The sequence below is a fragment of the Mycobacterium sp. 050272 genome, assembly GCF_039023525.1.
GTDB lineage: Bacteria > Actinomycetota > Actinomycetes > Mycobacteriales > Mycobacteriaceae > Mycobacterium.
This window is the reverse complement of sequence record NZ_JBCHKV010000007.1, coordinates 115,344-230,686: the sequence shown is the minus strand read 5'-3', so window position 1 is coordinate 230,686 and position 115,343 is coordinate 115,344. Positions and strand designations below refer to the sequence as shown.

Sequence of the window (115,343 nt, the reverse complement as noted above, 5' to 3'; positions counted from 1 at the left end):
GCGCCACAACACGCATACGACGGGAGAGCGGAAAGTAGTGCGAATTCTGGTAACTGGCGGGGCGGGCTTCCAGGGCAGCCATCTGTCCGAGGCTCTGCTGGCCCTGGGACACCAGGTGACCGTGCTCAACACGTTTTCCATTGCCGCCAAGGGAAATCTTCGTACTTTCCAGATGAACGAATCGGCGGACGTCGTTTTCGGCTCCGTGACCGATTGGGAGTTGGTCCGCAAAACGGCGCGCGACCACGACGTTATTTTCCACCTGGCGGCAAATGTCAACGTGGACAAGTCACTTGACGATCCGAGAAGCTTTCTGGAGACCAATGTGATGGGCACGCATCACATTCTCGAGGCCGCACGCGAATACGGGACACGGGTCATTTTCGCCTCGACGTGTGAGGTGTACGGGGACGGTCACAGCCTCGCCCCCGATGCCCTACTCGACGAAACGGCCGAGCCGAGACCGAACAGCCCATACGCCGCGTCGAAGGCCGCCGCCGACCGGCTGTGTTACTCGTACTTCCGCTCGTACGGCATGGACATCGCTATTGTTCGTCCGTTCAACATCTTTGGTGAGCGGCAGAAAAGCGGAGCCTTCGGCGCGCTGATTCCGATTCTGGTGCGCCGCGCCATCGCCGGGCAGGAGCTCACCGTCTTCGGCGACGGCTCCGCGACCCGGGACTACCTCCACGTCAGCGATGCGGTGAACGCCTACCTACTGGTGCTCGACACCGCAGATCTGCAGGGCCGCGCGATCAACTTCGCCAGCGGCACGAATACCCGGGTGCGCGACATCGCCGAATACATCGCCGCGAAATTCGACGCCCGGGTGGTCAACGGACCCGCGCGACCGGGCGAGGTGAGCCGGTTCCCCGCCAGCATCGCCCTGGCGCGCAGCATCGGGTTCGCACCGAAGGTCGACATCTGGGCAGGCATTGACCGCTACATCGAGTGGGCGAAAGAGCAGCCCCCGCAACTAGCCGGCTAGTTTGACGGCGCGCCAGCGCAGCCTGCCGCCGCGGACCTCGACCTCGACGTCGCCGAATCCCGCCGCGCGCAAGCGATCCGGCAACGTGTCGGGCGAGACGGTGTTGCAGATGTCGCGGAAGTGCAGGATCCGGAACCGCAGCGAATTCACGCTGTCGCTGCCGGCGAAAACACCGCCGGGGCGCAGCACCCGGAGAGCCTCGGCGAACAACTTGTCCTGCAGTTCGACGGTCGGGACGTGGTGCAACATCGTGAACGACACCACCGAGCTGAACTCGTCGGCCGGCAGCCCGGTGTTGGTGGCGTCGCCGTTGATGATGCGCGCCCGGTCGCCGTAGAGGCGCTGCAGTCGCTGCGCCATCGGGGTGTCGATCTCCACCGAGGTGAGCTTGCGCGTCTTGTCGACCAGCACCTTCAGGATGGCGCCGTAGCCGGGCCCGATCTCAAGGGTGTTGTCGCCCAGGTCTACGCCGGCCAGCGCCCAGGGCAGCAGATCGTCTTCGACCGCTTTAGCCCAGCGGTCCGAGCTGCAGATCCGTCGGTGCGCGAGGTTCATGGCCATGTCGAAAACGTTAACCCAGTAGCGCAATAGCATTTATCGGATGGAGTCGCGTTGGGTCCTGCACCTGGACATGGACGCGTTCTTCGCCTCCGTCGAGCAGCTCACCCGCCCGACGTTGCGTGGTCGGCCGGTGCTGGTCGGCGGGCTGGGCGGTCGCGGCGTGGTGGCCGGGGCGAGTTACGAGGCGCGGGTGTTCGGGGCGCGGTCGGCCATGCCGATGCACCAGGCCCGCCGGATGATCGGGGTGACCGCGGTGGTGCTGCCGCCGCGCGGGGTGGTGTACGGGGTCGCCAGCCGGCGGGTGTTCGACGTCGTGCGGGCCGTGGTGCCCGTCGTCGAGCAGCTGTCCTTCGACGAGGCGTTCGGGGAGCCGCCGCAGCTCGCCGGGGCGTCCGCGCAGGACGTCGAGGAGTTCTGCGAGGGGTTGCGGCGACGGGTGCGCGACGAGACCGGGCTGATCGCGTCGGTAGGCGCCGGCTCGGGCAAGCAGATCGCCAAGATCGCCTCCGGGCTGGCTAAACCCGACGGCATCCGGGTGGTCGGGCGCGCCGAGGAACGGTTGCTGCTCGACGGGTTGCCGGTGCGGCGGCTGTGGGGAATCGGCCCGGTCGCCGAGGAGAACCTGAATCGGCTCGGCATCGAGACGATCGGGCAGCTGGCCGCGCTGACCGACGCCGAGGTGGCCAACATCCTGGGCGCGACGGTCGGCCTGGCGCTACACCGGCTGGCCCGCGGCATCGACGATCGCCCCGTCGCCGAGCGTGCCGAAGCCAAGCAGATCAGTGCCGAATCCACCTTTGCCGTCGACCTGACCAGTCTCGAGCAGTTGCACGACGCGATCGCTGCGATCGCCGAGCATGCGCATCAGCGGCTGCTGCGCGACGGTCGCGGCGCCCGCACCGTCACGGTGAAGCTGAAGAAGTCGGACATGAGCACGCTGACCCGCTCCGCGACCTTGCCGTATGCGACGACGGAAGCCGGCGCACTGGTCGCGCTGGCCCGGCGACTGCTGCTCGATCCGCGGGAGATCGGGCCGATTCGTCTACTCGGCGTTGGGTTTTCGGGGTTGAGCGACGTGCGCCAGGAGTCGCTGTTCCCGGACCTCGAGCTCGCGGCGCCGGAATCGGAGCCGCACCACGCTGTCGAAACGGCGACCGACGCCATGTTCGCGCCCGCCCCCGAGGCCTCGCCGTGGCGGGTGGGCCTCGACGTCGAGCATCGCGAACTCGGGCACGGCTGGGTGCAGGGCGCCGGCCACGGCGTCGTCACCGTGCGGTTCGAAACTCGAAGCAGCGGCCCGGGCCAGGCCCGCACATTCCCCGCCGATACCGCCGATCTCGTCAGCGCCAACCCGGTCGATTCGCTGGACTGGCGTGACTATCTGGGCGAGCTGCGCGCCGAGGACACCGCCCAAGCCTCAGCCCCAGCGGGCGATGACGTCGCCGGCCGGTGACCGCGCGGCCAGCGCGGCCATCAGCAGCACCCGGGCTTGCGGCGGCCGCAACCGCGGCACCATCACGGCGCCGGCTTCGACCAGGTCGTGACCGGGGCCGTAGCCCGCGCTGACCCCGCCGCCGGGGACCCGGGTGGACACCCCGACGACGATCCCGTTCGCGCAATGCCGGCGCACGCCGTCGACCACCGCGGCCCCGGCATTGCCCGAGCCCAGCGCCTCCAGCACGACGGCCCGCGCGCCGGCAGTCACGAAGGCGTCCAGCGCCACCGAGTCGCTGCCCAGGTAGGCCGCGACAATGTCGACCCGCGGCGCGTCGGCCGCCCGCAGCTCGCCGAGGTGGGGACGGATCTTGGCGCCGTTGAGTGCCACGCCGCCCGGTGTCGTGCCGACCAGCTCGCCGGCGAAGCCGCTCAGGTCCTGGGTGGCCACCTTGTGCATGCCCAGCGGTTGCAGCACCCGCCCGGCGAAGGACACCAGCACACCGAGGCCGCGCGCGACCGGGCTGGCCGCCACCGCCACCGCGTCGCGCAGGTTTGCGGGCCCGTCGGAGTCCGGGGCATCGGCGCTGCGCATCGCGCCGGTCAGGACGACCGGCGGGCTGCCCGTATAGGTGAGGTCGAGCCACAGCGCGCTCTCCTCCATGGTGTCGGTGCCGTGCGCGACGACCACGCCCTGCGCGCCGCCGTCGACTGCGGCCCGCACCGCATCGCCGATCCGGTCCCAGTCGGCCGTCGTCAGCTCGGAGCTGTCCACCGCCATCAGGTCGACGACGTCGACGTCGAGGCCGGCGGTGAGGTCGGAGCCGCTACGGCTGGGACGGCGCACGCCGTCGGCGCCAGTGCTGGTCGAAATCGTGCCGCCGGTGGTGATAACGGTGATGCGGCCCATAGCCGAATCATTCCGCACGCGCCGGGGCGGCGAGGCCGCACCCAACCCAGCCGGGTGCTGGGGGATGATGGGGAGGTGCCCGAAGAACCAACAGGATCGGCCGAGCCGGTGACGTCAGCCGGGGAGGCTGCGACGTCCGGGGAAGTGGCAGAACCCGAAGCTCCCGCGCCCCGGTCCGCTCCGAGGCGGCTGCGGCTGCTGCTGTCGGTCGCGGCCGTCGTGCTGGCGCTCGACATCGTGACCAAGGTGCTCGCCGTCCGGTTGCTTCCGCCGGGGCAGCCGGTGTCGATCATCGGCGACACGGTGACCTGGACGCTGGTGCGCAACTCGGGGGCCGCGTTTTCGATGGCGACCGGCTACACCTGGGTGTTGACCCTGATCGCCACCGGTGTGGTGATCGGCATTTTCTGGATGGGCCGGCGGCTGGTCTCGCCCTGGTGGGCGGTGGGCCTCGGCATGATCCTCGGCGGCGCCACCGGCAACCTGGTCGATCGCTTCTTCCGCGCGCCCGGGCCGCTTCGGGGTCATGTCGTGGACTTTTTGTCGATCGGTTGGTGGCCGGTGTTCAACGTCGCGGACCCGGCCGTGGTCGGCGGCGCGATCCTGCTGGTCGTGCTCTCGGTGTTCGGATTCGATTTCGACTCGGTAGGTCGTCGCAAGCCTGACCCAGCCAAATGACCAACCGCTCGATGCCCGTTCCGGAGGGATTGGCGGGCATGCGTGTCGACGCGGGGTTGTCGCGGCTGTTGGGGCTGTCCCGCAGCGCGGTGGCGGCCATCGCCGAGGACGGCGGCGTCGAACTCGACGGCGTGCAGGCCGGCAAGTCCGATCGTCTGACGCCCGGTGCCTGGCTGGAGGTGCGGCTGCCCGCGGCGCCGGCACCGCCGGAGAATACGCCCGTCGAGATCGAGGGCATGGCCATCCTGTACTCCGACGACGACATCGTCGTCATCGACAAGCCGGCCGCGGTGGCCGCGCACGCCTCGGTGGGCTGGAGCGGGCCGACGGTGCTCGGTGGGCTGGCCGCCGCGGGTTACCGCATCACCACGTCGGGCGTGCACGAGCGGCAGGGCATCGTGCACCGCCTCGACGTGGGCACCTCCGGGGTGATGGTGGTCGCGATCTCCGAGCGGGCCTACACCCTGCTCAAGCGGGCGTTCAAACAGCGCACCGTGGACAAGCGCTATCACGCTCTGGTGCAAGGACATCCGGACCCGTCCAGCGGGACCATCGACGCGCCCATCGGACGGCATCGCGGCGGAGAGTGGAAGTTCGCGGTCACCCAGAACGGCCGGCACAGCGTCACCCACTACGACACCGTCGAAGCCTTCGTCGCCGCCAGTCTGCTCGACGTGCACCTGGAAACCGGTCGCACCCACCAGATTCGGGTGCATTTCGCCGCGCTGCATCATCCGTGCTGCGGCGACCTGGTCTACGGCGCCGACCCGAAGCTCGCGAAAAGGCTTGGGCTGGAACGTCAATGGCTGCACGCCCGGTCGCTGGGCTTCGCCCATCCGGCCGACGGGCGGTGGGTGGAGTTCGTCAGCCCGTATCCGGCCGACCTGCAGCACGCGTTAAGCGTGCTGCGCGAGGAGGGCTGATCAGCCGGGCTTGCGGGCCTCGACCAGCACCCGCGTCGGGTGCGTGACGAACCGGCCGTCCGCCTCGATGATGTCGTGCAGGGCACGCAGTCGCCCGTAGTAGGGCTCGACGGTGAAGTCCGGCACGGTCCAAATCAGCTTGCGTAAGAAGTAGACCACCGCACCGATGTCGAAGAACTCCGCGCGCAGCTTCTCCATGCGCAGGTCTACGATCTGCAGCCCGGCGGCCTGTGCGTCGGCGCGCTGCACGGCCGGCTGCAGGTGGGCGCCTAACTCGGGATGCGGCCCCATCACGAACTCGACCAGCTCGCACACCGTCGCCGGGCCGGGGTGCTGTGCGAAGTAGGTGCCACCGGGTCGCAACACGCGGGCAATCTCGCTCCACCACACGGTAATGGGATGCCGGCTGGTCACCAGGTCGAAGGCCTCGGCGGCGAACGGCAGTGGGGGCTCGTCGCGGGTCCGGATGACCACCACGCCACGCGGACCCAATCGCCGGGTGGCCAGTGCGGCGTTGGGCGGCCACGACTCGGCGGCCGCCATCGTCGGCGGGAACGATGGGACGCCATCGAGCACCTCGCCGCCCCCGGTGTAGATGTCCAGGGCGGCCGACACCGTGGCGAGCCGGGCGCCGAGCTGCCGCTGGTATCCCCAGGACGGGCGCTCCTCGGTGGCCCTGCCGTCCAGCCAGGAGAAGTCCCAGCCCACCACGGGTGCCGCGAGAGCCTCGGCCATCAGCTCGTCGAACGACCGTCGCATGCTGGGCTCAGCTGCCGGCCGGCTTGCGGGCCTCGACGAGAACCCGCGTCGCGTGCGCGACGAACGGGCCGTCGGATTCGATGCGCTCGTGCAGCTCGCGCAGCCGGTCGCGGTAGCGCTCGACCGTGAAGTCCGGTACCCACCAGATCACCTTGCGCAGGACGTAGACCACCGCGCCGATGTCGAAGTACTCCTGTCGGAGTCGCTCCGGGCGCATCGTGACGATCTCCAGCCCGGCTGCCCGCGCCGCCGCGCTCTCGTTGTCCGGGTGTCGCGGATCCGACCCTTCGGGCGGTGGCCCGATGAAGTGCTCGACCAGCTCGGACACCGTCGCGGGTCCGATGTGTTGAGCCAGGTAGGTGCCGCCGGGCCGTAACACGCGGGCGATCTCGGACCAGAACAGCGTGTGCGGATGCCGGCTGGTGACCAGGTCGAAGGCCTCGTCGGCGAACGGCAGCACCGACTCGTCGGGCGTGCCCACCACGACCACGCCGCGCGGGTGCAGGAGCTTGGTCGCCAGCGGGATGTTCGGTGGCCAGGACTCGACGGCCGCCATGGTGGGCGGGAACGGTCCGGCGCCGGCCAGGACTTCGCCGCCGCCGGTCTGCAGATCCACGGCGGACGACACGTTCGCTAAGTGGCGGCTGATCAGCTGTTGGTAGCCCCAGGATGGGCGTTCCTCGGTGGCACGGCCGTCCAGCCACGAGAAATCCCAGCCGTCGACGGATACCGAATCGGCTTCTGCGACGAGATCGTCGAATGTGCGGCCCACGCTAGGCATTGTGGGGCATCAAGACGTGGTGCAGACGAACTTGGTGCCGTTGAAGTCGATTGTCACCTCGCCCTGATGCTCCCAGTATTCGGAGCCCTGCCGTCCGTACCTCGCCCCGCTGCCCGACGGCAGCAAGAACAGGATCTGTTGGGTGCCTTTCCAGTTGAGCACCGCGGTGTGCGGGTCGAACTGGTTGTAGAACTGGGCGGTCAGCGGGCCGGCGTCGGCCGGGCAGTGGTAGGTGATGACCGGCGGAGCCACTGTGGCGGGGTCGGCGATCGCCAACTGGACGAGTCGGGTCTGATAGGCCTCCAGCACACAGGTGTGGACATCGGCGTTGCGGGCACAGTCGTCGCGGGCCGTCGTCCAGCCGGTTTGGGCCTCCGCCAGCGCGGCGGGATCGGCGCCCGTGCGGGCAAGCGCTTGCTGGTAGGCGGTTTGCAGCCGGTGGTCGAGATCGGTCAGGTGTGGGTCACCGCAGACCAGCTGCTGCACGGCGTTCGCGGGTTTGCCGCAGTCGACCGCCACCGACGCCGGTGCCTTGCTGGTGACGGTCGGCATCCCCGAACCGGGCGGCGGCGTGGTCGGGGAGCTGCACGCGCACACCGTGAGTGCCGCGGCGATGACTGCGATCGTCCTCATACGTGCTGACTACCGGTTGGGCCGCGATCCCCGGGCGCGACACGCCCGCGCGCCGCCGAATTCATATCCGCTGTGCGGCTTAGAGCTTGGCGGTGCCGGCTTCGCTCGACGCGATCTCGGGAGCCAGCGGCGCGATCACGCTGAGGATGTCGGTCACCGTTTTCGGCGGAACCCCCGCCGCGGCGAGCGCGTCGGCCAAATGCCCGGCCACCAGGCTGAAGTGGTGCATCGTGATGCCGCGGCCCTGATGCACCTGTTTCATCGGGGCGCCGGTGTAGGGCTCCGGGCCCCCGAGGGCCGCCGCGAAGAACTCCACCTGCTTGCCTTTGAGGCGGCTCATATTCGTTCCGGTGAAGAAACCGGACAGTTGGTCGTCGGCGAGCACGCGAACGTAGAAGTCCTCGACGACGACTTCGAGCGCCTCGTGCCCGCCGATCCGGGCGTAGATGGTTGTCGGCTCCGGCTTGCGGAACGTTGCCAAGAGTTTCATGTAACCAGCGGACCACCGCGGCGTTGCCCCTCAGTTAGTCCGCGATCACGCTCGGATTGCCCGACGTAACAAGCCGATTGCCGACAGGTGGCCGCATCTTCGGCCGCTCGGTGAGACGGTTCGCGTCGTTCAGCCGACGGTCATCTGTTCGTCGCCGCCGCGCCATGCCCTAGGTTGGCAGTATGACCCACGTCACACCATCCGCCGTGAGGAGCGACAACCGATGAACCTTGGTGACTTGACGAACTTGGTGGAAAAGCCATTCGCGGTGGTCTCCAACATCATCAACACCCCGAACTCGGCCGGCCGATATCGACCGTTCTATCTGCGGAATCTGCTCGACGCCGTGCAGGGGCACAGCCTCGGCGACGCCGTCGACGGCAAGACCGTCCTGATCACCGGCGGATCGTCGGGCATCGGGGAGGCCGCCGCGAAGAAAATCGCCGAGGCCGGCGCGACGGTGGTGCTGGTGGCCCGCACGCCGGAGAACCTGGAGAAGGTCGCCGCTGAAATTCGAAGCGACGGCGGCCTCGCCCACGTCTACCCCTGTGACCTCTCGGACATGGACGCCATCGCCACGATGGCCGACGAAGTGCTCAATGAGCTTGGCGGAGTGGACATCCTGATCAACAACGCGGGCCGATCGATTCGCCGCTCGCTGGCACTGTCCTACGACCGGATTCACGACTATCAGCGAACGATGCAGCTGAACTACCTGGGCGCGGTCCAGCTCATCCTGAAGTTCATCCCCGGGATGCGCGAGCGCGGTTTCGGGCACATCATCAACGTCTCGTCCGTCGGTGTGCAGACCCGCGCACCGCGGTTCGGCGCCTACATCGCCAGCAAGGCCGCGCTGGACAGTCTCTGCGACGCACTGCAAGCCGAAGTCGTCAACGACGACGTGCGCTTCACCACGGTGCACATGGCGCTGGTGCGAACCCCGATGATCAGCCCGACCAAGATGTACGACAAATTCCCCGCGCTGACGCCGGACCAGGCGGCCGGGGTGATCACCGACGCGATCGTGCACCGGCCGCGGCGGGCCAGCTCACCGTTCGGGCAATTCGCCGCCGTCGCCGATGCCGTCAACCCGGCGGTGATGGATCGGGTGCGTAACCGGGCGTTCGGCATGTTCGACGACTCCACCGCGGCTAAGGGAGACGAAACCCCAACTAGCGCAGCGCAATTAAACAGACGCAGCGAGACGTTCTTGCAAGCGACTCGCGGAATCCACTGGTGACGCGATGAGCCTTCCCAAAGCCGGCAACCAGACGACCGTTGTGATCACCGGCGCCTCCTCGGGCATCGGCGCCGAACTGGCTCGTGGCCTGGGCCGCCGCGGCTTCCCGCTGTTGCTCGTCGCGCGGCGCCGCGAGCGTCTCGACGAACTCGCCAACGAAGTGGGAGAAGAACACTCGGTCGCGGTCGAGGTGATGCCGCTGGACCTCGGTGAGAGCAAAGGGCGCGCCAAATTGGCCGGTCGGCTGCGCAGCGAACCGATCGCGGGCCTGTGCAACAGCGCCGGGTTCGGCACCAGCGGGGTGTTTTACGAGTTGCCGGTCGAACGCGAGAGTGAAGAGGTCACCCTCAATGCGCTGGCTTTGATGGAACTCACCCACGCGGCACTGCCCGGCATGGTCGAGCGTGGCGCCGGAGCGGTGATGAACATCGCCTCGATCGCCGCGTTTCAGCCGCTGCCCTTCATGGCGGTGTACTCGGCGACCAAGGCCTTCGTGCAGACCTTCTCCGAAGCCGTTCACGAAGAGCTGCACGGGACGGGGGTGTCGGTCACCGCGCTGTGCCCGGGCCCGGTACCCACCGAGTGGGCCGAGATCGCCAACGCCAAGCGGTTCAGCGTGCCCCTTGCACAGGTCTCGCCGGCCGATGTCGCGGAGGCGGCGATCGACGGGATGCTGTCCGGCAAGCGCACCGTCGTGCCCGGCGTCGTGCCCAAGGTCGTCAGCAATGGCGGCCGGTACACGCCTCGCAGCTTGCTGCTGCCGGCGATCCGGATCGGCAACCGATTCCGCGGCGGCCCCAGCCACTGAGCTGTTGGGCCGGTTGGGCCCGTCGCTTGCGAGTGTGCATCTAGTGGCCTGGGTGCACACTCGCCGCCCTGGGTGCACACTTGCCGGGCAATCCTCGGACTAGGTTGGCTTCATGGCCGCTGTGGAGCTGACCGCCGACGTCCCGATGACCCCGCAGGACATGTGGGATCACGTCTCGGACCTGTCGGACCTGGGGGACTGGCTGACGATGCACGAGGGGTGGCGCAGCGACCTGCCCGACGAGATCGCCGAAGGCACCCAGATCATCGGCGTGGCCCGCGCCAAGGGCATGCGTAACCGGGTGACCTGGACGGTGACCAGGTGGGACCCGCCGCACGAGGTCGCGATGTCGGGTTCGGGTAAGGGTGGCACCAAATACGGCGTCACCCTGACCGTGCGGTCCACCGGCGACGGATCGACCCTCGGTTTGCGCCTGGAGCTGGGCGGTCGGGCGTTGTTCGGGCCGGTCGGATCGGCGGCGGCGCGAGCCGTCAAGGGCGACGTCGAGAAGTCACTGAAGAACTTCGTCGAGCTGTATGGATAAACCGGACAAGACACACGCCGCGACACGCCGAACCGGTGTCGGTGGTCGGTCATAGACTGACGTCCCTATGAGTCAGTCCTTCGTGCACCTGCATAACCACACCGAGTATTCGATGCTCGACGGTGCCGCGAAGATCACGCCGATGCTGGCCGAGGTCCAGCGGCTGGAAATGCCCGCGGTCGGCATGACCGACCACGGAAACATGTTCGGCGCCAGCGAGTTCTACAACGCGGCGACCAAGGTCGGGATCAAGCCGATCATCGGCGTCGAGGCCTACATCGCGCCGGGCTCGCGCTTCGACACCAAGCGGATCCTGTGGGGTGACCCCAGCCAGAAGTCGGACGACGTTTCGGGTAGTGGCTCCTACACCCACATGACGATGGTGGCCGAAAACGCCGCCGGGTTGCGCAACCTGTTCAAACTGTCGTCGTTGGCCTCTTTCGAGGGGCAGCTCGGCAAGTGGTCGCGCATGGACGCCGAGCTGATCGCCGAGCACGCCGAGGGCATCATCGCCACGACCGGGTGCCCGTCGGGCGAGGTGCAGACGCGTCTTCGGCTGGGACATGAACGCGAGGCCCTGGAGTCGGCCGCCAAGTGGCGCGAGATCTTCGGCGCCGACAACTTCTTCCTGGAGCTGATGGATCACGGGCTGTCGATCGAGACGCGGGTCCGCGACGGCCTGCTCGAGATCGGCCGCAAGCTCAACATCGCCCCGCTGGCCACCAACGACTGCCACTACGTCACCCGCGACGCCTCACACAACCACGAGGCGCTGTTGTGCGTGCAGACCGGCAAGACGCTGTCGGACCCCAACCGCTTCAAGTTCGACGGCGACGGTTACTACCTGAAGTCGGCCGCCGAGATGCGCCAGATCTGGGACGGCGTCGTGCCCGGTGCCTGCGACTCCACCTTGCTGATCGCCGAGCGGGTGCAGTCCTACGCCGACGTGTGGACGCCGCGCGACCGGATGCCGGTCTTCCCGGTGCCCGAGGGACATGACCAGGCGACCTGGCTGCACCACGAGGTGATGGCGGGCCTGCAGCGGCGCTTTCCCTCCGGTGTCGGCCAGGACTACATCGATCGGGCTGAGTACGAGATCAAGGTCATCTGCGACAAGGGTTTTCCGGCCTACTTCCTGATCGTCGCCGACCTGATCAACCATGCGAAGTCGATCGACATCCGGGTCGGGCCGGGACGTGGTTCGGCGGCGGGCTCGCTGGTCGCCTACGCGCTGGGCATCACCAACATCGACCCGATTCCGCACGGTCTGCTGTTCGAGCGCTTCCTCAACCCGGAACGTCCGTCGGCCCCCGATATCGATATCGACTTCGACGACCGTCGGCGCGGTGAGATGGTGCGCTACGCCGCCGACAAGTGGGGCTCCGACCGCGTCGCCCAGGTCATTACCTTCGGCACGATTAAAACCAAAGCGGCCCTGAAGGATTCGGCGCGTATCCATTACGGGCAGCCCGGGTTTGCGATCGCCGATCGGATCACCAAGGCGTTGCCGCCGCCGATCATGGCCAAGGACATCCCGTTGTCCGGCATCACCGACCCGAACCACGAGCGGTTCAAGGAAGCATCCGAGGTTCGCAGCCTGATCGAAACCGATCCGGACGTGCGCACGATCTACCAGACGGCGCGCGGGCTGGAGGGCCTGATCCGCAACGCCGGGGTGCACGCCTGTGCGGTGATCATGAGCAGCGAGCCGCTGACCGAGGCGATCCCGCTGTGGAAGCGCCCGCAGGACGGCGCGGTCATCACCGGCTGGGACTACCCGTCGTGTGAGGCCATCGGCCTGCTGAAGATGGACTTCCTGGGCCTGCGCAACCTGACGATCATCGGCGACGCGCTGGACAACATCAAGGCCAACAGGGGCATCGACCTCGACCTGGAGTCGGTGCCGCTCGACGACAAGGCCACCTACGAACTGCTGGGCCGCGGCGACACCCTGGGCGTTTTCCAGCTCGACGGCGGGCCGATGCGCGACCTGCTACGCCGGATGCAGCCCACCGAGTTCAACGACATCGTCGCCGTGCTGGCGCTGTACCGGCCGGGGCCGATGGGCATGAACGCCCACAACGACTACGCCGACCGCAAGAACGCTCGCCAGGCGATCAAGCCGATTCACCCGGAGCTCGAGGAGCCGCTGCGCGAAATCCTCTCCGAGACTTACGGTTTGATCGTCTATCAAGAGCAGATCATGTTCATCGCCCAGAAGGTCGCCTCCTACACCATGGGTAAGGCCGACGCGCTGCGCAAGGCGATGGGCAAGAAGAAACTCGAGGTGCTCGAGGCCGAGTACAAGGGCTTCTACGAAGGAATGACCGCCAACGGCTTCTCCGAAAAAGCGGTAAAAGCGTTGTGGGACACCATTCTTCCATTCGCCGGATATGCGTTCAACAAGTCGCATGCCGCCGGCTACGGCCTGGTCTCGTACTGGACCGCGTATCTGAAGGCCAACTACCCGGCCGAGTACATGGCCGGGCTGTTGACGTCGGTGGGCGACGACAAGGACAAGGCCGCGGTCTACCTGGCCGACTGCCGCAAGCTCGGCATCACCGTGCTGCCGCCGGACGTCAACGAGTCGCTGGTCAACTTCGCGTCGGTCGGCAAGGACATCCGCTTCGGCTTGGGCGCGGTGCGCAATGTCGGTGCCAATGTGGTGGGCTCGCTGATCAAAACCCGCAGCGAGAAAAGCAAATTCACCGATTTCTCGGACTACCTGAACAAGATCGACATCTCCGCGTGCAACAAGAAGGTCACTGAATCGCTGATCAAGGCCGGCGCGTTCGATTCGCTGGGGCATCCCCGCAAGGGCCTGTTCCTGGTGCACACCGACGCCGTCGACTCGGTGCTGGGCACCAAGAAGGCCGAGGCGATGGGCCAGTACGACCTGTTCGGCGGCGGCGATGCCGGCGGAGACGCGGTGTTCACCATCCGGGTGCCCGAGGACGAATGGGAAGACAAGCACAAGCTCGCCCTGGAGCGGGAAATGCTGGGGCTCTATGTATCCGGGCATCCGCTCAACGGGGTGGCGCATCTGCTATCCGCGCAGGTGGACACTCAGATCCCCGCGATCCTGGACGGCGACGTCAGCAACGAGACCCAGGTGCGGGTGGGCGGCATCCTGGCCTCGGTGAACCGTCGGGTCAATAAGAACGGAATGCCTTGGGCGTCAGCCCAATTGGAGGACCTCACCGGTGGCATCGAGGTGATGTTCTTCCCGCACGCGTACTCGGCCTACGGCGCCGACATCGTCGACGATGCGGTGGTGCTGATCAACGCCAAGGTCGCGATCCGCGACGACCGGATCTCACTGATCGCCAATGAGCTTGTGGTGCCTGACTTCTCCAACGCCCAGCCGAACCGGCCGATCGCCGTCAGCCTGCCCACCCGGCAGTGCACGATCGACAAGGTGAGCGCGCTCAAGCAGGTGCTGGCGCGGCATCCGGGCACCTCACAAGTGCATCTGCGGCTGATCAGCGGAGACCGGATCACCACCCTGGAGCTCGACCAGTCGCTGCGGGTGACGCCGTCACCGGCGCTGATGGGCGACCTGAAGGAACTGCTCGGCCCGGGCTGCCTGGGCAGCTAGCGCGTCGCGCTCTCGAAGCCGAGCGTGAAGATGGGTGTCGATAATGGCTGCCAAGGACACCCCGACATGTGGCCGAGACTCACGGTCTAACTGCTGGAATATCGGACCCCCTGCCCGCGATGAAGCGCACATGTCCGGGGCGGGCTCGTAGGCTCGGATAAAGTCACTCACATGGTGAGCACGGAATGCGTTGACGACAGGTCGGACGGGCTTGTCGCAACTAACTTCGAGAATGCTGCGATCGAGGTGTTGCATTTCTTGGCACCTGGCCACTGCAACCGTCAGATCGCCGCGACGCCATCTCAAGTACCGGCACCATCGCGGATCACGTCAGCTTCGTCTTTGTGAAACCCTCGGCCAAACTACGGTTAAAGGCGGCGCTCGTCACCCAACGTGCCGGAATTGTGGATCCAGATCCCGTATGATCGCCCGTCTTGGTTCGATTCGACGTCAAAGGGCCATCAATGGCGCGCTGATTGCACTTGCGGCCACGGATGGCACGGTGTCGACCCTCTACAGCCAGGCTTATGTCCCAGGCGTGGCAGTGCCAATTCGCCTTAGTTTGTTGTTGGTTGGCGTCGCGATAGTCGGATTGTTTTTCCGTCACCGCGCCCCCTATCTCGCTTTCGCGTTGACCATTCCCGCTGCGGCAGTCACCACCGGCATGTTCGCTTCCCAGTTGGCACTGCTCACCGTGGCACAAAGACGGCCGTCGCTGCGCGCATTGAGCGTCTGCGGGGGCATCGCGTTCGTCTGCTTCACCGAGCCATGGGCGCAACCGTATTCGGTTCTGAGCACCGTCTGGGCCGCGCTGTACGCCGTAATCTTCGCGGTCGCACCGATCTTGCTTGGACTCCTAATTCGGGCACGGGCCGATCTGTCGAGCCAGCTTGACGAAATTGCGCGCGTACGCCGGCACGAGGAGCAATTGCTCGTCGAGCGCGCACTGGCACGCGAACGCGCCGATCTTGCGCGGGAGATGCACGACGTGGTGTCACATCAAGTGAGCCTCATCGCGGTGCAGTCCGGCGCACTACAGGTCACCGCGCATGACGACACCACCGCACAAGCAGCCCGGACAATACGGGCACTCAGTGTGCAGACGCTGGACGAGCTGCGTCAGATGGTCGGAGTGCTGCGCGCGTCCGCAAGCCATACCGCCGAGCTGACACCTCAGCCCGGGCTTGAAGATCTTGACAGCCTAGTCGCCGCTTCCGGCGTGCCGGCTGTCATCCGACCTCGCCCCGAGACTGCGATCATCCCGTCGCCCGTGGTGCAGCACACCATTTACCGCGCGGTACAAGAGGGTCTGACCAACATCACCAAGCACTCTCCGGGGGGCACCGCCACCGTCGAGCTGAAGATCGACCACCGGCACGTGCGGCTGCTGCTCACCAACAGCAAACCCGAACGCCCACCGGACCAACTTCCGGGGGCACAACAAGGGCTACTGGGTCTGCGCGAACGCGCCGAACTGCTCGGCGGCACCTTATGTGCGGGCCCGCTCAGTCACGGCGGCTACCACGTCTCGATGACGCTACCAACGCATGTTTGACCGTCACTGTGCTACAGGCTCGCACGCACGACAGGAGAGATGGCGGTAGATAGCCGGGCTGTCATTTCACGAATCACCGAACATGCGCGTTTTCTTCGCTTCGCTGAGCGAGTCGGCGAGCACCACCAACACCTCCCGTTGGTGATCGGTTGTGTCGTCTCGGCACACTAATTCCTCGACTATTCGGATCGCCGCAGCCATGCCTTCCGAAAATCCGCGTTCGTAGAGGCACCACAATTGGATGAATTGCTCGGCGCCCCGAAAGCTGTTGATGTCCATTCCGTTCTTCCGCTCAGCGGAACGTTGGCCCGGGCAAGGGGTACGGCACGCCAAACAAGCGGCACGTCCCTCGGCGCGCGAAGCAGACGATCATGCTGGCCATTCCAACGTAGGTTTCCTAATCGACGCGAGCCGGTATCCAATGCAGTACCGAGGTGGCAGCGCTCCAGCCGACAATGGTCGGGCTTGCATCGCTAGGGCACATCGGCCACGGCCAAAGAGTGCCGAAACCGCGCGGAATTGCAAATCCCCCGACCGGCCGATTCCGCCGGCCGCATGGGTGAAATCATCGCCTCCAGGTGACGGCCGCATCCACACCGGGCGGATGCAGTTCCGGGTATTCGCAGTTGACGAGCACTCCGTTACTCAGTGATGCGCAACCCGGTGCTCTGTTGAGCCAGCACAGTGCAACCTCGGGTGGCCAGATTTGGCATCCAGTTGGCTGGATATCGGCTCGGCCGACCAGCTGCGTCCGCGGTTGCGAGTACCTTCACCGCAGAGACCGGCGTGTATAAGGAGGTCCCGTCTCGTGGTCAGTGTGGTCATCGTCGATGACGAAGCCTTGATCCGGTCAGGCTTTGAGTTGATCCTGTCCGCGGCCCCGGACGTTGACGTGGTCGCCACCACAGACGGCATGCATGCCGTGGAGCTGATCGCCCAACACCAGCCGGACGTGGTGTTGCTGGATATCCGGATGCCCGGAAAGGATGGGTTGGCCGTATTGGCCGAACTAATGGCCGCAGACTGGTCACCGGTGGTGGCGATGCTGACAACCTTCGACGCCGACGAGTACATCGCCTCGGCGCTGCGACTGGGCGCCGCCGGATTCCTCTTGAAAGACACCGATCCCATCCAACTTCCCGCGATGGTGCGCAGCCTGGCTGCCGGTGGGCTGGTGCTCTCGGACAAGGTCAGCCCAAAGGTGATCGCGGGTTACCTGGCCGACCCCCTCGATCGTGTGGCGGCAAGCAAAGTCAGCAGCCTCAGCGAACGCGAGGTCGACGTGCTGCTGCTGGTGGCGCGCGGTCACTCCAACGGCGAGATCGCCTCTCGGCTTTACTCCAGTGTCGGCACCGTCAAGGATCAAGTCAGCTCGATTCTCGCCAAGCTCTCGGTCAAAACGCGGGTGGAAGCCGCGATCATCGCCCAACGTGCGGGGATCTTGGAGCGTGATGCGACGTGACGACCTCGCTCCCGGTGGGGACCCGTCAGCATGTGGTCAACGGCGCCTTGGTCCTACTGGCGGCCGCTGACGCCGCGGTATCGATCCTGACCAGCGAGACCCATTCTCCGGGCTGGATTTTGGCCGCCGTTGTCGGCGTTGTCGGCTTGTGTTTCCGCGCTCGTGCGCCCTACCTGGCTTTCGCGCTGACGGTCCCCGCGACGGTGTTCGGATATGGCGTGCTGGCCGCCATGGTGAGCTTGTTTACCGTGGCGGAACGACGAGCCGCCCGAACCGGGCTAATCGCTTGCGCGGTGACGGTTTTCGTGTGCTATTCCGCGCCGTGGAGGGAGGATGAGTCCTACTGGAGCCTGGGCACCGCATGGTCGGCCCTGTACGGCATCTTTTTCGCCGTCGCACCGGTGTTGCTGGGTCTGCTGATGCGGGCTCGGTCCGAGCTGTCGAGCAAGCTGGCTGAGATTGAGCGCGCCCACCGGCACGAAGAGGAGTTGCTCGTTGAACGTGCGCTGGCGCGAGAACGCGCGGATCTGGCCCGCGAGATGCACGACGTGGTGTCGCATCAAGTCAGCCTGATCGCGGTGCAGTCCGGAGCCCTGCAGGTCACCGCGCCCGACGATGCGACCGTACGAGCAGCTCAGACAATCCGCGGGCTGTGTGTGAAAACCCTCGACGAGCTCCGGGAAATGGTGGGAGTACTGCGGGCGGCTGGCGGCAACACCGCCACACCGGCACCGCAGCCGGGACTCGATGATGTGGCCACCCTGATTGCCGGATCCGGTGTGCCGGCGGTCATCAGGACCCGCTCGAGTGCCGCCATCACGCCCTCAGCGGTGGTGCAGCATGTCATCTACCGAGCTGTGCAAGAAGGCCTGACCAACGTCACCAAGCACGCACCCGGCGCCACCGCCTGCGTCGAGTTGTCCATCGACCGCCGACGAGTGGGGTTGACACTGACCAACAGCAAACCCCACCGGCCGCCCGACCAGCTGCCCAGCGCCCAGCAGGGCCTGTTGGGCTTGCGCGAACGCGCCGAACTACTCGGTGGCACCCTGCACGCAACCCATCTCAGCGACGGTGGCTACCAACTTCAGCTCAGGCTGCCCACCCACGTCTAACGTCCGAAGTGGCCGGTTGGGTACGCGAAATAGCCAGTTGCCCGATGCCGCAACACCGTTGGATCCCGCACGATTGCACGGTGACTGGATTAGTTGACGAGCCCGCCGCCGATCGTGACGAGTCTCAACGGTCCGGTGCCGGCCGGATCACCGGCATCGATCTGGCACGTGGCCTAGCGATACTGGGAATGTTCGCAGCCCATGTCGGTCCGGATCCCAGGACGGGCGGCCTGGTGGGCTTGGCGATGTACGCCTCACACGGCCGCGCTTCGATACTGTTCGCCACGTTGGCCGGGTTGTCCCTGGCCTTGGTCACCGGTGGCGCGAACACCGCCGGACAAGCCGTCCCGGCTGTGCTTCAGCGGCGGATCGTGGTGCGTGCCGGCATCATCTTCGCGATCGGGACGGGTCTGACGATATGGGGCACGGCGATACCGGTGATCCTGGCGTACTACGGCATTCTCTTCGTAATCGCTTTGCCGTTCTTACGATTACGGCCGGCCACCAACCTCGCGATCGGCGCCCTGCTGGCAGTGCTGACACCAATGGTGTCGATCATGTTGCGAAACCCAGCCGTTGTCGCCCGATTAAAGGCGAGCGAGCGATTCGATCCCCTCAGCTGGATCGGGGGCGACGGTCTGACGAATCTATTTCTCACCGGCGGCTACCCCGTTCTCACCTGGACACCGTTCATAATCTGCGGGATCGCACTGGGCCGGCTTGAGCTACAACGACCGACGGTCCGTCGCGTACTGGTAGCCGGTGGCGCCGCGGCCGCGGCGCTCGCTTACGGCACCGCGTGGGTCTTGGGTAGGACGGTCCACGGTCCCGTCGTCATCCCATTCGACGCATCGAACGGGACAACCGGGGGCTACCGGGATGATGTGCGGTGGACTTCGCTGCTCAATGCCGAGGAGCACACCGGTACACCATTCGAGATTATCGGCGGTCTTGGAATCGCGATTGTCGTTGTGGGCTGCTGTATCTCGGTAGCGAATCGGATCCCGCGCGTTGTCGCGCCCCTCGCCGCGATGGGGTCAATGTCGTTGACCGTCTATGTCGGCCACCTCATCGCCATAGAGGCACTGGACATGACGGCGGGCGATCCCAAATCCAGTCAATGGCCGGCGGACGAATCGATGCTGAGTTTCTGCACACTTGCCACCATTGCCGTTGCCGCCTCAACGCTTTGGATGCGTTACAGCCGGCGCGGGCCGCTTGAGCAATGTATTCATCGCGTAACGGCGCGGGTCTCATGATGCTTCGATGCGACATGAATAGGGCTGACGAGTGGCGCCTCTGATTCGTCAGGACCGTGACCAGAACCTCTGTTGCCGAAACCCGTTGATCTGAACCGCTGCTCAATGTCAAGACACCACGGGGCCGCCACCGGCCCAACCCGCGACCGAACACGACTGGGGTTGCTCTGGTCGTTCACCCAACCCCACCGCGGTGCGCTGTTAGCCGGCCTCCTTCTTGGCCTGCTTGCTTCAGCCGCGGGATTGGCGACGCCGATGATCACCAAGTTGGTCCTCGACACTCTCGGTGGCCATGCATCACTGCGGGTTCCGGTGGCGGCACTTGCTGGGTTGTTAGTCCTCAGCGCAACGATTCGGTGCGTTCAGATGGTACTGCTCGGCGCCGCCGGTGAGCGCATCGCGCTCGGCGCACGAAAGTCGCTGGTGCACCGACTCGTTCGGGTAACCGTGCCGACGCTGATCAGCCGACCCACGGGTGAGCTCGTGGCCCGGGTCACCTTGGACCCCGTGCTGCTTCGCGACGCCGCGTCTACGAGCGTGGTCGCACTGATCAACGGAACGGTGATGTTGGTCGGCACCCTCATTCTGATGGGTGTGCTCGATCCGGCGCTGCTGGTGACAACGGTCACCGCGCTCACCCTGGCGGCATTGCTGTTCATGCTGCTCATGCCTGGCATCGCCGATGAGCAGCAGACTACCCAGCGCCATCTCGCGCAGGCCGGCGGCGTGTTAGAGGGCACGCTTCGAGCAATTCGCAGTGTAAAGGCCGGCCGCGCAGAGGACCGCCAGGCCGATCGCGTCGTCGGTGCCGCTGATGAGGCTTGTCGTCATGCTATCCGCGCCGTACGCAGGAAGGCGATTGCCGAGACGATCGCCTGGGCCGGGGTGGATCTCGCGATCATCGTCGTTATCGCCGCAGGCGCATGGCGAGTGAACGCGGGCGCGATGACACTGTCCAGCCTCATCGCCTTCCTGCTGTACGCGTTCGGTCTGATGGATCCCGTTACCGAACTGTCCGCCAATATCTCGACACTGCAATCGGGAATCGCCGCGGCGGCTCGCATGTTGGAAATCCAGGCACTCGACACGGAGGCTGATTCCACCCAGGTCGATTCCATTGCTCGACCCCCCGGATGCGGCACGGGCCGCGTCGATGCGCCGCTGATCGAATTTCGTTGTGTTACCGCGGGCTACGGTGCGCACCGACACGTTGTGCAGGATCTCGACCTGGTCATCCCACGTACCGGACAGCTGGCGATTGTAGGCCCCTCGGGCGCCGGCAAGACGACAGTTTTGTCGTTGATCATGCGCTTCCTGGAGCCTCGGGAAGGCGAAGTGCTATTGCTGGGCGAGCCATACTGTCGGTATACCCATGCCGAGATCCGTCGGCGGATGGCCCTGGTCGAGCAGGAGGTTCCGGTCGTACCGGGAACCATCCGTGACAATCTCACGCTCACTTATCAGGATGCCTCGGAATCCGAGATGCAGAAGGCGCTAGCGAAAGTTCAACTCGCCGAACATATCTCTGCTCTCGAGCGTGGACTTGACACCGACCTCACCTCGTCACCGCTTTCGGTGGGCCAACGGCAGCGCATCGCTCTCGCGCGCGCAATCATCCGGCCCTCAGAGATACTTCTGCTAGATGAGGCAACCGCACACGTCGACGGACTGACCGAGGCCGCGATCCAGGCATGCGTTCGTGATCAGGCGCGTGAACAGATGGTTATCACTGTCGCCCACCGCCTTTCGACGGTTACCGATGCCGACTCGATCGTTGTCATGCACAACGGTCGAATTCGGTCGCAGGGCAGACATCCTGAGTTGCTCCGCACCGACGATCTTTACTGCGATCTCGTTGATTCGCTGCGCATCGGGGGCAGTGCGTCCTCGTAGGTTGCAACCAAGGCCGCTCGGGCGGCTTTGAAGGACGATCACCTATCGCTAAAACCGGTGATTCGCCTGGTTAGACCATGAACTCGAGTCGAAACAGCGCCGCACCGCGATCGTGTCACCACGATGCAGTTCTGGCCCCCAGTCGGGGTACGTGTGCATCCGTGCGGATGACAAATATCGACGCCTGGCGGATCGCGATTTCCGGCGTCAGCCAACACTATTGGATCTATGACCGAAACAGACACGCAGCCAGACCATTTCGCCACAACGAGGATTGAGAGCGGCATCAGCAGCCGTGCCGAGTCATCACACAAGATCTATCGGATCGCAGCCGGGGTCGGAATCGCCGTTGGTGGTGTCATCATTGCCAGCGCGGTTTTCGCTCTGGGATACCTCGTAGGAAGCCAATCGCCCGACTGCTGGGGTCCCGATGCCGCAGACGATGCGCCGAGTTGGAACGACGAGTGGTATGACCCCGAACCGGGCTGGGGCCCTCCGCCGCCCGGCCCTGACGCTCACCACAGCGCGAGCCCGGGTTCGCCGCCGGCCAGCGCGCCGCCAGCTAACTCGCGACCCTAGGAGCCGTCACGCCCGTTGTCACCACCTGCCGCGCCAGGTGCAGTCGCTGCAGCGTCCAGAAGGCTTCGTCGCGATTCTCGACCGCCAAAACGACCGCATAGCTTGACTTTTGGCGCACCTTCTGGATCGGTAGCGCATTTCATCACGACTAGCTGCACGAGGTGGAGACGAGTCCCGCCCGGGGGATCGGGCCGACACCTGGTCGCCCCTAAAGCTCCACCCGGACGATGACGCTGTCGGGCCAGACGCCGCGATCGCGGGCCCGGCGCAGCTTCTCCCGACGGCCCAGATCCCGGTGCACGTTGATCACGCCCGGCACCTTGATGAGCGGGACGATGTTCCATTGCCAGCCGTAGCGCTGGTGCAGGATCCGATTGGCCCGCTCGGCGTCGGCGCCTGACAGCAGCGTGGCCCGCCCGGCCACCGTCGGCGCGCCGTCGCGCACCCGGCCGCGGTAGTCGCACGCCCACAGTTCGATGTCGGGGTGCGTCGTCAGCCGTCGTAGCGGGCATCGCTGAGTGCGCTGTGGTGCATGGTCCCAGTCAACGACTTAGAGTTGACTCGAAGTCAAGTGCTGGGATTCCGGGAGGCTCGATGGCCGCCGCTGCCGTGCGGGCAACGCTGACGATCGGCGACGTCGCGCGTGAGACCGGGGTGGCCGCGACGACGCTGCGCTACTACGAGCAGATCGGGCTGCTGCCGTCGCCCGCGCGGTTGTCGGGTCGGCGCCGCTACGACGACTCGATCCTGGCCCGGCTGGAGGTCATCCGGCTGTGCAAATCCGCCGGCTTCACACTGGAAGAAATCCAGCTGCTGTTCGCCGACGATGCGCCGGGTCGCCCCGCCAGCCGCGCGTTGGCGCAGGCCAAACTCGCCGAGATCGACGACCAGATCGCATCGCTGGCAAGGGCGCGGGCCGTCATCGAGTGGGGGATGAGCTGCACCTGTCCGTCGATCGACGCCTGCACCTGCGGCATTCATCCGGCTTAGAACTGATAGCGCAAGATCCGCGCTTTGCGAGCGGAGACCTCGAACATCCCGGAAACCTTGGTGGCGAACCGAATCCAGCCCGGAAACAACTCGACCTCGGGAGCGTGTGCCAGGCTGACCTCTTCGACGAGCTCGAGCGACGGATTCCAGGTCTGCGGCACGTGCGGGTCCTCGAAGCCGGGAAAGCCCCATTGGGCGCCGACGGTGCTGAACATCCGCTGCGGGGCCAGTTTCACCGCGAGCCGGGTGAGCCAGCCGATGCGGCCGTAGTCGTTGAAGGCCAGTTCCCCGGACGGGAAATACGTGGTGATGCGCCGAAAGAGGGCGATCAACACCGGCTCGGATAAGAACGCGAACAGCCCGTCGGCGATCACTATCACCGGCCGGTCGCACGGGATGGTGTTGGGCCAGCTCTGGTCGGCCACCGAAGCAGTCACCACGTGGGCTCGCCTGCTCGGCGGCAACAGCTGGCGGCGCAGCGCGCTGACACCCGGGAGGTCGACGCTGTACCAGTCGACGGTGGCGGGTGGCCGCACTCGAAACGGGCCCGAGTCCAGCCCGGCGCCCAGATCGACGACGACGGCATCGGGGTGCGTGGCGGTGAAGGCCCGCACCCGTTCGTCGAGCATCTTGGCGCGCAGCGCCGTCTGGCACACCACGCTCGCCGGAACGCCGAGCCCGGCGAAGTCGTAGTCGATCTGGTCGACGATGTCGGCGGCCAGCGGATCCGCGAGAATGGGTCGCGGCCATCGGCTGTCCAGCGCCCGGGCGTACTGGGTCAGCAACGCGGTCTCCTCGAGCGGCGTGAGGTTGCTCGCGCCGAGACCGGGTGGGGGCCGCATGCTCCGAAGGTACTCGGCGCCCGTCGATCGGGCAGGTCGGTCCGCGCGCCAAATCGCGAATTGGGTTCCGTGCCACCAACGGCGGACGTACGCTCACCGAAGGGATGTGGGCAACGCGCAAAGCCGGTCGCAGCACCCGGCGACACCTGAAGGAGAACGCCAATGACGAGAACGGTGCGGGGCGCGTGACCGGCGGCCGGCTCGCCACGGCGCGTGAATTGGGCCGCGTCGGGGTGCGAAAGATGTTGCAGCACCGCGGAATTATCGAGGAGTCGGTGACGCCGCTGCCCGGCGATCCGGTTGCCGTGGCCCAATTGCTGGGCGCGTCGTGGTACGACGAGCGGCTGGCCGCGCTGGCCGACGAGCTGGGTCGCGACGCCGGCGACGTGCGTGCCGAGGCGGCCGGCTACCTGCGCGAGATGGCGGCCTCGCTGGACGAACGGGCGGTGCAAGGCTGGCGCGGGTTCAGCCGCTGGCTGATGCGGGCCTACGACGTGCTGGTCGACGAGGACCAGATCGCGCAACTGCGCAAACTGGATCGCAAAGCGACGCTGGCCTTTGCCTTTTCGCACCGGTCGTACTTGGACGGCATGCTGCTGCCCGAAGAGATCCAGGACAACCGTCTCTCCGCGGCCTTCACATTCGGCGGGGCCAACCTCAATTTCTTCCCGATGGGCGCCTTCGCCAAGCGCACCGGGACGATCTTCATCCGGCGCCAGACCAAGGACATTCCCGTCTACCGGTTCGTGTTGCGCGCCTACATCGCTCAGCTGGTGCAAAACCACACCAACGTCACCTGGTCGATCGAAGGGGGACGCACTCGTACCGGCAAGCTGCGGCCCCCGGTGTTCGGGATCCTGCGCTACCTCACCGACGCCGTCGACGAAATCGACGGCCCCGAAGTGTATTTGGTGCCGACCTCGATCGTCTACGACCAGCTGCACGAGGTGGAGGCGATGACCACCGAGGCCTACGGGGCGGTGAAACGGCCCGAAGATCTGCGCTTCCTGGTCGGTTTGGCGCGCCAGCAGGGCAAGCGGCTCGGTCGCGCGTACCTGGACTTCGGCGAACCGCTGCCGCTGCGCAAACGCCTCGAGGAAATGCGCGGCGAGGAGGTCGGCACCGGGACCGAAATCGAACGCATCGCACTCGACGTCGAACACCGGATCAATCGCGCGACGCCGGTCACTCCCACCGCGGTGGTGAGTCTGTCGTTGCTGGGTGCGGACCGGTCGTTGTCGATCAGCGAGGTGCTGGCCACCGTGCGACCTCTGGCCAGCTACATCACGGCGCGAAACTGGTCGGTCGCCGGGGCGGCGGACCTGACGAATCGCTCCACCATCCGGTGGACGTTGCACCAGCTCGTCGCGTCCGGTGTGGTCAGCGTGTACGACGCCGGCACCGAGGCGGTGTGGGGGATCGGTGAGGACCAGCACTTGGTCGCGGCGTTCTACCGCAATACCGCGATCCACATCCTGGTCGATCGCGCGATCGCCGAGACGGCGTTGCTGGCCGCTGCCGAAAACGCCGAGAACTCCGCCGATGGCATGGTGTCCCCGGTGACGGTGCGCGACGAGGCGCTGAGTCTGCGTGAGTTGCTGAAGTTCGAGTTCCTGTTTTCCGGCCGGGCCCAGTTCGAAAAGGAGCTCGCCGACGAGGTACGCCTGATCGGGGCGGTGGACACCAGCCATGCCGCGGCCGCCGCCGACGTGCGTGGGCTGCTGGTGGCGGCCGATGTGTTGTTGGCGCACTTGGTGTTGCGGCCGTTCCTCGACGCGTATCACATCGTCGCCGACCGGCTGGCCGCCCTGGGGGACGAGTCCCTCGACGAAGACGCCTTCCTCGCCGAATGTCTGGAGTTGGGCAAGCAGTGGGAGCTGCAGCGCCGAATCGCCAGCGCCGAGTCGAGGTCGATGGAGTTGTTCAAGACCGCGCTGCGGCTGGCGCGCCACCGGGAGCTGGTCGACGGGTCGGATTCCGAGCAACTCGCCAAGCGCCGCCAGGAGTTCGCCGACGAGATCGCGACGGCGACCCGGCGCGTCAACGCGATCGCCGAACTCGCCCGGGCGCAGGTCTGACGCCAAACCGCTTGCCCGCCAATTCGTGCCCGCCCGGCGGCACCGAAACGGGCATACAGTGGTGGCCATGCCACTAGAAGGTGAATACGCACCCAGCCCCTGGGACTGGTCGCGCGAACAAGCCGACAAGTACGCCGAATCCGGTGGAGCCGAGGCAGCGGACATGAAGGGCAAGCCCATCATTCTGCTGATGACCATCGGCGCCAAGACCGGCAAGCTGCGCAAGACTCCGCTGATGCGCGTCGAGCACAACGGGGAGTACGCCGTCGTCGCCTCGCTCGGCGGGGCCCCGAAGAACCCGGTCTGGTACTACAACATCGTCAAGAACCCGCGGGTCGAGCTGCAGGACGGGTCGGTCACCCGTGACTACGACGCTCGCGAGGTGTTCGGGGACGAGAAGGCCGTGTGGTGGGAGCGTGCCGTGGCGGCCTGGCCGGACTACGCCGAGTACCAGACAAAGACCGATCGCCAGATTCCGGTGTTCGTGCTGACGCCGGTGAGCTGAGCCGATTAGGCAGGTGGCGGGGGGTGCGTGGCACCATTAACCGGTGTCCGCCGAACCGACCCGGAGCCCGAACATGTCGCCGCTATGCGCGGCCGACATTGACAGCGCTGCTCAGCGGATCGCCGCGGTAGTCACCCCGACCCCGCTGCAGTACAGCGATCGGCTGTCGGCGATCACCGGTGCGCAGGTCTACCTCAAGCGCGAAGACCTGCAGATCGTGCGGTCCTACAAGCTGCGCGGCGCGTACAACCTGCTGGTGCAGCTGTCCGAGGAGGAGATCGGCGCCGGCGTGGTGTGCTCCTCGGCCGGCAACCACGCGCAGGGCTTCGCCTACGCCTGCCGGACCCTCGGCGTGCACGGCCGCGTCTACGTGCCGGCCAAAACGCCCAAGCAGAAGCGCGACCGGATCCGCTACCACGGAGAAAGTTTCATCGAGTTGATCGTGGGTGGATCCACCTACGACATGGCTGCCGAGGCGGCCCTGGAGGACGTCAAGCGCACCGGTGCCACGCTGGTGCCGCCGTACGACGACCCGCGGACGATGGCCGGCCAGGGCACGATCGCCGTCGAGCTGCTCGACCAGCTGGACGAGCTCGGTTTCGGGGAGCCCGACCTGGTGGTGGTCCCGGTCGGTGGCGGGGGCTGCATCGCGGGCATCACGACTTACCTGTCCGAACGCACGACGAGCACCGCGGTGCTCGGTGTTGAACCCGCCGGTGCCGCGGCGATGATGGCGGCGCTGGCCGCGGGCGAGCCGGTGACGCTGGACCACGTCGACCAGTTCGTCGACGGTGCCGCGGTGAAGCGGGCGGGAACGTTGACCCATGCCGCTCTGGCCGCCGCGGGCGACATGGTGTCGATCACGGCGGTCGACGAGGGCGCCGTGTGCACCGCGATGCTGGACCTCTACCAGAACGAGGGCATCATCGCCGAGCCGGCGGGCGCCCTGTCCGTGGCCGGCCTGCTGGAAACCGACGTCGAGCCGGGGTCCACCGTCGTGTGCCTCATCTCGGGCGGCAACAACGACGTGTCGCGCTACGGCGAGGTGCTCGAGCGCTCCCTGGTCCACCTCGGCCTCAAGCACTACTTCCTGGTCGACTTCCCGCAGGAGCCCGGTGCGTTGCGCCGGTTCCTCGACGACGTGCTCGGGCCCAACGACGACATCACCCTGTTCGAGTACGTCAAGCGCAACAACCGTGAGACCGGCGAGGCGCTGGTCGGCATCCAGCTGGGTTCGTCGGCCGACCTGGACGACCTGCTGGACCGGATGCGCGAGACCGAGATCCACTTCGAGACGCTGCAGCCGGGCTCGCCGGCCTACCGCTATCTGCTGCTCTAGGCGCGCGAGTAAGGCGTCAAATAGTCCGGTACCCGGATAGTGGGGTCGAGGTCGTCGGCCGGTATCGGTGCACCGGCCGACAAATTCAGCGGAACCACCCCGGCCCAGTGCGGTAGCGCGTAATCCTGCGGCTCGTCGACGGGCCCGCCGTCGCGCACCTTGGCCGAGACTTCGACGAGGTCGAGGGCGAGCACCGCGGTCGCGGCAAGCTCCTTGGCGTTCGGCGCCCGGCAGTCGGCGGCCCGTCCGGGCGCGATGTGGTCGAGCAGCCCGGCCAGCGCCCGCGACTTCTCCGCCGGGTCGTCGACCGGGCGGGCGTCGCCGATCACCATCACCGAGCGGTAGACCAGCGAATGATGCAGCGCCGAGCGGGCCAGCACCAGCCCGTCGACCAGGGTGGCGGTGACGCACACGGGCAGGCCCGTGCCGGCGCTGCGCATGGGCCGGCTGCCGGTGGAACCGTGCAGGTACAGGGTTTCGCCCAGACGAGCGTGCGTGGTCGGCAAAACCACCGGCCGGCCGGCGTTGAGGTAGCCCAGGTGACAGATCAGGGCCTCATCCAGGATCCGATGGACGGTGTCGCGGTCGTAGCGGGCGCGTTCCCGGTAGCGGGTGGGCGTCGTGCGAGACGTGGGGCGATAGTCCATCGGATTGCCTTCACTATTGTAATAGTACATAATCAGTACTGTGCCAGTGCAATACAGCACAACGGGGACGGGCGCGGAGTCCATAGCTGCCAACATCGAAGAAGGAATCTCCAGCGGCGCCCTGACGCCCGGTGACTCGTTGCCCCCGGTGCGCGAACTGGCCGCGCGACTCGGTGTGAACCCCAACACAGCCGCGGCCGCCTATCGCCTGCTGCGCGATCGCGGGGCCGTCGAAACCTCGGGCCGACGGGGCACCCGGGTGCGGCACCGCCCTGCCACGACGCCCCGGTCGCTGCTCGGCCTGGACATTCCGGCCGGTGTGCGCGACTTGTCTACCGGCAACCCGGATCCCGCGCTACTGCCCATTGCTGCTGTGCCGCTTAATGATTCGCCCGGGCGCCCGGTGCTGTACGGCGAGCCGGCTATGTCGCCGGAGCTGGTCGACTCCGCCCGTGCCGCGCTGAGAGCCGACGGCGTTGCGGCCGACCATCTCGCGGTGACCAGCGGGGCGCTGGACGGCATCGAGCGGGCGCTCACCGCGCACCTGCGCCCCGGCGAACGGATAGCCGTCGAGGATCCGGGTTGGGCCAACCTGCTGGATCTGATTGGTGCGCTTGGACTTTCGGTCGAACCGATACGGGTGGACGACGACGGGCCCCTGGTTGCCGACGTCGGGCGCGCGTTAGGCCGCGGGGTGCGCGCGCTGGTCGTCACCACACGCGCGCAGAACCCGACCGGCGCGGCGCTGTCCGCACAGCGCGCCGGCGAGCTGCGCGCGGTATTGAGTGGCCGTGACGTTCTGGTGGTCGAGGATGACCATTGCGCCGGTATTTCCGGTGTGCCGCTGCATTCGCTGGCCGGATCGAGCGATCACTGGGCATTCGTGCGGTCGGCGTCGAAGGCGTATGGCCCCGATCTGCGGGTGGCCGTTCTCGCCGGAGATCAGCGCACCGTCGGGCGCGTGCACGGACGACTGCGGCTGGGGCCGGGATGGGTGAGTCATCTACTGCAGGATCTCGCGGTGCGGTTGTGGTCCGACGACGCCGCCGAGCGTCTTATCCACCACGCTGAGCGGCGCTACACCGACAACCGCACCCGGCTGTGTGCCGCGCTCGTCGACCGTGGGATAGCCGCACACGGCCGGTCCGGGCTCAATGTGTGGATTCCGGTGCCCGACGAGACGGTGGCGATCACCCGGCTGATCAATGCGGGTTGGGCCGCCGCGCCCGGTTCGCGATTCCGGATCGGCTCCCCGGCCGGAATCCGGGTCACCATCGCCGATTTGGCCGAAGCCGAGATCGATCCGCTCGCCGAGTCCATCGCCGCGGCGCTGCGCACCGCCGGGCGATCCAGCGTGTAGCCCCGCCGCTTGGTGCCAGGTAGCGCTAGCCGAGCAGGACGCGGAAGGTCGAGTCTTACCCGTGCCGCAGGATCGCGACCGACTGCGGTTCCAGCACGGTGCCGCCCTCGCCGGCGGTCGGCTCACCCCACGCCAGGACGACATCGCCCGCGGCCGGTACCGTGACCGGTTTGTCGCCGAGGTTGCACGCGATGCGTAACTGCCCGCGCGACAGCGTGATCCAGCGCAGCTCCTCGTCGTAATCGACGGTGAGGTGCTCCAGCCAGGGGTCTGCCAGGTCGGGGTCGCTGCGCCGCAAGGCGATCAGCTCCCGATAGAACGCGAGCAGCCGTGCATGCTCGCCGGCGTCGACCTCGCCCCAGTTCAGCTTGGAGCGACCGAAGGTCTGCGGGTCCTGCGGGTCGGGGATGTCGTCGGCGTCCCAGCCGTGCTCGGCGAACTCGGACTTGCGGCCCTCGACGGTCGCCTTGGCCAACTCCGGTTCGGGATGCGAGCTGAAGAACTGGAACGGCGTCGATGCTCCCCACTCCTCACCCATGAAAAGCATTGCGGTGTAAGGCGATCCGAGGACCAGGGCAGCCTTGATCGCCAACTGGCCACCGGTGAGATGCTGGGACGGCCGGTCGCCGAGTGCACGATTGCCGACCTGGTCGTGCGTGCAGGTATAGGCGAGCAACCGGCTCGCCGGGATGGCTTTGGTGTCCAGCGGCCGGCCGTGCCGACGCCGGCGAAACGACGAATAGGTGCCGGCGTGAAAGAAGCCATTTCGCAGTGTGTCGGCCAGCGTGGCCAGCGAACCGAAGTCCGCGTAGTAGCCCTGGCGTTCACCCGACACCGCGGTGTGGATGGCGTGGTGGATGTCGTCGTCCCACTGCGCGGTGATCCCGTAGCCGTAGTGATCACGTGGGGTGATCAGCCGCGGATCGTTCATGTCGCTTTCGGCGACCAGCGACAGCGGCCGGCCCACTTGTTGTGACAGCCAGTCGGTTTCGCTCGCCATCTCTTCAAGGATGTGGACGGCCGTGGTGTCCACCAACGCGTGCACCGCGTCCAGTCGCAACCCGTCGGCGTGAAAGTCGCGCATCCACCGCAGCGCGCAGCCGATGATGTAGCGACGCACCTCGTCTGAGTCGGCATCGGCGATGTTGACGCCCTCGCCCCACGGGTTGCTCCCCGACGACAGGTACGGGCCGAACCGCGGCAGGTAATTTCCCGACGGGCCGAAGTGGTTGAACACCGCGTCGATCAACACGCCCAAACCTCGTGCGTGGCACGCGTCGACGAATCGGACCAAACCGTCCGGGCCGCCGTAGGGTTCGTGCACGCTGTACCACAGCACGCCGTCGTATCCCCAGCCGTGGGTTCCGGCAAAGGAGTTGACGGGCATCACCTCGACGAAGTCGATTCCGAGATCGACCAGATAATCCAGCTTTTCGATCGCGGCGTCGAAGGTACCCGCCGCGGTGAAGGTGCCGATGTGCAGCTCGTAGATCACCGCTCCTTCGACTGACCGGCCCGCCCAGTCGCCGTCCGTCCACGTGTGGCCCGGCTCCCACAATTGTGAGCGCTCGTGCACGCCGTCGGGTTGGCGCGGTGATCGCGGGTCGGGCAGCACCTTGGGGTCGTCGTCGAGCAGGAAGCCGTAGCGGGCATCCGGCGGTGCGTCGACGGTCGCGTGCCACCAGCCGTCTTCGGTGCGCGTCATCGCGTGCACCGCGCCGTCGACGTCGAGACGTACCTGAGCGGGCTTGGGGGCCCACACCCGGAAATCAGCCATGGTGGCGCTCCAATAAGACGACGGGCAGGTCTGCGAACAGCTGGGTCGCCGACGTCGGACCTTCGGCGACGGCGCCGGTGAGGGTGTCTTTCCAGGTGCCGTCGGGCAACGCCAGAACAGTATTGCCCCAGCCCGTTTCGGTCAGGCGCACCGTCCAGCGAGTCACCGCGACCACGATGTCGTCGCCCCGGCTGAAGGCCAGCACGTGCTCGCTGGCATCGCCCTCGGAGAGCACAGGCAGGTAACCACCGTGCCGAAAGGTGTCCGGATGAGAACGGCGCACCCGCAGTGCCGTGGTGACGACGCGCAGCTTCGGGTGTTGCAACTCGGCGAGAGCGGCTCTGCGCGCGGCATAGTCGACAGGCCTGCGGTTGTCGGGATCTACCAGACTGTCGTCCCAGAGCTCGGTGCCCTGGTAGATGTCGGGAATGCCGGGCACCGTCAACGCGAGTAGCTTCTGGCCCAGCGCGTCGCTGGCGGCGTGCGGATTGAGTTGAGCGACAAGCTCGGTCATTTGGCCGGCCACCGGGCCGTCCAGCACCGCGTCCAACCACGCGTGCACAGCATCCTCGAAATCGGAGTCCGGTTCGTTCCATGAGGTGTGCAGCGCCGCTTCCCGGATGGCCTTCTCAGCGTACCCGTGCAACCGGTCGCGCAGCTGCGCGGTGACTTCGCCGCTGGGTGGCCACACACCGAAGATGTTCTGCCACAGGAACTGTCCGGTCGCGGCATCGGGGGAGGGTGTCTCGGTTTCCCAACGGGCGACGAACTGCGCCCACAGCGAGGGCACCTGGGACAGCACCCCGATGCGGGCCCGCACGTCCTCGCCGCGTTTGGTGTCGTGGGTGGTCAGCGTGGTCATCGCCTGCGGCCACAGCCGGGCGCGAGTGGCCGCGCTCTGGTGGAACTCCGCGGCGCCGACGCCGAACCGGTGTGGTTCGCCGCCCACCTCGTTGAGCGAGACCAGCCGGGCGTCGCGATAGAACAAGCAGTCTTCGACGGCCTTGGCGGTGACCGCGCCGCATAGTTGTTGCAGGCGCGCGGCGGGTTCGCCACCGTGTGCCAGCGCCGCGGCGAGCACCTGCAGCGCGGGCCCGAGTTCCGGTTGCGCGGCTTGAGTTTCGGCGAGCGCGGTCGGTAGGACGGCGCTCAGGCCCCGGTAGTCGCTACGGTAGAGCTCGATGTGGGTGAGCAGCGCGGCCACCGCCTCGGGCAGCTGCGGGTGGTCCGTCCCGGCGGTGGCCACGATGGCCCGCCGCAGCCTGCTCAGCTCACTACCGAGCGTCTCGGTAGCCACCGCAACCTTGAGGTCGGCCAGCAGCTGTGGGATAGCGTCATAGTCCACTCCGGCGGACTCGACGAGCTCGGTCAGCGCGGGGGCTCCGGCCGGGTCGACGAAAACCCCACCGACTTCCCGCAATACGTCGTAACCGGTGGTGCCCTGGATCGGCAACGTCGGCTCCAGCGCCTCGTCCACGGCCAGGATCTTCTCGATCACGATCCACGCCGTGGGCCCGAGTAGCTCGCGCAGCCACGCCAAATACCCAGTGGGATCGGTCAATCCGTCCGGATGGTCGATGCGCACCCCGTCGACAAGTTCCTCGCGGACCCAGCGGGCGATCTCCGCATGGTTGGCGTCGAACACCGCGCGATCTTCCTGCCGCAGCCCGGCCAGCGAGGTGATCGAGAAGAAACGCCGATAGCCGACGACGCCGTTACGCCAGCCCACCAACCGGTAGTGCTGACGCTCGTGTACCTCGGGGCCGGTGCCCACGCCGGTGCCCGGGGCGATCGGCAGCGCCAGATCGCCCAACCGCAGCAGGTCACCGTCGACGGTCAGATCCGCGGCGTCGTCGTCGGAACCCAGCACCGGCAACACGATGCGGCCGTCCGAGTCGAGATCCCAGTCGATATCGAAAAACGTTGCGTATTCCGATGATCGGCCGTGCCGCAATACATCCCACCACCACGGATTCTGCTGGGGCTGGTCGACGCCCACATGGTTGGGCACGATGTCGACGATCAGCCCCATGCCGCGCGCCCGCGCCGCGGCCGATAGCCGCGCCAATCCTTCGGCGCCGCCCAGCTCCGGCGACACCGTCGTCGGATCCGTGACGTCGTAACCGTGGCCCGAGCCGCTGACCGCGGTCAGGATCGGGGACAGATACAGATGCGACACCCCGAGTTCGTCGAGGTAGTCCAGCAGGTTTTCGGCGTCGGCGAAAGTGAAGGCGCTGCCACTGGAGGCTCCGCGCAACTGTAAACGGTAAGTAGCGCGCACCGGAAAAGCCATGTGTTAGGCGGTCTTTCGCAGGATCAGTACCGAGCGCCCAGGCACCGTGATCTTTTCTTCGGCCGCAACAACGAGATCGGCCTTGCCGGCGGGATGATTGGTATCCAGCTCCACGGTCCATTCCTGTGCGTAGTCGTCGTGCGGCGTGACGAATTCCACGTCGCGGCTGTGGGCGTTGAAACACAACAGGAATGAATCGTCCACTACTCGTTCCCCCCGCGCATTGGGCGCGGTAATCGCCTCACCGTTGAGGAATACCCCGACACACTTGTCCAAACCCTGGTTCCAGTCGTCGTGCGTCATTTCCCGGCCACTCGCCGTCAGCCAGGCGATATCGCGGACTTCGTCCCCGCTGCGAATCGGCTCACCGTCGAAGAAGCGGCGCCGGCGGAACACCGGGTGCTTCCTGCGCAGCTTGGTCACCTTGCGGGTGAAGGCCAGCAGGTCGGCATTCTTGTCCACCAAAGACCAGTCCATCCAAGCCAATTCGGAGTCCTGGCAGTACACGTTGTTGTTGCCGAGCTGGGTTCGTCCGATTTCGTCGCCGTGCGCGATCATCGGCGTGCCCTGGCTGACCATCAGGGTGGCCCAGAAGTTGCGCATCTGCCGGCAGCGCAGCTCGGTGATGTCGGGGTCGTCGGTGGGACCCTCGACCCCGCAGTTCCAGGACCGGTTGTGGCTTTCCCCGTCGCGGTTGTCCTCGCCGTTGGCCTCATTGTGTTTCTCGTTGTAGGAGACCAGGTCGTTGAGGGTGAATCCGTCGTGCGCGGTGACGAAGTTGATGCTGGCGCTGGGACGCCGGCTGCTCGACTCATACAGGTCCGACGACCCGGTCAGCCGGGAAGCGAACTCGCCCAGGGTTGCGGGCTCGCCCCGCCAGTAGTCACGCACAGTATCGCGATACTTCCCGTTCCACTCGGTCCACAAACCCGGGAAGTTCCCGACCTGATAACCGCCCTCGCCGACATCCCAGGGTTCGGCGATCAGTTTGACCTGGCTGACGATCGGATCCTGTTGCACCAGATCGAAGAACGCGCTCAATCGGTCCACGTCGTGCAGCTCGCGGGCCAGCGTCGCGGCCAGGTCGAAGCGGAACCCGTCGACGTGCATCTCGATCACCCAATAGCGCAGCGAGTCCATGATCAGCTGCAGGACGTGCGGGTGGCGCGGGTTGAGGCTGTTGCCGGTGCCGGTGTAGTCCTTGTACAGCCGCAGGTCCTCGTCGACAAGCCGGTAGTAGGCGCTGTTGTCGATGCCGCGGAAGTTGATCGTCGGGCCCAGGTGGTTGCCCTCGGCGGTGTGGTTGTAGACGACGTCGAGGATGACCTCGATGCCGGCTTCGTGCAGACTGCGCACCATCATCTTGAATTCGGCGACCGCGCCGCCCGCCTGCCGGTTCGATGCGTACTGGTAGTGCGGAGCGAAGAACCCGAATGTGTTGTAGCCCCAGTAGTTTCGCAATCCCAGGTCGAGTAGCCGCTCGTCGTGCATGAACTGGTGTACCGGCATGAGTTCCAGCGCGGTGACGTTGAGCGACTTCAGGTGATCGATGATCACGGGATGGGCCAGCGCGGCATAGGTGCCGCGCAGTCCCTCGGGTATGCCGGGATGGGTTTTGGTCAGGCCCTTGACGTGGGCCTCGTAGATGACCGTCTCGTGGTACGGGGTCAGCGGCGCGCGATCGAAGGCCCAGTCGAAGAACGGGTTGATCACCACGCTGGTCATCGTGTGTCCCAGGGAGTCGATCATCGGGGGAGTTCCGGTGGCCGCGGTGTCGCCGTTCGGGTCGACGGCCTTCAGGTCGTAGGAGAACAGCGCCTGTCCCCAGGTGAAATCCCCGTCGAACGACTTCCCATAAGGGTCAAGCAGCAGCTTGCTCGGGTCGCACCGTTGGCCGGCCGCCGGATCGAACGGTCCGTGCACCCGGAATCCGTAGCGCTGACCGGGGGTGATGTTCGGCAGATAGGCGTGCCAGACGTATCCGTCGACCTCGTCGAGCGGGATCCGCGATTCGTTGCCGTGGTCGTCGATCAGGCACAAGTCGACCTGTTCGGCGATCTCGGAAAACAGCGAAAAGTTAGTTCCCGCCCCGTCATAGGTGGCTCCGAGGGGATAGGCGCCCCCGGGCCAAACGGTGGGCAGCGTGGGTATGGCCTCGTCCGGCGTGGCAGCACCCGATGCTGCGGCCGGTCGGGAAGCCGGATTGGTTGACGGCACCACTTGACCTTATCCGCGGCGGACTGTCCTGTCCGGGCTACCACCAGCCTGTGGCAGCCGCGATCTGCAGGCCGAGGGCGTGGGCCAGGGTTCGCATGTAGGTGGGGGTCAGGTGATGAGCGCCGTGGTAGATCAGCACGTTTCCTTCGACCGGGCGGCAAACATCGGTGCGGCAGATGGCATCTGACATGTCGAGCACCTTGAGCAGCGGGAATTGCTCGACGAAGTCCAGGGTTTGGTTGCGGTCGGACAGCACGTCGGAGCGCTTGATCGCGCACGACGTCGCGTTGCCGCCCTTCTTGGCCAAGCAGTCGGCGGGGTCGAACGGCTGTCCGTTCTTGACCAGCCACGGGGTGTCGCGCATGCCGAGAATCGGAATGTTGTTGTCGGACAACGTCTGCCAGATCCCGATGTACGTCGCGGGCATCACGTCGCCGCTCTTGATGTTCCACGGCCGGGTCGTGGTGGTGAAGACGTAGTCGGGGCGATCGGAGACCAGCTTGTCCATCGTCGCCTGCACCCACTCCCGGCACTGCGGGTAGGGGGCGTTGTTACCCATGATCAGCGGTACCTGCTCGGTGGACAGCGGGCAGCCCATTTTGAGATATGTCACAACTTTGAAGTGATGGGCGTGTCCGAGCACATCCAGTGCCGGCAGCCAGTGCTCGGCGTGCGACCCGCCGGCCAGTGCGATGGTCCGGGTCGCGGCGAGGTCGCCGTAGACGCAGTTGACCACCGCCGGGTTGACGAAGTCACTGATGCAGCCGTCCCGGGTGGAGGCGGGCAGGTCGTTTCTGACCTCGAGGACGCTGGGCCGCATCGGCAGCGTCGGGACTCGCACGTGTTCGGTCAGGGCGCGCGCGCCGGGATAGTCCTGCGGGTTGAGTACGGACAGTTCCTTGCCCGCGGCCCGCAAGACCGTGACGTGCTGGCGCCAGGTGAACGAGGTCGCGGTCAGGGTGACGCCCAGCAGCACCACCGCCGCACCCAGCGCCATCGTCGGCCTGCGCAACCGCGACCACCAGGGCAGCTCCGGGGTGGACGTTTGCGGCGCGCGGTAGCGCAGCGGGTCCTCGACGAGCTGGGTGGTCAGGTACGCGAGCACGCCGGAGATCAGCAACACGGCCGCGCCTTCGACGAAGTTGGCGTGTTTGTGCCCGGTGTAGGACAGCCAGAAAATCAGCAGCGGCCAGTGCCATAGATACAGCGAGTACGCGATGGCGCCCAGCTCCACCAGGGGCCGGGTGGCCAGCAGCCGATTCGGCAGCGGCATCCGGCCGCTGGTGTCCGCATCGCCCGGCAGGTTGGCCCCGGCCAGGATCATCAGCATCGTGGCCCCGACAGGTACCAGGGCCCACGGGCCCGGAAACTCGTCGACGCCGTCGAGCAGGGCCCCGCAGGACACGACGGCGGCCAGCGCGACCGAGGCGGCGGCGGTCCGCAGCCACATCGGCCACCGGACGCGGGCCACGACGGCGCCGACGAGCGCGCCCAGCAGCAACTCCCAGCCGCGGGCAAAGCTGTCGTAGTAGGCGACCGACTGGTCGTCGAGGTGAGCGAACACCGCGTAGCTGAACGAGGCGATCGTCAAGGCGCTCAGCAGCACCACGAACAGCGTGCGCAGATGGGCCTTGAGCGGGCGGCGGAACAAGATCGCGCAGCCCGCGACCAGCAGCAGGAAGGCGACGTAGAACTGCCCCTGCACCGACATGGACCAGATGTGCTGCAACGGGCTGACGGCTTCGCCCGCCCGCAGGTAATCCGACGCGGTGTTCGCCAGCTCCCAGTTCTGGTAATAGCCGAGGCTGGCCAGGCTCTGGTCGGCGAAGGTCTCCCAGCGGGTTTGCGGCTGCACCAGGATGGTGAGCACCGCACACGCGGCCAGCACCACGACCAGGGCGGGCACCAGACGCCGGATCAGCCGGGTGATTTCGGCGACGGGCGACAGCGAGACGGCCGGGTTGAGCGCGGCGCGCAGGATCTTGCCGCCGAAGAAGAACCCGGACAGCGCCAGGAACACATCCACGCCGCCGGAGACCCGGCCAAACCAGATGTGGAACACGGCGACCAGGGCGATCGCGATGCCGCGCAAGCCGTCGAGATCGTAGCGGTAGAACCCCGCCGACCCTGGTCGGCGCGCCTCTGAACTACCCGTATTGGCCGGGTCGGCCGGGGTCTGAGGCGCTGTGGTCGGCATGATCACCAGTAATTTACCCAAAAACGCCACCTGCTCCGCAGCGCTCGCCTGGCGGCGAGGCTGCTCAGTGGAGCAGGTGGCGTCGGTGACGGGCCGTGGTTAGCGCGCAGGTGCCGGCTGCAGAAGCGTCTGCAGGTTCGGCAGTTGCGGCAGCGCCGGCTGTGCGGGCGCCGGCTGTTGCGCGGGCACCTGCTGGGTAGGCAGTTGTTGCAGCGGCGCCTGTTGCAACGGCGCCTGCTGGGTAGGCAGTTGCTGCAGCGGCGCCTGCTGCAATGGCGTCTGCTGAGCGGGCAGCTGTTGCAGCGGTGCCTGCTGCGTCGGCGGCTGTTGCAGCGGGGCCTGGCCCGGCACTTGCTGGCCGGGGAGCTGCTGCGCCGGGGCCGGCTGCGCGGGCAGTTGCTGCAGCGGGACGCCGATGACGCGGACCAGGTACGGGGTCATACCGGCCGAACGCACCGGCGAGACCTGCACGACATCGCCGACCTCGAGCATCTGGTTGTTGCCGAGATACATCGCGACGCTTTGCGTGCCGTCCGGACCGTAGAAGATCATGTCGCCCTTCTGGGCCTGCTGCGGCAGAACCTTCTGGCCGGCCCGGTAGATCGCGCCCGACGACCGGGGCAACCTGATGCCGGCGCCGGCGTAGGCGTACTGCATCAGACCGGAGGCGTCGTAGCCGACGGTGTTGATGCCGGTGCCGGTGCCGCGGGAGGGGCCGTTGATACCGCCACCGGCCCACGAGAAGGGCACGCCGCGCTGCGACAGACCGCGCATCACGACGACGTCGGTGGCCTGCTGGTAATCCATCGACCGGGCGCCGGGGTCGGCGGCCGCGATCTCGGGGGCGGCGGCCATCGGGGCCGCCAAGATGGCGAGACCGATGGCAAACGAGTAGATGCGCTTCATTGGAGTTCCAGCCTTCCTGAACTCTGTCGGGTTGAGGCCGCGACGCTGTGGGCACCGCGGCCGCCGTTCGATGACTTGCGACGAGCCCCGAGTGGGGGATCGGCCGCCGCCTCCTTGCGGGGGACGTGAATCAGTCGGTTGGCCCGTTGAGTCACACCAGTCACTACAGAAACTTTTACAACAGAAATCGCGCCCGGAAAATAGCTGGTGAGGTCCACGAAAGATTTGCCGCTGGACCGTGACCGGATGGTGACTGCCGATCCCAAATCTTTATCGGCAGTTGTGATTTCGGTCTCACACCGGTGCTCGGCCGCAACGATTTACCAGCGCGCGCGGCGGGGGAGAATCAGTGCCAGTAGCGGGCGCTGAAGACGGTCAGCGCGTCGCCGATCACGGAGCTCACCATGATGATCGCGAGCGACAAAACCGGCCAGAAGGACATGTACCAGCCCTTCAGCAGGGAGACGAACGGGCCGATGCCCGCCGCGGCGATCGCGGCGCCGATCCCGCCCCACACCACCGGGTAGATATACACGTCGAGCTGGAAAGGAACCAGGCCGCACGACTCGTCCGAGCACACCTCGCCGAGGAAGCCGTAAAGCCGCGTCGGCCACGTCGTCGCCGTGGCCAGCACTACCAGCAGCGTCACCAGGGTGAGCGTGGCAACCAGGTCCCAGGGGGCTACCCGAAGCCGAATGACATGCGGCTTAGCGTCGGAGTCGTTGTCGCCGTAGGTCATTGGCCGGAAATCGCCCAACTCTTCGGCCTCGTGAGTCTGCTGTTGGGACTCGGGACGACCGCCGCGATGCGGGTCTTCGAACGGGTACGGCAAGGCCATGCCGATAGATGCTTCCCGATGGTCGGCTTTTGTGCGAGCCGGCTGCTTTACGCTCGGTCTCTATGCCTGCGGCGAGATCCGGGTTGACGCCCGAGCAAATCAGCGCGATCGACGCCGCCCATCTCTGGCACCCCTACAGCACCATCGGCAGTGAAGCCATCCCTCCGGTAGTGGCTATCGGTGCCCGTGGCGCCTGGTTGACGCTGGTCAGAGATGGTCAGCCGGTCGACGTGCTGGACGCGATGAGTTCCTGGTGGACCGCTATCCACGGCCACGGCCATCCGGTGCTGGACGCGGCGCTGACGGCCCAGCTGAGCTCGATGAACCACGTGATGTTCGGCGGGCTGACCCACGAACCGGCAGCCCGGCTCGCTCAGCTGCTGGTGCAGATCACCCCGGCCGGTCTGGAGACGGTGTTCTTCAGCGACTCCGGATCGGTAGCGGTCGAGGTCGCGGTCAAAATGGCGCTGCAGTACTGGCGCAGCCGCGGTCGATTCCGCAAGCACCGGCTGATGACCTGGCGGGGCGGCTACCACGGCGACACCTTCACCCCGATGAGCGTCTGCGACCCCGACGGCGGCATGCATTCGCTATGGACCGACATCCTGGCCGACCAGGTGTTCGCCCCGCAGGTGCCGCGCGACTACGACACCGCCTACAGCGTGGCGTTCGAGGAGCAGTTGACCCGCCACGCGACCGAGCTGGCGGCGGTGGTCGTCGAACCCGTGGTCCAGGGCGCCGGCGGCATGCGCTTCCACGACCCTCGCTACCTGGGCGACCTGCGCGAGATCTGCAGCCGACACGACGTGCTGCTGATCTTCGACGAGATCGCCACCGGGTTCGGCCGGACCGGCGAGCTGTTCGCCGCCGACCACGCCGGCGTCAGCCCGGACATCATGTGTGTCGGCAAGGCGCTGACCGGCGGATACCTCAGCCTGGCCGCCACGTTGTGCACCCAACACATCGCGCACACGATCAGCTCCGGGGAGGCCGGCGCATTGATGCACGGCCCGACGTTCATGGCCAACCCACTGGCCTGTGCGGTCTCGGTGGCCAGCGTCGAGGTGCTGCTGGGCCAGGACTGGCGGTCGCGCGTCGCCGACATCGCGGCCGGGCTCGCGGCGGGACTCGAGCCGGCCCGGGACCTGCCCGGCGTGGCCGATGTGCGGGTGTGCGGTGCCATCGGCGTCATCGAATGCGCCGCGCCGGTCGACCTCGCGGTGGCCACCCCGGCAGCGCTGGACCACGGCATCTGGCTACGCCCGTTCCGCAACCTGATCTACGCGATGCCGCCCTACGTCTGTGGGCCCGACGAGATCGCCCGGATCACCTCGGCGATGGTCGAGGTCGCGCGGCTCGTAGGCTGAACGCCAATGAAGACACCGATCGAGGTTTCCCCGCTGGCCTGGCTGGAGGCGGTGGAACAGCAGCGCCGCGAAGCCGGGCTGCGCCGCTCGCTGCGGCCGCGCCCCGCGGTCGCCACCGAGCTCGACCTGGCGTCCAACGACTACCTCGGCCTGTCGCAGCACCCCGACGTGATCGAGGGCGGCGTCGCGGCGCTGCGGATCTGGGGTGCCGGCGCCACCGGATCCCGCCTGGTCACCGGCGATACCGAACTGCACCAGCAATTCGAGGCCGAGCTCGCCGACTATGTCGGCGCCGCTGCCGGCCTGCTGTTCTCCTCCGGATACACCGCCAACCTCGGTACCGTCGTCGGGCTGTCCGGCCCGGGCTCGCTGCTGGTGTCGGAGGAGCGTTCACACGCATCGTTGGTGGACGCCTGCCGGCTGTCCCGCGCGCGGGTCGTGGTGACGCCGCACCGTGACGTGGATGCCGTCGACGCGGCCCTGGCCGCCCGCGCCGAGGAACGCGCCGTCGTCATCACCGAATCGGTGTTCAGCGCCGACGGCGTGCTGGCCCCGCTGCGCGAGCTGCACGAGGTCTGCCGGCGCCACGGCGCGCTGCTGATCGTCGACGAGGCACACGGCCTCGGGGTGCGCGGCGGCGGCCGCGGGCTGCTGCACGAGCTGGGACTCGCCGGTGCGCCCGACGTGGTGATGACCACGACGCTGTCCAAGGCACTCGGCAGCCAGGGCGGCATGGTGCTGGGACCCGCCGAGGTGCGCGCTCACCTGATCGATGCGGCCCGACCGTTCATCTTCGACACCGGCCTGGCTCCGGCTGCCGTCGGTGCGGCGATGGCCGCACTGCACCTGCTGCGTTCCGAGCCCTGGCGGCCCGAGGCGGTGTTGCGGCACGCCCGCGAGTTGGCCGATATCTGCGGCGTGTCCGAGAACCCGGTATCGGCGGTGGTGTCGGTGATCCTGGGCGACCCGGAGGTGGCGGTGGCCGCCGCGACCGCCTGCCTGGATGCCGGGGTGCGGGTGGGCTGCTTTCGGCCGCCCACCGTGGCCGCCGGGACGTCGCGGCTGCGGCTAACCGCGCGCGCGTCGCTCGACGCCGAGGAACTGCAGGTCGCCCGGCGGGTGCTGACCGATGTCCTTGCCGTGGCGCGCCGTTGACCGTCCTCGCCGTTACCGGTACCGGAACGGGGGTTGGCAAGACGATCGCCGTCGCGGCGCTGGCCTGTCACGCGCGGCTGGCCGGGATCGACGTCGCGGTGTGTAAACCCGCGCAGACCGGCACCGATTCCGGCGACGACGACCTCGCCGAGGTGACGCGGTTATCCGGCGTGACCGAAACGGCCGGCCTGGCGAGGTATCCGCAGGCATTGGCGCCCGTGGCCGCCGCCGAGCAGGCCGGGATGCCGCTGCCCACCGGCGATCAGATGCTGCGGCTCATCCGCGACCTGGACCGCCCTGCCCGGCTCACCCTGGTCGAGGGTGCCGGCGGGCTGCTGGTCGAACTCGCCCGGGGGGACGGGCATGCCGGCGTCACCCTGCGCGACCTCGCGATCGAGTTGGGTGCCGCCGTGCTGGTCACTGTCACCGCGGAACTGGGCACGCTGAACCACACTGCGCTTACTCTGGAATCGCTTGCTGGACAAGGGCTTTCATGTGCCGGACTGGTGATCGGCAGCTGGCCGTCGCGACCGACAGTGGTGGAGACGTCCAACCGTGGCGCCCTGGAGCGCATGGCGCCCGTGCGGGCCGCGCTGCCCGCCGGGGCCGGTGCGCTGAGCGTCGACGACTTCGCCACGATGAGCGCCGCGGCATTCAACCGTGACTGGGTGAGCGCACTGGCCGGCTGATGGTCCATTCGATCGAGTTGCTGTTCGACCGCGACACCGAGGCGGCGCTGCGGCGGATCTGGGACGATTTGGCCGCCGCCGACCTGCCTTGCCGGATACCGCCCGGACGTCCGCACGTGACGGTCGTTGTCGCCGAACGCATCGACCCGGCCGTCGACGAGGCGCTGCGGCCGGTGCTGCGGCGGCTGCCGTTGCGCTGCGCGATCGGAGCGCCGGTCTTGTTCGGCCGGTCCAATGTCGTGTTCGCCCGGCTGATCCTGCCCAGCGCCGAGTTGTTGGATCTGCACGCCGAAGTCCACCGCCTGGCCGCCGCGCATCTGATGCCCGCCCCGCTGCCGAACAGTCTTCCCGGTCAGTGGACGGCCCACGTCACGCTGGCCCGGCGGATCGACGCCGACCAGCTGGGGCCAGCGCTGACCATCGCGGCCAACCCGGCGCAGCTCGACGGACACTTCGCCGGGTTACGTCGCTGGGACGGCGACGAACGCGTCGAGCACCTGCTCTAGCCGCCGAAGAGCAGGTACAGGCCGGTGAACGTATAGCCGACCATGACCAGCATCATGGTGAGCTGTCCGGTGAGCTGATGGCCGGCCGGCAACAGCCGCAGCGCCCGGTCATGTGCCGCGATCACCGCGACGATGTGCCCGGTCACCACGCAGGCCACCTTGATTCCGGCCAGCACCGGCGGGTGCTGGGACAACACATAGGCCACCGGTAAATGGGCCAGCCCCAACAGGTTCCAGCCGCGCCCCAACGGATCGGCCAGCGCGATTACGGCCTGCTGTCCGCGTTCCATCAGATAGGAGAGGTAGTGCGCGAAGATGTAGCCCACCACGATCGGGATCAGCGAGTGTGCTAGCTGACCGGGCAGGGCGCGTCGCTGCTCGCGGTTCACCCCGCCGGTTGCCCGGGCCGCAAGCGAAAAGGTTAGCGCGACAACCGAAATGAAGACCAGCAGCCCGACGGTCCGCAGCGCCGACGACACCAGCGTCGGCGGCATGTCGTGCGCCAGCCGGGAGAGCCGATCGGCGAAGTCGCGCCAGGTCGGCGACGACGAGTAGCTGTCGAACGCCGTCGACCCGAGTAGTACCGCCAGCATCGCGACCACACCGGGTCGCACCGGCAGCGACGGCAGGTGGTCGAACGGATTGCCGATGACGATCTGCCCGTTGGTTTTCGAGCGCCAAAACGGAGACAGTCGCGACACCGCCATGCTGTACACACCGAACGGGTCGACCCTGGCCAGCCAGCGTTGCCCGCACAGCCACGCCCCGACCAGCAACACAGACGCGTAGATCAGCAACCAACCCCGCACCCAGGGCAGCGACGCCGAGTCCGGGCTCGCCAACTCCAGCCACACGAAGGCGAACAGTCCGACCGCGGCCGGACGGTAACCCCAGCTCTGCGGGTAGCGCAGTCGCGGCCGGCTCAGCCGCTCGGGCGCGGCGCGGCGCGCCAGCAGGTACACCGTGCGCACCGGGGAGATGACCCGCCACACCGGGCCGAACGCCAGCGACACCGCGACCAGCCCGACCCACAGCAGCACGTAAAACGCCCCGAGCAGCCCGTTGGCGCGCGTCTGCGGACCCCAGAACCCGGCCAGCACCACCCATATCGCGAAGGCCAGCGCCACGGCCGCAACCGTCCAGCGGGTCGCGCGGGCGTCGACCAGCATCGTCACCCACGCGGGCAGCGGATGGCCGGGTGCATCAGGATCGAACCGTGGTCGCCGCCACGCGAACGCGACCAACGCGAACGTGAACGTCAGTGCCCACGCGGCGCCGACCATCGCGTACGCGTAGGGGACCGGAAGATCGCTCGATCCGCCCAGACCGTGCGCCAGCAGCCGCGTCACGGCTGGACTTGAATCGTCGCTATCGTCCGGTCCAAGTGGTGGAGTTCCACCTCGACATTGCCGGGGACCTCGACGCTGAAGTGAAACGTCTGGTTGGGTTCGGCGGCGACCGCAAACTTGTGATCGGGCACCGAGTGCACATGCAGTTCATCGGGCGCGTCGCTGGTGACGTGCAGGACGATCTGCTGTTTGACCTTCGCTTGCAGTACCGCGTTGGTCGGGGTCACCTGCTTCTGGACGATCTTCACGTCGATGTCCAGGGCGCCGGACGCAGGCTGGCCCTTGGGACCGCCGCAGGCGATCAGGCCGCACATCAACACCGTCACCCACGCCGCATTGAGCGTGCCGCGCCACGTCATCGGCTCAGGCCGCCCGCGGTAGTGGTTGTTTTTCCTCGACCGGTTCCGGTTCGGACAGCGCGTCGTTGATGCGGCCCGCACCCCACGTCAGAGCGGCGATCACCATCAGCGTCAGGACCAGCACGACCAGCGAACCGGCGTTGTACAGCCAGCTGGGAGCGTTCTGGTCGCGTTCGCGCTGCAGGATGGTGATCTCGTGCACGAACGGCCGGTCGATCGAGGACAGCGCGGGAACCTCGGCCGCGGGAATGGCGTCGTCGGCCGGCTCATAAATCGGCACGCCAGCCATCGTGTAACCGTCCTGAATCCGCAGCAGCGTCTTCCACGATCCCCAGACCGGGACCGGCTGCGTGGACCGGTAGTGGCCCGGTCCGACTTTCTCGAGCCGGTCGATCACCAGGCCGCGCTGGTTTTCCATGCGGCCCTGCCAGGACAGAATTGTCAGCCAATCCGGTTGCGGGCCAACGGCATCGGGCGGTGTGAGTTGCACATCCGCGGACACCATGCGCTGACCTGCGGCGCTGGGCAGCTCGGTCAGCGTGATGGCGGCCTTGCCGTGCTCGGGCACCACGATGTGCAGGCCGTTGGCCACCGCGCCACCGATCACCAGGACGGTGGCCGCCACCGTCGAGATGCCGATCCAGCGGTGCGGCAGCCGCTGGCCGGTCAGCACCATGCCGAACAGCGCCCCGCACATTCCGGAGAGCACCCCCACCGGGACCGCCATCGCCAGGGCCTCGCCCCACATGCCGACCGGCCACGGGTAGTGGTACACCGCTGCGATCCACAGCGATTCCAGCCACAGCCCGAACGTCGCCACGCCCAACCCGGACACGGCGCCAAAAACGATGGGGCGCTTGAACACCGGCGTCAGCGCGACCAGTTCGACCGCCAGCGCGGGGCCCAGGTACAGGGGGAACCAGTTGATCGGTGCGCCCAGGATCGGACCCACCAGCAACGCGACCCCACCGCGCAGCGCGATGGCGAACAGCGCCGCGATGATCGCGGCGCCGCGGCCCATCGTGACGCGGGCGGCAACGGCCGCCAGAGCGGACGCGAAGGCGATCATCATCGGCTGCAACACCAGCCGGAACTGCTCGACACCGAAGTCGTATTCGATCTGGTAGACCGACAGCCCGATGAACATGCCGCCGAAGGACAAGTACCGCAGGAAGGTGATGAAAGCGCCCTTGGCGGCTTCCACGGCCTGCTGGGCCTCACCTTCACGTTCCAGCATCAGCACCGCGAACAGTGAAAAGCAGGCGCCGCCGATCATCATCAAATGTGTTGGGCCCCAAAGGGTGACGTCTTGCCCGAAGGTGCGGTGCCAGATGTCGTCGAGCGGGAAGCCGATCATCGCGTAGAGGCCGCAGCCGGCCATCAGCACGCCGCCGACCGGTGCGTGCCAGTTGCGGGTGATACGCACCGCCGCCGGGCCGGGTTTCTCGTATGGGATGACGATCGCGATCATGCCGGCCAGGAACACGCCGAACAGGCCGATAATGATGAAGTAGTGCGCCGGGTTGGCCAATGGCCCGGGATCGCGGCCGTTACCGATGTGCCAGCTGACGTCCCAGATGAAGCCGAACAGCGCGCAGATGATCGACGTCGTAAAAACCAGGACCGGCAGCGCCACCCAGTTCGGGCGATGGAATTTCTCGCCGAGTTTGTCGGCCAGGCGGGTCAACCAGGTAATGCGACGAGAGCGGTGCGCATGGCCCACCCACAACATGACCAGCGTGATGACCATCGCGGCCACCGTCAGGCCGATCACCTGGTTGAGTCCGGCTCCGCGAGCCGACGGCTCGGCAATGAATGTCAGTTCCGTCGAGGAGTTCATCGTCAAACCCTTCCAACACCACCGGGTCCGCGAGATGTGATCCAGCTCGCAGAAGGCGGAATGCCCAAATCGCGGCCCGGTCAATCGCGCTTATTCGTCAGTTGCGTCGGATCGCCGGCCAGCGTGCTTCGTTCTCCGGCAGCAGCAACCCACGATTCTGCAGGTTACCCGGGAGTAGCTAGTTAACGCAAGGCTTGGGTGAACATACGTACACAGTAGATATTGTCGCCGTAATGCGTTGGGCCAGGGATTATGACCCGTTGCTGGACGATTCGGTGAACAGATTCGATCGTCATTCACGCCTGTCCTCGGCCGTCTCCGTGCCGGAGGCCGCGTTGACATCGTCGTCGGTTCGTCCGGTGCGCCGGTCCTTCAACGCGGCGTAGAGGATCACGGCGACGACGACTACGGCCGGCAAGAAGGCCGGCAGCGCCAACAGAAGCATGTGGTGTGCCAGGTACACGACATAATCAGTGGCCATGGTTCCCCTATACCCCTGAAGTCGCCGTATCCACCGCCGCGCCTCGCCCGTGTCGCGGGCGGGCACGCGCGGGCCGTTACCCTACGTTGAATACCGTTTCGTTCAGGCTGCCACGACGTGGCGGCGGATGTGACCGCGAACGCGGACGCGACAAAGATGCAGGGGAGCACTGGGTGACTCAAGCGGCAACTCGACCCACCACCGAAGCCGGCGATCAAGCAGACATCCTGGCGGTAGCCCGCCAGCAGGTGCTCGAGGGCGGCGAGGGATTGAGCCGGGACCAGGTCCTGCAGGTTTTGCAACTGCCCGACGACCGGCTCGAGGAGCTGCTGGCGCTGGCCCACGAGGTGCGGATGCGCTGGTGCGGCCCCGAGGTCGAGGTCGAGGGCATCATCAGCCTCAAGACCGGCGGCTGTCCCGAGGACTGCCACTTCTGCTCCCAATCCGGGCTGTTCGCCTCGCCGGTGCGCAGCGCCTGGCTGGACATCCCGAGCCTGGTCGAAGCCGCCAAGCAAACCGCGAAGTCGGGTGCCACCGAATTCTGCATCGTGGCTGCGGTACGCGGTCCGGACAAGCGGCTGATGTCCCAGGTCGCCGCCGGCATCGAGGCGATTCGCAACGAGGTCGAGATCAACGTCGCCTGCTCGCTGGGCATGCTGACCGCCGAGCAGGTCGACGAGCTCGCCGCGATGGGCGTACACCGCTACAACCACAACCTGGAGACCGCGAAGTCGTTCTTCACCAACGTTGTCACCACCCACACCTGGGAAGAGCGCTGGCAGACGCTGACGATGGTGCGCGACGCGGGCATGGAGGTGTGCTGCGGCGGCATCCTCGGCATGGGAGAAACCCTGGAGCAGCGCGCGGAATTCGCCGCCGACCTGGCCGAGCTGGGCCCCGACGAGGTGCCGCTGAACTTCCTCAACCCGCGGCCCGGCACGCCGTTCGGCGACCTCGAGGTGATGCCGGTCAGCGAAGCACTGAAGTCGGTGGCCGCGTTCCGGCTGGCGCTGCCGCGCACCATGCTGCGGTTCGCCGGTGGCCGGGAGATCACCTTGGGCGACCTCGGCGCCAAGCAGGGCATCCTGGGCGGGATCAACGCCGTGATCGTCGGGAACTATCTGACCACCCTGGGCCGCCCCGCCGAATCCGATCTGGAACTGCTCGAGGATCTGCAGATGCCGATCAAGGCGCTCAATGCCACTCTCTAAGCCACGCTGTAGCGGCTAGGTTTGAGTCTCGTGGTGGGAGATCTGGGCGCTCCGGTCAGCGCCGGCGTCTACAACGTCTACACCGGGGAATTGGGGGGTACGACGGTGCCTACCGCGGCCCAGCTGGGCCTCGAACCGCCGCGCTTCTGCGCCGAATGTGGACGCCGGATGATCGTTCAGGTTCGCCCCGACGGCTGGCGCGCGCGCTGTTCGCGGCACGGCGAGGTGGACTCGGCGGATCTGGAGACTCAGCGGTGACCGAACCCTGGACGCCCGCGGCCCCCGAGCCCGCGGTACCAATGGCCGCGCAGCCCGCTGGTCCGTCGCGGGTGCGCGCGATGATCGTTGCGGTCCTCGGGCTTTCGGCGACCGGGGTGTTGGTGGGCGGTCTGTGGGCGTGGATGGCCCCGCCGATTCACTTGGTGGTGGCGATCACCCGCTCCGGCGAGCGGGTGCATGACTACCTGGGTACCGAGTCTGCACACTTCTTCGACGTGCCGTGCCTGATGCTGGGTCTATTGACGGTGCTGGCCGTGGTGGCGTCGGTGCTGGCGTGGCAGTGGCGCCGGCTGCGGGGCCCGGGCATGGTCGTCGGCCTGACACTCGGCATGGTCGGTGCGGCTGGCGTGGCATCGGCAGTGGGGGCGGTGCTGGCCCTGCTGCGCTACGGCGCGCTCGACGTCGACAAGGTGCCGGTGGTGGGCAGCCCCGCCGTGTCCTACGTCATCCAGGCGCCGCCGGTGTTCTTCGGTCCCGGCCCGCTCCAGATCGCCATCACGCTGCTGTGGCCCGCCGCGATCGCCGCACTGGTCTATGCCCTGCTGGCGGCCGGAAGCGCCTATGACGACCTGGGCAGCTCAGGGCTGACCGATCAGCCGTTCCACGCGCAGCCGATGGAGCCTGAAGCCTCCGTCTCCTAGCGGACGCGTCACAGCGGACGGCGATGAATCTTTCGTCCGGTGAGGACCTTGGCCGCGATCACGCCCAGTCGCATCATGCCGGCGTAGGTCATGGGGTTGAACGCCGTCGGCCAAACGGTCCTGATCAGGTGCTCGTTGATCGGACGGCGGGCGAAGCGGTCGGTGAGCCAGCGCAGCGTCATCGGCGCCGACAGCGGGTGCAGGAGCATGTGCTCGTTGAACGCGTCGCGGTGGTAGGTGACGCTGGCGCCGCCGGCCGAATAGGCGTCCGCCAGCGCGTCGATGTCATGGACGTCGATCAGGTAGTCGTGGACGGCCTGCACGATCAGGACCGGCGGTGCGGGTGTCGCGACGCCGAGCTTGATGTTGTCGAAGACGTAGGACACCTCGGGAGTCGACAGGATGTCCTCGAGCGGCTCGTCGAGGTAGTCGCCCATGTTCTTGCCGGCCATTCGCAGCACGGCCTCGACCGTCGTCATCGACTCCAGCCGGTCCAGCAGGGCGCGTCCTTCGTCGTTGGTGTGCTCTTCGATGACCCTGTTCAAGTCGGGGTAGATGTGTGCCAGCGCGGCCACCACCATCGCGGGTAGGCCCGCCAGGAAGCCGCCGTTGAGGCGCCGGAAGGTGTGGCCCAGATCGCCGACCGGCGATCCCAGCACCGCCCCGACGACGTCCAGTTCGGGCGCGTAGTCAGCGCACATCTCGGCGGCCCAAGCGCTGGCCAGCCCGCCGCCGGAGTATCCCCACAGCCCGATCGGCGCCGATGTGGACGTCGGGATCCGCGACGAGTTCATGGCGGCCCGGATGCCGTCCAGGGTGCGGTAGCCGGGTTCGTAGGGGGCACCCCACATGCCCAGCAGTCCTTCGTGGTCGGGCACCGAGACCACCCAACCCTCGGCGACGGCCGCGGCGACGAGGAAGAGCTCCAATTGGGCGATGGAACCCAGCGCCTTCGATCTTCTGCGCAGCGCATAGGACGGAAAGCAGCGCGCCGACATGGCGTCGATCGCGCACTGGTAGGACAGCAGCGGGGTGTTCTGGCCGGCAACGCGTTCGGCCGGGACGAGGACCGTCGTCACGCACGCCTCGGGCGCGCCGTTCATGTCCGTGGTCCGGTAGAGCAGCTGGATGGCCGAAACCGATTGTGGAATCAGGCCGAGAAAGGCCAGTTCTACATCGCGGGAGCGCAGCACCGTGCCGGGCTCGGCGTGCTGGAAGCCGGACGGCGGCTGATAGAACGGGTCGTCTGAGGGCAGCAGCGGGCGCGCGTTGGGCTGCAAAGCCTCGTGTGCCGGCCGACCGATCCATTCCGCACCGTCGGTACCTGCCAAATTGCCGAGTTCAACCAATTCAGGATCCCTTCTAGGCCATCGGGCATTTTCGCGCATGAACAGTCGGTAACCAAACTGTAATGGCCAGCGTGTCAGCGATTGCTCGTCAAGCGGGCGCCGGTGATGCAGATCAAGGCTGGCCGGGCGGCCGCAGCGCGGCGAATTCGTCAGTGACTCGCAGCGCGGCGTCGGTGAAGTGGTACAACGCGGCCGGTCGCCCCCCGCTGCGGCCCGACTGCGCGATGGTGCCGGTCTGGGTGATCACGCCGCGACGGGCCAGCACTCGCTGCAGATTCGTCGCGTCCACTTGGTAGCCCAGGGTTGCGCTGTAGATGTCACGCAACGTGGAGAGTGCGAATTCCTTTGGTGCCAAAGCGAATCCGATGTTGGTGTAGGACATCTTGGCGACCAGCCGGGCATGCGCGTGCGTCACCATCGGGCCGTGATCGAACGCCATCGGCGGTAGCGCGCTCACCGGATGCCACCGGGTGTCCGGCGGCAGCTCCGGAGTGGCGGGGGAGGGCACCAGGCCCAGGAATGTCGAAGCGATCACCCGGGCGCCCGGCACCCTGCCCGGGTCGGAGAACACGGCGAGCTGCTCGAGGTGAGCCAGCTCGCGCAGATCCACTTTTTCGGCCAGCTGGCGCCGCACCGAGGTGGTCATGTCCTCGTCGTTGCGCAACCGTCCGCCCGGCAGCGACCAGGAGCCGCGTTGCGGATCGCGCGCACGCTGCCATAACAGCACGTTAAGCTGCGGTTTTCCCTTTCGGGAGGCTCCCTTAACCTGCTCGGTAGCCTGGCGAACCTGGAACACGACCGCGAGCACTTCATGCGCGGTGCTACCATTGGGCATGTTTTCGATTGTAAGTCGAAAACCTCCTAGGTCGAAAGGAGTCGCCGTGACGGTCATGAATCGCATGGACACGCTCGCCGAAGACATGGTTGCCAGCATCACCGACTCGCCCACCGGCTACCGCGGCGTGGACGGTGATGAGCAGTGGGCCAGCGAGATTCGCCGCCTGGCGAACCTGCGGGGCGCCACCGTCCTCGCGCACAACTACCAGCTGCCCGCGATTCAGGACGTCGCCGATCACGTCGGCGATTCGCTCGCGCTGTCGCGCATCGCCGCCGAAGCACCGGAGGACACCATCGTGTTCTGCGGCGTGCACTTCATGGCCGAGACGGCCAAGATTCTGAGCCCGCAGAAAACCGTGCTGATCCCGGATCAGCGGGCGGGTTGCTCGCTGGCCGATTCGATCACCCCCGAGGAGCTGAGCGCCTGGAAGGACGAGCACCCCGGCGCCGTCGTCGTCTCCTACGTCAACACCACCGCGGCCGTGAAGGCGCTCACCGACATTTGCTGCACCTCGTCCAACGCGGTCGACGTGGTCGAGTCGATCGACCCCGACCGTGAGGTGCTGTTCTGCCCGGACCAATTCCTCGGTGCCCACGTGCGCCGGGTGACCGGCCGCAAGAACGTCCACGTGTGGGCCGGTGAATGCCACGTGCACGCCGGAATCAACGGCGATGAGCTCACCGATCAGGCCCGCGCCAATCCCGATGCCGAACTGTATGTGCACCCCGAATGTGGTTGTGCGACTTCGGCGTTGTATCTCGCGGGTGAGGGAGCCTTTCCCGCCGAGCGGGTCAAGATCCTTTCCACCGGCGGCATGCTGGACGCGGCACATCAGACGCGGGCCCGCAAGGTCCTGGTCGCCACCGAGGTCGGCATGCTGCACCAATTGCGCCGCGCCGCACCGCAAGTCGATTTCCAAGCAGTCAACGACCGCGCGTCCTGCAAGTACATGAAGATGATCACCCCCGCGGCGTTGTTGCGCTGCCTGGTCGACGGCGCCGACGAGGTTCACGTTGACCCGGAAACCGCGGCGGCGGGCCGGCGCAGCGTGCAGCGCATGATCGAGATCGGCCAGCCGGGCGGCGGCGAATGATGACCCGTCCCGCTTGGACCGCTAGCGCCGACGTCGTCGTAATCGGCACGGGTGTAGGGGGATTGGCCGCCGCGCTGGCGGCTCACCGGGCCGGCCGCAACGCCATCGTGCTCAGCAAGGCCGAAGAAACCCACGGGGTCACCGCTACGCACTACGCGCAGGGCGGTATCGCGGTCGTGCTGCCGGACAACGACGACTCGGTCGAGGCGCACGTCGCCGACACCCTGGCCGCGGGTGCCGGGATGTGCGATCCCGGCGCGGTCTACTCGATTGTCGCTGACGGCTACCGTGCGGTCAGCGAACTGGTCTGCGACGGTGCGCGATTCGACGAATCAATGCCCGGCCAGTGGGCGCTGACCCGCGAGGGCGGGCACTCGCGGCGGCGCATCGTTCATGCCGGGGGCGACGCCACCGGCGCCGAGGTGCAGCGGGCACTCGACCATGCCGCCCGGATGCTGGACATCCGCAGCAGCCACGTGGCGCTGCGGGTGCTGCATGACGGCGCGGCGGTGACCGGCGTCGCCGTGGGCAATCCGGACGGCATCGGGATCATCAGCGCGCCGTCGGTGATCCTGGCCTCCGGCGGCCTCGGGCATCTCTACAGCGCGACCACCAACCCGGACGGATCCACCGGCGACGGAATCGCTTTGGCGTTGTGGGCCGGCGTGGCGGTCAGCGATCTCGAGTTCATCCAGTTCCACCCCACCATGCTGTTCGGTGGCCAGGCCGGCGGTCGCCGGCCGCTGATCACCGAAGCCATCCGCGGTGAAGGTGCGGTATTGGTTGACCGGCAAGGCAACTCGGTCACCGCGGGAGTGCACCCGATGGGAGACCTAGCGCCGCGCGATGTCGTCGCGGGGGCCATCGACGCACGGCTGAGGGCCACCGGTGACGAATGCGTCTTCCTCGACGCGCGCGGCATCGACGGCTTTGCGGCGCGGTTCCCCAACGTCACCGCCGCGTGCCGGGCAGCCGGTGTCGATCCGGTCCGCCAACCCATCCCGGTGGTACCCGGCGCGCACTACAGCTGCGGTGGCGTGGTCACCGACGTGCACGGCCGCACAGAATTGCCTGGGTTGTTCGCCGCCGGGGAGGTGGCTCGCACCGGCATGCACGGGGCGAATCGCTTGGCGTCCAACAGCTTGCTGGAAGGTCTGGTGGTGGGTGGCCGTGCCGGGAAGGCCGCTTCGACGCATGCGCTGGCGACCGGACGGGCGCTCGCGGCTCCGCCCGAGCCGATCGCGCACACCGCGTCGAAACGCCGCGAACTGCAATCCGCGATGACTCGCGACGCGTCGGTGGTCCGCGACGCCTCCGGCCTGCAGCGGCTGTCCGAGACGCTGTCCCGGGCGCGGGTCCGCGCGATCGAGGGCCGTCGCGACTTCGAGGACGTCGCGTTGACGCTCACCGCCCGCGCGGTGGCTGCCGCGGCGTTGGCCCGCAGCGAAAGCCGGGGCTGCCATCACCGCGCCGAATACCCGGAGTCCGCGCCGGACAAGGCCCGCAGCATCATGGTCCGGTCAGCCGACACGGTGTACGCCGAAGACCTGGCGGCGGTGTCCTGATGACGTTGTCCGACGCCGAGCTGGCCGTCGCCCTCGACACCGTCCGGCGCGGCCTGGACGAGGATCTGCGCTACGGCCCCGACATCACCACGCTCGCGACGGTGCCCGCCGGCGACGCGACGGCGGCCATGGTGCCCCGGGAAGCCGGCGTCATCGCCGGATTGGATGTCGGACTGCTGGTGCTCGACGAGGTGCTCGGCGCCGACGGTTATCAGGTGCTCGACCGCGTCGCCGACGGTGCCCGCGTGCAGCCCGGCCAGCCCGTCTTGACCGTGCGGGCCGAGAACCGTGGGCTGTTGACCGCCGAGCGCACGATGCTGAACCTGATCTGTCACCTGTCGGGGATCGCCACCGCCACGGCGGCCTGGGTGGACGCCGTCAGCGGCACCAAGGCGCAGGTCCGCGATACCCGCAAGACGCTGCCCGGCCTGCGCGCCCTGCAGAAGTACGCGGTTCGCATCGGCGGCGGGGTCAACCACCGCCTCGGGCTGGGCGATGCCGCACTGATCAAGGACAACCACGTGGCTGCCGCCGGATCGGTTGTCGCGGCGCTGCAGGCGGTGCGCGAGGCCGCACCCGATCTACCGTGCGAGGTCGAAGTCGACTCGCTCGAGCAGCTCGACGAGGTACTGCCCGAGAAGCCGGAGTTGATCCTGTTGGACAATTTCCCGGTGTGGCAAACCCAGATCGCGGTGCAGCGTCGTGACTCCCGCGCGCCCGCGGTGCTGCTGGAGTCCTCGGGGGGCCTGAGCCTGCAGACCGCGGCGGATTACGCCGGCACCGGCGTGGACTATCTGGCCGTCGGCGCGCTGACGCACTCGGTCCGCGTGCTTGATATCGGGCTGGACATGTAGGGCTGGCCCGGATGCGGCAGCTGACCTTCGAAGACGCCGGACGTTATATCTGGCGCGACGTGCCGGAGCCGGAGCTCAGCGCACCGGAACAAGCCGTGGTCAGGCCGCTGATGGTGGCTTGCTGCGATCTCGACATCGCGGTTGCCAACGGCCAGGCCCCGTTGCCGCCCGGCTACGCCGTCGGGCACGAGGGGCTGGCCGAGGTGGTGGCCGTCGGCGATGCCGTGGGCACCGTTCGGCCGGGCGACTGGGTTGTCGTGCCGTTCCAGATCAGTTGCGGCAGCTGTTCGGCGTGCCGCCGCGGCGTGACCGGCTCGTGTGGCTCGGTGCCGCTGATGGCGATGTACGGTCTCGGCCCGCTCGCCGGGCTGAACGGGGGCGGATTCATGTCGGACGAGGTGCTGGTGCCCTACGCCGACGCGATGCTGCTCCCCGTCCCGGATGGCGTGCAGCCCGACGCCATCGCCTCGCTGTCGGACAACATCCCCGACGGCTGGCGGGCGGTGGGACCGTATGCGGCCGAGTTGGCCGCGCTCGATCCGATCGACCGCCGTGTGCTGGTGGTGGGCAAGCTCTCGATCGGGCTGTACGCCGCCGCGTTCGCGGCCGCGCTGGGAGCCCGCGTCGACTACGTCGACCACGATGTGCGCCGGCTGGCGGCCGCCGAGAAGCTCGGCGCGGTGGTCCACGATCGGGTGAAGCCCGATAAGACCTGGGAGCCGTATCCGGTCACGGTGCACACCTCCGCCGATCCGTCGCTGCTGGCCGCCACGCTGCGGGCGACCTGGCCGGACGGCGTGTGCACCGACACCGGGATCTACTACCTGCCGATCGTCGAGATGCCGCTGCTGCCGATGTACACCCGCGGGGTGAGGTTCGTCACCGGACGGGTCAACGCGCGCTCGGCGATTCCGCAGGTGCTGGAGTTGCTGGCCGGCGGGTGCGACCTGTCACCGGCCGTCGACCGGGTGGTGCCCTGGGCCGAAGCGCCGTCGGTATGGCCGACGATGACCGGCAAGACCGTCTTCACCCGGGCCTAGACCCACCCCGCCCGCCTTTCGCGTCGAGCGTGCGTGCTGGGTCTCGAATGTGCGTCCTGGGTGGCGACACGCCGGCGTGTGCCGCCGTCAGCGCACACTCAAAGCCGTCGGCGCACACTCGGCGGGGCGGCTGGCCTCGCGGCGGCTCAGGCGATGTCGCTGACCAGCACCGCCATCCGGCGCAACTGCAGACGCACCAGCCGGGGCAGGCCTGTGCCGTCGGACCCCGCGGGCAGGATCCGGGGATTGGTGATGTGCACGACGCTGCGGGCAAAGTGCAGGTCAGCCTGCCCGGCGGCCAGCACGTTCTTCACCCAGTCGGTCTTGCCGTGGCCCAGCGCGATCGCCAGCACATTGCCGTTGCGATAGGCCGTCACGATGGTCCGGTACGTTTTGCCCGACGTGCGGCCGCGATGCTCGATCGTGCCCGTGCCGGGCAGGAAGCGCGCGATCGGCTTCAACGCCGGGTTGACGTACTTGACCTGGAAGTTCTCAAACCACGTCGGGTACACCATCGGGATGCCCGGGGCGTTGTTCGGGTGATCCTTTGTGGACATGCCCACTCCCTTGCGGAACGTCTGTGCGCTGATTCTCGGCACTGTACCGGTCGGATATTGATTTGAGTTCCTCTGGGACAATGGACGCTGTGACTGCCACACCCCCCTCTGTGCTGGCCCGCATCGACCTGCGGGGCGCGGAGCTGACGGCTACCCGGCTGCGGGCGGCATTGCCGCGCGGCGGGGCCGATGTGGAGTCGGTGTTGTCGAAGGTGCAGCCGATCGTGGCGGCCGTCGCCGAGCGCGGGGCCGAGGCTGCGCTGGACTACGGCGAGTCGTTCGACGCCGTACGCCCTGCGGCGGTCCGGGTACCCGAGGCCGCGTTGCGGGCCGCGCTGGACGGGCTGGACGCCGACGTCCGTGACGCGTTGCAGGTGATGATCGAGCGGACCCGCGCCGTGCACGCCGACCAGTGCCGGACCGACACGACCACGGTGCTCGGGCCGGGGGCCACCGTCACCGAGCGATGGGTCCCCGTCGAGCGGGTCGGCCTGTACGTGCCCGGCGGTAACGCGGTGTATCCGTCCAGCGTGGTGATGAACGTGGTGCCCGCGCAGGCGGCGGGGGTCGACTCGCTGGTGGTGACCAGTCCGCCGCAGGCCCGGTTTGACGGCTTGCCGCACCCGACGATCCTGGCCGCGGCCCGACTGCTCGGCGTCGACGAGGTGTGGGCGGTCGGCGGGGCGCAGGCGGTGGCGCTGCTGGCCTACGGCGGCGTCGACACCGACGGCACGCAACTGGCGCCGGTCGACCTGATCACCGGGCCCGGCAACGTGTACGTCACGGCCGCCAAGCGGCTCTGCCGCTCGATGGTGGGCATCGACGCCGAAGCCGGGCCGACCGAGATCGCCATCCTCGCCGACCACACCGCCGACCCGGCGCACGTGGCCGCCGACCTGATCAGCCAGGCCGAACATGACGAGATGGCCGGCAGCGTGCTGGTGACCGCGAGCGAAGACCTGGCCGCGGCCACCGACACCGAGGTCGCCGCGCAGCTGCAGACCACGGTCCACCGGGAACGGGTGACGACCGCGCTCAGCGGCCCGCAATCGGCGATCATCCTGGTCGACGACCTCGACGCCGGTGTCAAGGTGGTCAACGCCTACGCGGCCGAGCATCTCGAGATCCAGACCGCCGACGCGCCGCGGGTTGCCGGCCGAATACGTTCGGCCGGAGCCATTTTCGTCGGTCCGTACTCGCCGGTCAGCCTCGGCGACTACTGTGCCGGCTCCAACCACGTGCTGCCGACCGCGGGCAGCGCCCGCCACTCCAGCGGTCTGTCGGTGCAGACCTTCCTGCGTGGCATCCACGTCGTGGACTACACCGAGGCGGCCCTCAAGGACGTCTCCGGACACGTGGTCACACTCGCGAAAGCCGAAGATCTGCCCGCCCATGGCGAGGCAGTCCGGCGGAGGTTCGAACGATGACCGCATCCGAACGGCAGGTCACCCTCGACGACCTGCCGCTGCGCGATGACTTGCGCGGCAAATCGCCTTACGGCGCACCGCAACTGGCAGTTCCGGTGCGGCTGAACACCAACGAGAACCCGCACCCGCCCAGCCAGGCTTTGGTCGACGATGTCGTCCGGTCCGTGCGGGAGGTCGCCACCGATCTACACCGGTATCCGGATCGCGACGCGGTGGCGTTGCGCACCGATCTGGCGAGTTACCTCACCGCCCAGACCGGCACGCTGCTCAGTTACGAAAACCTTTGGGCCGCCAATGGTTCCAATGAGATCTTGCAGCAGCTGTTGCAGGCGTTCGGCGGGCCGGGACGCAGCGCGATCGGGTTCGTTCCGTCTTATTCGATGCATCCGCTGATTTCCGACAGCACCCGCACCGAGTGGATCGAGGCCCCGCGCGGTGAGGAGTTCAGTCTCGACATCGACGCGGCCGTCGCCGCCGTCACCGAGCGCAAACCGGACGTGGTGTTCGTCACCAGCCCGAACAACCCTACCGGACAAAGCATTCCGCTGCCGGACCTGCGCCGGTTGCTCGACGTGACACCGGGCATTCTGATCGTCGACGAGGCGTACGGCGAGTTCTCGTCGCAGCCCAGCGCCGTCGAGCTGATCGAGGAGTACCCGACCCGGCTCGTCGTCAGTCGCACGATGAGTAAGGCGTTCGCGTTCGCCGGCGGCCGGTTGGGGTATCTGGTTGCTACGCCGGCTCTCATCGACGCGATGCTGTTGGTGCGATTGCCCTACCACCTGTCATCGGTCACCCAGGCCGCCGCCCGGGCCGCGCTGCGCCACGCCGACGACACCCTGGGCAGCGTGGCCACCTTGATTGCCGAACGCGAACGAGTGGTGGCGGGCTTGAGCCGCTTGGGATTTCGGGTGATCCCAAGCGACGCGAACTTCGTGTTGTTCGGCGAATTCGCCGACGCGCCCGCGGCCTGGCAGCGCTACCTGGAGGTTGGCGTCCTGATCCGCGATGTCGGCATTCCCGGTTACCTGCGCACCACCATCGGACTTGCCGACGAGAACGACGCGTTCCTCGAGGCGAGCGCCCAGATCGCCGCCACCGAGCTGGTCCCAGCCGATTCCCGCCCGGTCGCAGCGATCGCAAGCGCGGCGACGCCGGGTGCGGCGGATCGCGACCATGTAATAGGAGCCCCGTGACAACCATTGCGACTCGTCGCGCGCGAATTGAGCGCCGCACCAAGGAATCCGACATCGTCGTCGAGCTTGACCTCGACGGCACCGGTCAGGTGCACATCGACACCGGCGTGCCGTTCTACGACCACATGCTGACCGCGCTGGGCAGTCACGCCAGCTTCGACCTGACCGTGCGCACCAAGGGTGACGTGGAGATCGAAGGACACCACACGATCGAGGACACCGCGATCGTGCTGGGCCAGGCCCTCGGGCAGGCCCTGGGCGACAAAAAGGGTATACGCCGGTTCGGGGACGCGTTCATACCGATGGACGAGACGCTGGCGCACGCCGCCGTCGACGTGTCGGGCCGACCGTACTGCGTGCACAGCGGCGAGCCGGATCACCTGCAGCACACCACGATCGCCGGAAGCTCGGTGCCCTATCACACCGTGATCAACCGGCATGTGTTCGAGTCGTTGGCGGCCAACGCCCGCATCGCCTTGCACGTGCGGGTGCTGTACGGGCGCGACCCGCACCACATCACCGAAGCGCAGTACAAGGCCGTCGCACGCGCGTTGCGCCAGGCGGTCGAGCCCGACCCCCGAGTGTCGGGTGTGCCGTCCACCAAAGGTGTTTTGTGACAAGACGATCCGTCGTGGTGCTGGACTACGGCTCAGGCAACCTTCGGTCTGCGCAGCGTGCGTTGGAGCGGGTCGGCGCGACGGTGGAGGTCACCGCCGATGCGCGTGCGGCCGCGGCAGCCGACGGGCTGGTGGTGCCCGGGGTCGGTGCGTATGAGGCGTGCATGACCGGACTGCGCAAGGTCGAGGGGGAGCGGATCATCGCCGAACGGGTGGCCGCTGGGCGTCCGGTGCTCGGGGTCTGCGTCGGCATGCAAATCCTGTTCGCGCGCGGCGTGGAGTTCGGAGTCGAGACGTCGGGGTGTGGGCAGTGGCCCGGATCCGTGACTCGGCTGGATGCCCCGGTGATTCCGCACATGGGCTGGAATGTCGTCCAATCCGGTCCGGGCAGTGGGCTTTTCAAGGGGCTGGACGCGTCCGCCCGGTTTTACTTCGTGCATTCCTACGCCGCGCAGCGATGGGAAGGCTCGCCGGAGGCGGTGCTGACGTGGGCGACCCATCAGGTGCCGTTTCTGGCGGCGGTCGAGGACGGGCCGCTGGCCGCCACTCAATTCCACCCGGAGAAGAGTGGGGATGCAGGTGCGGCCGTGTTGAGTAATTGGGTTGAGGGACTGTAGATGTCATTGATTTTGTTACCCGCTGTCGACGTCGTCGAAGGTCGTGCCGTGCGCTTGGTGCAGGGCAAGGCCGGCAGCGAGACCGAGTACGGCTCGGCGCTGGACGCGGCGCTGAACTGGCAGCGCGACGGCGCCGACTGGATCCATCTGGTGGACCTCGACGCCGCGTTCGGCCGCGGCTCCAACCGCGAATTGCTCGCCGCGGTGGTGGGCAAGCTCGACGTGCAGGTGGAGCTGTCCGGCGGGATCCGCGACGACGATTCGCTGGCCGCGGCGCTGGCCACCGGCTGCGCCCGGGTCAACCTGGGCACCGCGGCGCTGGAGAATCCGCAGTGGTGCGCACGGGCGATCACCGAGCACGGTGAGAAGGTAGCCGTTGGACTGGACGTCCAGATCGTCGACGGCGAACACCGACTGCGCGGGCGGGGCTGGGAAACCGATGGTGGCGACCTGTGGGATGTGCTGGAACGCCTTGAAGGCGAAGGATGTTCGCGCTTCGTCGTCACCGACGTCACCAAGGACGGCACGCTGGGTGGCCCCAACCTCGACCTGCTGGCCAGCGTTGCCGAGCGCACCGATGCCCCGGTCATCGCCTCTGGTGGCGTCTCGAGCCTGGACGACCTGCGTGCCATCGCCACTCTCACCGACCGCGGCGTCGAGGGAGCCATCGTGGGCAAGGCGCTCTACGCCGGGCGGTTCACCTTGCCGCAGGCGTTGGACGCGGTACGGCAGTAGCACGATGGATCTGCACGCACTGCTGGCCGAGGCGTCGACAATCCTCGATGCAGCAGTGGAGCCGTTCGTAGCCGGCCATCGCGCCGACTCGGCGGTCCGCAAGAAGGGCAACGACTTCGCCACCCAGGTTGATCTGGCGATCGAGCGGCAGGTTGTCGCTGCGCTGGAAGCGGCCACCGGAATCGGAGTGCATGGCGAGGAATTCGGCGGCACGCCGGTCGATTCGCCCTGGGTGTGGGTGCTGGACCCGATCGACGGCACCTTCAACTACGCCGCCGGATCACCGATGGCGGCGATACTGCTTGGTCTGCTGCACGAGGGCGAGCCGGTGGCCGGTCTGACCTGGATACCGTTCACCGATGATCGCTACCTGGCCGTCGCCGCAGGGCCGCTGATGAAAAACGATGTCGCACAGGCGCCGTTGAATCACACGCCGCTGGCCGACACCCTGATCGGCGTCGGCACATTCAACGCAGGTTCGCGGGGACGATTCCCGGGGCGCTACCGACTCGCGGTGCTGGAAAAGCTGAGCCGGGTGTCCTCGCGGCTGCGCATGCACGGTTCGACCGGTCTTGACCTGGTCTACGTGGCCGACGGAATCCTCTCGTGCGCGGTTCATTTTGGTGGCCAGGTGTGGGATCACGCCGCCGGGGTCGCGCAGGTTCGCGCCGCCGGCGGCACTGTCACCGACCTGCTCGGTCAACCCTGGACGCCCGAGTCCCGGTCGGTGCTGGCCGCCGCCCCAGGAGCGTATGGGGAGATTCTCGAGATTCTGCGCAGCGCCGGCCGACCGGAGGACTACTGAGATGCACTCGGCTACCGACCTTGCCGTGCGGGTGATTCCGTGCCTGGACGTCGACGACGGGCGCGTGGTCAAGGGGGTCAACTTCGAGAACCTGCGCGACGCGGGCGACCCCGTCGAACTCGCCGCGGCCTATGACGCCGAGGGCGCCGACGAGCTGACCTTTCTGGACGTGACCGCGTCCTCGTCTGGCCGGGCGACGATGCTGGACGTGGTGCGCCACACCGCCGAGCAGGTGTTCATCCCGCTGACGGTCGGCGGCGGCGTCCGCGCCGTGGCCGACGTCGACGTCCTGCTGCGGGCGGGGGCGGACAAGGTCTCGGTGAATACCGCCGCGATCGCGCGCCCTGACCTATTGGCCGAGATGTCAAGGCAATTCGGCTCGCAATGCATCGTGTTGTCCGTCGACGCCCGTACGGTGCCGCCGGGTTCGGCGCCCACGCCGTCGGGCTGGGAGGTCACCACGCACGGTGGCCGTCGCGGCACCGGCATCGACGCCGTCGAGTGGGCGGCCCGCGGTGCCGACCTCGGGGTGGGGGAGATACTGCTCAATTCGATGGACGCCGACGGCACCAAGGCCGGTTTCGATCTGGCGATGCTGCGCGCGGTCCGCGCCGCGGTCACGGTTCCGGTGATCGCCAGCGGGGGCGCGGGCGCGGTCGACCACTTCGCGCCCGCGGTCGACGCCGGTGCCGATGCGGTGTTGGCGGCCAGCGTCTTTCACTTCCGGGAGTTGACTATCGGGCAGGTGAAGGCCGCGATGGCCGCAGCAGGGATCACGGTACGATGACACTCGATCCCGACATCGCCGCGCGCCTCAAGCGCAATTCCGACGGCCTGTTCACCGCCGTTGTGCAGGAGCGGGGCAGTGGTGACGTGCTGATGGTCGCCTGGATGGACGACGAAGCGCTGGCCCGCACCTTGAAAACCCGTGAGGCCACCTACTTTTCGCGGTCCCGCGGCGAGCAATGGATCAAGGGCGCGACGTCGGGGCACACCCAGCATGTGCACTCGGTGCGCCTGGACTGCGATGGTGACACCGTGCTGCTGACGGTCGACCAGGTCGGCGGCGCCTGCCACACCGGAGACCACAGCTGCTTCGATGCCGACGCGCTGCTCGAACCCGAGAATTAGCGCGGCGCGACGTCCAAGCTATTGGCTGCTTCGAGTGCGGCGCGCGTCCATTCGTGACGAAAGACCGCCGGTGAGATGCGATCTCGCCGAATGACTTCGAGGTCAATCGCCTTTCCGGCGGTCACCGCGTTGGGCACCCGGAACGAGTATGCGGGCTCCTCGGTGGCAACGGCAAGGATGGCGTCGGTGTCGGTGAAGTTGTTGGCACGCATGGCTTCCTCGGCCCATTTGAACGGCTTTTGGCCGTCGAAGTTCCTGACATACACCACCCACAACCGGGTGCCGCGGTTGTCGTAGAGCCTCTTGACCGCCCGATCCACCGTGTCGTATTCGACGGGCCCGAGCACACCCGCTTGGTCGGTGAGTTGGCGGGCGAGCTTGATCCCGGGTGTCGCTGGCGCACGGCTCGTTGACGGCGCGACAGATTTCGCATTGCCGCTGCCGGATTGGTGTGAGCCGCCCAACACGCGGACGCCGACGAGGACCCCAAGGCCGACCAGGGCCAGGCCGACGACCGCGGCGACCGCCACCGCCGTGCGCCGGGTGCTGCGGGCGGGTAGCGTTGCGGGCGAAGCGGTTTGGGGCGTAGCGATTACTTCGGTGTCCGCGATCGGGGCCGCTCGGGTAGGGCCGACGGTATCGGCCCCGGTGCCCAGCTGGCTGCCGAGCGCGGCCGCGAAATCCGAACACGTCGCAAAACGGTCGGCGGGGTTTTTGGCCAAGGCTTTGGTGAGTGCGCCGTCGAGATCGGCCAGTTCGGGCCGGCGCTGGCTGATCGGCGGCGGCGGCGCGGACAAATGCTGTGTGACGACCACCGCGGGATTGGAATTCTGAAAGGGAGCGGTACCGGTCAACAGGTTGAACGCGGTACATCCGAGCGCGTACTGGTCGGCGCGTCCGTCGATGTCGAGTCCCTGCAGCTGCTCGGGCGCGCAATAGGCAGTGGTGCCCATCATCATGTTGGTCGCCGTCAGGCCGCTGATCTCACCCAGCTCGCGCGCGATGCCGAAATCGGCCAGCAGGATGCGCCGTCGCGGCGCGGCATCACTGATCAGAATGTTCGCGGGTTTGACGTCGCGGTGCAGCAGGCCGCGTGAATGCGCGTAATCCAGCGCGTCGGCCATGGCGGCGATGATCTCGACGACGTCGGCTTTCGGCAGCCCCGACGGGTACTGGCGCAGCAGCTGTGCGGCGTCGGTGCCCTCCACGTAATCCATCGAAATCCACAGTTGCCCTTCGTATTCGCCGCGATCGTGGATACCGACGATGTGCTCGTTGTACAGGCTTGCGGCGAGATCGGCCTCCCGGTTGAAGCGCTGCCGGAACTCGAGGTTGTCGGTGAGCTCACCGGGCAAGATCTTCAGGGCGTCGCGGCGCGGCAGCCGTGGATGCTGCGCCAGATACACCTCGCCCATCCCGCCTGCCCCCAGCCGCCGGATGATCCTGAATCCGGCGAACAGCGCGCCTTCGGGTAACCCATCGCTTTGCGGCATGTGAGCATGCTACTGAGACGATGAATGCGGCGGCCGGCAAATCGCGGCCGCACGCGGCGCGCCCGAGGCGGCACCGGCCGACGATTTCGATCAGAATGGCAGGCGATGCGCGAACGGATGTCGTGGAACGTCGTGGTGCCGCTGGTCGCTCTCGTCATGCTGGCACTGGCCTGGGGCAGGGAGCCGGGGCCGCTGCTGGCCGGGCTGGAGGCGATCGTCCTGATCGGCGCCGTGCTGGCCGCGGTGCACCACGCGGAAGTGGTCGCACACCGGGTCGGTGAGCCGTTCGGGTCGCTGGTGCTCGCCACCGCGGTGACCGTCATCGAGCTGGCCCTGATCATCGCGCTGATGGCCTCGGGCGGAAACGAAGCGGAGACGCTGGCCCGGGATACCGCGTTCGCCGCCCTGATGATCACCACCAACGGCATCGCCGGGCTGTCACTGCTGCTGGGTTCGCACCGCTACGGCGTGACGTTGTTCAATCCCGAAGGCAGCGGTGCGGCGCTGGCGACGCTCACCACGCTGGCGACGCTGAGCCTGGCGCTGCCCAGCTTCACCACGACTCGTGGTCGTCAGGAGTTCTCGCCCGGCCAGCTGGTATTCGCCGCCGTCGCTTCGCTGCTGGTCTACCTGCTGTTCGTCTTCACCCAAACGGTGCGGCATCGCGACTTCTTCCTGCCGATCGCACAGCGCGGTCAGCAGCGCATCCTCGACGAGGAAAGCCACGCGGAACCGCCGAGCCAAGCCGCTGCGCTGCGCAGCCTCGCGCTGCTGGTGGGCGCGCTTGTGGCGGTGGTGGGCCTGGCCGAACAGGAGTCGCCGGCCGTCGAGAAACTGGTGTCGGTCGCGGGTTTCCCGCACTCGTTCGTCGGCGTGGTGATCGCGGGCCTGGTGTTGCTGCCCGAGACGCTGGCGGCGGTGCGAGCGGCGCGACAGGGCCGCATTCAGACCAGCCTCAACCTCGCGTACGGCTCGGCGATGGCCAGTATCGGGCTCACCATTCCCGGCATCGCGCTCGCATCGGTCTGGATCAAGGGACCGCTGATTCTCGGGCTGGGCTCGACGCAGCTGGTGCTGTTTGCGTTGACCGTGGTGATCAGCATGCTCACCGTGATCCCCGGCCGGGCGACCCGGCTACAGGGCGAGGTGCACCTGGTGCTGCTGGCCGCGTTCGTGTTCCTGGCGATCGTTCCGTAACGGCAAGCAGCGCAAGCGATTACGCCGACGAACGTGCCCGCAGGGTTTGCAGCGCCTGGTCGGCGTGGGTGTCCATGCTGAACTCGCTGGAAATCACGTTGAGCACCGTGCGGTCGGTGTCGATCACGAAGGTCGTGCGCTTGACCGGCATCAACTTGCCGAGCAGACCGCGCTTGACGCCGAATTGCGTGGCCACCGTGCCCTCGGTGTCGGACAGCAGCGGGTAGTCGAAGCTTTCCTTGTCGGCGAACTTGGCCTGCTTCTGCACGGCATCGGTGCTGATGCCGACGCGACTGGCGCCGACCGCCGCGAATTCGGCAGCCAGATCCCGGAAATGACAAGCTTCCTTGGTGCACCCAGGAGTCATTGCCGCGGGGTAGAAGAACAGCACCACGGGGCCGTCGGCAAGCAGGGCGCTGAGCTTGCGCGGCGTTCCGGTCTGATCGGGAAGTTCGAAATCGGCCACTGTGTCACCAGTTTTCATGGCCGTCAGGCTACGCCCAATTGCCCACGAGGCCGTGCCGGGTGTGAGCCTGACGGCACCGCGGAAAATCGGGCCAAAAGTCGCCGTGCCCCCAGCTCGCGGGACCGCCTGGGCCGGGCAACCGCATCTGCGAGGATGGTTCGGTGCATCCACACCTCGCCGACACGACCTCACGGGAGGAATTTCGCCTGCTCGCGGCGGCGCACCGCTTTGTACCGGTGACCCGGAAGGTCTTGGCTGACAGCGAGACGCCGCTGTCGGCATATCGCAAGCTGGCCGCCAATCGACCCGGCACATTCTTGCTGGAGTCTGCCGAGAATGGGCGGTCGTGGTCGCGATGGTCGTTCATCGGAGCCGGGGCACCCTCAGCGTTGACCGTGCGCGATGGCGAAGCGGTGTGGTTGGGCGCGGTCCCGCAGGACGCGCCCACCGGTGGCGACCCTCTCGAGGCGCTGCAGGCCACCCTGGAGCTGCTGTCCACCCGACAAACCAGCCAGTCCACGCCGGGCCTTCCGCCGCTGTCGGGTGGCCTGGTCGGGTTCTTCGCCTACGACATGGTGCGGCGCCTGGAGCATCTGCCGGAAATGGCCGTCGACGATCTACAGCTGCCGGACATGCTGATGCTGCTGGCCACGGACGTGGCGGCGGTCGACCACCACGAGGGCACCATCACGCTGATCGCCAACGCGGTGAATTGGAACGGCACCGACGAGCGGGTCGACGAGGCCTACGACGACGCGGTCGCTCGCCTGGATGTGATGACCGAGGCGCTGGGCCAGCCGCTGCCGTCGACGGTGGCCACCTTCAGCAGGCCCGAGCCCCACTACCGCGCCCAGCGCACGGTCGAGGAGTACGGCAAGATCGTCGACTACCTCGTCGACCAGATCGCGGCCGGCGAAGCCTTCCAGGTGGTGCCCTCGCAGCGCTTCGAAATGGACACCGACGTCGACCCGATCGACGTCTACCGGATTCTTCGAGTGACCAACCCCAGCCCCTACATGTACCTGCTTCATGTGCCGAATAGTGCTGGCGTGACGGACTTTTCGATCGTCGGATCCAGCCCGGAGGCACTCGTCACCGTCGCCGACGGCCGCGCCACGACGCACCCGATCGCCGGTACCCGGTGGCGCGGACAGAACGAGGAAGAAGATCAGCTGCTGGAAAAGGAGCTGCTGTCCGACGAAAAGGAACGCGCGGAGCACTTGATGCTGGTCGACCTCGGCCGCAACGATCTCGGCCGGGTCTGCACACCCGGCACGGTGCGCGTCGAGGATTACAGCCACATCGAGCGCTACAGCCACGTCATGCACCTGGTCTCCACGGTGACCGGCCTGCTCGGCGAGGGCCGCACCGCCCTGGACGCCGTCACGGCCTGTTTCCCGGCGGGCACGCTGTCCGGGGCGCCCAAGGTGCGGGCCATGGAGCTGATCGAAGAGGTGGAGAAGACGCGCCGCGGCGTCTACGGCGGCGTGCTCGGGTACCTCGACTTCGCCGGCAACGCGGACTTCGCGATCGCCATTCGCACCGCGCTGATGCGCAACGGCACCGCCTATGTCCAGGCGGGCGGCGGGGTAGTGGCGGACTCCAACGGACCTTACGAGTACACCGAGGCGAGCAACAAAGCGCGCGCGGTGCTCAATGCCATCGCCGCGGCGCAGACGCTCAGCGCCCCGGACGCCACCCGCAATGGCTGATTCGCCGCCGGACCGGCGGGCCCGGCTGACGATTGGCATCGCACAGCTGCTGCTGGTCATCGCCGCGGGTCTGCTGTGGACGGCCTCGCGACTGCCCTGGGTGGTGATCCGGTCGTTCGACGGGCTGGGGCCGCCCAAGGAAGTGGTCCTGGCCGGTGCGTCCTGGTCGACGGCCCTGCTGCCGTTGGCGCTGCTGATGCTGGCCACCGCCGTCGCGGCGCTCGCGGTGCGTGGCTGGGCGCTGCGGGCGCTGGCCGGGCTGCTGGCCGTGATCAGCCTGGCGATCGGCTATCTGGGCGTCAGCCTGTGGGTGCTGCCGGATGTGGCGGTGCGAGGGTCCGAACTTGCCCACATTTCGCTGCTGACTCTGGTGGGCAGCGAGCGGCGGTACGCCGGCGCCGGGTTCGCGATGGGTGCGGCGGTGTGCACGTTGATCGCCGCCGTGCTGTTGATGCGGTCGGCGATGACGGCCCGGGCCGGGGCGAAAAAATACGCCGCGCCGGCGACCCGCCGCTCGATCGCGAGACGCAAAGGTGCCGAAGGGGCGATGCTGGAGGAACCGGGGGCGCCAGAGATGTCGGAGCGGATGATCTGGGACGCACTCGATGAGGGGCATGACCCGACCGATCGGCCCCGCGAGTCTGACACCGAGGGTCGGTGACGGGTCGCGAGCCGACGGTCGCTACCCTTCATTGACGTCGTCGAAATCGGTTCGGAACCGGTTAGGTGACCGTCTGTATGGCTGTAGAAGGGAAACGACAGGTATGAGTCCGGCGACTGTCCTTGACTCCATCCTCGAGGGAGTCCGGGCCGATGTTGCCGCGCGCGAAGCGCGTATTCCTCTTCCCGAGATCAAAGCGGCGGCCGCCGCCGCGCCCCCACCTCTGGATGTGATGGCCGCCCTGCGCGAGCCGGGGATCGGCGTCATCGCCGAGGTCAAGCGCGCGAGTCCGTCAGCCGGTTCCCTGGCGCCCATTGCCGATCCAGCGAAACTGGCTCAGGCATACGAAGACGGTGGCGCCCGCATCATCAGTGTCTTGACCGAGGAGCGGCGTTTCAACGGCTCACTCGACGACCTGGATGCGGTTCGGGCCGCAGTGTCGATTCCGGTCTTGCGCAAAGACTTTGTGGTGCAGCCGTATCAGATCCACGAGGCTCGTGCGCACGGCGCTGACATGTTGCTGCTGATCGTCGCCGCCTTGGAGCAGTCGGCGCTGGCGGCGATGCTCGACCGCACCGAATCACTGGGCATGACAGCGCTTGTCGAGGTCCACACCGAAGAAGAGGCGGACCGCGCGCTCAAGGCCGGTGCCAACGTGATCGGGGTCAATGCCCGCGATCTCAAGACGCTGGAGGTGGACCGGGACAGCTTCTCGCGGATCGCGCCCGGCCTGCCCAGCAACGTGATCAGGATCGCCGAATCCGGTGTGCGCGGTACCGCGGACCTGTTGGCGTACGCCGGGGCCGGCGCCGACGCCGTCCTCGTCGGTGAGGGTCTGGTCAAAAGTGGCGATCCGCGTGCCGCCGTCGCCGATCTGGTGACCGCGGGCACCCATCCGTCATGTCCGAAACCGGCTCGCTAGTCGGAGCCCTGCGTTGAACCCCATCAGCCATCCCCGCGTTGAGCATTGGTGATGGTGGATCCCACTCGCCCCGCCCTGCCGCTTACCAGCGCGGCCATTTCCGAACCCACCCGGCACGACCCTGACGCGCGTGGCCATTTCGGTGTGTACGGCGGCCGCTACGTCGCCGAGGCGCTGATGGCGGTGATCGAAGAAGTCACCGCGGCTTACGAGAAGGAACGCGTCAACCCGGAATTCCTGGATCTGCTGGACGACTTGCAGGCGAACTACGCGGGCCGGCCGTCACCCCTCTACGAGGCCACCCGCCTGAGTGAACACGCTGGTTCAGCACGCATCTTCCTCAAGCGAGAAGACTTGAACCACACCGGATCTCACAAGATCAACAACGTGCTCGGCCAGGCGTTGCTGGCCAAGAGGATGGGCAAGAACCGGGTGATCGCCGAGACCGGCGCCGGGCAGCACGGCGTGGCCACCGCCACCGCTTGCGCATTGCTCGGCCTTCAGTGCGTGATCTACATGGGCGCGGTCGATACCGCGCGCCAAGCGCTCAACGTGGCGCGAATGCGGCTGTTAGGCGCCGAGGTCGTCTCGGTCGACTCGGGTTCGCAAACGTTGAAGGACGCCATCAACGAGGCGTTCCGGGATTGGGTCACCAACGCCTACAACACGTACTACTGCTTCGGCACCGCCGCGGGCCCACACCCCTTCCCGACGATGGTCCGCGATTTCCAGCGCATCATCGGGCTGGAGGCGCGCGCCCAGATCCAGACGCAGGCGGGCCGGTTACCCGACGCCGTCGCGGCCTGCGTGGGCGGCGGGTCCAACGCGATCGGCATCTTCCACGCCTTCATCGACGACCCGGGCGTGCGGCTGATCGGCTACGAGGCGGCGGGCGACGGCGTCGAGACCGGCAGACACGCGGCGACATTCACCGGCGGGTCACCGGGGGCCTTTCAGGGGTCGTTCTCTTATCTGCTGCAGGACGAGGACGGCCAGACGATCGAATCTCATTCGATTTCAGCGGGTTTGGACTACCCGGGAGTAGGCCCGGAGCATGCGTGGCTGCGGGAGACCGGCCGAGCCGAATACCGGCCGATCACCGACGCCGAGGCAATGGACGCGTTTGGGCTGCTGTGCCGGACCGAGGGCATCATCCCGGCCATCGAATCCGCTCACGCCGTTGCCGGTGCTCTGAAGCTCGGCCATGAATTGGGCAGCGGTGCAATCATTGTGGTGAACCTGTCGGGCCGCGGCGACAAGGATGTCGAGACGGCCGCGAAATGGTTCGGCCTGATGGACGACCAGGACACCCGATGACGGTGGAGCAAAGCCATGCCAGCAGGCTGGCACCGCTTTTCGACGCGTGCCGGTCCGAAAACCGTGCCGCGCTGATCGGCTACCTGCCCACCGGCTATCCCGACGTGCGGACTTCGGTGGACGCGATGACCGCCCTGGTCGAATCGGGTTGTGACCTCATCGAAGTCGGGGTGCCGTATTCCGATCCCGGGATGGACGGCCCGACGATCGCCCGGGCTACCGAGGCCGCGTTGCGCGGCGGAGTGCGCGTGCGTGACACGCTGGCCGCGGTCGAGGCGGTCAGTAAGGCCGGCGGGCGTGCGGTGGTCATGACGTACTGGAACCCGGTGCTGCGCTACGGGATTGACGCGTTCGCACGGGACCTCGCGTCGGCAGGCGGACACGGGCTCATCACGCCGGACCTGATCCCCGATGAAGCCGACGAGTGGACGGCCGCGTCCGAGGAGCATCGGCTGGATCGCATTTATCTGGTGGCGCCCTCGTCGACTCCGGAGCGTCTGGTAAGCACGGTCGAGGCATCGCGTGGATTCGTCTACGCGGCCTCTACGATGGGCGTGACCGGGGCACGCGACGCGGTGTCGAACGCCGCCCCCGAATTGGTCAGCAGGATCAAAGCGGTGTCCGACATCCCCGTCGGCGTCGGCCTCGGGGTGCGATCGCGGGAGCAGGCCGCGCAAATCGGCAGTTACGCCGACGGCGTCATCGTCGGTTCGGCCTTGGTATCGGCACTCGCCGACGGTCTGCCGAGCTTGCGTGCGTTGACCCAGGAATTGGCCGAAGGTGTGCGAGTGTCGACATCATGACGATGTTGCCCACGTATTTCCCCAGCCCCCCGCAAGGTGTCTGGCACCTGGGTCCGTTGCCTATTCGCGCGTACGCGCTGTTCATCATCACCGGGATCGTGGTCGCGCTGATTATCGGCGATCGGCGCTGGGCAGCCCGCGGCGGACAGCGCGGGGTGATCTACGACATCGCGCTGTGGGTGGTGCCGTTCGGTTTGATCGGCGGCCGGCTGTATCACCTGGCCACCGATTGGCGAACGTATTGGGGCCCGGGCGGTGCCGGGTTCGGCGCCGCGTTCCGCATCTGGGACGGCGGGCTGGGCATCTGGGGCGCCGTGGCGCTCGGTGTGTTCGGAGCATGGATCGGTTGCCGGCGGCTCGGAATTCCGTTGCCGGCCTTCCTTGATTCGGTCGCGCCGGGCATCATCTTGGCGCAGGCGATCGGTCGGCTCGGGAACTACTTCAATCAGGAGCTTTACGGCCGGGAGACCACGCTGCCGTGGGGCCTGGAAATCTTCTATCGCCGCGATCCTTCGGGATACATCGACCCGCATTCGCTCGACGGCGTGTCGACCGGACAGCTCGCGGTCGTCGTGCAGCCGACGTTTCTGTATGAATTGCTCTGGAACGTACTGGTTTTCGTCATCCTGATCTACATCGACCGGCGTTACGCCATCGGTCACGGACGGCTCTTTGCCGCCTACGTCGCGCTCTACTGCGTCGGGCGCTTCTGGGTTGAGCTGCTGCGTGACGACACCGCCACCCACATCGCCGGTATCCGGATCAACTCGTTTACATCGACTTTCGTGTTCATCGGCGCCGTCGTCTACATCGTTTTGGCGCCGAAGGGCCGCGAGGATCCCGAGAGTTTGCGCGGTAAGGTGCAGCCGGAGGACGACGAATCCAAGCCCGAAGTCGAACCGACGGAGGAACTCGCCGGTGTCGCCGCGGCTTCGACCGTGGTGGCGAGTGCGGCCAGCGCGGACGACGACGCCGGCCCGGCGGAGTCGGTTGAAACGGCGACGCTCGAGGAGCCGGAAGGCGAGAAGCCGCGGGCAGAGGCGGCGGAGGCCGAGGAGCCCGAAGCCGAAGAGCCTGAAGAGGCGAAGGCGGACGAAGCCGAGGCCGTCGAAGCCGATGAGCCGGAAGTCGGAGAGGCAGAGGCTGCGGAACCGGAAGGCGCAGAGGCGCAAGCGTCCGAGGCTGAGGTACCTGAGGCGCAGGTCGAAGAGGCGCAGGTCGAGGAGCCCGAGGGGGAGCAGCCTCAAGCCGACGAGCCGGCGGTGGAAGAGGCAATAGCGCAGGCGCAGGAGCCGGAAGGCGCTGAGCCGCAGGAGCCCGAAGCCGAAGAGAGGGCAGAAGACGCGCCCGAGGCGCAGGCCGGCGATCTGGAAGAGGGTGCTGGAGAAGCGGCGGAAACCGCCGAGAGCGAGCCGGAGTCACCCTTGCCCCTCGACGAGAAATCCGAGGAACCCGCAGCTGAGCAGCCCGCATCGGAGACCACGCCCACTGCGGACGACCAGCAAACTCGGCGCCGCTGGACGCTGCGCCGCCGCACCCCCCGTACCGGCAGCTAGCGAAGGACTCGTCGAGGCTGGGGTACACCCAGTTCATCTGGCATGCTGAACACCGTGACCGAACCGTCGTGGGGCAGTGCCCCGGACCCCGGCGCACCACCTCCGCAGCCGTCGGGATATCCACCGCCGTACCCGCAATACCAGCCGTATCCCGGGGCTGTCGGATACGACCCGTCGGCACCCTACGGCCGTCACCCGGTGACGGGCCTGCCGTACTCGGACAAGTCGAAAACCATCGCCGGTCTGCTGCAGCTGCTCAGCCTGGTCGGCATCGGCGGCATCGGCCGCTTCTATATCGGCGATACCGGCCTGGGTGTGGCACAACTGTTGCTGGGCTTGTGTGGCATCGGTTTGATCTGGAGCATCATCGACGCGGTCCTGATCCTGACCGATAAGGTCAACGATCCGCAGGGCCGGCCACTGCGTGATGGAACCTGACTCGGCCTCCGGCACGGGAGATCACCGTCACCGCCACGGCCGCTACATCGCTGCCGGTACCGGCGTCCTGTTCGCCGGGGCACTCGGCTATGTCGGGTCCGTCGACCCGCACAACGCGAACTCGGCTTACCCGCTCTGCCCGTTCAAGTGGCTCACCGGCTGGAACTGCCCCTTCTGCGGCGGGCTTCGCATGACGCATGACCTGCTGCACGGCCACCTGGCGGCCAGCATCTACGACAACGTTTTCGCGCTCGTCGGCCTGCCGGTCTTGGCCGTCTGGCTGCTGGTGCGATGGCGGCAGGGCCGGCGGGCACTGCCGATACCGGCGGTGATCACGATCACGGTCGCGGCGATCGCGTGGACGGTGCTGCGCAATATGCCGGGGTTTCCGCTGGTCCCCACCATGCTCAGCGGGTAGTCGGCCGCAAAATCGCGGGTTAACCCGTCATGACCATTCTTCGGTGGCTCAACCCGCGGCGACCTTTGGGTCACCCCGACAGCCGACGGCACGACTAAGCTGATCGGCGTGAGTAGACGCGGGAAGATCGTCTGCACCCTTGGCCCTGCAACCCAATCGGACGAGTTGACTCTGGCGCTGGTGGAGGCCGGAATGGACGTCGCCCGAATGAACTTCAGCCACGGCGACTATGCCGACCACAAGGCCGCATACGAGCGGGTACGTGCCGCTTCGGATGCCACGGGGCGCGCCGTCGGTGTGCTCGCCGACCTGCAAGGCCCGAAGATCAGGCTCGGGCGCTTCGCCACCGGCTCGACCTACTGGGCCGACGGCGAAACGATCCGCATCACGGTCGAAAACTGCGAAGGAACCCACGACCGGGTATCGACCACCTACAAGACGTTGTCCAAGGACGCCGCGGTCGGCGACCGGGTCCTGGTCGATGATGGCAAGGTCGGACTGGTCGTCGAGGCCATCGACGGCGACGACGTCGTCTGCACGGTGGTCGAGGGCGGTCCGGTCAGCAACAACAAGGGCATGTCGCTGCCCGGGATGAACGTGTCCGCGCCGGCCTTGTCGGACAAGGACATCGACGATCTCACCTTCGCGCTGGACCTGGGCGTCGACCTGATCGCGCTGTCGTTCGTGCGTTCGCCATCGGATGTCGAATTGGTGCACGAGGTGATGGATCGGATCGGCCGGCGGGTGCCGGTGATCGCCAAACTGGAGAAGCCGGAGGCCGTCGACAATCTCGAAGCGATCGTGCTGGCCTTCGACGGCATCATGGTGGCGCGCGGCGACCTCGGTGTCGAGCTTCCGCTGGAAGAGGTTCCGCTGGTGCAGAAGCGGGCCATTCAGATGGCCCGCGAGAACGCCAAGCCCGTCATTGTCGCCACCCAGATGCTCGAGTCGATGATCGAGAGCTCCCGGCCCACCCGCGCCGAGGCCTCCGACGTCGCCAACGCCGTGCTCGACGGCGCCGACGCGGTGATGCTGTCCGGGGAGACCTCGGTCGGGAAGTACCCGCTGGCCGCGGTCCGCACCATGGCCCGCATCGTGACCGCGGTCGAGGACAACTCCACGGCCGCGCCGCCGCTGACCCACGTGCCGCGCACCAAACGCGGGGTGATCTCGTATGCCGCCCGCGACATCGGCGAGCGGCTCGACGCCAAGGCGCTGGTCGCGTTCACCCAGTCCGGCGACACCGTGAAGCGGCTGGCACGCCTGCACACGCCGCTGCCGCTGCTCGCGTTCACCGCGTGGCCCGAGGTGCGCAGCCAGCTGGCCATGACGTGGGGCACCGAGACATTCATCGTCCCCATCATGGATTCCACCGACGAGATGATCCGTCAGGCCGACAAATCGCTGCTCGAGCTGGGCCGATACAAGCGGGGAGACCTGGTGGTGATCGTCGCCGGTGCTCCACCTGGCACAGTAGGGTCCACCAACCTGATCCACGTCCACCGGATCGGGGAGGACGACCTCTAAGCGCAAGGAGAGCCCGTGCCGGCCGGCGATCAGCCGAATACCGATTCCTCGTCTGATTTCCAAGAACTGCTGGCGGTCCTGGACCTCCATCGCGCGGGCGACGACCTGTTCGTCGGGTCGCATCCCAGCAAGAACCCGATGCGGACCTTCGGCGGGCAGCTCATGGCGCAGTCGTTCGTCGCCGGCAGCCGCAGCCTGGTCCGGCCCGACTTGCCGCCCAGTGCGCTCTCGGTGCATTTCATCAACGGCGGCAACACCGGCAAGGACATCGAATTCCACGTCTCCCGGCTGCGCGACGAGCGGCGCTTCGCCAACCGGCGCGTCGACGCGGTACAGGACGGGATGTTGTTGTCCTCAGCGATGATCACCTATATGTCCGGGGGTCCCGGTCTAGAGCATGCGGTCCAACCACCCGAAGTCGGGGCGGCAGACGCGCAGCCACCACTCGGCGACCTGTTGCGCGGCTACGAAAAGACCGTCCCGCACTTCGTGAACGCGCTGCAGCCGATCGAATGGCGCTACACCAACGATCCCGCGTGGGTGATGCGGGACAAGGGTGAGCGGCTGCCGCACAACCGGGTGTGGCTCAAGGCGTTGGGCGTGGTGCCCGACGATCCCGTGCTGCACACCGCGACGATGGTGTACTCCTCGGACACCACGGTGCTGGACTCGGTCATCACCACCCACGGGTTGTCCTGGGGCTTCGACCGCATCTTCGCCGCGTCGGCCAATCATTCGGTGTGGTTTCACCGGCAGGTCGACTTCAACGATTGGGTGCTGTATTCGACGTCGTCGCCGGTGGCCGCGGATTCGCGCGGGCTGGGCACCGGCCATTTCTTCGATCGTTCCGGCCACATCGTCGCCACCGTCGCGCAAGAAGGTGTGCTGAAGTACTTTCCGCCGTCTCACCGATAACGGTTATCGAATAGTTACCGGACGCTCGTTCGATTTCGGTTCTGCGGGGCGGCAATCGAGCGTAACTTCGGATGAGCCGGGTATTCGATGGGACAAGCGCTACGCCCATCGGGAGGTGAAGTATGAACGGCTCGTCAGCAGATCTTCTCCCCACCCTGCGCGCGCGCGAACGTGTTGTGGTGCACGTCGATTCGCTCGCAGCGCGCTGTATCGGCGCCTTGGCCCTGTTGTGCGCCGGGTGCTGGCTGGTAGCGATCGTCGCCCATCACCGCTATCAGCCGCAATGGCATTACTCCGATCGGCTGGGCTGGTCGTTGACGGTACTGGCCGCGGTGGCGTTGATCGCCCGCGGCATTTTCCTGGGCCGCCCCGTGACGACAATGCATGCGGCAGTAGCCGCGCTGTGCGTGGTGGCGGGCCTGGGCTCACATGTGTTGGGGTTCGACCTGATTGGCGACGTGCTGATCGCCGCCTCGGGGCTGGTGTTGATGTGGCCCACCGCATCTCATCCGCAACCCGAAAATCTAGCGCGGGCTTGGGCTTTGATCAACGCCACCACCGACGACCCGCTGGCACCGTTTGCGATGCAAACGGGCAAGAGCTACCACTTCACCGCCGACGGCACCGCCGCGCTGGCCTACCGGACCCGGATGGGGTTTGCGGTAGTGGGTGGGGACCCGATCGGCGACGAGACCCTATTCCCGGAACTGATCGCCGATTTCGCCGCGATGTGTCACGCCCACGGCTGGCGCATCGCGGTAGTGGGGTGTAGCGAACGCCGGCTCGCGCTGTGGAGCGACCGAGCGGTGGTCAAGCAATCGCTGCGAGCGGTGCCGATCGGTCGCGACGTCGTCGTCGACGTGGCCGGTTTCGACATGGTCGGCCGCAAGTTTCGCAACTTGCGTCAGGCGGTGAAGCGCACTCACAACGCCGGCATCACCACGGAAATCGTTGCGGAGCAGGAACTCGACGACCGGTTGCGCGCCGAATTGATCGACGTGGTGCGCGCATCGCCCAGCGGGGCGCATGCCGACCGAGGGTTCTACATGAACCTCGATGGCGTGCTGGAGGGCCGATTCCCCGGGATACAACTGATCATCGCCAGGGACGCCGACGGGCGCGCGCAGGGCTTTCATCGATACGCGACGGCCGGGGGCGGCAGCGACATCACCATGGACGTGCCATGGCGTCGCCGCGGTGCACCCAACGGGATCGACGAGCGCCTCAGCGCCGACATGATCATGGCCGGTAAAGAGGCTGGCGCACAACGTGTTTCGCTCTCCTTTGCCGCGTTCCCAGAGATCTTCGACGATAAGAATCGCGGCCGAGTGCAGCAGGTGTTCTACCGGTTGATCCATCTGCTCGACCCGTTGATCGCTCTTGAGTCGTTGTATCGGTATGTGCACAAGTTCCACGCGCTGGATGCCCGGCGTTATGCGCTGATATCACTGACACAGCTGGTGCCGCTGGTATTCGTCTTGCTGACACTGGAATTCACGCCACGCCGGCGCCATCTCTGAGTACCGGGCCTCAACCGATGTGCAGCTCGGGACAGTCCACTGCCGTGGGCAGGTGATGAGTGGCCACCACCACCGTCCGCTCACTGCTCATCAGCCCGTTCGACGGGCCCAGCAGATCGAGCAGGATCTGCTCGGCGTCGGCCGCGTCGAGATGTTCGGTGGGCTCGTCGAGCAACAGAATGCGGGCCGGCGACAGCATCGCCCGGGCCAGCAGCAGCCGCCTGCGCTGACCCGCCGACACCGCGTGTGCGCCGCCGGTCAGCACCGTCGACAGCCCCTCGGGCAGACTCGCCAGCCAGTCACCCAGGCCAACCGCGCCCAGTGCTGCCTCCAGTTCGTCGTCGCCGCAGTCGCCGCGGGCGACCAAGAGGTTGTCTCGAACGGTGGTGGCAAAGACATGCGCGTCCTCGGCGAAAAAGCAGACTGCGCTGGGCAATTCGTGTTCGTCGAATCGACTCACGTCGGTTCCGTTCAACATCGCGTGGCCGTGCAGTGGCGGCACCAGCCCAGCCAGTGTCATCAGCAGCGTCGTCTTCCCGGCGCCACTGGCACCAGTGACGGCCAACCGCGCGCCCGGCTCGAGGTCGAGGGTCACCCGGTGTGACAACGCCTGCGTGTGGCCGGATCGCACGTCGGCCGCTAACCTCGCGGTGCCGAGTGGTATTGGTTTCGGAGCAGGGGATTCGGGTTCGGCCTTGTGGACCGGTGGCGCCAGGTCGAGCAGACGGCGCGCAGCGATCCGTGAACGCGTCAACTGAATAGCGGCTCCGGGTAGGGGAGTCATCGCCTCGAATGCGGACAGCGGCAACAACATCAACACCGCCAAGGTGGTTGGTGCGACCGCGGGTGCGAGCCCGATGCCGGCGACGACCGCGCCGAGCACGCTGGCTGCGACCGCGGCGGTCGGCATGGCCTCGGCCAGGGCGGCCGGCCTGGCGGCCGCGTCCAGCGCATCACTCCAGCGGAGCTGGCGACAATGCGATTCTGCGATGACGCCCGGCAGGGCGCCGGCGACGCGAAGCTCGGGCGCGTGCTCGAGGGCGATCATCGCCGCCGTGTCGCGCTCGGAATGATATTGGCGGGCAACCTCTTCCTGCGTGGCGGCCGCCCTGCCCGCCAGCAGGGGAGCCAGCACGCCGGCGATCAGGAGGCAGATTGCCAGCACCGTGCCGGCCGCCGGTGAGATCACCGCGACCGCGACCGTTGCCGCCACCGCCAACACCGATGCGACGCCGATCGGGATCAGGGCGCGCACCAGGACGTCGGAGAGTTCGTCGACATCGGCCCCGACGCGTGCCACCAGCTCACCGCTGTGCAGCCGGACGGCCACCGCCGCCGGCCCGTGCGTCAGCCGGTGATAGATCTGCGATCGCGCGGTGCCGGCCGCGCGCAGCGCGGTGTCGTGAGTGACCAGTCGCTCACAGTAGTGCAGCACGCCGCGCGAGATCGCCAACAAGCGCACCGCGACGACCGCGACGGACAAATCGAGGATGGGCGGCATCTGCCAGGCCCGCGTGATGAGCCACGCCGAGACTCCGGCCAAGGCCAGCGCGCTGCCCAGCGACAGCACTCCCAACGCGATGGCGGCCAGGATGCGGGGCAGCCGCGGCCGCAACAGGCTCGACGCCGCAACGAGCGGATCAGACTCGCGCACAATGCACCTTGCCGTCCGAAACCACCTCGACCACATGGTCACCGATCGCCACGACGGGCTGCCGGTGGCCGACGACTACGACGGTCGACCCTGCGCGGGCCCGCTGCACAATGGCCCGCAGCACCCGCTGCTCGGTGTCGGCGTCCAAGTGGGCGGTGGGCTCATCGAGCAGCAGCACCGGGGCCGGCGAACCGAACGCGCGGGCCAAGCCGAGCCGCTGGCGCTGTCCCAGCGACAGCCCGGCGCCGTCGCGTCCCAGCACAGTATCCAGCCCGTCCGGCAGCTCGGCCAGCACCGAATCGAATCCTGCTGCAGCACAAGCATGTTCGGGGTGTGGCAACTCGCCGAACAAGGCCAGGTTATCGCGGACCGTGCCGGGGATCAGCACCGGGCGCTGCGGTAGCCAGGACAGTTGCCGCCACCACGCGCTGCGCTCCAACTCCGCGACGTCGACCCCGTCGACGGTGACCCGGCCGGATGACGGCACCGTGAGCCCCGCGATCGCCTGCAGCGTGGTGCTCTTCCCGGCGCCGTTGCGGCCGGTGAGCACCGTCACCCGGCCCGGCGGGATCACCGCCGTCAACTCGCACGGCGAATTGCCGTCGCGGCCGGCGACACTGAGCTGCTCGAGCCGGATCTCTGTGCCGCCCGCGACGACCGTTCGGTTGCGCTGTGCGGCCGCGGGGTGGTCGCCGATCAGCGCGAACGCCTCGTCGGCCGCGGTCCGGCCGTCTTGAGCGGCGTGGAATTCCACGCCGATGCGGCGCAGCGGCCAGTAAACGTCGGGTGCCAGCAGCAGCACGGTCAATCCGGTGGTCAGGGTCATCTCGCCGGCCACCAGGCGCAGACCGATGGCGACCGCGATCAGCGCGACGCCCAGGGTGGCCAGCAGTTCGAGCACCAGCGCCGACAGGAATGCGATGCGCAGCGTCGCCATTGCGGAGCGGCGATGAGCCGCAGCGAGTTCGGCGATTCGATACTCGGGGCCCGAAGCGCGACCTAACGCTCGCAGCGTCGGGATACCCGCGATCAGGTCCAGCAGCCGGCCCTGCAGCGTGGTCATGGCGGCCAGCGCGGCCGCTGATCGCTCCGCTGTCGCGAGCCCGATCAACACCATGAAAATCGGTATCAGCGGCAGCGTGATCGCCACGATCACCGTCGATTTCAGGTCATAGAGCGCGATCACGGCCACGGTCGCCGGAGTCAGGATCGCGGCAAGCAGCAATGTGGGCACATAACCGGTGAAGTAGGGACGTAAGCCGTCCAGGCCCCGGGTTACCACAACCGCGGCCGCGTCTCGCTGCGCGTCGAGTTCGTGGGGTTGCCGGGCGGTGACCGCCGTCAACACCTGATCGTTGAGATCGGCGATCACCGCGCTGGCGCCGCGCTGGCCCAGGCGCGCCTGCAACCACTGCGTCACCGTGCGAACGACCCACAGCGCCAACAGAACCGACAGCGGGCCCAGCCAGCCCCGCAGACCACGAGCAGAAGGATCGGTGATGACTGTCGCGACGATGCCGGCCAACACGATCGCCGAGCCGATCGCGCAGCCAGAGATCACCACTCCGCAGCTCACCGTGGCAGCCAGGTAGCGACGCAACGCACTCGATGCCCGCCACAGTCGCGGGTCCAGGGGCGCCCGGGAGTTGCGGGTGCTCAGGACGGACGCCTTGCCAGCCCGATCGACGCAGGTATCCGGTCAGTCGAGATCCGTTGCCGGAAAACCCAATACGTCCAGGCCTGGTACGCGACCGTCAGCGGGGCGAAGAATGCGGTCACCCAGGTCATGATCTTGAGGGTGTAGGGCGTCGACGACGCGTTGTAGATCGTCAGGCTCCACTGCTTGTTCAGCGTGGAGGGCACCAAATCGGGATACAGCACGCCGAACAACAGAATCACCACGGCCGTAACAACCAGTGCGGTGCTGACGAACGCCCAGCCGTCGGACTTACGGCGCCACACCAGCGCGACTGCGGCAAGCTGTGCGACGACCGCCACCGCCAGCACCAGCCAGGTCCAGTCCTTGCCGTACGCCAGCTGCGTCCAAAGTCCGAAGGCGCCAACGAGTCCCGTGACCGGTAGTGACAGCTGCTTGGCGAATCGGTGCGCGTCGTCGCGGATCGCGCCCGCCGTCTTCAACGCGACGAACACCGCGCCGTAGAACAAAAACAGCCCGGCGGTGGCCAGCCCGCCCAGCAGTGTGTAGGCGTTGAGCACGTCGCCGATGGAGAGCTGGACGTGGCCGTTGGCGTCCACCGGTAGCCCGCGCACCAGGATGGCGAACGCCACACCCCAGAGCACCGCGGGCAGCCAGGACCCGGCCGCAATCCCGAAATCGGCCAGGGCACGCCATTTTGTGTCGTCGACCTTGCCGCGCCACTCGATCGCCACGGCACGCACGATCATGCCGAACAGGATTGCCAACAACGGAAGGTACAGCGTGGAGAACACCGTCGCGTACCAACCGGGAAACGCCGCGAACATCCCGGCGCCGGCGGTGAGCAACCAGACCTCGTTGCCGTCCCACACCGGGCCGATCGTGTTCAGTGCCGTGCGCCGGTGGACTTCCGGATCGCCGCTGCTTACCCGAGCGAACGGCTCCATCAGCATTCCCACCCCGAAGTCGAAGCCCTCCAGGATGAAGAAGCCCAGGAACAGTACGGCGATGATGCCGAACCACAACTCTTGCAGCGCCATTGGTCAACTCCTTCCCAGTCAGTAGGCGAACGACAGCGGGGCCACTTCGTCATCGCCGGGTGTTTTCGGCGGTGCGGGTTCCGCATCGTGTTCCAACGGCCCCTCGGCGACGTAACGCTTCAGCAGCCAGAACCAGATGACCGCAAGCACCGCGTAGACAAGGGTGAATATCACCAACGAGGTGACGACCATGCCGGCCGGGTGATCCGATACGCCTTGGCCGACCGTCAGACGGACCTGCTGGTCGCCGGTCGGATTGGGCACCACAATCCATGGCCGGCGGCCCATTTCGGTGAACACCCATCCGGCGCTGTTGGCCAGGAACGGCGTGGGGATGGTCAGTAGCGCGAACCAGGAGTACCACGACTGGGCCGGGGTGCGGCCACCACGGGTCAGCCATAAGGTGGCCAGCGCGAACAGCACCGGAATCGCCATCAAGCCGATCATCATGCGAAACGACCAATAGGTGACGAATAGGTTCGGCCGGTAGTCGTTTGGCCCGAACTTGCGTTGAGAATCCTGCTGGATGTTACGTACGCCCTGCAGTGTCACACCGGTGAATTTGCTCTCGGCGAGGAACGGCAATACGTAGGGCACCTGGATCACGCGGGTGATGCTGTCGCAATTGTTGTGCGAGCCAACGGTCAAGATCGAGAAGTCCGGATCGGTTTCGGTGTTGCACAACGATTCCGCCGACGCCATCTTCATCGGCTGCTGCTGGAACATCAACTTGCCCTGCTGGTCGCCGGTGAAGAACAACCCGACGGTGGCGAACAGTGCCACCCAACACCCGAGGATCGCCGCCGGGCGAAACACGGTGCCGAGATCCACATTGCCCGACTTTTGTGCGCGGATCAGCCACCAGGCGCTCACCGCGGCGACGAAGGTGCCGGCGGTTAGCAGCGAGCCGTTGACCGCGTGTGAAAAGGCCGCGCGGGCAGTGTTATTGCTGAGGAACGCCCCGATGCTGTCCAACTCGGCGCGCTTGGTCGCCGGGTTGTAGTGCGCCCCCACCGGATGCTGCATGAACGAATTCGCCGAGATGATGAAGAACGCGGACACGTTGACGGCGATCGCGACGATCCAGATGCAGGCCAGGTGCACCAGTCGCGGCAACCTGCTCCAGCCGAAGATCCACAAGCCCAAGAAGGTGGATTCGAAGAAGAAGGCGGCCAAGCCTTCCATCGCGAGTGGGGCGCCGAAGATGTCGCCGACGAATCGCGAGTATTCGCTCCAGTTCATGCCGAACTGAAACTCCTGCACGATCCCGGTCGCCACCCCGATCGCGAAGTTGATCAAGAGCAGCTTGCCGAAGAACTTGGTCAGGCGATACCAGGCCGTATTACCGGTGGCCACCCAGACGGTCTGCATGACGGCGACCAATGGGGCCAGGCCGATCGTGAGCGGCACAAAGATGAAGTGGTAGACGGTGGTGATACCGAACTGCCACCGCGAAATGTCGACGACATTCATCCGTCATCTCCCGTGACTGCAACGTTCTACGACGCAGTGTAGTAGTTAGGCGCTTCTGACGCCATTCCCGAGTTCTTTGGAGGCCTTGCGGATTCCGAACGACGCGATCACTTCGAAGACGCCGATGACGGCCAGCCAAATGCCGACAACGATCGCGAGGGTGATGATCGATGCGAACGGGGAGGCCAGCACGACAACGCCGGCGATCAGTGTGATCGCGCCCACGAAAATCGACCAGCCGCGTCCCGGGAGGGTGGGGTCGCTGATCGCGGAAACCGTTGTGGCAACCCCACGGAAGACGAATCCGATGCCAATCCAGATGGCCAGCAACAGGACCGCGTATCCCTGGCCGAAGTGGCGAAATGCCAGCACGGCCAGGATCAACGATGCCGCGCCACTGACGAACAGCAGGATGCGACTGCCCGCCGAAACATGCAGGCTGAAAGCGAATACGACTTGCGCGACACCGGTAATCAGCAGATAGAAACCGAAGGCGATCGCGGCGGCCAGGACCGAGATTCCCGGCCACGCCAGCACCAGGGCACCGAGGATCAGCGTCAGGATTCCCGATACCAGCGTGGATTTCCACAGATGCGGCAACATGGTTGGAACTTCAGTGGGCTGCATAGCCTCACTGTGACACAACCGCGCAGCCGAAAATAGGGGCTTTAGACCGTGGCGCCGTGCGTCGTTCGCGGTTCCTCGGCGGCCATTTCACCGGGTACGGTAGCGGCCGGCTTGCGGCCGATCAGGTACCAGGTGTGCATCACGCCTTTACCTTTGACCTCGATGCGGCCGCGCTCGCGCAACACGAACTCGTCCTTCAGGCGCTCGTACACGTCCTCGGGCACTTGAATCTGTCCCACCGAGTCCGTCGCTTCCATCCGGGCCGCGACATTGACCGCGTCGCCCCACACGTCGTAGAAGAAGCGTCGCGATCCCACCACGCCCGCGACCACAGTGCCCGCAGCGAAGCCCACTCGTAGCGGCACCGAAAGTCCTTGCGCGTCTTTGATTTCCGAGGCAGTTGCGACCATGTCGAGGGCAAAGTCGGCCAATGCTTGCACGTGGTCGGGCCGGGGCCTCGGAACTCCGCTCACGACCATGTAGGAGTCCCCGCTGACTTTGATTTTCTCCAGCCCGTGCTTGTCCACCAGTTCGTCGAAAGCGCCGTAGACGCGGTCGAGGAACTTGACGAGGTCGCAGGGCGCGGTCGAGCTGGCGCGCTCGGTGAAGCCGACCATATCGGCGAACAGCACCGAGGCCTCTTCGTATCGGTCGGCGATCACGTCGCGCTCGGGTTCTTTGAGCCGGTTGGCGACGCTGGCCGGCAACATGTTGGCCAACAAGGCTTCCGATCGTTCGTACTCCGACTCCATGACGGCTTCGGCGCGCTTGGTGTCGCGCAGCGCGAACCACACCGTCACCACCGCCATGGTGCAGGCCGAGACCGTCGTGATGACAAAGCTCGTCCGCTCGGCCCAGGGCTGCTCGAGCCCGGTCGAGCGGGGGACCAGGAACTGCAGGGTGATCACCAGCCCCGCACCGATGCCTGCCAGCAGGGCGGCCAATCCGATTCGTTCGATGCCGAGCTGCAACACCACCAGGCTCGCGTTGGCGATGTAGTAGTACTGGACGCCGGAGCCGGTGCCGACCTCCCAGCAGATAGCGAAGATGACCAGATACGCCGAGACGATGTAGGTCAGCGGCGCAACCAATTCCCCGAAACGGTGCAGCCACGGGACGGTGAGGAAGATCATCGCGGCGATCAGAGTGATCACCTGGGTTCGCTGTGCAAAGGTCCCGGCCCAGATGCCCAGGATCCCGAAGAGCAGGCTGACGACTACCGCCATCATCGCGTTGATGTTGAGCACCCGGGCGCGACGGTCGTGGCTATCCGCGTAGTGCTCTTTGCGGGCGCGATTCTCGGCCCGCACCGCCGCTTTGCAGTCCGGTCGCGCCGAGCCATCTGAGGAGTTTGGCGGGGCCCCGCATTTCCTAGGCACCACGTTAAGAGCGTAACCGTTTGCCAGGACATTCCCCAACGCTGCGGTGAGCTAACTGTGGCCGGGGGCCCCGGTCGACGGCGCGCCCCGCAAGTGGATGTGCTTGTCACGAAGGCGGCCCGATCGGTGCCCACTGGGCGGCTTCGTCGGCAACGCGGGCAGGTGGGCGACATGCACCGCTCCGGCGTGGGTTTGGACCACGACCGGCATGGTCGCCATGGTGGCCGATACCCGGGCCTCGCGCTTGGCCTGTTCCCGGGCGATGAACAGCACGTCGAGCGGGTACCACAGGCCGACCCAGGCCACCACGAGGAACACGCCGTTGCCGAGGAGTTCGCTCGCGACTTCACCCACCATCGGGCGGGTGAAGAGGTACGACAGCCCGATGCCGACCACGAACAGCACCGAGCCGCTGATCAGCGACCGCATCCCCTGCCGCCAAATCAGGTCATGCTGCCGGTTGGCCCGACGCACGGACAACTCGCCGTAGCGGCGGACCGACGCGACCAGATTCTGGGCTTCTTGCTCCGAGCATTCTCCGGCGATGTCGAGCACGATGCGCTGGATACGGGAATGCCTCTTTTGGGCCAGTAGTAATTCGACGAGTTCGTCAATGCCGCTGTCGATTCGGTGCCCGCCGGATAGCAGAGCCCGCGGGTCGACGGCGAACAATTCGGTGGGGTCGTCCAATTCAATGACGATGTCCGCCAACGGTTCCTGGCGATCGCGTCGCAGGTCCACGCCACAACCTCCCACACGAAAAGGCACCGCTTGTCACGGCACGCCCGAATATTACTGAGGTCGGCGTCGGTAACCGGCGGTATGACCCAATATGTTGGCGTACAAACGGTCTCAGTTGTCGACTAGCGGCCCGTGAAATGACTATCCACCCCTGCGGACAGGGGTGGATAGCGCCGAGCCTAAATGCTGATGCAGGATCCGCCGGGAATGCAGAAGCTTCCGCATCCCGAAGTGGTGAGCGGGGTCAGCACAATAACGATGGCAACGAACAGTTTGCTAAAACGCGACACGACGAACTCCATTCTGAGTGAACGGGGTAAAGCGTGCTTACTGTACGTCTGTTGAACACGCTGAAAACGTGTCGCGAACCAACCGTGTTGTTTTCGGGATGGCGGCGTTATTGCGGCGTTGCGCGAACGCGATCAGGCGGTCCGTCTGAGTCGGCGAAGTAATAGGCCAAGCTCGCGGCATCGCCCGCCGGCAGCACCGCCACGCCCGCGAACATGCCGAGCGGTAGGCATCGCGTGCTGAGTCGCAGCGTCTACTTCAGCGCGGTCATCCGGGTAATCCGGCACCGTTCCGAGGGAACACCGGATGATCACGCTCCCGGCGAGTGCGTGCATTTCCGCGGGAGGATTCTGGCGAGGGTGATCGGTTGTTGGCGTTTTCTCCGTGAACGAGCGCGATCGCGAGAGCCGATAGAGTCGACCGGACATATTCGCCAGCCGGGCGTATGGCCGGAATCAGCACAATGATCACGGAGTATGACGATGGTGAAAAATTGGCCGATATTTAATCCGCCAACTCTTCATTATGGTTTGGTGCTACCTGTCACCAGCGCAGCGGGCATGTCCGAAACCCGCTCCGTAACCTGTTGAGGTTTACTACCTGTAAATGACGACCGGCATCACTGTCGGTCGAATCGAAGGCCCTGTGGCCCTTCGATTCTCGGGTCGGGCGATGACTCAGGTCTGAGGGAGCTCCGGAATAAGAGCAAAAGGTTGAACACGACGACTGCCGCGCTGATGTAGCTTCCGGGCCGGTGCATTAAAGGAATTAGCAGAATTATCGCGCAGTTGATTCCCAACGAAATTTTGGGCCATGTTCTCGCGGCTGTCCCACGGCGGTTTAAAACTACGACCGTAATCGCTAGCAGAATGACATATACCAGCGACGCTACAACCCACCAGTACTCAAACCACCAATCCTTGAGCATGGTTACGATCTACCCCGAATCATTGCGGTGGTGTGCCGACGCCTGTGCTTCTGCATTCAGCAGTGCGGTGGCGCGCTGATGGATAACTGTGGCACTCGTCGGCCTCGGCTTGCCGGGCGGCCCGCTCCATCGGATCGGCGTAGTGGTACCTGTCGGTGACCGAAAGGTCTTCTTCCACAGTGAATTCCGCGTTCTAGGCGCTGGTCCGAAGACACTTTCAGCTGGTCGGCCCCCATGTCGGGAAGCATACGGCCGGTCGGAGCAAGGCGGTAGTCATGTGTTAACCAGACGTTTGCGCTGTCCGACGCTTCCCGAGGGCGAAGGTGAAAGAAAAGAACGATACGGGGTGAGCCGCCGGCTCCGGTCTGCGTGGTGCCCTCGGTGAGATTCGAACTCACACTGGACGGGTTTTGAATCCGTTTCCTCTGCCAGTTGGGATACGAGGGCTCTACGTGGTGTTTACCTTTTGCGGCCTCCCACCATAGAGGATCGGTGCCGTCATCCGCTCTCACCGCCCCCGATGTCGCTGGTTGTCGCGATCCACGAGAGAATGTCCGTCATGACAGGCCCCACGACCGACGCCGACGCCGCTGTGCGGCGCCGGGTCCTGATCGCGGAAGACGAAGCGCTGATCCGTATGGACTTGGCCGAGATGCTGCGAGAGGAGGGCTACGACATCGTCGGCGAGGCCGGTGACGGCCAGGAAGCCGTCGAGCTGGCCGAGCTCCATAAGCCCGACCTCGTGATCATGGATGTGAAGATGCCGCGCCGTGACGGCATCGACGCCGCGTCCGAGATAGCCAGCAAACGCATCGCGCCGATCGTGGTGCTGACCGCGTTCAGCCAGCGCGACCTCGTCGAACGGGCGCGCGATGCCGGGGCGATGGCATACCTGGTGAAGCCCTTCACGATCAGCGACCTGATCCCGGCCATCGAGCTGGCCGTCAGCCGCTTCGGCGAGATCACCGAGCTGGAACGCGAAGTCGCGACGCTGTCGGATCGGCTGGAGACACGCAAGATCGTCGAGCGCGCCAAGGGGCTGCTGCAGTCCAAGCAGGGCATGACCGAGCCCGAGGCGTTCAAGTGGATTCAGCGGGCCGCCATGGATCGGCGGACCACGATGAAGCGGGTGGCCGAGGTCGTGCTGGAAACACTCGGCAGCGAGTCCGACGAGGAGTCCGGCTAGCCGCTCAGGGCCCCGGTGCCGTCGCGTGTGCGGGGACGGCGGCGAGTGTGCCGCTGCGGCGTTGAGTGTGCGGTCAGGGCGGCGACATGCGCGACACCCCGCTGTGAGCGCACACCGAAAACCGTGGACGCACACCCGACGAGACGGGCATGGGGCTGACGAGCCCTAACGGGCCACGATCACCGACGAACCGTGGCCGAACAGGCCCTGATTCGCCGTAACGCCGACCGTGGCGTTCTCCACCTGCCGGCCGGTTGCCTGGCCGCGCAGCTGCCAGGTCAGCTCGCAGACCTGGGCGATCGCCTGAGCCGGGATGGCCTCACCGAAACAGGCCAGCCCGCCGGACGGGTTGACCGGCACGCGACCGCCGATGGCGGTGGCGCCGCTGCGCAGCAGCTGCTCGGCCTCACCCTTGGGGCACAGCCCCAGGTGCTCGTACCAGTCGAGTTCCAGCGCGGTGGACAGGTCGTAGACCTCGGCCAGGCTCACGTCTTCGGGCCCGATACCCGCTTCGGCGTAGGCCGCGTCGAGAATCTGATCCTTGAACACCCGCTCGGGTCCGGGCACCACGGCGGTGGAATCCGTTGCGATGTCCGGCAATTCGGGCAGATGCTGCGGGTACTGCGGTGTCACCGTGCTGACAGCGCGCACCGAGGGCACACCGTCGAGCGAGCCGAGGTGCTTGCGCGCGAAGTCCGCGCTCGCCACGATCAGCGCCGCGGCACCGTCGGAGGTGGCGCAGATGTCGAGCTGGCGCAGCGGGTCGGAGACCACCGGACTGGCCAGCACGTCCTCGACCGAAGACTCCTTGCGGTAGCGGGCATTCGGGTTTTGCAGGCCGTGCTGCGAGTTCTTGACCTTCACCTGGGCGAAGTCCTCCGACGTCGCCCCGTACAGGTCCATCCGTCGGCGCGCCAGCAGGGCGAAGTACACGGGGTTCATCGCGCCGATCAGGTGGAAGCGCTGCCAGTCGGGGTCGTTTTTACGTTCGCCGCCGACCGGCGCGAACGCCCCCTTGGGCGTGGTGTCGGCGCCGATCACCAACGCGACGTCGCAGAACCCGGCCAGAATGTGGGCCCGCGCGCTTTGCAGCGCCTGCGAACCGCTGGCGCAGGCGGCATAGCTCGAGCTGACCGGCACGCCGTTCCAGCCCAGCTTCTGCGCGAACGTCGACCCGGCGATGAAGCCGGGGTAACCGTTGCGGATGGTGTCGGCGCCGGCCACCAGCTGGATCTGCTGCCAGTCCAGACCGGCCTCGGCCAGCGCCGCGCGTGCGGCGACGACGCCGTATTCGGTGAAGTCACGGCCCCATTTGCCCCAGGGGTGCATCCCGGCGCCGAGGATGTAGAGCGGTTCGGGAGTAGTCATTCCACGACCTTCCACGCGTGCACGATGCGCTGGACACCGTCGTCGTCGATGAACAGCGGCATGGTCGTCAGCTCCATCTCCATGCCGACCTTCAGGTCGGCGGCCAGCGTGCCCTCGACCACCTTGCCGAGCACGATGATGCCCTCGTCGGCCAGCTCCACCGCGGCGATCGCGAACGGCTCGAAGGGGTCCGCAGCGGGGTACGGCGCGGGCGGCGGATACCGGTTTTCGGTGTAGCTCCACAGCGTTCCGCGGGTCGACAGTGCGACGGGCTCCAGGGTGTCGCTGGCGCAGGCCGGGTTGGGGCAGTTGTTCTCTCGCGGCGGGAAGACATACGTTCCGCACGCTGGGCACTTGCTGCCGATCAGATGGGGATGTCCGGCCCCGTCAGGAGTCGAGGCGGTGGCGAACCACCCGTCGATCGCGGGTTGTGTACTGGTGACCTCTGGCACTCGGCCAGACTACCCAGCTCAAACACAAAACTGAAACGTGTTGCAGTTCCGCCGGGGCGGGTGACTCGTCACAGCGGATGCCTAGAGTGAGAGCGTGCCTGCCGCCACTGAGGAACAGACCAAGCCGACACTGATGTTGCTGGACGGCAATTCGCTGGCTTTTCGGGCGTTCTACGCGCTGCCCGCGGAGAATTTCAAGACCCGCGGCGGCCTGACCACCAACGCGGTCTACGGCTTCACCGCGATGCTGATCAACTTGCTGCGCGACGAGGCGCCGACGCACATCGCCGCGGCCTTCGACGTCTCGCGTCAGACGTTCCGGCTGGAGCGCTACCCGGAGTACAAGGCCGGCCGGTCGGAGACGCCCGACGAATTCCGCGGCCAGATCGACATCACCAAGGAAGTGCTGGGCGCACTCGGCATCACGGTGCTCGCCGAGCCCGGATTCGAAGCCGACGACCTGATCGCGACGCTGGCCACCCAGGCGGAGAACGAGGGCTACCGGGTCCTGGTGGTCACCGGCGACCGTGATTCTCTGCAACTGGTCAGCGACGACGTGACGGTGCTGTATCCGCGCAAGGGCGTGAGCGAGCTCACCCGCTTCACTCCGGAGGCGGTCGTCGAGAAGTACGGGCTGACGCCCGCGCAGTACCCCGACTTCGCCGCGCTGCGTGGCGATCCCAGCGACAACCTGCCCGGCATCCCGGGCGTGGGGGAGAAGACCGCGTCCAAATGGATCGTCGAGTACGGGTCGCTGCAGGGGCTGGTCGACAACGTCGACTCGGTGCGCGGCAAGGTCGGCGACGCGCTGCGGGCACACCTGGCCAACGTCATCCGTAACCGCGAGCTCACCGACCTCGTCAAAGACGTGCCGCTGGCGCAAACCCCGGACACGCTGCGGATGCTGCCGTGGGATCGCGACCAGATCCACCGGCTTTTCGACGACCTCGAGTTCCGGGTTCTGCGCGACCGGCTGTTCGAAACCCTGGCCTCGGTGGACCCCGAAGTGGACGAGGGATTCGAGGTGCGCGGCGGCGCGCTCGAACCCGGTCAGCTGGCCGTGTGGCTGGCCGAACACAGCTCCGGCAAGCGGTTCGGCCTGGCCGTCGTCGGCACCCACCTGGCCTACGACGCCGACGCCACCGCGCTGGCGATCGTGTCCTCCGACGGCGAGGGCCGCTACATCGACACCTCGGCGCTGGATCCCGACGACGAAGCGGCACTGGCGTCCTGGCTCGCCGACCCCGGCCCGCCCAAGGCCCTGCACGAAGCCAAGCTGGCGATGCACGACCTCGCCGGGCGGGGCTGGACGCTGGCCGGCGTCACCTCCGACACGGCGCTGGCGGCCTACCTGGTGCGGCCCGGGCAGCGCAGCTTCTCCCTCGACGATCTGTCGCTGCGCTATCTGCGCCGCGAACTGCGCGCCGAAACGGCTGAGCAGCAACAGCTTTCGCTTCTCGACGATTCCGAGGGCGTGGACGACCAGGCGGTGCAGACGCTGCTCCTGCGCGCCGTGGCGGTGCTGGACCTGGCCGATGCGCTGGACGAGGAGCTGGCCCGGATCAACTCCACCGCACTGCTCGAGGGCATGGAGCTGCCGGTGCAGCGCGTGCTGGCCAGCCTCGAGCACGTCGGCATCGCGGTGGATCTGCCGAAACTGTCCGAGCTGCAAAGCGATTTCGCGCACCAGATCCGCGACGCGGCCGAAGCGGCTTACGAGGTGATCGGCAAGCAGATCAACCTGGGCTCGCCAAAACAGTTGCAGACGGTGCTTTTCGACGAACTGGGCATGCCGAAAACCAAGCGCACCAAGACCGGCTACACCACCGACGCGGACGCCCTGCAGTCGCTGTTCGACAAGACGGGCCATCCGTTCCTGCAGCATCTGCTGACCCACCGGGACGCCACCCGGCTCAAGGTCACCGTCGACGGGCTGCTTAATTCGGTGGCCTCCGACGGGCGTATCCACACCACGTTCAACCAAACCATCGCCGCGACTGGCCGGTTGTCGTCGACCGAGCCGAATCTGCAGAACATTCCGATCCGCACCGAGGCGGGCCGGCGCATCCGCGACGCGTTCGTGGTCGGCGATCGCTATGCCGAGCTGATGACCGCCGACTACAGCCAGATCGAGATGCGGATCATGGCGCATCTGTCGCAGGACGCAGGCCTGATCGAGGCGTTCAACACCGGCGAAGATTTGCATTCGTTCGTGGCCTCTCGGGCCTTCGGGGTGCCGATCGAGGAGGTCACCCCCGAGCTGCGCCGCCGGGTCAAGGCGATGTCTTACGGGTTGGCCTACGGATTGAGCGCCTACGGATTGGCCGCCCAGCTCAAGATCTCCACCGAAGAAGCCAAAGAGCAGATGGACCAATACTTCGCCCGGTTCGGCGGCATTCGCGACTACCTGCGCGACGTCGTCGAGCAGGCCCGCAAGGACGGCTATACCTCCACGGTGTTCGGCCGCCGGCGCTACCTGCCCGAACTGGACAGCAGTAACCGCAACGTGCGCGAAGCCGCCGAACGGGCGGCACTCAACGCGCCGATTCAGGGCAGCGCGGCCGACATCATCAAGGTGGCGATGATCGAGGTCGACAAGGCGATCAAAGAGGCCGGGCTCAAATCCCGGATGTTGTTGCAAGTGCACGACGAATTGCTGTTCGAAATCGCGCCCGGCGAGCGGGACCAGGTCGAGAAGCTGGCGCGCGGCAAGATGGGCTCCGCCTACTCGCTGGACGTCCCGCTCGAGGTTTCCGTCGGCTACGGCCGCTCCTGGGACGCCGCCGCGCACTAGAAGCGCTCACTGGAAGAAGGAGTGGCATGAACGCCGCCTGGATCATCCCGTTCATCATCCTGGGTGGTGCGCTTCAGACTTGCGGTGCCGCGATGAACGGCCAGCTCTACAAGCACATGATCAACCCGTGGCTCGCGTCGGCGATTTCGTTCGCGGTCATCACCGTTTTCTTCATCGCCGCGTTCCTGCTGATGCCGAAACCGCTGCCCACCGCCCGGGACATCGCGTCGATGCCGTGGTGGGCCGTGATCGGTGGCCTGGTCGGGGCGGTCCAGGTTTATGCCGGCCTCACCCTGGTCAACCGGGTCGGAGCCGGCACCTTCATGGCCTTCACCGTCACGTCAGCGCTCATCATGTCGTTGCTTCTCGACCATTTCGGCTGGTTACGGCTGGATCATCATCCGCTCACGCTGCCGCGGGCCCTGGGCGGCGTGCTCATGGTGGGCGGAGTGGTGCTGATCGCCAAGTTCTGACAAGGCCAATGGCGCAGAGCCTTCCCTACCGCAGGCCCGGCGAGTTTTCGGGACCGGCACGATGACAACAATCGACGTCAAATTCGGGGTTGCGCGAAAGATGCCGCGGGTCGAATATTAGGCGTGGCTGACGTGGCGCGCCGGCCGAGTTTGTCCAGCGTGTGCCCTGTCGAGTAGCCTTATCAGTTAAATCCCAGTTTTATCCCTACGACCCAACCTGTCCGGAGCACCCCAACAATATGCCGAGTCCCGCCGTCACCTCGCCGCAAGTAGCCGTCAACGACATTGGCTCGAGCGAGGACTTTCTCGCCGCAATAGACAAAACGATCAAGTACTTCAACGATGGCGACATCGTCGAAGGCACGATCGTCAAAGTGGACCGGGACGAGGTGCTCCTCGATATCGGCTACAAGACCGAAGGGGTCATCCCCGCCCGCGAACTCTCCATCAAGCACGATGTCGACCCCAACGAGGTCGTTACCGTGGGTGATGAGGTAGAGGCCCTTGTTCTCACCAAAGAGGACAAAGAAGGCCGTCTGATCCTGTCCAAGAAGCGCGCGCAGTACGAGCGCGCCTGGGGCACCATCGAAGCGCTCAAGGAAAAGGACGAGGCCGTCAAGGGCACCGTCATCGAGGTCGTCAAGGGCGGCCTGATCCTCGACATCGGCCTGCGCGGCTTCCTGCCCGCCTCGCTGGTCGAGATGCGCCGGGTGCGCGATCTGCAGCCGTACATCGGCAAGGAGATCGAAGCCAAGATCATCGAGCTGGACAAGAACCGCAACAACGTGGTGCTGAGCCGCCGTGCCTGGCTGGAGCAGACCCAGTCCGAGGTGCGCAGCGAGTTCCTCAACCAGCTGCAGAAGGGCACCATCCGCAAGGGTGTGGTCTCGTCGATCGTCAACTTCGGCGCTTTCGTCGACCTCGGCGGTGTCGACGGTCTGGTGCACGTTTCCGAATTGTCTTGGAAGCACATCGATCATCCGTCCGAGGTCGTCCAGGTTGGCGACGAGGTCACCGTCGAGGTGCTCGACGTCGACATGGACCGCGAGCGGGTTTCGTTGTCGCTCAAGGCGACTCAGGAAGATCCGTGGCGCCACTTCGCCCGCACCCATGCCATCGGGCAGATCGTCCCCGGCAAGGTGACCAAGCTGGTGCCGTTCGGCGCGTTCGTGCGTGTCGAGGAGGGCATCGAAGGTCTGGTGCACATCTCGGAGTTGGCCGAGCGCCACGTCGAGGTGCCCGACCAGGTGGTCGCGGTCGGCGACGACGCGATGGTCAAGGTCATCGACATCGACCTGGAGCGCCGTCGAATTTCGTTGTCGCTCAAGCAGGCCAACGAGGACTACACCGAAGAGTTCGACCCCGCCAAGTACGGCATGGCCGACAGCTACGACGAGCAGGGCAACTACATCTTCCCCGAGGGCTTCGACTCCGAAACCAACGAGTGGATCGAAGGCTTCGACACTCAGCGCAACGAGTGGGAGGCCCGCTACGCCGAGGCCGAGCGCCGGCACAAGATGCACACCGCGCAGATGGAGAAGTTCGCCGCTGCCGAAGCCGCCGGGCACGCCGACAGCGATCACGCGCCGGGCAACGGTGCGTCCTCGCCGAAGGAGGCGGGCGGCTCGCTCGCCAGCGACGCTCAGCTGGCCGCGCTGCGCGAAAAGCTCGCCGGCAACGCCTAACTCTCGATGCTGCGCATCGGGTTGACCGGTGGCATCGGCGCCGGGAAATCGGCACTGTCCGCCACGTTCGCGGAATGCGGTGGGATCATCGTCGACGGCGACGTCATCTCCCGGGAGGTTGTCCAGCCGGGCACCCCGGGGTTGGCGTCGCTCGTCGAGGCGTTTGGTGAAGACATCCTGCAGCCGGACGGATCGTTGGATCGTCCGGCCTTGGCCGCCAAGGCTTTTGCCGACGACGAGGCTCGCCAGAAGCTGAATTCGATCGTTCATCCGCTGGTGGGCAAGCGGCGCGAGGAGATTATCGCCTCGGTGCCGAAGGACTCGGTCGTCGTCGAGGACATTCCGCTGCTGGTGGAATCCGGTATGGCGCCGCTGTTTCCGTTGGTGATCATCGTGCACGCCGATGTGGAACTACGGGTACGCCGGCTGGTCGAGCAGCGCGGCATGTCCGAGGACGATGCCCGCGCCCGGATCGCGGCTCAGGCCAACGACGAGCAGCGTGAGGCCGTTGCCGACATTTGGCTGGATAACTCCGGCAGTCAAGAGGATTTGGTCAAGCGGGCCCGTGAGTTGTGGAACGACCGGATTGTGCCGTTCGCGCATAATCTGGCCGAGCGGCGGTTCGTCCGCGCACCGGCACGCGTGGTGCCGGCCGATCCGACCTGGCCGGACCAGGCGCGCCGCATCGTCAACCGGCTGTCGGTGTCGTGCGGCAATAAGGCGTTGCGCGTCGACCACATTGGATCGACCGCGGTGCCCGAGTTCGATGCCAAGGACGTGATCGACATCCAGATCACCGTTGAATCACTCGCGGTGGCCGATGAACTCACCGACGTCTTGCTGGCGGCTGGTTACCCGCGCATCGAGCATATCGAGCAGGACGACGTCAAGGCCGATGCGCGCAGCACGGTCAGCGATTACGACCACAGCGACGATCCGACATTGTGGCGCAAGCGCATTCATGCTTCGGCTGATCCTGGGCGCCCCACCAATGTGCACATCAGGGTGGCCGGCTGGCCCAATCAGCAGTTCGCGTTGTTGTTCGTCGACTGGCTGGCCGCCAACCCCGGGGAACGGGCTGATTACCTGGCCGTCAAGCACGAGGCCGAAAAGCCCGCCGACGGCGACACGACGAGCTACGTCGAGGCCAAGGAGCCATGGTTCGCCGGCGCCTACCGCCGGGCCTGGGAGTGGGCGGATTTCACCGGCTGGCGCCCTTAGCCGCTACGTCGGCAGCGGCGCTCCACATTGCAGCGCACCGTTATTGGGGTCGGAATTGCCGGGTGTCGGCCGGACCATTTGGTCGGCCTGAACGAAAACGTTGTCGTCGACGTCGATCTCGCAGTGCACGTTCGCTGCGTAGGGGAAGTGCAGCACGATCCGCAGGCCGGCCTGGGCCGGGTCGGGCAACACGGTGTTGGCCTCGAACGCGTTGCCCGGCATCGACGGAAGGTTCGTGGTGTTGGTCTGGCCGCCGTTGGTGACGAAGGTGGCCTGACTGCCGGTCGTCAGGGCGTCGATCCTGGCGCGGTAGGTGATGTTGTGCAGGTCCGCATGTGCCGTTACGGGGACCAGCTGCGAGCCGAGGACGGTGACCGCGACCACCGGCATAGACCAGCGCTTACGAGGGGTCATAGTTGCAGAGATTACGCCCAGCCGCTAACGCTGGCAGTTCGGGCACCACAACGACATCCGGCCGCTCACCCGGCGCCGGCGCAGGCGCGTCCGGCAGCGCGGGCAAGCCGGATCCGGTGCGTCACGCACCCTCGTGAGCCATCCAGGCAGCCCCGGCACCCGGCCATGCCGGACTGCGGTGCGCAGCACCTGGGTCATCGCGGTGTGCAGGCGCTTCACCTCGTCGGCGGCGAGCTCGGCGACCGGGTGGGTAGGTCGTAATCTGGCGCGCCAGCAGATTTCGTCGGTCAGCAGATTGCCCAGGCTGGCAATCACCGACTGGTCCATCAGTGTCGGCTTCAACTGACCGTGCCGGCCGCCGAGCACGTCGCGAAAAGCCGTTAGGCTCATGCCCAGAGTTCAGGCAAGCAGCTTCGCCAACCGCTCTCGCGGTCCAGTCAGTGAGCGGGCGTGCCGGTACATGTGTGCCCACGGATCGCCTTGGTCGGCCAGTCGTTTGGGAAGGTCGCGGATGGTGAACTGGTCCGCTCGCAAGCCGCGAGTGTCCAGTTCGTCCCACTCGAGCGGAGTTGCCACCGGGGCGGTGGGGCGAACTCGGACCGAATACGGCGCCACAGCAGTCTGCGCGTAAGCATTTCGCATGATGTCGAGGTACACCCGGTCGCCGCGCTTGTCCTTTCGGGCTTCCGCCGTGCGGTGTGCGTCATCATCGGCCACCACAACTTCGGCGACGTCTCGGGCAAATTGCCGAGCGGTATCGAAGTCGGCTTCGGGTCGCAGCGGCACCACGACGTGCAGTCCGCGCGATCCGGTGGTCTGCACGTAGCGTGCCAGTCCCAGCTCATCCAGCACGTCGGCCATCGCGTGGGCGGTCGCGCGTACCACCGCGAAGTCGGTGTCCGACGGATCGAGGTCGAAGACTAATCGGTCCGGATGGTGTAGCCGGTCTTTCCGCGACTGCCAGATGTGCAGGGTGATGCAGCTCTGGTTGGCCAGCCAGCGCAGGGCTTCCGGGCGTTCGACCAGTGGGTGCACCAGGGTGCCGCCTTCCTTGGCGACTTCGACGCCGGGCATCCACTCTGGCAGAGTGTCAGCGAAATCCTGTTGTACGAACCCCGTTTCACCGATCCCACGGGGGAACCTCTGCACGGTCACGGCACGGCCCTTGAGGTGCGGGAGCATGGTGGCGGCCACGCTGTCGTAGTATTCCGCCAGGTCTTGCTTGGTGATGTTGTCGTCCGGGAACAAGACGCGATCCGGATGGGTGATCTCGACGTCGATGCGTGGCATCAGTGTGTCTCCCGTACCACATCGCCGGGGTCCTTGTCGGTCCGTAGTCCCTGGTAGCGCGGATGGCGCAGCTTGCCGTCGCGCGTCCACTCAGTAAACCCGATCTGGGCCACCAACTCCGGACGCACCCACCGGGCACCGTTTTGGCGCACCAAACCCCGGGTGAACGGCGCTGTGTCCTGCTCGATCGGGGCGAGCTTCTCATGCAGGCTGCGCAGCGTAGCTTCGTCGAAGCCGGTCCCGACTTTGCCCGCGTAGACGAGGTCGCCGTCGTTGTAGTAGCCGATCAGTAACGCGCCCAACGCGATTCGGCTACCACTTGGACTCGTGTAGCCGCCGACGACGAATTCCTGGTCGCGAACGCACTTGAACTTCAGCCAATTCCTCGAGCGACCGCTCTCGTAGGTGGAGTCGGCCCGCTTGGCGATCACTCCTTCGTCACCGCGCCGGCACGCGGCTTGGTAGGCAGCGAGGCCGGCGCCGACGCGGTGGGCGGTGTTGCGCAACGGATCACCGAAGCTGATCGCGTCGCGCAACAAGCGTTTACGCCACTTCAGCGGCAGCTCGGTGGTGCACTTGCCGTCGAGGTGCAGCAGGTCGAAGAGGTAGTAGTAGACCCGGATTCGCGACGCTCGGGCCACGTCTGGGTCGGTGATGCCCAGCCGTCCCTGCAACCTGGCGAAGCTGGTGCGGCGTCCCTGGAACGCCACGACCTCACCGTCCACCACGAATCGGGTGGTTTGCTGCGCGGTGAGTGCGTCGACGAGCTCCGGGTAGGTTCCGTTGAGTGGCTGGCGATTTCGTGATAGCAGCCGGATGTGATCACCGTCGCGAAACGCCAGGCAACGCATCCCGTCGAACTTGCGCTCGAAGATCCAGTTCGGGTCGGAGAATCTCTTGTCGGTCAGGGTGGCCAGCGTGGGCGCTCGCCAGTCCGGCACCGTCTCGTCGCGCAGTGCTTCGCGTACCGAGTCGGGCAGGCCGGCGAGATCGGTCATGACGATTCGTCCAGGTCGTCCAGCGTGCGGCCGGACAATACCGATTCGGGTTGACTCTTCACCGGTTGGCGCCGAGGGTCGGCGCCCTCGTCTTTGCGTTTGATCAGCAGCCAGGTCTCGTCCGCGCCGTCCCGAACCCTGGTAAGGGTGAAGCCGCCGGTCAGCTTTTCGCCCCGCAAATGGAACGAAAGATGGCCGCGATCCAGGCACTCGGCCATCTGGTGTCCGGTCTCGTTGGTGTAGCTGCCTCGGTCCCAGACGATCACCGGGCCGGCGCCGTACTCACCCTCGGGGATCACGCCTTCGAATTCCGCGTAGTCCAGCGGGTGGTCCTCGGTCCGGCGTGCCAGCCGCCGGTCTCTGGGGTTCGCCGACGGCCCGTTGGCGATCACCCAGGACACGAGCACGCCCTGGATCTCCAGGCGCAGGTCGTAGTGGTCGCTGCGGGCGGCGTGGTGCTGAATCACGAAGGACGGCTCGGTCGTGCCGGCACCACGCCGGCGCCCCAGCCGCCCGCGTGGTTCGGGGCTGCGCCGGAAACGCCGTTTACGTCGGTACTCACTCAAAGGCATACCGCAGAGTTACCCGGGCGCCCGCTGCGAAAACTGGTGCCGCTGGCGCCAGGTGAGTTCGATGCCGTCGCCCGCCAGCCAGCGCTGCAGGTCATAGCCGTTCCGGGCCAGGCCCTCGACGGCGTGCACGGCGCGACGGACCGCCTGGTCGGCAACCTCGGGAGTCAACAGCCCGTGCCGGACGGCATCGAGCAGCTCGTCGACATCGGCCAACGCCGCGCCGGAGCCGGTGCGCACCTCGATATCGAGGTAATGATCCTCGGAGCTCCACACGTCCGGGCCGGGCACATATTCGCCCACATCCAGGTAGTAGTCGTGGTCACGCTCGTGGCCCTGGTTGTAGTGGAACACCGTGGCGCGCAATCCCAGCGACGGCAACAGCCACGATTCCAGGTAGTGGAACTGGGCGCGGCCCGGAGTCGGCCGAGCGATATAGAGCCCCCAGGGGTGCACCGCGTACTCGTCGACCGCCCGCACAATGCCTTTGGGATCGGTGTTGGTGCGGGCGCGCAGGTCGAACGTTTCGTGCTTCGGAGGGTGGATGGCGTTACCTTACCGGGATCGCGGCGGTCAGCGTCGCAGCCGGATCTTCCACCGGACGAAAGCGAGATAGCACAACGACAGGGCGCCCAGCATGCCCATGTCGAACAGCCAGGTTTTCACGGTGTGCTGCCAGAAGCGGTCCTGGGAGAGCAGCGAATCCGGCACCAGGTGCCGCAGATCGACCGTCGAGGCCGCCGCGGCGTAACCCCAGCGCGCCGGCATCACGAACGACAGCTGATCGAGCCCGAGCCGACCGGTCACCGGCACCATGCCGCCGCACAGGACCAGCTGCGCCATCACGGCCACCACGAACAGCGGCATGATCTGCTCGCTGGAGCGGACCAGCGACGAAATCGCCAGGCCGAGAATGGCCGACGCGACGCAGGTCGCCGCGACGGTCGCGAACAGCTCGACGGTGGCCGCGACCGTGCCGTGCCCCAGCAACAGGCCGCCTCGCGTCGGGGCGCTCTTGCCGATCACCACGATCGCGGTGATGATCGCCGACTGCACGATCGCGAACCCGCAAAAGACCGCGGTCTTGGCCAGCAGGTAAGCGGTCGTGGACAGCCCTACGGCCTGCTCGCGCTGGAAGATGGCGCGTTCACCCACCAGGTCGCGGATCGTCAGCGCGGTGCCCATGAACGCCGCGGCGGGCATCAGCAGGGCCAGTATCTGGGCGGCTTCGTCGGGTGTGCCCGCGTTTGCCCCGGGCAAACGGAATCCGTTGGAGCCCGGAACCGTCAGCGACAGCGACCCCAGGATGAACGGCAACAGTGCCAGGAAGACGAAGTAGGCGCGGTCGGCGACGACCAGACGGATCTGCCGGCGCGCGATCGTCGAGATCTGGCGCCGCACGCTGGTATGGACCGGTTCGCCCAGTTCTGCGGGCTCATCGTCCTTGGCCGCCAACGGTTTCCGGCGCTGGGCCTCGTTGCGTTCCAGAAAGCGCCGGTTGGCCTCCTCGGGATCGGCACCCACCTTGGTGAAGATCTTGGCCCAGTTGGTGGTGCCCATCGCGGGACCGATCTGGTCCGGCGGGCCGCAGTAGGCCGTCTTGCCGCCCGGCGCCACCAACAGCAGCTGGTCGCAGAGTTCGAGGTAGGACAGCATGTGCGTCACCACGATCACCACGCGACCGGCGTCGGCCAGCTGGCGCAGCATCATCATGACCTGGTGGTCGAGCGCGGGGTCCAGGCCCGACGTCGGCTCGTCCAGGATCAGCAGCGACGGACCGGTCAGCAGTTCCAGCGCCACCGACGCGCGTTTGCGCTGGCCGCCCGACAGCTTGTCGACTCGGGTTTCGGCGTGTTTGGTCAGGTCGAGTTCCTCGAGCACCTGCGTGACGACCTTGGCGCGGTCGGCTTTGCTGGTATCGGGTGGCAGCCGCAGTTCGGCGGCATAGCCCAGCGCCTGGTTCACGGTCAGCTGGCGGTGCACGACGTCGTCCTGCGGCACCATGCCGATCCTGCTGCGCAAGGACGCGTATTCGGCGTGAATGTTGTGGCCCTCGAACGTGGCTGACCCGGAGCTGGGCGTGGTGTAGCCGGCGATCAGCCGGGCCAGCGTGCTCTTCCCGGCGCCCGATCCGCCGATGACGGCGGTCAATGTCCCCGGACGGGCGGTCAGCGAGATGTTGTCGAGCAGTTGTTTGCCGTTGTCGACGACATACTTGACATCGCGCACCTCGAGGCCGCCGGAACGCGTCGCGGCCTCGCTCAGCTTGGTCAGGGTGCCGTCACGCACCACCAGGTCGACGTTGCCGATGGTGACCACGTCGTCGTCGCTGAGGATTGCCGAGCCGACCCGGGTGCCGTTGACGAAGGTCCCGTTGATGCTGTTGTCCCGGATCTCCAGGCCCAGCGACGTCGGCACCAACGTGGCGTGCTGGCGCGAGGCCAGGACGTCGGACACGACGATGTCGTTCTCGGGGGCGCGCCCAATCGTCATCGCGCCGGCGGTACCCGCGGCCGACGACGAACGCGGTGAGAGCAACTTCACAAACCGCGTCGCGAGGTTGGAGACGTCGGCGGTCTTGGCGTCGATCACGGTGGACTGGGCGGGCGGCGCCGCGTCCACCGGGGCCGGCGTGCGCAGCGATTCGGCGTTGACGACGGTGAGTTCTTCGGGGGGTGTCGCCCGCGGCGGCGGTGGCATTCGTGGCGGAACCTTACGCGGATGTGTACCGGGATGCCTTGGCGGGCCGGGCATTTGAGGTTGCGAACGCCGGAGTGGCTGGCGCGGCGGCGGGAGCGGCTGCGACGTGGTGGTCGGCGGGTCGGGCATCGCGGACCAGGCGATGGTGGGTGGGCCCGAATCCGGGGTTGGCCGGGCCCGGGGCGGCCGGCTGGACTGGCCTTGTTGCGGTCCGATCGCGAAGGTCAGGCGGGGTCCTTGGGGATTTCCGACGTGGATGCTCTGGCCGTCATGCAGGTCGACGACCGGCATCCGATAGCCGTTGACGTACGTGCCGTTCAGCGATCCGTTGTCGATTGCCAGCCAGCGGCCCTGGTCGAAGCGCAGGATCAGGTGCGCACGGGATATCCGCGGGTCGGCGATGCGCAGATCGGCGTGCTGATCGCGTCCGACGATCACTTCTTGGCCTGCGGCGAAGGTTTGTTGAGACCCGTCGTGCCGAATCGTCAGGACAGGAGGGGCGGGTCGATTCACTACTCAAGTATCGGTGCACCGAGTCAGTGCCTCCCATTGGACTGGCCTGTGACTTAGCTTTGTCTGCTTCGGCGGCTTCATAGCTGGTTCATAGCGTCTAACGGACTTTCGCCTATCGGCGTCCGGCAGGATGCGAGACGGGGAGTTGTGCCGACGCGCGCACGGATGCTGACACACGAGGGGGCCATCACATATGGACGAGCGCAAGCGCCCGACCCGGCGCCTCGGCAGCGGCCGGCGGCTGCCGACTAACCCGCGACAGGCCCGTGCGGCGCTGCGCGCCCAATTTCCTTCGCGCCCTTCAATGACCGTCGCCCACCTGTTCCGCCGCGTCCCCCCGTCGATTCCCAACCCCGAGCCCGAGGTCGCCGCCGAGCAGGTCAGCGGCTCACGCCAGGCGATGGCCAACGGTGTGTCGTTTGCGGGGTACACCATCCTGCGACCGCTGGGCGCCGGGGGGATGGCCGAGGTGTATCTGGCTTTGCATCCGCGGTTGCCGCGTCGCGACGTGATCAAAGTCCTCGCCGAGGCCGTCACCGCGGACAGCGAATTCCGCGAAAGGTTCAACCGGGAAGCCGATCTCGCCGCCACGCTGTGGCACCCGCACATCGTCGGCGTCCACGATCGCGGCGAATTCGACGGTCAGCTCTGGATCTCGATGGATTACGTCGAGGGCACCGACGCATCCCGTCTGGTGAAAGAGCGCTACTGCGAAGGGATGCCCGTCGGGCAGGTGTGCGCGATTCTTCAAGCCGTCGCGGGCGCACTGGATTACGCGCACGATCGCGGCTTGTTGCACCGCGACGTCAAGCCCGCCAACATTCTGCTCACCCATCCCGGTGACGATGACCAGCGAATCTTGTTGGCGGACTTCGGAGTAGCGCGACACCTGGGCAACATCAGCGGGATCACCGAGACCAACGTCGCTGTCGGCACGGTCGCGTACGCGGCGCCCGAGCAGTTGACCGGATCCAACATCGACGGACGTGCCGACCAATATGCGTTGGCCGCCACCGCATTTCATCTACTCACCGGCGCTCCGCCGTTCCAGCATGCCAACCCGATCGCGGTGATCAGTCAGCATTTACACGAGGATCCGCCGCGGCTCAGCGATTACCGCCCGGATTTGGCGTACCTGGACGACCTGTTCTTCAAAGCCCTTGGCAAGCAACCCGCGGAGCGCTTCGAGCGCTGTCGCGCATTCGCCGCCGCCGTCGGCGAACGGGTCGACGCCGTCGCGGAGACCGCCCGGGACGCTGACGCGGCTGTCCTGCCGCACCGCCGGCACGGCGCTCGTGGCCTTGTTTCGGCTGCCTACCATAGGTTTTCGTCGCGGACTCGCTGGTCGGCCGCGCTGGTGTCCGCGGTGCTGATTGCCGTCGCGGCAACCTGGTCGACGCTGTACTCCTTTGCGCCGGCAAGTCCGCAGCCCAATCCCACGCTGGCCTCGCGACCGTCGGTGCCCGCCGCCAGTGTCGCGCCAAGACCCGGGGGACCGGTGCTCGACGGCACCTATCAACTGACCTATGACCGATCCAAGCGGACCACCAACGGTGTCCCGATCCGCCACGACGGCTCCGCCACAAATTGGTGGGCTTTCCGTTCGGTGTGCACCACCAACGGATGTGCGGCCAGCGGAACGAAGCTCGACGACACCAACCACCAGGTGGCCAGCACTGCCGACGGCGGCGAGACCGACACCTGGCGTTATCTGAGCGGGTATTGGCAGGGCGCGCCACAGCAGGAGCGGGTCGGCTGCCGCCAGCCCAATGGGCAAGTCAGGGCGACTCAGCAGGAGACCGTCGCCTGGTCGTTGGCGCCTCAACCGGACGGCACGCTGCGGGGCACCGAGACCGAAACGGTGCTGAGCAACGAGTGCGCCGCGCAGGGCGCCGTGGTGCGGGTCCCGGTGGTGGCGACCCGGGTCGGTGGCGTGCCGGCGGGCGTCGCGGTGGCCGATCCCAATCAGGTAATCAGCACCTCGACCACACCCGCACACCCGGCGCCGGCGGTGCTCGGCGGGTTGTGCACCGACGTCGACAAGCTCGCCTACGACCCGACCAGCAACCAGCAGGTCGTGTGTGAAGGCAACAGTTGGGACAAGGCGCCCATCGCGACCGGGGTGCACGCCGCGGGCAGCTCATGCGACCTGCCCGACGTCCCGGTGTTCGCGATGTCCACCTCGAACGACGGGTATCTGCTGCAGTGCGATCCGGTCACCCGGATGTGGACCCGCCACTGAGGTTCTGGCGGATGGACCTCGCCGGCGGACCGAAAGCCGACTTTCACACGGTGGTGCCTGTGTGCCGGATGTGGTTGTCAAGACCGGCGTCGACACGCTTGTCGGTGCACGCCTCTACCCTGGGGACATGGCCTTTGCCACTGAGCACCCCGTCGTCGCGCATTCGGAGTACCGCGCGGTCGAGCAGGTCGTGCGCGCGGGTGGCCGGTTCGAGGTGGTCAGCCCGCATGATCCCGCCGGTGACCAGCCCGCCGCGATCGACGAGCTGGAGCGACGGATCCTGGCGGGGGAGCGCGACGTGGTGCTGCTCGGGGCGACCGGCACCGGAAAGTCGGCCACCACTGCCTGGCTGATCGAGCGCCTGCAACGGCCCACCCTGGTGATGGCCCCGAACAAGACGCTGGCCGCCCAGCTGGCCAACGAACTACGAGAGATGTTGCCGCACAACGCGGTCGAGTACTTCGTCTCGTACTACGACTACTACCAGCCCGAGGCGTACATCGCGCAGACCGACACCTACATCGAGAAGGACAGCTCGATTAACGACGACGTCGAGCGCCTGCGGCACTCCGCGACGTCGTCGCTGCTGTCCCGTCGCGACGTGGTCGTGGTGGCGTCGGTGTCGTGTATTTACGGCCTGGGAACGCCGCAGTCCTACCTGGACCGTTCCGTCGAGCTGCGGGTCGGCACCGAGGTGCCCCGCGACGGGCTGCTGCGGTTGCTGGTCGACGTGCAGTACACCCGCAACGACCTGTCCTTCACCCGCGGCTCGTTCCGGGTGCGCGGCGACACCGTCGAGATCATCCCGTCGTACGAGGAGCTCGCGGTGCGCATCGAGTTCTTCGGCGACGAAATCGAGGCGCTGTACTACCTGCACCCGTTGACCGGCGACGTAGTTCGCCAGGTCGACTCGCTGCGGATCTTTCCGGCCACCCACTACGTCGCGGGTCCGGAGCGGATGGCGCAGGCGATCTCCACGATCGAGCAGGAACTCGAGGAGCGGCTCGCCGAATTCGAGAGCCAAGGCAAGCTGCTGGAAGCCCAGCGGCTGCGGATGCGGACCAACTACGACATCGAGATGATGCGGCAGGTGGGGTTCTGTTCCGGCATCGAGAACTACTCGCGCCACATCGACGGCCGCGGCGCCGGCTCGCCTCCGGCGACGCTGCTGGACTACTTCCCGGAGGACTTCCTGCTGGTCATCGACGAGTCGCACGTCACCGTCCCGCAGATCGGCGGCATGTACGAGGGCGACATGTCGCGCAAACGCAACCTGGTCGAATACGGATTCCGGTTGCCGTCGGCAGTCGACAACCGCCCGCTGACCTGGGAGGAGTTCGCCGACCGGATCGGGCAGACGGTGTACCTGTCGGCCACCCCAGGGCCCTATGAGCTCGGCCAGGCCGCCGGCGAGTTCGTCGAGCAGGTGATTCGCCCGACCGGCCTGGTGGACCCCAAGGTCGTGGTCAAGCCGACCAAGGGGCAGATCGACGACCTGATCGGGGAGATCCGCAAGCGGGCCGAGGCCGACGAGCGGGTGCTGGTGACGACCCTGACCAAGAAGATGGCCGAAGACCTCACCGACTACCTGTTGGAGATGGGCATCCGGGTGCGCTACCTGCATTCCGAGGTGGATACGCTGCGCCGGGTGGAGCTGCTGCGCCAGCTGCGGCTCGGCGACTACGACGTCCTGGTCGGCATCAACCTGCTGCGCGAGGGTCTGGACCTGCCCGAGGTGTCGCTGGTGTCGATCCTCGACGCCGACAAGGAAGGCTTCCTGCGGTCGGCGCGCAGCCTGATCCAGACCATCGGCCGCGCCGCCCGCAACGTCTCCGGCGAAGTCCACATGTACGCCGACAAGATGACCGACTCGATGACGGAGGCCATCGACGAGACCGAACGGCGGCGCGCCAAGCAGATCGCCTACAACGAGGCCAACGGCATCGACCCGCAGCCGCTGCGCAAGAAGATCGCCGACATCCTCGACCAGGTTTATCGCGAGGCCGACGACTCCGAGAACGTCCAGATCGGTGGGTCGGGCCGCAACGCGTCGCGCGGCCGGCGCGCGCAAGGAGAGCCCGGTCGCGCCGTGAGCGCGGGCATCATCGAAGGCCGCGATACCGCCAGCATGCCCCGCGCCGAATTGGCCGACCTGATCAAAGACCTCACCGCGCAGATGATGGCCGCCGCCCGCGACCTGCAATTCGAGCTGGCCGCGCGGTTCCGCGACGAGATCGCCGACCTCAAAAAGGAACTGCGCGGAATGGATGCCGCCGGTCTGAAGTGACCCGCGGTGCCTAATACGGTGTAGGGGTGGCGAATACGACGAGCGAGACCGGCAGCTGGCGCCAACTGCTGGGCGGCTACCTCGGAACGTCGACCGTGCTGGCCGGTGGTGTTCTGCTGTACGCCACCACCGAATTTCTGACCGCCAGCCTGCTCCCGAGCACCGTCGCCGAAATCGGCGGCATCCGGCTGTATGCGTGGGTGATCACCCTCTACCTGGTCGGCTCCGTCGTCGCGGCCGCCACCGTAAACACCCTGCGGCTGCGCATCGGTGCGCGCTCGTCATTCCTGTGGGGCTTAACCGTCTTCGCCGTCGCGAGCATCGTGTGCGCGCTGGCGCCGGACATGGGGGTGTTGATCGGCGGACGCGCCCTGCAGGGTGTGGCCGGTGGCCTGCTGGCCGGCCTGGGCTATTCGCTGATCAACACCGCCCTCCCGCGTTCGCTGTGGACTCGTGGCTCGGCTCTGGTGTCGGCGATGTGGGGGGTCGCGACCTTGATCGGGCCGGCGATAGGCGGCCTTTTTGCCCAATTTGGATTGTGGCGCTGGGCATTTGGTGTGACGACCATTCTCGCCGTGCTGATGGCGGTGTTGGTGCCGAGGGTGCTCACCAACGCCGATGTCGGCTCCGGCGAACAGGCGGCGATTACCAGGGTGCCGGTGCTGTCGTTGCTGCTGATGGGCGCCGCCGCGTTGGCGGTCAGCGTTGCGGAGTTGCCGCGCAACGTCTTTGCGATGGCGGGTCTGCTGGTCGCCGGTGTGGTGCTGATCGTCGTATTCGTGCTTGCCGACTGGCGGATGCATGCAAAAGCATTGCCGCCGAGTGTGTTTCGGCGTGGCCCGCTGAAATGGATTTACCTGACGATGGCGGTGCAGATGGCCGCCGTGATGGTCGACACCTATGTGCCGTTGTTCGGTCAGCGGTTGGCCCATCTGACGCCGGTCGCGGCGGGATTTCTGGGCGCGGTGTTGGCCATGGGCTGGACCATCGCCGAGCTCTCCAGCGCCTCGCTGAGTGACCCTCGCCTCGTCGACCGGGTGATCGCGGTGGCGCCGCTGGTGATGGCGTCGGGTCTGGCCCTGGCCGCCGTAACTCAGCGCGCTGACGCGCCGGCGGGGGTCGTCATGGTCTGGGCGGCGGGATTCCTGATCGCCGGCATCGGGATGGGGATGACGTGGCCGCATCTCTCGATGCGTGCGATGGACACCGTCGACGACCCGTCCGAGGGCGGCGCGGCGGCCGCAGCGATCAATACCGTTCAATTGATCTCCGCGGCCTTCGGGGCCGGGTTGGCTGGCGTGGTCGTCAACAACGCCACGGGCGGGGACGTGGCGGCGGCCCGCTGGCTGTATGCCGTCATCGCCGGGCTGGCGGCGTCGGCCGTCGTCGCGTCCACCTTGGCCAGTCGGCGCGATCGTCACGCATCGCGCTGATGCTTTGCTGACCAAACTGGAGATTCGCACCATACGGTGTACCAGTGACCGTCACGAAGGATGAGACCGGTAGTTGGCGCGAGCTGTTCGGCGAGCACCTGGGGATGTCCACTGTGCTTGCGGGCGGCGTTCTGCTGTACTCCACCAACGAATTCCTCACCGTCAGCATGCTTCCGAGCATCATCGCCGACATCGGCGGAGCGCGGCTGTTTTCCTGGGCGACGACGCTGTATCTGATCGGTTCCGTCGTCTCCGCCTCGGCGGTCCACCCGATACTGCAGCGCATCGGTGCACGACGGGCGTACCTGATCGGGCTCAGCGTGTTTGCCCTCGCCAGCGTGGTGAACGCGTTGGCGCCGAGCATGGCGGTTCTTGTCGCCGGGCGCACCTTGCGAGGTCTGTCCGGTGGCCTGCTGGCTGGTCTGGGCTACGCGCTGATCAACACCGCCCTCCCGCGCTCGCTGTGGACCCGCGGCTCGGCGCTGGTGTCCGCCATGTGGGGAGTATCGACGCTGATCGGCCCGGTGGCGGGTGGGCTCTTCGCTCAACTCGGGCTGTGGCGGTGGGGGCACACCGCAACAGGCATCGGGGCCGTGCTGATGGTGGTGGTGGTGCTGACCGTTATGGAGCCCGGCCACGTCGTCCACAATCCGCTGACGCCGGTCCGCAAGGTCCCCATTTGGTCGCTGCTGCTGATGAGTTCGGCCGCATTGACCGTCAGCGTTGCGGCGCTTCCGCATCACCTGGTTCAGAACCTGGGGTTGTTGCTCGCCGCCGTGCTGCTGGTTTTCGTCTTCGTCGTCGTCGACGGGCGAACGCCGGTAGCGGTGTTGCCGCGCAGCGTATTTGGGCCGGGGCCGACGAAGTGGATCTTCATTGTCATGGCGGTGGAGATGGCCGCCGCGATGGCCAATATCTATGTGCCGCTGTTCGGCCAGAAATTGGCTGACCTGAGCCCGGTGGAGTCCGGGTTTCTCGCTGCGGCGCTGGCCACCGGGTGGACCGGGAGCGAAATCATCAGCGCTTCACTGACCGATCGGCGCGTGATTCGGCGCCTCGTCGTCGCGGGTCCGTTGGTGATGGCCGCGGGACTGGCGCTGGCGGCGCTGACCCAACGCGCGTACGCCCCGCTCGGGTTCGTCGCGCTGTGGGCGCTCGCGCTGCTGATCACCGGCGCCGGCATCGGGATCGCCTGGCCGCACCTGGTGGTGCGTGCGATGGATTCCGACGACCCGGAGCAGGGCAGTGCGGCGGCTGCGGCGATCAACACGGTCCAGCTGGTCTCTGCGGCGTTCGGGGGCGGACTGGCGGGCGTGGTGGTCAACCTCAATGAGGCCGACGATGCCGCGGCGGCCCGCGCGTTGTATCTCGTCTTCGCGGTGCTGGCCGCGAGCGGCGTGGTGGCGTCGTATCGTGCGGCCCGCGACGACCGCTACACCTAATCCACCTCGTCCTCGGCGCGCAGGACTTCGAGCACGCCGTCGATTCCGGCGAAAGTGCTTGGCGCCGTTCCCATTTGCGCACCGGAAAGGGTCATCGTCACCCGCACTGTCAGCGGGTGGATTTGACGACCTGCGAGTAGTGGAACTGCCAGCGTTCGACGATGTGGAAGCCGAGGTAACTGGGGAATTTATACGCCGGGGTGCGGCCGAATGCGCCCGGCGGCAACGACTGTCCGGACTGATGTTCGGGGAACGAGTTGTCGTAGTTGGTGATGGTCCACAACGTGGTGCACTTGTTGATCTTGGCCGTCGTCAGCCACACCGCGACGTGGCCGTCCCACAGCGAACCGACCTTGGGGCCGTACACCCCGCGCTCGACGTCGATCAGCGATCGAAACGCGGCAGGCCGGGTCGCCAGCAGCGCGCGGATCGGACCGGGCCGCCACGGCACCGTGTTATCCGCCAGCAGGCAGTCGCCGGGAGCGGCGTGCGAGCTGATCAGGTCGGCAACCTGGCTGTAGTCCCAGCCTTCCTTGGCGTACGGCCAGCGTTGGACGAACAGGTAATCGGGCACCGCGGCGAGCGCGAACAGCAGCACGACACCGACGATGGCCCACCGCCGTCGTGCCACCGTGACGATGCAGATCGCCAGCAGCACGGCCATCGCGGGTGTGGTCAGGATCAGGTAGCGGGGAAAGTACATCGGCTCGCTGATCGCCGAATAAACCACCACAGCGGTGGTGGGCAACACGATCCATCCGATGACGATGGTCAGCAGGCGGCGCATGTCGCCCGCCGGGCCGGGCGCGCCGAACCGTCGGGCGACGATCGCGGCCACCATGATCACCCCGCTGAGCACAGCGAACGGAACGCTGTGGTCGAAATACTGCCGTTGGGTGATGTCGAAGGCGTAGTGCCAGCTGACCGGGAACAGCCAGTTGACCTGAAATGCCTGACCGTGCGCGAACAGGATGAACGGCGTCATCACGCCCAGCGCGACGGCCGTGCTGGCCGCCCACCAGATGACCGGCGACTTGCGGGATCCCTTGGGCGCGAGCAGCGGCAGCATCACCGCGTAGACACCGATCAGCAACACCAGGTTGAGGCTCAGCAGGATCGACACCATCAGCGCCACGGCGTAACCCACCCACAGCCGGCGTCGGTTGCGCCGTACCGCCGTGACCAGCAATACCGTCAACCAGATCGCCGCGGCCACCGACATGGCATAGGGGCGTGCCTCGATGCCGGCCCAGGTGGTGCGCGGCAGGATGGCGAAGACGACGCCCGCGCACACCGCGGTGCCGCGTCCCGGGGTGAATTGCCTGGTGAACACGACGACACCGGCGGCAGCGACCCCGATCGCCAGCGCGCTGGGAACCCGCGACCAGAACTCGGTCGGCGGAAAGAGGGTGAACCAGCCGTGCATCACCAGGTAGTACAGGCCGTGCACGGCATCGATGTGGCCCAGCAGCCGCCACAGTTCGGGCAAAGTCCGACTCGCCGCGGCCGAGATCGTGGCTCCCTCGTCGAACCACAGCGAAGGCCGGCAGGCCCAGGCGCCGCTGATGACGGCGGCCAGCACGGCGATCGACCACGGGTCGAGCAACCTGCCCCGCGCGGGCCCGGTCCCGGACTCGGCGGTGACATCCGGGGAGCGCTGCTCGACGGCGGACGTAGCCATGATGCTTGTCACTGTAAGGCGCACCCGATCGACCTGGTCATCAACAGTCCGCGCGGCCGGCCCAAGATATCCGCGCATCCCCGACGGACCGCCCTTGCCGCGCCCGTCGTTCCCGGAAAACGCCGCCACGCAAGGCCTTCCGGCCCGGGCGGGGACATGCCACGGCCTCATTATCGGGAATCGAGGCCGTTGCCGCAGCGTGGCGCCGTAAATGGAGGCTTGCGCCACACCGCTTCGGTGTGGGTAATCTGACCCATCCAGATCGGACAACGCGCTACTGTCTTGAGGTTGGCCTGGCAAACGACTGGGAGGGTAAATGTCCGCTTATCGGACCGTGGTAGTCGGCACTGACGGCTCGGACTCATCGTTGCGTGCCGTCGAACGGGCGGCAACCATCGCCGGGGCGGATGCCAAGCTGATCGTCGCGTCGGCGTATCTGCCGCAGCACCAGGACGGCCGGGCCGCCGACGTGCTGAAGGAAGAGAGCTACAAGGTTTCGGGCACCGCCCCGATCTACGCGATCTTGCAGGACGCCAAGGAGCGGGCGCACAAGGCCGGTGCCAAGAACGTCGAGGAGCGCCCGATCGTCGGCGCCCCCGTTGACGCCCTGGTCAGCCTGGCCGAAGACGTGAAGGCCGACCTGCTGGTCGTCGGTAACGTGGGCCTGAGCACGATCGCGGGCCGGTTGCTCGGCTCGGTGCCGGCCAACGTGTCACGTCGGGCCAAGGTCGACGTGTTGATCGTGCACACCACGTCCTGACGGACGGGTTCTTCGCTACTCCGCGGATCCTGCGGGAGAGGCGAGCGGTTACCAGCCTCGCTCGCGCCATTCGCTCAGATGGGGGCGCTCGGCGCCAAGCACCGTGTCGTCGCCATGGCCGGGATAGATGACGGTGGAATCGTCATACACCTCGAACACCCGGCTGGTGACGTCGTTGAGCAGCTGGGCGAAGTCGCCTTCCTGCCACGTCTTGCCCACCCCGCCGGGGAACAGGCAGTCGCCGGTGAACAACTGCGTGACGCCGCCCGTCGCCGGGCCGTCGAGCGCCAGCGCGACCGAACCCGGGGTGTGCCCGCGCAAGTGGATCACGTGGAACGTCAGCTTGCCGATTTGCACGGTGTCGCCGTTGGCCAGAAACCGGTCCGGTTTGACCGGCAGCGGTTCGGCGTCGATCTCGTGGGAAGCGGTCGGCGCGCCCGTGGCGGCGGCGACGGCCTCCAATGCCTGCCAGTGATCGAAGTGCTGATGGCTGGTCGCGATCAGCGACACCTTCGGGGCGTACGTTTGGACCAGGTCGATCAGCACGTCAGCGTCGTTGGCGGCGTCGATCAGCAACGTTTCCCCGGTCTCGGAACATGTCACCAAGTAGGCGTTGTTGTCCATCGGGCCGACCGACGCCTTGACGATGGTGGCCCCGGGCAGGGTGCGACGGGCGGCGTTACCAGGGTCGACGTGTCCGGTGTAGTTGTCGTCCACGATCGTCACGTGCGCCACTCCTCAGTCCGGGCGTGCGCCGGCACATCGTCGCCGGCGCGGGTCATAGCGGCCACGTTACTGCTCCGTCGGCTGGGATGGGTGTCTTGTCGGTGGGGGCACCTAGCATGGAATGCGCCGTGCGCAGTAACCGCCGTCAGGCGAGCAAAGATAGCCAGATAGTTGCAGAGAGGGGCCAGCGTTGGCTGACCGCCTAATCGTCAAGGGTGCCCGTGAGCACAACCTGCGCGGTGTCGATCTCGACCTGCCGCGCGACTCGTTGATCGTCTTCACCGGGTTGTCCGGATCGGGCAAGTCGTCGCTGGCTTTCGACACCATCTTCGCCGAGGGGCAGCGTCGCTACGTCGAGTCGCTCTCGGCCTACGCGCGCCAATTCCTGGGGCAGATGGACAAGCCGGACGTCGACTTCATCGAGGGTCTGTCGCCGGCGGTGTCCATCGACCAGAAGTCGACGAACCGCAACCCCCG

101 protein-coding genes, 1 tRNA gene and 2 pseudogenes (1 of these 104 only partly in view) are annotated in these 115,343 nt (G+C 66.8%); 60 read left to right on the top strand and 44 right to left on the bottom strand.

Features of this window, described 5'->3' with window-relative positions:
- Nucleotides 1-37: 37 nt before the first annotated feature.
- A complete protein-coding gene (locus tag AAHS21_RS16590; protein WP_342928692.1) occupies nucleotides 38-988 on the top strand; it encodes an NAD-dependent epimerase/dehydratase family protein in 951 nt (316 codons plus the stop codon).
- On the opposite strand, the gene AAHS21_RS16585 is transcribed toward AAHS21_RS16590, so the two are convergent.
- On the bottom strand, nucleotides 977-1,549 hold the full coding sequence (locus tag AAHS21_RS16585; RefSeq protein WP_342928691.1) for a class I SAM-dependent methyltransferase: 573 nt from the start codon (nucleotides 1,547-1,549) through the stop codon (nucleotides 977-979). The genes AAHS21_RS16590 and AAHS21_RS16585 overlap by 12 nt on opposite strands.
- 40 nt (nucleotides 1,550-1,589) lie before the next feature.
- On the opposite strand from AAHS21_RS16585, the gene AAHS21_RS16580 reads away from it, so the two are divergent.
- Entirely contained in the window at nucleotides 1,590-3,002 is a 1,413-nt protein-coding gene (locus AAHS21_RS16580; RefSeq protein ID WP_342928690.1) for a DNA polymerase IV, read from the top strand.
- Here the strand turns inward: AAHS21_RS16580 and AAHS21_RS16575 are convergent.
- Nucleotides 2,967-3,893 (bottom strand): asparaginase, encoded by a 927-nt coding sequence (locus AAHS21_RS16575; RefSeq protein ID WP_342928689.1) that lies wholly within the window; start codon nucleotides 3,891-3,893, stop codon nucleotides 2,967-2,969. The genes AAHS21_RS16580 and AAHS21_RS16575 overlap by 36 nt on opposite strands.
- Before the next feature lie 75 nt (nucleotides 3,894-3,968).
- Between AAHS21_RS16575 and lspA the strand changes: the two genes are divergently transcribed.
- Both lspA and AAHS21_RS16565 read left to right on the top strand, forming a co-directional pair.
- Complete coding sequence (gene lspA / locus AAHS21_RS16570; protein WP_342928688.1) at nucleotides 3,969-4,571, top strand: signal peptidase II; 603 nt, start codon at nucleotides 3,969-3,971, stop codon at nucleotides 4,569-4,571.
- The gene (locus tag AAHS21_RS16565) at nucleotides 4,568-5,494 is read left to right on the top strand and encodes an RluA family pseudouridine synthase (protein ID WP_342928687.1); all 927 of its coding nucleotides are present in this window, start codon (nucleotides 4,568-4,570) and stop codon (nucleotides 5,492-5,494) included. Before lspA ends, AAHS21_RS16565 begins: the two co-directional genes overlap by 4 nt.
- On the opposite strand, the gene AAHS21_RS16560 is transcribed toward AAHS21_RS16565, so the two are convergent.
- The 4 genes from AAHS21_RS16560 to AAHS21_RS16545 all read right to left on the bottom strand — a co-directional run bounded on the left by AAHS21_RS16560 (nucleotide 5,495) and on the right by AAHS21_RS16545 (nucleotide 8,157).
- Complete coding sequence (locus AAHS21_RS16560) at nucleotides 5,495-6,253, bottom strand: methyltransferase domain-containing protein (RefSeq protein WP_342928686.1); 759 nt, start codon at nucleotides 6,251-6,253, stop codon at nucleotides 5,495-5,497.
- 7 nt (nucleotides 6,254-6,260) lie between these two features.
- Nucleotides 6,261-7,025: a class I SAM-dependent methyltransferase gene (locus AAHS21_RS16555; protein ID WP_342928685.1), complete on the bottom strand. Its 765-nt coding sequence runs from the start codon at nucleotides 7,023-7,025 to the stop codon at nucleotides 6,261-6,263.
- An 18-nt stretch (nucleotides 7,026-7,043) separates the two neighbouring features.
- Nucleotides 7,044-7,667 (bottom strand): MliC family protein, encoded by a 624-nt coding sequence (locus AAHS21_RS16550; RefSeq protein WP_342928684.1) that lies wholly within the window; start codon nucleotides 7,665-7,667, stop codon nucleotides 7,044-7,046.
- Between the two features lie 79 nt (nucleotides 7,668-7,746).
- Complete coding sequence (locus AAHS21_RS16545) at nucleotides 7,747-8,157, bottom strand: group 1 truncated hemoglobin (RefSeq protein ID WP_342928683.1); 411 nt, start codon at nucleotides 8,155-8,157, stop codon at nucleotides 7,747-7,749.
- Between the two features lie 223 nt (nucleotides 8,158-8,380).
- On the opposite strand from AAHS21_RS16545, the gene AAHS21_RS16540 reads away from it, so the two are divergent.
- The 5 genes from AAHS21_RS16540 to AAHS21_RS16520 all read left to right on the top strand — a co-directional run bounded on the left by AAHS21_RS16540 (nucleotide 8,381) and on the right by AAHS21_RS16520 (nucleotide 15,902).
- On the top strand, nucleotides 8,381-9,397 hold the full coding sequence (locus tag AAHS21_RS16540) for an SDR family NAD(P)-dependent oxidoreductase (protein WP_342928682.1): 1,017 nt from the start codon (nucleotides 8,381-8,383) through the stop codon (nucleotides 9,395-9,397).
- A gap of 4 nt (nucleotides 9,398-9,401) precedes the next feature.
- The gene (locus AAHS21_RS16535; protein WP_342928681.1) at nucleotides 9,402-10,205 is read left to right on the top strand and encodes an SDR family oxidoreductase; all 804 of its coding nucleotides are present in this window, start codon (nucleotides 9,402-9,404) and stop codon (nucleotides 10,203-10,205) included.
- A 112-nt stretch (nucleotides 10,206-10,317) separates the two neighbouring features.
- Nucleotides 10,318-10,749 (top strand): SRPBCC family protein, encoded by a 432-nt coding sequence (locus AAHS21_RS16530; protein ID WP_342928680.1) that lies wholly within the window; start codon nucleotides 10,318-10,320, stop codon nucleotides 10,747-10,749.
- Nucleotides 10,750-10,816: 67 nt separating this feature from the next.
- Nucleotides 10,817-14,347, top strand: a complete 3,531-nt coding sequence (gene dnaE / locus AAHS21_RS16525; RefSeq protein WP_342928679.1) for a DNA polymerase III subunit alpha — start codon at nucleotides 10,817-10,819, stop codon at nucleotides 14,345-14,347.
- Between the two features lie 631 nt (nucleotides 14,348-14,978).
- Nucleotides 14,979-15,902 (top strand): histidine kinase, encoded by a 924-nt coding sequence (locus AAHS21_RS16520; protein ID WP_342928678.1) that lies wholly within the window; start codon nucleotides 14,979-14,981, stop codon nucleotides 15,900-15,902.
- A 66-nt stretch (nucleotides 15,903-15,968) separates the two neighbouring features.
- Here AAHS21_RS16520 and AAHS21_RS16515 read toward each other — a convergent pair whose 3' ends face one another.
- Nucleotides 15,969-16,181: a hypothetical protein gene (locus AAHS21_RS16515; RefSeq protein WP_342928677.1), complete on the bottom strand. Its 213-nt coding sequence runs from the start codon at nucleotides 16,179-16,181 to the stop codon at nucleotides 15,969-15,971.
- 529 nt (nucleotides 16,182-16,710) lie between these two features.
- On the opposite strand from AAHS21_RS16515, the gene AAHS21_RS16510 reads away from it, so the two are divergent.
- From AAHS21_RS16510 to AAHS21_RS16495, 4 genes are all read left to right on the top strand, one after another.
- Complete coding sequence (locus AAHS21_RS16510) at nucleotides 16,711-17,364, top strand: response regulator transcription factor (RefSeq protein WP_342928676.1); 654 nt, start codon at nucleotides 16,711-16,713, stop codon at nucleotides 17,362-17,364.
- The gene (locus AAHS21_RS16505) at nucleotides 17,361-18,479 is read left to right on the top strand and encodes a histidine kinase (RefSeq protein ID WP_342928675.1); all 1,119 of its coding nucleotides are present in this window, start codon (nucleotides 17,361-17,363) and stop codon (nucleotides 18,477-18,479) included. Before AAHS21_RS16510 ends, AAHS21_RS16505 begins: the two co-directional genes overlap by 4 nt.
- 80 nt (nucleotides 18,480-18,559) lie before the next feature.
- A complete protein-coding gene (locus AAHS21_RS16500) occupies nucleotides 18,560-19,738 on the top strand; it encodes a DUF418 domain-containing protein (RefSeq protein WP_342928674.1) in 1,179 nt (392 codons plus the stop codon).
- 105 nt (nucleotides 19,739-19,843) lie between these two features.
- Nucleotides 19,844-21,631, top strand: coding sequence for an ABC transporter ATP-binding protein (locus tag AAHS21_RS16495; RefSeq protein WP_342928673.1), 1,788 nt, complete (start codon nucleotides 19,844-19,846; stop codon nucleotides 21,629-21,631).
- Nucleotides 21,632-22,418: 787 nt separating this feature from the next.
- Here AAHS21_RS16495 and AAHS21_RS16490 read toward each other — a convergent pair.
- Nucleotides 22,419-22,688 (bottom strand): annotated as a pseudogene (locus tag AAHS21_RS16490) (PPOX class F420-dependent oxidoreductase); the annotation flags it as partial.
- A 116-nt stretch (nucleotides 22,689-22,804) separates the two neighbouring features.
- Here AAHS21_RS16490 and AAHS21_RS16485 point away from each other — a divergent pair.
- Nucleotides 22,805-23,200, top strand: a complete 396-nt coding sequence (locus AAHS21_RS16485; protein ID WP_342928672.1) for a MerR family transcriptional regulator — start codon at nucleotides 22,805-22,807, stop codon at nucleotides 23,198-23,200.
- On the opposite strand, the gene AAHS21_RS16480 is transcribed toward AAHS21_RS16485, so the two are convergent.
- Nucleotides 23,197-24,042 (bottom strand): class I SAM-dependent methyltransferase, encoded by an 846-nt coding sequence (locus AAHS21_RS16480; RefSeq protein ID WP_342928671.1) that lies wholly within the window; start codon nucleotides 24,040-24,042, stop codon nucleotides 23,197-23,199. The genes AAHS21_RS16485 and AAHS21_RS16480 overlap by 4 nt on opposite strands.
- Before the next feature lie 185 nt (nucleotides 24,043-24,227).
- Here AAHS21_RS16480 and AAHS21_RS16475 point away from each other — a divergent pair, with 185 nt between their 5' ends.
- The 3 genes from AAHS21_RS16475 to ilvA all read left to right on the top strand — a co-directional run bounded on the left by AAHS21_RS16475 (nucleotide 24,228) and on the right by ilvA (nucleotide 27,964).
- The gene (locus tag AAHS21_RS16475; RefSeq protein WP_342928726.1) at nucleotides 24,228-26,120 is read left to right on the top strand and encodes a lysophospholipid acyltransferase; all 1,893 of its coding nucleotides are present in this window, start codon (nucleotides 24,228-24,230) and stop codon (nucleotides 26,118-26,120) included.
- Nucleotides 26,121-26,187: 67 nt separating this feature from the next.
- A complete protein-coding gene (locus AAHS21_RS16470) occupies nucleotides 26,188-26,625 on the top strand; it encodes a nitroreductase family deazaflavin-dependent oxidoreductase (protein ID WP_342928670.1) in 438 nt (145 codons plus the stop codon).
- Between the two features lie 43 nt (nucleotides 26,626-26,668).
- The gene (gene ilvA / locus AAHS21_RS16465) at nucleotides 26,669-27,964 is read left to right on the top strand and encodes a threonine ammonia-lyase (protein ID WP_342928669.1); all 1,296 of its coding nucleotides are present in this window, start codon (nucleotides 26,669-26,671) and stop codon (nucleotides 27,962-27,964) included.
- Here the strand turns inward: ilvA and AAHS21_RS16460 are convergent.
- Nucleotides 27,961-28,611, bottom strand: a complete 651-nt coding sequence (locus AAHS21_RS16460) for a pyridoxamine 5'-phosphate oxidase family protein (RefSeq protein WP_342928725.1) — start codon at nucleotides 28,609-28,611, stop codon at nucleotides 27,961-27,963. The genes ilvA and AAHS21_RS16460 overlap by 4 nt on opposite strands.
- A gap of 40 nt (nucleotides 28,612-28,651) precedes the next feature.
- Between AAHS21_RS16460 and AAHS21_RS16455 the strand changes: the two genes are divergently transcribed.
- Complete coding sequence (locus AAHS21_RS16455; protein WP_342928668.1) at nucleotides 28,652-29,971, top strand: aminotransferase class I/II-fold pyridoxal phosphate-dependent enzyme; 1,320 nt, start codon at nucleotides 28,652-28,654, stop codon at nucleotides 29,969-29,971.
- A gap of 55 nt (nucleotides 29,972-30,026) precedes the next feature.
- Here AAHS21_RS16455 and treZ read toward each other — a convergent pair whose 3' ends face one another.
- The 6 genes from treZ to AAHS21_RS16425 form a co-directional block, all read right to left on the bottom strand.
- Nucleotides 30,027-31,748 (bottom strand): malto-oligosyltrehalose trehalohydrolase, encoded by a 1,722-nt coding sequence (treZ, locus tag AAHS21_RS16450; protein ID WP_342928667.1) that lies wholly within the window; start codon nucleotides 31,746-31,748, stop codon nucleotides 30,027-30,029.
- A complete protein-coding gene (treY, locus tag AAHS21_RS16445; protein WP_342928666.1) occupies nucleotides 31,741-34,041 on the bottom strand; it encodes a malto-oligosyltrehalose synthase in 2,301 nt (766 codons plus the stop codon). Before treY ends, treZ begins: the two co-directional genes overlap by 8 nt.
- Before the next feature lie 3 nt (nucleotides 34,042-34,044).
- Nucleotides 34,045-36,192: a glycogen debranching protein GlgX gene (gene glgX, locus AAHS21_RS16440; RefSeq protein WP_342928724.1), complete on the bottom strand. Its 2,148-nt coding sequence runs from the start codon at nucleotides 36,190-36,192 to the stop codon at nucleotides 34,045-34,047.
- A gap of 103 nt (nucleotides 36,193-36,295) precedes the next feature.
- Entirely contained in the window at nucleotides 36,296-38,455 is a 2,160-nt protein-coding gene (locus AAHS21_RS16435) for an acyltransferase family protein (RefSeq protein WP_342928723.1), read from the bottom strand.
- 99 nt (nucleotides 38,456-38,554) lie between these two features.
- Nucleotides 38,555-39,361 carry an NlpC/P60 family peptidoglycan-binding protein RipD gene (gene ripD, locus AAHS21_RS16430; RefSeq protein WP_342928665.1) on the bottom strand — a complete coding sequence of 269 codons (807 nt, stop codon included), beginning with the start codon at nucleotides 39,359-39,361 and terminating at the stop codon, nucleotides 38,555-38,557.
- Between the two features lie 346 nt (nucleotides 39,362-39,707).
- Entirely contained in the window at nucleotides 39,708-40,100 is a 393-nt protein-coding gene (locus tag AAHS21_RS16425; protein ID WP_342928722.1) for a hypothetical protein, read from the bottom strand.
- 161 nt (nucleotides 40,101-40,261) lie between these two features.
- Between AAHS21_RS16425 and AAHS21_RS16420 the strand changes: the two genes are divergently transcribed.
- Genes AAHS21_RS16420 through AAHS21_RS16405 form a run of 4 tightly spaced genes read left to right on the top strand, consistent with a single transcriptional unit; the run spans nucleotide 40,262 to nucleotide 43,916 of the window.
- Complete coding sequence (locus AAHS21_RS16420; protein ID WP_342928664.1) at nucleotides 40,262-41,566, top strand: adenosylmethionine--8-amino-7-oxononanoate transaminase; 1,305 nt, start codon at nucleotides 40,262-40,264, stop codon at nucleotides 41,564-41,566.
- 6 nt (nucleotides 41,567-41,572) lie between these two features.
- On the top strand, nucleotides 41,573-42,721 hold the full coding sequence (locus tag AAHS21_RS16415; protein WP_342928663.1) for an 8-amino-7-oxononanoate synthase: 1,149 nt from the start codon (nucleotides 41,573-41,575) through the stop codon (nucleotides 42,719-42,721).
- On the top strand, nucleotides 42,718-43,410 hold the full coding sequence (bioD, locus tag AAHS21_RS16410) for an ATP-dependent dethiobiotin synthetase BioD (RefSeq protein WP_342928662.1): 693 nt from the start codon (nucleotides 42,718-42,720) through the stop codon (nucleotides 43,408-43,410). Before AAHS21_RS16415 ends, bioD begins: the two co-directional genes overlap by 4 nt.
- Nucleotides 43,410-43,916 (top strand): 2'-5' RNA ligase family protein, encoded by a 507-nt coding sequence (locus AAHS21_RS16405; protein ID WP_342928661.1) that lies wholly within the window; start codon nucleotides 43,410-43,412, stop codon nucleotides 43,914-43,916. The genes bioD and AAHS21_RS16405 overlap by 1 nt, the downstream gene beginning before the upstream one ends.
- Here AAHS21_RS16405 and AAHS21_RS16400 read toward each other — a convergent pair.
- From AAHS21_RS16400 to AAHS21_RS16385, 4 genes are all read right to left on the bottom strand, one after another.
- On the bottom strand, nucleotides 43,913-45,265 hold the full coding sequence (locus tag AAHS21_RS16400) for a hypothetical protein (RefSeq protein WP_342928660.1): 1,353 nt from the start codon (nucleotides 45,263-45,265) through the stop codon (nucleotides 43,913-43,915). The two genes, AAHS21_RS16405 and AAHS21_RS16400, sit on opposite strands and share 4 nt — an antisense overlap.
- Complete coding sequence (locus AAHS21_RS16395; protein ID WP_342928659.1) at nucleotides 45,262-45,624, bottom strand: hypothetical protein; 363 nt, start codon at nucleotides 45,622-45,624, stop codon at nucleotides 45,262-45,264. The genes AAHS21_RS16400 and AAHS21_RS16395 overlap by 4 nt, the downstream gene beginning before the upstream one ends.
- A gap of 4 nt (nucleotides 45,625-45,628) precedes the next feature.
- Entirely contained in the window at nucleotides 45,629-47,464 is a 1,836-nt protein-coding gene (locus AAHS21_RS16390) for a hypothetical protein (RefSeq protein ID WP_342928658.1), read from the bottom strand.
- Between the two features lie 292 nt (nucleotides 47,465-47,756).
- Nucleotides 47,757-47,945, bottom strand: coding sequence for a hypothetical protein (locus tag AAHS21_RS16385; protein WP_342928657.1), 189 nt, complete (start codon nucleotides 47,943-47,945; stop codon nucleotides 47,757-47,759).
- Between the two features lie 173 nt (nucleotides 47,946-48,118).
- Between AAHS21_RS16385 and bioB the strand changes: the two genes are divergently transcribed.
- From bioB to AAHS21_RS16370, 3 genes are read left to right on the top strand one after another with little or no spacing between them, the layout of a single operon-like run.
- Nucleotides 48,119-49,156 (top strand): biotin synthase BioB, encoded by a 1,038-nt coding sequence (gene bioB, locus AAHS21_RS16380; protein WP_342928656.1) that lies wholly within the window; start codon nucleotides 48,119-48,121, stop codon nucleotides 49,154-49,156.
- Nucleotides 49,157-49,186: 30 nt separating this feature from the next.
- Complete coding sequence (locus AAHS21_RS16375; protein WP_096291074.1) at nucleotides 49,187-49,414, top strand: hypothetical protein; 228 nt, start codon at nucleotides 49,187-49,189, stop codon at nucleotides 49,412-49,414.
- A gap of 41 nt (nucleotides 49,415-49,455) precedes the next feature.
- Complete coding sequence (locus tag AAHS21_RS16370) at nucleotides 49,456-50,076, top strand: DUF2567 domain-containing protein (RefSeq protein WP_342928721.1); 621 nt, start codon at nucleotides 49,456-49,458, stop codon at nucleotides 50,074-50,076.
- Between the two features lie 8 nt (nucleotides 50,077-50,084).
- Here the strand turns inward: AAHS21_RS16370 and AAHS21_RS16365 are convergent, their stop codons facing one another.
- Together AAHS21_RS16365 and AAHS21_RS16360 are read right to left on the bottom strand one after the other, a co-directional pair.
- Nucleotides 50,085-51,425, bottom strand: coding sequence for a lipase family protein (locus AAHS21_RS16365; protein WP_342928655.1), 1,341 nt, complete (start codon nucleotides 51,423-51,425; stop codon nucleotides 50,085-50,087).
- Between the two features lie 112 nt (nucleotides 51,426-51,537).
- Complete coding sequence (locus AAHS21_RS16360; protein ID WP_342928654.1) at nucleotides 51,538-52,260, bottom strand: NUDIX domain-containing protein; 723 nt, start codon at nucleotides 52,258-52,260, stop codon at nucleotides 51,538-51,540.
- A gap of 46 nt (nucleotides 52,261-52,306) precedes the next feature.
- Here AAHS21_RS16360 and nadA point away from each other — a divergent pair, with 46 nt between their 5' ends.
- Genes nadA through AAHS21_RS16340 form a run of 4 tightly spaced genes read left to right on the top strand, consistent with a single transcriptional unit; the run spans nucleotide 52,307 to nucleotide 56,815 of the window.
- Entirely contained in the window at nucleotides 52,307-53,356 is a 1,050-nt protein-coding gene (gene nadA / locus AAHS21_RS16355) for a quinolinate synthase NadA (RefSeq protein WP_342928653.1), read from the top strand.
- A complete protein-coding gene (locus AAHS21_RS16350) occupies nucleotides 53,356-54,921 on the top strand; it encodes an L-aspartate oxidase (protein WP_342928652.1) in 1,566 nt (521 codons plus the stop codon). The genes nadA and AAHS21_RS16350 overlap by 1 nt, the downstream gene beginning before the upstream one ends.
- A complete protein-coding gene (nadC, locus tag AAHS21_RS16345) occupies nucleotides 54,921-55,775 on the top strand; it encodes a carboxylating nicotinate-nucleotide diphosphorylase (RefSeq protein WP_342928651.1) in 855 nt (284 codons plus the stop codon). The genes AAHS21_RS16350 and nadC overlap by 1 nt, the downstream gene beginning before the upstream one ends.
- Nucleotides 55,776-55,786: 11 nt before the next feature.
- On the top strand, nucleotides 55,787-56,815 hold the full coding sequence (locus AAHS21_RS16340; protein WP_342928650.1) for an alcohol dehydrogenase catalytic domain-containing protein: 1,029 nt from the start codon (nucleotides 55,787-55,789) through the stop codon (nucleotides 56,813-56,815).
- Between the two features lie 146 nt (nucleotides 56,816-56,961).
- Here the strand turns inward: AAHS21_RS16340 and AAHS21_RS16335 are convergent, their stop codons facing one another.
- Complete coding sequence (locus AAHS21_RS16335) at nucleotides 56,962-57,372, bottom strand: nitroreductase family deazaflavin-dependent oxidoreductase (protein WP_342928649.1); 411 nt, start codon at nucleotides 57,370-57,372, stop codon at nucleotides 56,962-56,964.
- Between the two features lie 110 nt (nucleotides 57,373-57,482).
- Here AAHS21_RS16335 and hisD point away from each other — a divergent pair, with 110 nt between their 5' ends.
- From hisD to hisI, 8 genes are read left to right on the top strand one after another with little or no spacing between them, the layout of a single operon-like run.
- Nucleotides 57,483-58,799, top strand: a complete 1,317-nt coding sequence (gene hisD / locus AAHS21_RS16330; protein ID WP_342928720.1) for a histidinol dehydrogenase — start codon at nucleotides 57,483-57,485, stop codon at nucleotides 58,797-58,799.
- A complete protein-coding gene (locus AAHS21_RS16325) occupies nucleotides 58,796-59,995 on the top strand; it encodes a histidinol-phosphate transaminase (protein WP_342928648.1) in 1,200 nt (399 codons plus the stop codon). Before hisD ends, AAHS21_RS16325 begins: the two co-directional genes overlap by 4 nt.
- Entirely contained in the window at nucleotides 59,992-60,612 is a 621-nt protein-coding gene (hisB, locus tag AAHS21_RS16320) for an imidazoleglycerol-phosphate dehydratase HisB (RefSeq protein ID WP_342928647.1), read from the top strand. Before AAHS21_RS16325 ends, hisB begins: the two co-directional genes overlap by 4 nt.
- Nucleotides 60,609-61,229 (top strand): imidazole glycerol phosphate synthase subunit HisH, encoded by a 621-nt coding sequence (hisH, locus tag AAHS21_RS16315; RefSeq protein ID WP_342928646.1) that lies wholly within the window; start codon nucleotides 60,609-60,611, stop codon nucleotides 61,227-61,229. The genes hisB and hisH overlap by 4 nt, the downstream gene beginning before the upstream one ends.
- Entirely contained in the window at nucleotides 61,230-61,964 is a 735-nt protein-coding gene (gene priA / locus AAHS21_RS16310; RefSeq protein WP_342928645.1) for a bifunctional 1-(5-phosphoribosyl)-5-((5-phosphoribosylamino)methylideneamino)imidazole-4-carboxamide isomerase/phosphoribosylanthranilate isomerase PriA, read from the top strand.
- Nucleotides 61,965-61,968: 4 nt separating this feature from the next.
- Nucleotides 61,969-62,769 carry an inositol monophosphatase gene (locus AAHS21_RS16305; protein WP_342928644.1) on the top strand — a complete coding sequence of 267 codons (801 nt, stop codon included), beginning with the start codon at nucleotides 61,969-61,971 and terminating at the stop codon, nucleotides 62,767-62,769.
- Between the two features lies 1 nt (nucleotide 62,770).
- Nucleotides 62,771-63,556 (top strand): imidazole glycerol phosphate synthase subunit HisF, encoded by a 786-nt coding sequence (gene hisF / locus AAHS21_RS16300; RefSeq protein WP_342928643.1) that lies wholly within the window; start codon nucleotides 62,771-62,773, stop codon nucleotides 63,554-63,556.
- Nucleotides 63,553-63,900 (top strand): phosphoribosyl-AMP cyclohydrolase, encoded by a 348-nt coding sequence (gene hisI, locus AAHS21_RS16295; RefSeq protein ID WP_342928642.1) that lies wholly within the window; start codon nucleotides 63,553-63,555, stop codon nucleotides 63,898-63,900. The genes hisF and hisI overlap by 4 nt, the downstream gene beginning before the upstream one ends.
- Here the strand turns inward: hisI and AAHS21_RS16290 are convergent.
- Nucleotides 63,897-65,393: a serine/threonine-protein kinase gene (locus AAHS21_RS16290; RefSeq protein ID WP_342928641.1), complete on the bottom strand. Its 1,497-nt coding sequence runs from the start codon at nucleotides 65,391-65,393 to the stop codon at nucleotides 63,897-63,899. The genes hisI and AAHS21_RS16290 overlap by 4 nt on opposite strands.
- 105 nt (nucleotides 65,394-65,498) lie before the next feature.
- Here AAHS21_RS16290 and AAHS21_RS16285 point away from each other — a divergent pair, with 105 nt between their 5' ends.
- Nucleotides 65,499-66,590, top strand: coding sequence for a calcium:proton antiporter (locus AAHS21_RS16285; RefSeq protein ID WP_342928640.1), 1,092 nt, complete (start codon nucleotides 65,499-65,501; stop codon nucleotides 66,588-66,590).
- Nucleotides 66,591-66,609: 19 nt separating this feature from the next.
- Here AAHS21_RS16285 and AAHS21_RS16280 read toward each other — a convergent pair whose 3' ends face one another.
- Nucleotides 66,610-67,074 (bottom strand): peroxiredoxin, encoded by a 465-nt coding sequence (locus AAHS21_RS16280; protein ID WP_342928639.1) that lies wholly within the window; start codon nucleotides 67,072-67,074, stop codon nucleotides 66,610-66,612.
- Nucleotides 67,075-67,217: 143 nt separating this feature from the next.
- On the opposite strand from AAHS21_RS16280, the gene AAHS21_RS16275 reads away from it, so the two are divergent.
- The 11 genes from AAHS21_RS16275 (at nucleotide 67,218) to AAHS21_RS16225 (ending at nucleotide 78,845) form a co-directional block, all read left to right on the top strand.
- Entirely contained in the window at nucleotides 67,218-68,768 is a 1,551-nt protein-coding gene (locus tag AAHS21_RS16275) for an anthranilate synthase component I (RefSeq protein ID WP_342928638.1), read from the top strand.
- The gene (locus AAHS21_RS16270) at nucleotides 68,761-69,429 is read left to right on the top strand and encodes a TIGR02234 family membrane protein (RefSeq protein ID WP_342928637.1); all 669 of its coding nucleotides are present in this window, start codon (nucleotides 68,761-68,763) and stop codon (nucleotides 69,427-69,429) included. Before AAHS21_RS16275 ends, AAHS21_RS16270 begins: the two co-directional genes overlap by 8 nt.
- Nucleotides 69,430-69,532: 103 nt before the next feature.
- Nucleotides 69,533-70,351, top strand: a complete 819-nt coding sequence (gene trpC / locus AAHS21_RS16265) for an indole-3-glycerol phosphate synthase TrpC (protein ID WP_342928636.1) — start codon at nucleotides 69,533-69,535, stop codon at nucleotides 70,349-70,351.
- Between the two features lie 51 nt (nucleotides 70,352-70,402).
- Nucleotides 70,403-71,668, top strand: coding sequence for a tryptophan synthase subunit beta (gene trpB, locus AAHS21_RS16260; protein ID WP_342928635.1), 1,266 nt, complete (start codon nucleotides 70,403-70,405; stop codon nucleotides 71,666-71,668).
- Nucleotides 71,665-72,471: a tryptophan synthase subunit alpha gene (gene trpA / locus AAHS21_RS16255; protein WP_342928634.1), complete on the top strand. Its 807-nt coding sequence runs from the start codon at nucleotides 71,665-71,667 to the stop codon at nucleotides 72,469-72,471. Before trpB ends, trpA begins: the two co-directional genes overlap by 4 nt.
- Nucleotides 72,468-74,027 carry a prolipoprotein diacylglyceryl transferase gene (lgt, locus tag AAHS21_RS16250; protein ID WP_342928633.1) on the top strand — a complete coding sequence of 520 codons (1,560 nt, stop codon included), beginning with the start codon at nucleotides 72,468-72,470 and terminating at the stop codon, nucleotides 74,025-74,027. The genes trpA and lgt overlap by 4 nt, the downstream gene beginning before the upstream one ends.
- A 42-nt stretch (nucleotides 74,028-74,069) precedes the next feature.
- The gene (locus AAHS21_RS16245; RefSeq protein ID WP_342928632.1) at nucleotides 74,070-74,465 is read left to right on the top strand and encodes a TM2 domain-containing protein; all 396 of its coding nucleotides are present in this window, start codon (nucleotides 74,070-74,072) and stop codon (nucleotides 74,463-74,465) included.
- Entirely contained in the window at nucleotides 74,455-74,883 is a 429-nt protein-coding gene (locus tag AAHS21_RS16240; protein ID WP_342928719.1) for a DUF2752 domain-containing protein, read from the top strand. The genes AAHS21_RS16245 and AAHS21_RS16240 overlap by 11 nt, the downstream gene beginning before the upstream one ends.
- A gap of 108 nt (nucleotides 74,884-74,991) precedes the next feature.
- Nucleotides 74,992-76,410 carry a pyruvate kinase gene (gene pyk / locus AAHS21_RS16235; RefSeq protein WP_096287081.1) on the top strand — a complete coding sequence of 473 codons (1,419 nt, stop codon included), beginning with the start codon at nucleotides 74,992-74,994 and terminating at the stop codon, nucleotides 76,408-76,410.
- Between the two features lie 15 nt (nucleotides 76,411-76,425).
- The gene (locus AAHS21_RS16230; RefSeq protein ID WP_342928631.1) at nucleotides 76,426-77,325 is read left to right on the top strand and encodes an acyl-CoA thioesterase II; all 900 of its coding nucleotides are present in this window, start codon (nucleotides 76,426-76,428) and stop codon (nucleotides 77,323-77,325) included.
- Between the two features lie 122 nt (nucleotides 77,326-77,447).
- Nucleotides 77,448-78,845, top strand: coding sequence for a phosphatidylglycerol lysyltransferase domain-containing protein (locus AAHS21_RS16225; RefSeq protein WP_342928630.1), 1,398 nt, complete (start codon nucleotides 77,448-77,450; stop codon nucleotides 78,843-78,845).
- A gap of 10 nt (nucleotides 78,846-78,855) precedes the next feature.
- Here the strand turns inward: AAHS21_RS16225 and cydC are convergent, their stop codons facing one another.
- From cydC to AAHS21_RS16185, 8 genes are all read right to left on the bottom strand, one after another.
- Nucleotides 78,856-80,499 carry a thiol reductant ABC exporter subunit CydC gene (gene cydC / locus AAHS21_RS16220; RefSeq protein ID WP_342928629.1) on the bottom strand — a complete coding sequence of 548 codons (1,644 nt, stop codon included), beginning with the start codon at nucleotides 80,497-80,499 and terminating at the stop codon, nucleotides 78,856-78,858.
- Entirely contained in the window at nucleotides 80,486-82,099 is a 1,614-nt protein-coding gene (gene cydD / locus AAHS21_RS16215; RefSeq protein WP_342928628.1) for a thiol reductant ABC exporter subunit CydD, read from the bottom strand. The genes cydC and cydD overlap by 14 nt, the downstream gene beginning before the upstream one ends.
- Before the next feature lie 56 nt (nucleotides 82,100-82,155).
- The gene (cydB, locus tag AAHS21_RS16210) at nucleotides 82,156-83,196 is read right to left on the bottom strand and encodes a cytochrome d ubiquinol oxidase subunit II (RefSeq protein WP_342928627.1); all 1,041 of its coding nucleotides are present in this window, start codon (nucleotides 83,194-83,196) and stop codon (nucleotides 82,156-82,158) included.
- 18 nt (nucleotides 83,197-83,214) lie between these two features.
- Entirely contained in the window at nucleotides 83,215-84,669 is a 1,455-nt protein-coding gene (locus tag AAHS21_RS16205) for a cytochrome ubiquinol oxidase subunit I (RefSeq protein WP_342928626.1), read from the bottom strand.
- 45 nt (nucleotides 84,670-84,714) lie between these two features.
- Nucleotides 84,715-85,314: an HdeD family acid-resistance protein gene (locus tag AAHS21_RS16200; RefSeq protein ID WP_342928625.1), complete on the bottom strand. Its 600-nt coding sequence runs from the start codon at nucleotides 85,312-85,314 to the stop codon at nucleotides 84,715-84,717.
- A 23-nt stretch (nucleotides 85,315-85,337) separates the two neighbouring features.
- On the bottom strand, nucleotides 85,338-86,678 hold the full coding sequence (locus tag AAHS21_RS16195) for an adenylate/guanylate cyclase domain-containing protein (RefSeq protein WP_342928624.1): 1,341 nt from the start codon (nucleotides 86,676-86,678) through the stop codon (nucleotides 85,338-85,340).
- A 48-nt stretch (nucleotides 86,679-86,726) separates the two neighbouring features.
- The gene (locus AAHS21_RS16190; protein WP_342928623.1) at nucleotides 86,727-87,416 is read right to left on the bottom strand and encodes a hypothetical protein; all 690 of its coding nucleotides are present in this window, start codon (nucleotides 87,414-87,416) and stop codon (nucleotides 86,727-86,729) included.
- Nucleotides 87,417-89,002: 1,586 nt separating this feature from the next.
- A tRNA-Leu gene (locus tag AAHS21_RS16185) sits at nucleotides 89,003-89,079 on the bottom strand.
- A gap of 112 nt (nucleotides 89,080-89,191) precedes the next feature.
- Between AAHS21_RS16185 and AAHS21_RS16180 the strand changes: the two genes are divergently transcribed.
- Nucleotides 89,192-89,818, top strand: coding sequence for an ANTAR domain-containing response regulator (locus AAHS21_RS16180; RefSeq protein ID WP_342928622.1), 627 nt, complete (start codon nucleotides 89,192-89,194; stop codon nucleotides 89,816-89,818).
- A 165-nt stretch (nucleotides 89,819-89,983) separates the two neighbouring features.
- Here AAHS21_RS16180 and AAHS21_RS16175 read toward each other — a convergent pair whose 3' ends face one another.
- A complete protein-coding gene (locus tag AAHS21_RS16175) occupies nucleotides 89,984-91,186 on the bottom strand; it encodes a lipid-transfer protein (protein ID WP_342928621.1) in 1,203 nt (400 codons plus the stop codon).
- On the bottom strand, nucleotides 91,183-91,638 hold the full coding sequence (locus tag AAHS21_RS16170) for a Zn-ribbon domain-containing OB-fold protein (protein WP_342928620.1): 456 nt from the start codon (nucleotides 91,636-91,638) through the stop codon (nucleotides 91,183-91,185). The genes AAHS21_RS16175 and AAHS21_RS16170 overlap by 4 nt, the downstream gene beginning before the upstream one ends.
- A 133-nt stretch (nucleotides 91,639-91,771) precedes the next feature.
- Between AAHS21_RS16170 and polA the strand changes: the two genes are divergently transcribed.
- The 4 genes from polA (at nucleotide 91,772) to coaE (ending at nucleotide 97,811) form a co-directional block, all read left to right on the top strand.
- Entirely contained in the window at nucleotides 91,772-94,432 is a 2,661-nt protein-coding gene (gene polA, locus AAHS21_RS16165; protein ID WP_342928718.1) for a DNA polymerase I, read from the top strand.
- A gap of 26 nt (nucleotides 94,433-94,458) precedes the next feature.
- Nucleotides 94,459-94,905 carry a DMT family transporter gene (locus tag AAHS21_RS16160; protein ID WP_342928619.1) on the top strand — a complete coding sequence of 149 codons (447 nt, stop codon included), beginning with the start codon at nucleotides 94,459-94,461 and terminating at the stop codon, nucleotides 94,903-94,905.
- A gap of 239 nt (nucleotides 94,906-95,144) precedes the next feature.
- Nucleotides 95,145-96,590 carry a 30S ribosomal protein S1 gene (gene rpsA / locus AAHS21_RS16155; RefSeq protein WP_342928618.1) on the top strand — a complete coding sequence of 482 codons (1,446 nt, stop codon included), beginning with the start codon at nucleotides 95,145-95,147 and terminating at the stop codon, nucleotides 96,588-96,590.
- Nucleotides 96,591-96,596: 6 nt separating this feature from the next.
- Nucleotides 96,597-97,811: a dephospho-CoA kinase gene (coaE, locus tag AAHS21_RS16150; protein WP_342928617.1), complete on the top strand. Its 1,215-nt coding sequence runs from the start codon at nucleotides 96,597-96,599 to the stop codon at nucleotides 97,809-97,811.
- Nucleotides 97,812-97,814: 3 nt separating this feature from the next.
- On the opposite strand, the gene AAHS21_RS16145 is transcribed toward coaE, so the two are convergent.
- The 7 genes and pseudogenes from AAHS21_RS16145 to AAHS21_RS16115 form a co-directional block, all read right to left on the bottom strand.
- Nucleotides 97,815-98,225 (bottom strand): hypothetical protein, encoded by a 411-nt coding sequence (locus AAHS21_RS16145; RefSeq protein WP_342928616.1) that lies wholly within the window; start codon nucleotides 98,223-98,225, stop codon nucleotides 97,815-97,817.
- 24 nt (nucleotides 98,226-98,249) lie between these two features.
- A pseudogene (locus AAHS21_RS16140) lies at nucleotides 98,250-98,621 on the bottom strand (Fpg/Nei family DNA glycosylase); the annotation flags it as partial.
- A 3-nt stretch (nucleotides 98,622-98,624) separates the two neighbouring features.
- Nucleotides 98,625-99,515, bottom strand: coding sequence for a non-homologous end-joining DNA ligase (gene ligD / locus AAHS21_RS16135; RefSeq protein ID WP_342928615.1), 891 nt, complete (start codon nucleotides 99,513-99,515; stop codon nucleotides 98,625-98,627).
- On the bottom strand, nucleotides 99,515-100,513 hold the full coding sequence (gene ligD / locus AAHS21_RS16130; protein ID WP_342928614.1) for a non-homologous end-joining DNA ligase: 999 nt from the start codon (nucleotides 100,511-100,513) through the stop codon (nucleotides 99,515-99,517). The genes ligD (AAHS21_RS16135) and ligD (AAHS21_RS16130) overlap by 1 nt, the downstream gene beginning before the upstream one ends.
- Nucleotides 100,510-101,085 (bottom strand): DNA polymerase ligase N-terminal domain-containing protein, encoded by a 576-nt coding sequence (locus tag AAHS21_RS16125; protein ID WP_342928613.1) that lies wholly within the window; start codon nucleotides 101,083-101,085, stop codon nucleotides 100,510-100,512. The genes ligD (AAHS21_RS16130) and AAHS21_RS16125 overlap by 4 nt, the downstream gene beginning before the upstream one ends.
- Nucleotides 101,086-101,094: 9 nt before the next feature.
- Nucleotides 101,095-101,562 carry a DUF402 domain-containing protein gene (locus AAHS21_RS16120; protein ID WP_342928612.1) on the bottom strand — a complete coding sequence of 156 codons (468 nt, stop codon included), beginning with the start codon at nucleotides 101,560-101,562 and terminating at the stop codon, nucleotides 101,095-101,097.
- A 93-nt stretch (nucleotides 101,563-101,655) separates the two neighbouring features.
- Nucleotides 101,656-104,295, bottom strand: a complete 2,640-nt coding sequence (locus AAHS21_RS16115) for an FHA domain-containing protein (protein ID WP_342928611.1) — start codon at nucleotides 104,293-104,295, stop codon at nucleotides 101,656-101,658.
- A gap of 193 nt (nucleotides 104,296-104,488) precedes the next feature.
- On the opposite strand from AAHS21_RS16115, the gene AAHS21_RS16110 reads away from it, so the two are divergent.
- From AAHS21_RS16110 to AAHS21_RS16095, 4 genes are all read left to right on the top strand, one after another.
- Nucleotides 104,489-106,537 carry a serine/threonine-protein kinase gene (locus AAHS21_RS16110; protein WP_342928610.1) on the top strand — a complete coding sequence of 683 codons (2,049 nt, stop codon included), beginning with the start codon at nucleotides 104,489-104,491 and terminating at the stop codon, nucleotides 106,535-106,537.
- A gap of 127 nt (nucleotides 106,538-106,664) precedes the next feature.
- Nucleotides 106,665-108,824, top strand: a complete 2,160-nt coding sequence (uvrB, locus tag AAHS21_RS16105) for an excinuclease ABC subunit UvrB (RefSeq protein WP_342928609.1) — start codon at nucleotides 106,665-106,667, stop codon at nucleotides 108,822-108,824.
- A 26-nt stretch (nucleotides 108,825-108,850) separates the two neighbouring features.
- Nucleotides 108,851-110,257, top strand: a complete 1,407-nt coding sequence (locus AAHS21_RS16100) for an MFS transporter (protein ID WP_342928608.1) — start codon at nucleotides 108,851-108,853, stop codon at nucleotides 110,255-110,257.
- 44 nt (nucleotides 110,258-110,301) lie between these two features.
- On the top strand, nucleotides 110,302-111,699 hold the full coding sequence (locus AAHS21_RS16095) for an MFS transporter (protein ID WP_342928607.1): 1,398 nt from the start codon (nucleotides 110,302-110,304) through the stop codon (nucleotides 111,697-111,699).
- Between the two features lie 109 nt (nucleotides 111,700-111,808).
- Here AAHS21_RS16095 and AAHS21_RS16090 read toward each other — a convergent pair whose 3' ends face one another.
- On the bottom strand, nucleotides 111,809-113,380 hold the full coding sequence (locus AAHS21_RS16090) for a glycosyltransferase family 39 protein (protein ID WP_342928606.1): 1,572 nt from the start codon (nucleotides 113,378-113,380) through the stop codon (nucleotides 111,809-111,811).
- 316 nt (nucleotides 113,381-113,696) lie between these two features.
- Here AAHS21_RS16090 and AAHS21_RS16085 point away from each other — a divergent pair, with 316 nt between their 5' ends.
- Complete coding sequence (locus AAHS21_RS16085; RefSeq protein WP_096287167.1) at nucleotides 113,697-114,140, top strand: universal stress protein; 444 nt, start codon at nucleotides 113,697-113,699, stop codon at nucleotides 114,138-114,140.
- A 48-nt stretch (nucleotides 114,141-114,188) separates the two neighbouring features.
- On the opposite strand, the gene AAHS21_RS16080 is transcribed toward AAHS21_RS16085, so the two are convergent.
- On the bottom strand, nucleotides 114,189-114,866 hold the full coding sequence (locus AAHS21_RS16080; RefSeq protein ID WP_342928605.1) for an MBL fold metallo-hydrolase: 678 nt from the start codon (nucleotides 114,864-114,866) through the stop codon (nucleotides 114,189-114,191).
- 190 nt (nucleotides 114,867-115,056) lie between these two features.
- Between AAHS21_RS16080 and uvrA the strand changes: the two genes are divergently transcribed.
- A protein-coding gene (uvrA, locus tag AAHS21_RS16075) for an excinuclease ABC subunit UvrA (RefSeq protein WP_342928604.1) crosses the window boundary here: on the top strand, nucleotides 115,057-115,343 show its beginning. Its footprint extends 2,629 nt past the window's final position; the window shows 287 of its 2,916 coding nt (coding positions 1-287); the start codon lies at nucleotides 115,057-115,059; its stop codon lies off the right edge, out of view.

Coding starts and splice junctions, on each gene's coding strand:
- AAHS21_RS16585 (WP_342928691.1), bottom strand. CDS start 1,549: ATGGCCATGAACCTCGCGCACCGACGGATCTGCAGCTCGGACCGCTGG.
- AAHS21_RS16580 (WP_342928690.1), top strand. CDS start 1,590: ATGGAGTCGCGTTGGGTCCTGCACCTGGACATGGACGCGTTCTTCGCC.
- AAHS21_RS16575 (WP_342928689.1), bottom strand. CDS start 3,893: ATGGGCCGCATCACCGTTATCACCACCGGCGGCACGATTTCGACCAGC.
- AAHS21_RS16565 (WP_342928687.1), top strand. CDS start 4,568: ATGACCAACCGCTCGATGCCCGTTCCGGAGGGATTGGCGGGCATGCGT.
- AAHS21_RS16560 (WP_342928686.1), bottom strand. CDS start 6,253: ATGCGACGGTCGTTCGACGAGCTGATGGCCGAGGCTCTCGCGGCACCC.
- AAHS21_RS16550 (WP_342928684.1), bottom strand. CDS start 7,667: ATGAGGACGATCGCAGTCATCGCCGCGGCACTCACGGTGTGCGCGTGC.
- AAHS21_RS16545 (WP_342928683.1), bottom strand. CDS start 8,157: ATGAAACTCTTGGCAACGTTCCGCAAGCCGGAGCCGACAACCATCTAC.
- AAHS21_RS16540 (WP_342928682.1), top strand. CDS start 8,381: ATGAACCTTGGTGACTTGACGAACTTGGTGGAAAAGCCATTCGCGGTG.
- AAHS21_RS16535 (WP_342928681.1), top strand. CDS start 9,402: ATGAGCCTTCCCAAAGCCGGCAACCAGACGACCGTTGTGATCACCGGC.
- AAHS21_RS16530 (WP_342928680.1), top strand. CDS start 10,318: ATGGCCGCTGTGGAGCTGACCGCCGACGTCCCGATGACCCCGCAGGAC.
- dnaE (WP_342928679.1), top strand. CDS start 10,817: ATGAGTCAGTCCTTCGTGCACCTGCATAACCACACCGAGTATTCGATG.
- AAHS21_RS16515 (WP_342928677.1), bottom strand. CDS start 16,181: ATGGACATCAACAGCTTTCGGGGCGCCGAGCAATTCATCCAATTGTGG.
- AAHS21_RS16495 (WP_342928673.1), top strand. CDS start 19,844: ATGTCAAGACACCACGGGGCCGCCACCGGCCCAACCCGCGACCGAACA.
- AAHS21_RS16485 (WP_342928672.1), top strand. CDS start 22,805: ATGGCCGCCGCTGCCGTGCGGGCAACGCTGACGATCGGCGACGTCGCG.
- AAHS21_RS16480 (WP_342928671.1), bottom strand. CDS start 24,042: ATGCGGCCCCCACCCGGTCTCGGCGCGAGCAACCTCACGCCGCTCGAG.
- AAHS21_RS16470 (WP_342928670.1), top strand. CDS start 26,188: ATGCCACTAGAAGGTGAATACGCACCCAGCCCCTGGGACTGGTCGCGC.
- AAHS21_RS16460 (WP_342928725.1), bottom strand. CDS start 28,611: ATGGACTATCGCCCCACGTCTCGCACGACGCCCACCCGCTACCGGGAA.
- treZ (WP_342928667.1), bottom strand. CDS start 31,748: ATGGCTGATTTCCGGGTGTGGGCCCCCAAGCCCGCTCAGGTACGTCTC.
- treY (WP_342928666.1), bottom strand. CDS start 34,041: ATGGCTTTTCCGGTGCGCGCTACTTACCGTTTACAGTTGCGCGGAGCC.
- AAHS21_RS16435 (WP_342928723.1), bottom strand. CDS start 38,455: ATGCCGACCACAGCGCCTCAGACCCCGGCCGACCCGGCCAATACGGGT.
- ripD (WP_342928665.1), bottom strand. CDS start 39,361: ATGAAGCGCATCTACTCGTTTGCCATCGGTCTCGCCATCTTGGCGGCC.
- AAHS21_RS16425 (WP_342928722.1), bottom strand. CDS start 40,100: ATGACCTACGGCGACAACGACTCCGACGCTAAGCCGCATGTCATTCGG.
- AAHS21_RS16420 (WP_342928664.1), top strand. CDS start 40,262: ATGCCTGCGGCGAGATCCGGGTTGACGCCCGAGCAAATCAGCGCGATC.
- AAHS21_RS16415 (WP_342928663.1), top strand. CDS start 41,573: ATGAAGACACCGATCGAGGTTTCCCCGCTGGCCTGGCTGGAGGCGGTG.
- AAHS21_RS16405 (WP_342928661.1), top strand. CDS start 43,410: ATGGTCCATTCGATCGAGTTGCTGTTCGACCGCGACACCGAGGCGGCG.
- AAHS21_RS16395 (WP_342928659.1), bottom strand. CDS start 45,624: ATGACGTGGCGCGGCACGCTCAATGCGGCGTGGGTGACGGTGTTGATG.
- AAHS21_RS16390 (WP_342928658.1), bottom strand. CDS start 47,464: ATGAACTCCTCGACGGAACTGACATTCATTGCCGAGCCGTCGGCTCGC.
- AAHS21_RS16385 (WP_342928657.1), bottom strand. CDS start 47,945: ATGGCCACTGATTATGTCGTGTACCTGGCACACCACATGCTTCTGTTG.
- AAHS21_RS16370 (WP_342928721.1), top strand. CDS start 49,456: ATGGCCGCGCAGCCCGCTGGTCCGTCGCGGGTGCGCGCGATGATCGTT.
- AAHS21_RS16360 (WP_342928654.1), bottom strand. CDS start 52,260: ATGCCCAATGGTAGCACCGCGCATGAAGTGCTCGCGGTCGTGTTCCAG.
- AAHS21_RS16350 (WP_342928652.1), top strand. CDS start 53,356: ATGACCCGTCCCGCTTGGACCGCTAGCGCCGACGTCGTCGTAATCGGC.
- nadC (WP_342928651.1), top strand. CDS start 54,921: ATGACGTTGTCCGACGCCGAGCTGGCCGTCGCCCTCGACACCGTCCGG.
- AAHS21_RS16340 (WP_342928650.1), top strand. CDS start 55,787: ATGCGGCAGCTGACCTTCGAAGACGCCGGACGTTATATCTGGCGCGAC.
- AAHS21_RS16335 (WP_342928649.1), bottom strand. CDS start 57,372: ATGTCCACAAAGGATCACCCGAACAACGCCCCGGGCATCCCGATGGTG.
- AAHS21_RS16325 (WP_342928648.1), top strand. CDS start 58,796: ATGACCGCATCCGAACGGCAGGTCACCCTCGACGACCTGCCGCTGCGC.
- priA (WP_342928645.1), top strand. CDS start 61,230: ATGTCATTGATTTTGTTACCCGCTGTCGACGTCGTCGAAGGTCGTGCC.
- AAHS21_RS16305 (WP_342928644.1), top strand. CDS start 61,969: ATGGATCTGCACGCACTGCTGGCCGAGGCGTCGACAATCCTCGATGCA.
- hisF (WP_342928643.1), top strand. CDS start 62,771: ATGCACTCGGCTACCGACCTTGCCGTGCGGGTGATTCCGTGCCTGGAC.
- hisI (WP_342928642.1), top strand. CDS start 63,553: ATGACACTCGATCCCGACATCGCCGCGCGCCTCAAGCGCAATTCCGAC.
- AAHS21_RS16290 (WP_342928641.1), bottom strand. CDS start 65,393: ATGCCGCAAAGCGATGGGTTACCCGAAGGCGCGCTGTTCGCCGGATTC.
- AAHS21_RS16285 (WP_342928640.1), top strand. CDS start 65,499: ATGCGCGAACGGATGTCGTGGAACGTCGTGGTGCCGCTGGTCGCTCTC.
- AAHS21_RS16280 (WP_342928639.1), bottom strand. CDS start 67,074: ATGAAAACTGGTGACACAGTGGCCGATTTCGAACTTCCCGATCAGACC.
- AAHS21_RS16270 (WP_342928637.1), top strand. CDS start 68,761: ATGGCTGATTCGCCGCCGGACCGGCGGGCCCGGCTGACGATTGGCATC.
- trpC (WP_342928636.1), top strand. CDS start 69,533: ATGAGTCCGGCGACTGTCCTTGACTCCATCCTCGAGGGAGTCCGGGCC.
- trpB (WP_342928635.1), top strand. CDS start 70,403: ATGGTGGATCCCACTCGCCCCGCCCTGCCGCTTACCAGCGCGGCCATT.
- trpA (WP_342928634.1), top strand. CDS start 71,665: ATGACGGTGGAGCAAAGCCATGCCAGCAGGCTGGCACCGCTTTTCGAC.
- lgt (WP_342928633.1), top strand. CDS start 72,468: ATGACGATGTTGCCCACGTATTTCCCCAGCCCCCCGCAAGGTGTCTGG.
- AAHS21_RS16245 (WP_342928632.1), top strand. CDS start 74,070: ATGCTGAACACCGTGACCGAACCGTCGTGGGGCAGTGCCCCGGACCCC.
- AAHS21_RS16240 (WP_342928719.1), top strand. CDS start 74,455: ATGGAACCTGACTCGGCCTCCGGCACGGGAGATCACCGTCACCGCCAC.
- AAHS21_RS16225 (WP_342928630.1), top strand. CDS start 77,448: ATGAACGGCTCGTCAGCAGATCTTCTCCCCACCCTGCGCGCGCGCGAA.
- cydB (WP_342928627.1), bottom strand. CDS start 83,196: ATGGCGCTGCAAGAGTTGTGGTTCGGCATCATCGCCGTACTGTTCCTG.
- AAHS21_RS16205 (WP_342928626.1), bottom strand. CDS start 84,669: ATGAATGTCGTCGACATTTCGCGGTGGCAGTTCGGTATCACCACCGTC.
- AAHS21_RS16180 (WP_342928622.1), top strand. CDS start 89,192: ATGACAGGCCCCACGACCGACGCCGACGCCGCTGTGCGGCGCCGGGTC.
- AAHS21_RS16175 (WP_342928621.1), bottom strand. CDS start 91,186: ATGACTACTCCCGAACCGCTCTACATCCTCGGCGCCGGGATGCACCCC.
- polA (WP_342928718.1), top strand. CDS start 91,772: ATGTTGCTGGACGGCAATTCGCTGGCTTTTCGGGCGTTCTACGCGCTG.
- AAHS21_RS16160 (WP_342928619.1), top strand. CDS start 94,459: ATGAACGCCGCCTGGATCATCCCGTTCATCATCCTGGGTGGTGCGCTT.
- rpsA (WP_342928618.1), top strand. CDS start 95,145: ATGCCGAGTCCCGCCGTCACCTCGCCGCAAGTAGCCGTCAACGACATT.
- coaE (WP_342928617.1), top strand. CDS start 96,597: ATGCTGCGCATCGGGTTGACCGGTGGCATCGGCGCCGGGAAATCGGCA.
- AAHS21_RS16145 (WP_342928616.1), bottom strand. CDS start 98,225: ATGACCCCTCGTAAGCGCTGGTCTATGCCGGTGGTCGCGGTCACCGTC.
- ligD (WP_342928615.1), bottom strand. CDS start 99,515: ATGCCACGCATCGACGTCGAGATCACCCATCCGGATCGCGTCTTGTTC.
- ligD (WP_342928614.1), bottom strand. CDS start 100,513: ATGACCGATCTCGCCGGCCTGCCCGACTCGGTACGCGAAGCACTGCGC.
- AAHS21_RS16125 (WP_342928613.1), bottom strand. CDS start 101,085: ATGCCTTTGAGTGAGTACCGACGTAAACGGCGTTTCCGGCGCAGCCCC.
- AAHS21_RS16110 (WP_342928610.1), top strand. CDS start 104,489: ATGGACGAGCGCAAGCGCCCGACCCGGCGCCTCGGCAGCGGCCGGCGG.
- uvrB (WP_342928609.1), top strand. CDS start 106,665: ATGGCCTTTGCCACTGAGCACCCCGTCGTCGCGCATTCGGAGTACCGC.
- AAHS21_RS16090 (WP_342928606.1), bottom strand. CDS start 113,380: ATGGCTACGTCCGCCGTCGAGCAGCGCTCCCCGGATGTCACCGCCGAG.
- AAHS21_RS16085 (WP_096287167.1), top strand. CDS start 113,697: ATGTCCGCTTATCGGACCGTGGTAGTCGGCACTGACGGCTCGGACTCA.